The following is a 115,343-nucleotide window of genomic DNA, read 5'->3' on the forward strand; positions in this document are numbered from 1 at the left end:
AGGTCTGGTAGTTCAGCTGGTTAGAATACATGCCTGTCACGCATGGGGTCGCGGGTTCGAGTCCCGTCCAGACCGCTAAGTTTACAAAGAAAAGGTCACCTTAATTAAGGTGACCTTTTTTTTATGGTATACCCCTATTGCGACCTCCCCTTCCCCCGATATTTTTAAGCATGCCAGCTTTATGTATTTAAAAAGTGAATAAACAACCTTAACAGGCGTTAAATACAAACAAAGGTGCTCCGCAAGCGCTGCTAAGCAGTGGATAAATAAATTATTATATAATAAAAAATTCTATTACGTTTGACTCGGTAATTTTTCTTATATTAATTTTTAATTAGCAAGGGTTACTATTTGAATTTTAAGGTATTAATAAGTGAGTAAGATAAAGCAAATATTACCAAACGAAATCTCTGAACAGGCTATTATTGAAGGTTTGGCTATAGGAGATAATAGTGCTATAAATAAGCTCTATAAAGTTTACTTCCCTCCTATAGCGCGTATGATCGTAAATAACAATGGCTCAGAGGAAGCTGCAAAAGATATCTTTCAGGAGGCCGTTATGGTATTATATGATAAAATTACTCAGCAAAAGTTTGAGTTAAGCAGTAAACTCAGTACATTTTTATATGCGATATGCAGAAGGTTATGGCTAAAACAGCTCACCCGTAGGGGAAGTACAGCAGCCACGTTCGATATTTCCGATTACGAAGATATCCTTCAGGTGGAAGACGACTTAATTGTTCATGAAGAGGTGGAGCTTAAATTTGAGCAAATGAACCTGGCATTAACAAATTTGGGCGAACCTTGTAAAACCCTGTTGCAGGATTTCTATATCACGAACCTCTCCATGCAGGAAATAAGCGACAAATTTGGCTATACAAATGCCGATAATGCAAAAACACAAAAGTACAAGTGCCTGCAAAGACTTAAAAAGTTATTTTTTAGTACAAAAATTTAAAATTATATACGGTAATGGGTGGAATGCAAAGACATGATTTCATAAATTGGGCAGATCAATACCTGAGAGGTGAACTCGATAGGAACGATGCCGTAGCCTTTGAAAACTTTTGTCAGGAATCTGAAGAGTATAAGCAGCTGTTTGAGGCGCATCAAGCGTTTTTAGAAGAACTAAAGCTGGCCGAAAAACGGAATGCCTTTAAATCGGCTCTACAGCAGGAAGCTGCTAAAACAAAATTAGTCGCCGGGTCGTCCTTTGGCACAAAGATCCAATCCTTCTGGAATAAATTAGAAATTAATGCCGGTGTGGCGGCGGCAGTAGCGTTGTTATCGGTATTCTCCACCTTATGGCTTACCGGTTATTTTACGAATATAAAAAAGGCAACCTCCGACTATAGTGCGCTTCGTAGGGAGATGAATACGGTGAAAAAAAATGTGACAGAACAAAACCGCGCTATTCAAAGTATCAATAACGATAAACATAAAAGCACGGCACCTATACATTTTGGTGCAACTGGATTTATGCTTACCAAAGATGGTTATGTAGTGACCAATTACCATGTCGTAAATGGTGCCGACTCGGTACATCTACAGAACGTAAAAGGAACAGCCTATAAAGCGCAAATAATCTATACAGACGCACAGAAAGATCTCGCCATACTACATATTGAGGATCCCAACTTTAAGGCTGTTAAATCCATTCCTTATACCTTTAAAAAGCAAAGCTCTGAATTGGGTGAAGATATCTTTACCCTGGGCTTCCCTCGAGACGAGGCTGTATACGGACAGGGTTACTTAAGTTCGCATACCGGTTATGGTGGTGATACCATAGCCTATCAGATTTCGGTACCCGTAAACCCTGGAAATAGTGGTGGCCCTGTATTAGATAGCCAGGGTAATATCATCGGTATTATATCGGGTAAACAAAAAGGTATTGACGGAGCAGCCTTCGCTATTAAAACCAAGGAGCTAATGGAAGCATTAAACCGGATACCTGAGACGGCTTTAAAAGGTAATATAGTATTGAATAATAAAAATTCATTGCTCCATTTACCACGCACCGAACAAATAAAAAAATTACAGGATTACATTTATATTGTTAAGGTTTATTAACAGGTTTCTGTTACATTCAACAAAAAGGAGCGGCACAAAGGATGGCCGCTCCTTTGTTTTAATAGGTAAAAAACATATTTTACAGGTTACTTTAAAATAGTTTGTATTAAGTTCGTCTCAAATTTGGCTCATTTATAACTATTTAATATCTTAGGTTAAATAAAGCAATGAGAACATTCTGGATTTACTTTTTTATATTTTTATTCTTGACCATCGTCACCCATTCTTTTTTTTACCTAACGCGTAAAGGACAGCAAGAATTTAGTATCTCCTCTTTTTTAGTCGAGCTCGTTATTATTTTTATTACAGCTTTATTGATATCGTACATCCTGCGGAAGAAGAAAAATTTATTTAAAGAAAATAGCAATCCGCACTAAACGAATTATTGCCTTACCCTCGCCGCACCTGCACCTGCCCTCGCTCCTCCCAATCTTTCTCGCCTTCCAGGTATAAACGGAAAGGCAAAAATAAAAAGACCGTCTATATGTATAGACAGTCTTCCTGAAGGCACTGTAGCCTTAAAATGCTTTGATTTTTTTATTTATTGGGTTGTGGTGTCGTGCGTAAGTAAGGTTTTACCTCTGTAAAGCCTTTTGGAAATTTAGCCGGTATATCCTCGGTTTTAATCGCTGGAACAACAATAACATCCTCTCCATCTTTCCAATCTGCTGGTGTTGCTACAGAATATTCAGCAGTTAACTGCAAGGAATCTATAACCCGTAGAATTTCATAAAAATTACGCCCGGTCGAAGCAGGGTATGTAAGCGTGAGTTTCACCTTTTTATCGGGTCCGATAACAAAAACGGAACGCACGGTAGCCGTAGCAGAAGCATTCGGATGGATCATATCGTATAATTCAGCAACCTTACGGTCTTGATCTGCAATAATAGGGAAATCTACCGATGTATGCTGTGTTTCATTAATATCTTGGATCCATTTTAAATGTTCTTCAACCGCATCCACACTTAACGCCAGAACCTTTACATTACGTTTCTCAAATTCGCCCTTAAGTTGCGCTGTACGCCCCAATTCGGTAGTACATACCGGCGTAAAGTCTGCAGGATGTGAATACAATACAGCCCAGCTATTATTTATGTAATCATGAAAATCAATATCTCCAATCGAGGTCTTTGCCTGAAAATTTGGAGCTTCATCACCTAAACGTAATCCCATATCTTTTATAAGTTTAAATTTTCTAATTCGATAATATCTACAAATATAGTAGTGTATTTGACATATGCAAACATTTTTTAAGTCATGTTTTTATAAAAATAAAAATTTAGTATGCTAACATAGTATTTTGTATATTTGGTAAACCGCTAACTATAAACGATATATTATGTATTTCGAACTTTCAGAAGAACACAAAATGATCCGCGAGGCTGCGCGTGAGTTTGCGCAGGGCTTAAAAACCGGTGTAATAGAGCGAGACGAAGCAGCACTATTCCCCTATGCTGCAGTCAAAGCCATGGGTGAATTAGGGTTTATGGGGCTGATGGTTCCGGAGGCCTATGGTGGTGCGGGCATGGATACGCTGGCTTATGTGCTGGCCTTGGAGGAAATTGCCAAAATTGATGCTTCAGCAGCCGTCATTATGTCGGCCCATAATTCTCTGGTATTATGGGGGTTAAACGCATATGGAACCGAAGCACAAAAACAAAAATACCTTATTCCTTTAGCTACCGGCGAAAAGTTAGGCGCTTTTGCACTTTCTGAACCCGAAGCTGGATCTGATGCGTCCTCGCAGCATACCCTCGCTGCGGATAAAGGGGATTATTACCTGCTCAACGGCACCAAAAACTGGATTACCAATGGAGGCCATGCAGATGTATACCTCGTTATCGCGCAAACACACCCCGAATTAGGGCATAAGGGTATAAATGTGCTTATCGTGGAAAAAGGTGTTCCCGGGTTTACCATTGGTCCTAAAGAAAATAAATTAGGTATTCGTAGCTCAGATACCCATTCGTTGCTTTTCTCGGATGTTCGGGTGCCGAAAGAGAACCGTATTGGCGAGGATGGCTTTGGCTTTACCTTTGCCATGAAGACACTCGATGGCGGCCGTATTGGCATTGCTGCGCAAGCCTTAGGTATTGCTGCCGGTGCCTACGACTTGGCCAAATCGTATGCTAAAGCACGCAAGACCTTTGGTAAACCCATCAGCAGCCATCAGGCTATACAATTCAAACTTGCGGATATGGAAGTCGATATTGAGGCTTCGCGTCTATTGACGTATAAAGCTGCCTGGACAAAGGATCAAGGACTACCGTATAGCAAAGAGGCAGCGGTAGCAAAACTTCATGCCTCGGAGGTAGCGATGAAACACAGCATAGAAGCTGTTCAAATCCATGGCGGATATGGCTACGTTAAAGAATATCATGTAGAGCGGTTAATGCGCGATGCTAAGATTACACAAATTTACGAAGGAACCTCCGAAATTCAACGGTTGGTTATAGCACGCGAAATCTTAAAATAAGCCTTGCCTGCGTATAGGGCTATAAAAAATATAAAGTCCGGTTTCGAAATTTACCGGACTTTAGCTTTGGGTATTACATAGAATACCACGGTTCTAGCTTATTGTTTTAATGCTGCAGTTATGGCGGCTAGGTGTTTATAATCTTCAAAAGAAAACGCACCCGACAGACGGCTATTGGCATCGAAAACAAATTTAGCCCTTTTTAGCAGCTCTGGATCTTGATTTAAAAAACCATCGTACATCAATACTAAGGCCAATGGGCGAATCTGTTTAGGATCTAAGCCTTGTAAAAAGGCCATTAATTCGGCCTCACTCACTGTAGCAAAAAAGGTTTTATCCTCCCCAAAAAACTCCTTGTAGCCTGCCTCTGCTGTTTGATCCTGTTTGTTTTCGCTCTCGCCAACTTGTGCTAAACCCTCCCATTTTTCGACCAATAAGCGCAGGAATTTGCCCATTTCATTCACCCAATTTAGTATGGTATCTTTTTCGTAACGTATGCCCATAATGAATTCATATTAAAAAGTAAAAATCCTCCGCATAGCTAACCCGGTAGATATGCTGAAGAGCTAAATAACTAAATCTTTAAATCACTAAAAAACGAAGGTACAGCAATTCTTAATCAGTTCATCTATATTTTTATACATATGAGCCATTAAACCTAAAGTCTAAACTTTACATTCTTACCTGGCCATTACCGCTTACAAACCATTTTTCGGTCACGAGTTTTTCTAAGGCAAAAGGTCCGCGGGCATGCAACTTCTGTGTGGATATACCGATCTCTGCGCCTAAACCAAACTCGCCTCCATCGGTAAAACGTGTGGAAGCATTTGCATATACCGCAGCAGCATCTACTGCATGCATAAAGGTGCCGATATGTGCCTCATTTTCCGACACAATACACTCCGAATGCTTCGAAGAATACTCCGCAATATGTGCCAAAGCCTCATCCAGTCCGCTTACGGTACGTATCGAGCATTTCAGATCTAAAAACTCCCTGCCAAAATCCGACAATTGCGCCTTTTTTAAATACGGATAATGCTGTTCCGCGAAAAAAGGATAACAGGATTCGGCCGCAAAAACTTCCACTTCAGCAGCACGAAAATGCGGTATAAGTTTTTCTATAAACGCTGCCGCAACCGCATTATCGACCAGCACCGTATCTAAAGCGTTGCATACCGAAGGTCTTGAAATTTTAGCATTCGCCACGATATTTGCCGCCACATCCAGATCGGCAGTTTCGTCGACATAGGTATGACATACACCAGCACCGGTTTCAATAACAGGAACCGTAGCATGCGTACGTACAAAATCTATAAGCGACTGAGATCCACGTGGAATAAGAATATCTACATAGGCTTTTGCAGTAAGCAGCTCCTGAACAAATTTACGATCCGTAGGGAGCAGTTGAACCACATGTTTATCGACCTTAAATTTGTTCAATACTTGATGGATAAGAGAAACCAAAAAACTATTGGTGTACCATGCATCGGAACCACCACGCAGCAAACAAACATTTCCCGATTGCAGGCATAGGGCCACGACATCGATCGTAACATTAGGCCTAGATTCATAAATTACGCCCACCACACCGAGTGCAACGGTTTTTTTTTCGACCTTTAAACCGTTCGGCAATACCCTGCTAAGCAATAGCTGTCCCGTTGGATCGGGTAATAAGGCCACGGATTCCAAGCTTTGGGCTAATCCTACTATCCGATCGGCAGTAAGTAGCAAACGGTCATACTTTGGATCATCGCGATCCATACGATTAAGGTCCTGCTGATTTGCTGCCAGAATCTCTGCTATATGCGCACGGAGTTGCGCAGCAAGCTCCTGTAATATCTCCTGCTTTTGTGAAATCTTCAGTTGCGACAAAGCGGCTTTAGCAGCTCTAGCCTGTACCAATTGTTGTTTTATACTTTCCATCCTATATTATAATAACACAATATCATCTGCATGTGCGAGTTCTACATTTTTTGTTTTTTTATGGGCGATTAAAACGGTCGAATCTACCTTTGACTTGGCAACGGCCTGAATAATACCAAACTCATCGGCAATATGGAAAACCTCCCCTGTTTCGAACCCTTCTATAACCTTATTCACACCTACTGCCAATAAACTCTTCCTTCGTTTTAATGCCTCCATAGCACCATTATCCACCTGTACCAGACCTTTAATAAGGCTACCACTAGCCAACCACTTATGTTTGGACGACACCTTTTTTTGTACCGGCAAACATATGGTGCCTGTTTTATCCTGTACAGCTTTTAAAATAGCATCATCTATATGCATACTAAAAATGACAACCTTTATTCCCATTTGCGTAGCCAAGCGTGCAAAATTCAGTTTCGAGGTCATGCCTCCCAGTCCTACGGCAGATTTTTCTTTATGCGCTAAAGATAGGGTGGACTTATCAATAACTTTAATCTCCGGAATTACAGCACCATCGGCATCCAATACCCCGGGTACAGAAGTACACAGCAACAAACGTTCTGCACCAAAGCCAGCAGCAATTAAGGTGGCCAGCTCGTCGTTATCGGAAAACTTTAATTCCTTATTGCTGACCACATCATTTTCATTCGCAATAGGGATAATATTATTGCGCCATAAGGTTTCGTACGTACTTTTTAACTGTAGAAACTGATCTCTATTGGCAAAATGATGACGCTCGCATAGGCTCTGCGCGAGTGCAATTTTAAAGGGCTTAAAATAGGTACCGTAGGTACGTACCAGCAAGGGGTTGCCCACTGCAGCAGCAGCTTTACGTTCTTGTAGGGTACCCTTATATTTGGGTATAAACTTTTTCCCCGCAGCAACGGCACCAGACGATACCAGTACAATATTGTACGTAGCTTGCAAACTAGCGACCTGTCGTGCAATCTCTAAAATAATACGCTCATCGATTTCTCCCTTTGAAGTAACCGATGCAGAACCAAACTTAATAACTAGAACAGGCTTTTTCATTTATAATTTTTTAACAAAATAGGCAGCATTTTTTGAAAAAGATAAATTTAAAACAAGTTTTGTTGAAAAAATAATATTTTAATGGTTTATTGGTAAGATTATTAAATTCTCTGGCATACAGAACAGTTTAAACTAGCGAAAAATAGAGGCCTGCTAGCGCAGCAATAAAACAAAAAAGACTACGGCACAAAGGGCGTAGTCTTTTTTGTTTTATTGCTAATTGCTATCAGCACTGTTAAGATAAAAACGACATGCTAACTACCAAATTTCTCTTTAAACGAATTTTCTAAAGCAAACATCTCGTCACGGAGTTTTGCTGCTTCCAGGAAGTCCATATCCTTGGCTGCTTTATCCATTCGCTTACGTACGGTATCAATGGCTTTTTGAAGATCTTTTTCACTCATATAAGCAATCAAAGGATCAGCAGCCACTACTGCGGCAGGATCCGGTTCTACATAAGCCTTGTTTTCACCACCAATATAATCGGCAACAGAGGTCTGCTCCAAGATCTCCTCGCGTGATTTCCCTACGGTACGCGGTATAATGCCATGCTCCTGGTTATACGCAATTTGCTTCTCTCGACGGCGGTTGGTTTCATCAATCGTAACCTGCATACTTCCTGTAATACTATCGGCATACATAATCACCCTCCCCTTATCGTTACGCGCAGCACGACCGATTGTCTGTATCAGGGAGCGCTCTGAACGCAAAAAACCTTCTTTATCGGCATCGAGGATAGCTACCAGGGTAACCTCAGGAAGGTCTAACCCTTCCCGCAATAAATTGACCCCCACCAGCACATCAAACTCCCCTAACCGCAACCCGCGCAATATCTCTACCCTTTCCAAGGTCTTAACCTCCGAGTGTATATAACGCACCTTAATATTTAAGCGGCTCATGTATTTTGTAAGCTCCTCGGCCATACGTTTGGTTAAGGTCGTTGCCAAAATACGGCCCCCTTCTTTAATTGTCTTCGCAACCTCCTCCAGGAAATCATCGACCTGATTTACTGCCGGGCGTACCTCAATAATAGGATCCAGCAATCCTGTCGGACGGATCACCTGTTCCACCACAACACCCTCGGTTTGCTGCAGCTCATAGTCGCCCGGCGTGGCCGACACATAAACCGTTTGGTTCGTCAGCGATTCAAACTCGGGAAAATTAAGCGGTCTATTATCCAATGCTGCAGGCAGGCGAAAGCCATGCTCTACCAAAGAGATCTTCCGCGAGCGGTCTCCACCATACATCGCACGCAACTGCGGCAAGGTAACATGGCTCTCATCGATCACCAAAAGATAATCCGACGGAAAATAATCCAACAAACAGAATGGGCGCATTCCTGGTTCCCTGCCGTCGAAAAAGCGGGAATAGTTTTCTATTCCAGAGCAGTAACCCAACTCGCGCATCATCTCCAAATCATAGTTCACACGCTCTTCCAAACGTTTCGCTTCCAGCAATTTACCCTCCTCTTCCAACTGCATTCTACGCTGTTCCAATTCGTCCTGAATCTGCCATATGGTCTTGGTAAATTTATCTTTTGGGGTCACAAAAAGATTTGCCGGAAATAAGGAAAGCGTTTCGTGTTTTATAATAGTCTTTCCAGAAACAGGGTCTATTTCGCTTAGTTCATCGATATCATCACCAAAGAAAGATACCCGATAGGCGGTATCCATATACGCCGGGTAAATATCCACCGTATCGCCTTTAACACGAAATGTACCGCGTTTAAATTCGGTTGTTGTTCGTGCATACAATATCTCAACCAGCTTATGTAAGAAGGCATTTCTTGTAATCCTTGTACCCACTGAAAATCGAAATATCGACCGCGAGAAATCCTCCGGGTTTCCCATACCGTAAATACAGGATACTGAAGAAACAACAATAACATCCCTACGGCCCGACATCAAGGCAGAGGTACTGGCTAAACGAAGTTTTTCAATCTCCTCATTGATGGCAAGATCCTTCTCGATATACGTATTTGTCGACGCAATAAAAGCCTCAGGCTGGTAATAATCGTAGTACGACACAAAATAGTTTACCGAGTTATTCGGAAAAAACTGCTTAAATTCGCCATACAGCTGTGCCGCCAAGGTTTTATTATGGCTTAATATTAAAGTAGGTTTTTGTGTCTGCTGAATTAGATTAGCAACGGTAAAGGTTTTTCCCGACCCTGTAACGCCCAACAACGTCTGGTAGGCTTCCCCTTGATTTACCCCTGCCACCAATTCTTTAATCGCCTGTGGCTGATCGCCTGTAGGCTGATATTCAGATGTAAGCTCAAATTTCATGTAAAATCCTTGAAAATCTATACGTAAATGTACGGATTTTAGCGGGTATTTTTGCCACAATACTTAGGCATTAATTTTTCCGAAAATATAAAACATCTTTAAAGAATTTCGCATCATCGATTACCAATACCAAATTATTGTCTTTCCTGTAATACGCCCAGTATAATCTTTCTGTGGGTAGGTTTATGATAAAGGTTTTGCTGGCCGCATCTATAGTACCCGAAGCGTCTAAGGTTTTTCCACCGCCTGTGTATTTGATAACATGTGTAGCCCCCCCTTTGACAGACAAACTTCCCTTAAAGGTACGGTCTACAATTTCATCGATAACCTTTCCCGAAGCATCGTATTCAATGGTCGCTTTTTTATCGAGCACATAGGTTCCGGTCAATGAAGTATCCGGTGTATCCAGATCATTACCATTATCCTCTGGAGCACATGCTTGCATTAACGCCAATAGGACCCACAAAACCGCATAAAATCTTTTCATCATATATAACCCAAGTTAATAATAACACAAAGGTAATTATTTTTCTTTAAACTAAAACATTCCCAATGAATTGAATGGAACCAAATGCTATTTTTTTAGTAAATTGCTGCACAAAAAGAAAGCCATGATAGATATCCTAACAAAGCGCAATAGTGTTGCGAATAATTTTATAGCCGAACTACGTGATGTCGAAATCCAAAAAGATCGTTTACGGTTCCGTAGAAACATTGAACGTATTGGAGAAATTATGGCTTATGAGATTAGTAAAACCCTAAATTATACCTTACAAGAAATAGAAACACCACTTGGCATTGCGCAAATGCAAACTATAAGTGAGCAGCCGGTGTTATTAACCATTATACGGGCCGGACTTCCTTTTCATCAGGGTTTCCTGAATGTTTTTGACCATGCCGAATCGGGATTTTTAGCCGCATACAGACATACCAAAAAAAGTGGGGAGTTTGAAATACAAAAAAAATATCAAAATACACCTAACCTGGATGGTAGAATAGTTATTGTTTGCGATACCATGCTTGCAACGGGAAAGAGTTTGGTTCTTTGTTGTAAAGAGCTACTGGCCGAATATGCCATTAAAGAGCTGCATATAGCGACAGTTATTGCTAGTGATGAAGGTATACAACATGTGCGGGCATTTATTCCTAATGCACAGATCTGGGCTGGAGATGTGGATCATGAGCTCACCAGCAAAAGTTATATTGTTCCAGGTTTAGGGGATGCCGGAGACCTGGCCTACGGCACCAAAGAGCATTAGCCGCATTAATAGAAGTAACCGTATTAACGGAAATAACGGAATTACGGGAGGGGTATCCCTCCCCTTCGTCTTCCTGACATAACGAAATAATAAAATATAATTAACAGAAAATGAACACTATAAATTTAAATTTAAGAAACATAAATATATATTATGGATTGGCAAAAATACAATGGCGAATACCTACGCCTACCGATTCAACATGCAGTTGAAACGACTATTATTAGAGAGAAAGAATTAGGCAATAAACTCAAAGTTTTTATAGGAACTGATTCTCAAGTAAAACGCGGTATGATTGAGTTCGCTACCGTCATCGTATTCCTTCGCGAACATAAAGGTGGTTTTATGTTTATACACAAAGACCGCAGCGGTCATAAGATGACCATCAAAGAGCGTATGCTCGTTGAAGTGCAAAAGTCTATCGATATTGCCTACCTACTGTGCCCCATATTAGACCTTTATGAAGTGGACTTAGAAGTTCATGCCGATATAAACACCAACCCGAACTTCGAATCTAATGTGGCTTTAAAGGAAGCTATGGGCTATATCTTGGGGATGGGATTTGTTTTTAAAGCAAAACCCGAATCTTTTGCTAGCACCAATTGTGCCAATAAAATTGTACAATAAAAGGCTTTAGCAGTCTTTAAAAAGGCAGAATAACTGTATCTTTAGTTGCTTTAGCAATTGAAGTATGTACGATATTCTCTTATCTCTATACCAACATTTTTTACAGACCAGTATTTTGGAGTGGGTCGCTACTATCACTGGTTTCCTTTGCGTTTTCTTGGCCAGCAAGCAGAACATCCTCAATTGGCCAATAAGTATTATTTCCGTATCCATATACCTGTATATCTTTTACCAGAATAAACTGTATGGCGACGCCGTTCTACAGCTCTATTTTATAAGTACAGCAATTTACGGCTGGTATTACTGGAGTCGCCTGGAGGCGAGAGCCGACAAACCGCTTAGCCGCCCTGTGCTGTCCTTAAATGTTGTACAAGTTGTATGGACATTGAGCTGCATTGCCGTATTAGGGACCCTGATAAGTTTACTCTTACAGAAAACCGATACGGATGTTCCCTATGCAGATGGATTCTGCACAGCCGGAAGCTTGGTGGCCCAATTCTTGATGAGCCGAAAAGTACTTCAAAATTGGTTACTGTGGTTAGGGGTAAATATCTGTTATATTCCCTTATACTACCATAAAGGTTTGTACTTAACAGCAATTTTGTATGTAGCATTTGCCTTTATCGCCTATCAGGGATATAAAGACTGGCGCAAAAGCTATTTAAATTTTCAGTAATATTGTGCCCTAACAATAAGGATGCATACCATGGAAAAAAAGATAACGAAAATTGCTGTCGTAGGGCCAGAATCTACGGGTAAATCGACAATGGCCCAGTACCTAGCCCAGCAATTGGATACCTTATGTGTTCCAGAATATGCCCGCTATTACTGCCAGGGTTTAAATAATCAATACACCCTTGCCGACGAAACTAATATGTTTTACGGACAGATCGCCTTAGAAGATGCGATGTTAAGTCAGGTAAAGAATAACCTACTCATCTGCGATACAACCCTATTAACGGTCAAAATATGGTGCGATTATCTATTCCAGCATACTCCAGCAGTGGTACGCCATGAAATTCAGCATAGACCCTACGATCTTTACCTTTTAATGGATATCGATTTGCCTTGGCAGGATGATCCCTTGCGGGATTTTCCAAATGAAAGGGGGTATTTTTTTGAGGTATGGCAAAAGGAGCTTCAGGCCTTACATGCAAATTATGCTATTGTTTCCGGTCTTGGGGAGGAACGCTTAAAAAATGGGCTGGCTATTATAAAACAAAATAGGTAGAAAGGTATACCTAAAAATAAGGTTTACCTTTCTACCTATTCTGGTTATATTTTATACGCTGTTAGTACCTATAGGTTTCAGGTTTATAAGGGCCTTCCACACCAACGCCAATATAAGCTGCCTGCTCATCCGATAAGACGTCCAATTCCACACCGATATGCGCTAAATGTAAACGGGCAACTTTTTCGTCCAGGTGTTTTGGCAAGGTGTATACCTTCTTTTCATATTGCTCTGTATTGGTCCATAATTCCAGCTGTGCCAATGTTTGGTTGGTGAAGGAGTTAGACATTACGAATGAGGGGTGCCCCGTTGCGCAACCTAAATTTACTAAACGCCCTTCAGCCAAAAGAATGATATCCTTCCCATTGAGGGTATATTTATCTACCTGTGGCTTAATTTCAATTTTACTGTTTCCGTAGTTGTTATTTAGCCAGGCGACATCAATTTCATTGTCGAAGTGCCCAATATTGCAGACTACGGTTTTATCTTTCATCGCCAAGAAGTGTGCTGGCCGAACAATATCTTTATTTCCGGTGGTCGTGACCACAATATTCGCCTCTTTAATGGCGTCATCCATCTTTTTAACCTCATAGCCCTCCATGGCGGCCTGCAGCGCACAAATAGGATCTATCTCCGTAACAATCACGCGAACCCCAGCAGAACGTAATGATTCGGCCGAGCCTTTGCCTACATCGCCATATCCGGCAACCACAGCCACTTTACCGGCTAGCATTAGGTCGGTGGCCCTACGGATAGCATCCACCAACGACTCCCTGCAGCCGTATTTATTATCGAACTTTGATTTGGTAACGGAATCATTTACGTTGATAGCAGGTAGGTATAAAGTGCCATTTTTATAGCGCTCATTAAGGCGATGTACTCCGGTGGTGGTCTCTTCGGATAACCCGCGTATTCCGGCAATTAATTCCGGATACTTATCAAACACCATATTGGTAAGGTCGCCCCCATCGTCGAGGATCATATTTAAAGGACGACGGTCTTCACCAAAAAATAAGGTCTGTTCAATACACCAATCAAAATCCGCCTCACTCAACCCTTTCCAGGCATATACCGATATTCCAGCCGCAGCAATGGCAGCGGCAGCATGATTTTGCGTAGAAAAGATGTTACAGGACGACCAGGATACTTCTGCCCCTAAGGCTACCAGCGTTTCTATAAGCACCGCCGTTTGTATGGTCATGTGCAAACAGCCTGCAATACGCGCCCCTTTTAAGGGTTGGGAAGGGCCAAATTCCTTGCGCAAACTCATAAGCCCTGGCATTTCAGCTTCTGCTAATTCAATTTCTTTTCGACCCCAATCGGCCAAAGATAGATCTTCTACTTTATACGGCACAAAGTGCGTTTCTAATGATGACATAACGGTTAGTAAGTTTATTGTTAATACTCAAAATTAACTGATTGTCAGTGCAATTCAAAAGGATAATCTTTTTTTTAATTCTATTTCTGACATTATCCTGAGGATAGAAACTTGACTATCCCCGATTATTGAATTATATTTGCCTAAACAATAAAGAAAAGTATTATGTATCCAGAATATTTAGTTGCGCCAATGCGTCAGGAATTAGTAGACGCAGGCTTCCAAGAATTAAAAACTGTTGATGAGGTGAATGCAGTTATCCCTTCGGAAGGTACTGTTTTCGTCGTTGTCAATTCGGTATGTGGATGTGCAGCTGCGAATGCAAGACCTGCAGCTAAAGCGGCTGTTAAGAATGAAAAACATCCGGATAAGTTAGTTACGGTTTTCGCTGGCATGGAAAAAGAGGCTGTAGATCAGGCTCGGGCTTTAATGTTGCCTTACCCACCATCGTCGCCATCTATGGCATTATTTAAAGATGGTAAATTGGTACATATGATCGAAAGACATATGATTGAAGGTCGCCCGGCACAAATGATTGCAGACAACTTGGTTGCCGCTTTCGACGAGTACTGCTAGAAGATTTTTTTTTGAATTTACTATTTACTAAAATAGCCCAGTTGTTTCAGCTGGGCTATTTTTTTTGCTACGCTATCGTAGCCTATAAAGTTTTGTGCTGCTTAAAACTTATAACGGATAGAAAAGCCGAAGGGATCGATCAATCGGATGGACGACTCTTGTAAAATATCAATGTAAGGTTTCACATCCAAAGATATCGCCAATGGCGATGTCGGAATATTATATTCTACACCAATAATACCATCTAAACTTAAAGCAAATTCAGATTTTGAGGGGTAATATTTTCCTGTAGCGTCGGTAAATGCTTTGTATTTATAACTCCCTAAGCTACCACCAAAACCATAATACCACGAAAAATCACCAGAAATAGGTTTGTGGAATTCGTATAAACCTACGACACGAAACCTGCTGGACTTCGAATTACTCTGAATACTGAGAATACCCTCAACTGCACGGTCTGGTGCTAGGGTATACCGGTAATTTAAACCTGTGGCCGAGCCAAAGCGCGCGCCGATGGCATGTTCGGATGTTAATTGTGCGAATGTGTTCTTTCCTAGAAATACAAACATCAATACTAAAAAGATACTTTGTAAATAAAATTTCATACTTAAACTGTTACGGTAAAGTTCAAAAATACTATAAATTACATTGTAAACGTACAAAAATCCGTTTAGGTATAGGAGGGCCGAAATACAGCAGTTCATTTTTAGAAAAATTTGCTAATATTTTAGTATATTTATTTCATACGCAGCGAAATACCATTTGTGAACTAAAATATATTATTTATGAGTAATGCAACGAGAATATTTGATTACTTAAAGCACAACGACTCCACCCATGGTCGAAAACTGCTATTAGCGAAAAGACAGTCGAATGGCTGGAAAGAATACCATAAAGAAGAAGTTATTGATATCGTAGACAACCTGAGCAAAAGTTTGCTTGCTTTGGGTTTAGCGAAAGGAGACCGTGTTGCCTTAATGTCTGGAAATCGCCCGGAGTGGAATTTTGTCGATTTTGCCTGTAATCAATTGGGCATTGCACTGGTTCCGCTTTACCCCACACTTAGTGCACAAGACCTTTCCTATATTCTGAATGATGCTGATGCGAAGCTTGTTTTTGTAAGCAATGCCGACCTGACAGCAAAAATTGAGGAGGCCTTGAAAGAAAATAACCTGAAAATAGATGTGTATACACTGGATAAAGTCGACAATTATAAACATATGGAAGACCTCATCCAACAAGGAAGCCACCTGGAAATTAATTTAAAGCCGTTTAACGACGCGATACAGCCGGAAGACCTGTTAACCTTGATTTATACGTCAGGCACCACAGGCAAGCCTAAAGGGGTTTATTTAACGCATTTAAACCTGCTGAGCAATGTAGAAGCATCGGGACACCTGATGAAAGACGAACTCGAGCGCACGCTGAGTTTCCTCCCGTTAAGCCATATCTTTGAACGCATGGTGGTATATCTGTATTTTTCGAAAAATGCGCATATTTATTACGCTGAAGATTTAAATAATATAGTTGTCGATATTAATGCTGTAAAACCGCAAGTGTTTACCACAGTACCGCGTGTACTGGAGAAGGTATATGACAAGGTTATCGAAAAGGGCAAAGCCCTTAGTGGCATTAAGAAATCGCTATTTTTCTGGGCGGTAGACCTGGGGCATAAATACCAGGAGCCTCAAAAAAATGGTTTATTCTATAACATTAAGCTAAGCATTGCCCGAAAGCTTATCTTTTCGAAATGGCGGGAGGCTTTAGGCGGAAATATACAGTTTATTATTTCCGGAGGTGCCGCATTGCAAGAACGGCTATCACGCGTATTTTGGGCTGCCGATATCCGGGTACTGGAGGGGTACGGACTTACCGAAACTTCCCCGGTTATTGCGGTAAACTCCTGGAAAGATTCGGATGTTAAATTTGGAACCGTAGGTCGGGTATTAAAGAACCTAACCGTTAAAATTGCGGAGGATGGCGAAATTTTGGTGAAGGGACCATCAATAACCAAAGGCTACTATAAAAATGAGGAGGAAACAAAAAAGTCTATCGACAGCGCGGGTTTTTTCCATACGGGCGATATTGGCGAACTCACAGCGGATGGATTCCTGCGTATTACAGACCGAAAAAAAGAAATGTTCAAAACTGCCGGTGGCAAGTATGTAGCACCGCAGGTATTGGAAAATAAGCTTATGGAATCTACGTTAATCGCACAGGTAATGGTATTGGGCGAAAATCAACGTTTTCCATCGGCACTCATCGTTCCGGCATTCGAAGAGTTAGAAAAATATTGTGCCCATAAAGGCATTCCATTTGAATCAAGAGAGGCTATTCTAAAAAATAAACAAATTATCGCTAAATACCAGCAGGAAATAGACAAAGCAAATGCTAACTTTGGGCATTGGGAAATGGTAAAGAAATTTGTCTTACTACCGAAGGAATGGACGATAGATAATGGCGAACTTACCCCTAAACTTTCCCTGAAACGTAAGGTATTATTACAAAAGTTCGATCAGATTATTCAGGATATATATGCAGAATAAGCGTAAAACAGATACAGCAGATAGTACTACGAAGCCTTTTATCCGAAAAATAAAAGGCTTCGGTCAATTACTACTCCATACAGTAAACGGGTTTACCGAAGACAATTGTATGAAGCTAAGTGCCTCTTTAGCCTACTACACCGTTTTTTCAATCGGCCCATTGCTGATCATTCTCGTTTGGGCACTAGGCTTTTTATATGGAAGCCAGCTACAGGGACCCCACGGTGCTCAGGACACGGTGATACATGAATTAAACGATATTTTTGGTCCTGATATTGCGAAATTATTGGATAGCAGTGTACAGAAAATTTCGTTGGAGAATAAGTCCAGTATAGGTTTGGTAATTGGTATTGTTACCTTAGTAATCACCTCTACCACGATATTTGTCGATATACAAAATTCCATCAATAGCATCTGGAAGGTCAAGGCAAAACCAAAAAAAGGTTGGGTGAAGCTTGTTGTCAATCGGCTAATTTCATTTTCAATGATTCTAGGACTTAGTTTTCTGCTGATGGCATCCTTACTAATAAGCAGCGTCATCGGTATGCTGACCAAGTATATGGAGCGATTTTTAAATCATTTAAATATCGAACTATGGGCCTGGATAAACAGCGGTATTACTTTTGTAATTATTACCCTTTTGTTCGCTTTTATATTCGCTTTTCTCCCTGATGCTAAGGTACGCTTCCGCGATATTGTCGGCGGCTCACTCTTTACCGCTATTTTATTTATGATCGGAAAATATGGTATCTCCCTGTACCTTTCCTTTAATGCTACAGCCACAGCCTATGGCGCTGCTGGTTCTATAATTATTTTATTAGCCTGGGTATATTACTCGGCAGCTATACTGTATTTTGGGGCCGAATTTACCAAGGAGTACGCGATTATGTATGGTAAAGGCGTCCAACCCGCTTCCTTTGCTGTAATCATTAAACAAACCGAAATGGAGGTTGATGTGGATGCTGAAAATGAAGTGTTGGTAAAAAGAAATAACGATAAAGAAGCATAGTGGCCGACAGGAGTTTTCAGTTTATGTTATTGGCAGGGGTATTCTTTGCTGTGATGAATGTATGTGTCAAATATGTGGCCCATCTGCCCACTTTGGAAGTTGTTTTATTCCGTTCTGTTTTTAGTTTTGTTGTTACGTACTATATGTTACGCCGACAGCATATTCCGCCACTAGGGAACAATAAGCCGGTGCTGTTATGGCGGGGTATTGCCGGCTGTCTAGGCCTTATCGGTTCTTTCTATACCCTTCAACATATCCCCTTAGCGTCGGCGGTAACAATTAACTATCTCTCCCCGTTTTTTACGGCCATACTGGGGATATTTATTGTCAAGCAAAAGATCAGACCGGTACAGTATTTCTATTTCTTACTCTCCATTTTCGGGGTAGTTTTGCTTAAAGGATTTGATTTTCGGATCGGTACGCTGGATATATTTATAGGCTTGGGGGCAGCATTTTTCTCCGGATTGGCCTATAATATGATTGCTAAAACAAAAAATTCAGAGCATCCCTTGGTTATTATATTTTACTTTCCATTACTTACTATTCCGGTAGCCGGCATATACAGTATTTTCTATTGGGTGACGCCAATAGGTGCAGACTGGATCTTTCTCTTGCTGATTGGCATTTTTACGCAGCTCGCTCAATACTACATGACCCTGGCCTATCAAACGGCCAATTTAGCGAAGGTAGCCTCTTTAAACTACCTGGGTGTAGTTTATGCCTTAGGTTTCGGTTATATTTTCTTTCAGGAGACCTTTAGTACAATGAGCCTGCTTGGGATTATCATTATTCTAATAGCTGTGTTCCTAAATATTTTCGATAAAAAGCTCTTTGGACTCTCCTAGCATAAAAAATGGCTATCGCATAAGGATAGCCATTTTTTTTAGATCTTAATTTACGTTGTAATAATACACCGTCCTTCCGACCTTACCCGAAAGATCCATGCCCTCAACCACAACTTTATATTTTCCATTACCATCGCCATTATAGAAATCCAGCACAGCCTCCCCTTTTTCGTCCAGTTTTACATCTGGGTTCCAATATAGGGTAGTACGGTAATCGTTTGTTCCTCGCGTCTGTGGGGTATCGTATTTTGGTGTATAAAACTTACGCTCTTTGATAAAACCTAAAGGATAAAAATCGATAATATTTGTCTTCGGTAAAACGGCTTCGATTTCTGCCGCCGACATGCGACGTCCCTTTGGCGCCTCCTTCTTTGTAATGATAGACACCACACCATCATTATTATACAGGCGGCTTACTGTTCCTAAATCATCACGTGTAAAAATCTCTACGGCTTCAATTTCTGCTGGAGCAATAGCGTTCAATGCATTTTCATCTATAGGCATTCCGTTCAGGAAAAATTGCACCGGCACACGGCTACCTTGGTTATAACTCCGCGTTAGGTAATACTTTAAGGTTTGGGCATCGTAAGTTACCCCCGTCAGGATGGTATTTAAACACATGGTCAAAACATTACATCCACTAAAACGCTCCCCTTCAATACGGTGTTCAGCCATGGATAAACCGGTAAGCGAAGAAAACTCCTTGCTGGTACGCTGAACTTTCCGTGGTGCCACTACCGCAACCTCATCAATTAATATAGAAGTACGGAACTCATTTTTGCTGTTGTTTAAATAGCTGACCATCTCCTTATCGATGTTCAGCACATCGTTGGCTTTATAGGGGTTATTTTCATCTATAGCAGGATAAAAACTCTGGTCCATATTAATAACAATATTGCGGTAATTATCATTACTACGCGCATTAATCGTTACCTTGGATGAATCCGGGAAGCTTAGGTTATCAAAAATAAAGCGCCCGTCCCTATCCGTATATGCATCCTTTCTAAGGCCTCTCGAAGGAACAGATAATAGCAGCCCTCCGTTCGGGTAGGTGCGCCCAGTATTTAAACGTAGCGTACCCGATAAAGTTATAGCCTGCTCAGGCAGGAAATTAAGTTTAGGATACTGTTCAGCGATAAGGTCCTCATACACAAAACGGCGGTATCCCTGCGTCATTAACAACGCATCTAAAGCTTCTTTTCTATTTTTTGCATTCGCATCAAAATAAAATCCTGGCCGTTCAATAAATCCGATTAAATCTGAAGTAAGCAATAAACTACTCAAGATACCATTTTCCTGCTGATCATCGAAAGGAACTTTGGCTTCATCAATTACCGAAATAGAAATCGAACTCGGTAGTTTTTCCGTAGTTAAGTTCGCTAGATTCAACTTCACCTGCTCTTTTCGTCCATAGTTTGCCTTATCCGACTTTACCTGCAGATTTAAATTCTCAGCAGCCTCATTAAAAACAAGCCTTTCACTAATTACCTTACCTTGAGCTGTTAACAACGAAAGTTGAACAATACCATTCGGCAACTCTACTGTCGGAATATTAATGGATAAGCTAGGCGATTTAAGGGTTACCTGTGCACCATAAATCAAATGCCCGTTCATCTGTCCGAATAAGTAAAAGGGTTGGTTTTGAATTGTAGAAAAATAACTATCATTAGTTGCTAAACCAACCGTCATAGAACCTTCATTGGTTTTTACAGAAACGACATTTAAACCCTCATTTTTCACGGCAGGGAAATCAAAAGTGCGCTCCTGGTTATTCGCCAAAGTAACAACAGCCTTATAAGTTTCTCCCGCCACAGGCGTAAACTCAAAATAGCCCATCCCCAAACCAAAGTCTGCAAACTCAGCCACCTGTTGTTTCTTACTGTCTATAACTCTACCTTTTACGGCAAGCCCCTTACCATGAGCGCCCACAGCCTTAAAAGCGACTTTTTTAGGCACAGCAGCTATAAGGTCGCCCCCTTCGGGGAAAAGTTGAAAATCTACATCTACAATAGCATCCTTAAGCGGGAAGTCGCCTACAAGAGCCGCGTCACCATCCAATTTCACCAATAAACGTCCCTTTTTAAGGAGGTTTTTATCTTTGGAGGCAAAGGATATCGTTACCCGTCCCATATCATCCGTTTCAGCCTTCCCCTTATCAAAAGGATCCCAACCGTCGATGGTTTCCCAGGTTAACTTCTTGCGCCCCAACAAGGTACCTTTAGCATCGCGAAACTGTAAAGTAGCTTTTGTTTTATTCCCCTCGGGAAGAAAAGTAATTTCCGTACCCAATTTTTTATTTATAGCATCACCTACGGTGACCACCTTATTAAAGAAATAAGCCATATCAAAGTTCATCATATACTTTGTATAAGCTCTAAAGCGGTAATTATCTTGTTTTATAACCTGAGGGTCCAGCACAAAATACCCCTCCCCGCCATTGTCTTTCAACGGAATACGCAACGTTTGAATTAAAGAATCCCGCCCATTGATAATATCCACATAAGCGATTTTACTCGGTTCGTACTCCAACTGATTATGCAGCATATACGTTTTAAACCATAACGTGTCGCCAACCGCATAGTAAGGTTTATCAAAATGCATATGCACCTTCTCCAATGGATAAACGTTAAAATACTTCTGAACGCGCTCTACAACGGTATTAATGGGTATTTTAGGTACTTCCTGGCCTTTCACGACCGGACCTACAGTAAATAGCAGCAGGAAGATTAAAAAAATCGCAGGTGTTTGTTTCATTTAAAAGGGATTTATAGCTTAATATGCTTTAAAGTTATGATGTAATTCAATTATAAAGGTATAAAAATATCAATTTAACAAATTATAACAAAGGCGCCAACAAACGACATAAAGAATCTACTCCCCGTTTCCAACGTGGACGCTGCTTCCACAGCTCAAGGGTTAACCAATCAGCAGACATTTTATCCAGCTCAAATTGTTGCTCTGCTTGGGCACATAAAGCTGCGTCAGAAACTATAGCGGCAATTTCATAGTTAATATAGAAACTCCGGATATCTAAATTTACCGTACCGATAAAGGTCAGTTTATGGTCTATACAGGCTGTTTTGGCGTGTAAAAACCCTTTGGTATACAGATAAACATGCACCCCACGTTCGAGCAAAGGTTTCAGAAAAGAAAAGGAAGCATGCTGCACAAAATAGGAATCCGACTGTGCCGGAATAATTAACTCCACCTTTACCCCTGCCGAAGCCGCAATAATTAAAGCACGCTCCAACTCTTCGCTGGGGATATAATACGGTGTACACAGCTGCACGCTATGTTTAGCCTCACCGATAGCAATCAGTAGCGCTTCCATATTAAAAGGCCCTATAGATGCAGGGTCGCTAGACACAAACCCTACAGCGGCATTGCCCCTTATACAGGAATTATTTTTAATCTGTCTTAAGTACCCCTCTTCCAACAAAAAAGGTTCCCCATCCGTTTGGTTCCAGGAATTCCAAAAATTTACCTGCAACATACTTACCGCAAGCCCCTCAATTCTTAAGGCCGTATCCCGCCAGTAAATCCTATTCTTTACCTTCGGATCATTGCAGTACTTATCCGATATATTTATACCCCCAATAAAACCGATATGGTTATCAATAACACATATTTTGCGATGGTTTCTATAGTTCGAGTTCGCCAGAGAAGTAAAATTAACTGGTAAAAATGCATTAAATTGAATACGGCTATGGGTAGTTTTTTGCATATACTTCACCATATCCGGCGAGCCAAAACTATCTACAATCAGCCGCACGACCACACCTTCCGCAGCCTTACGCTCCAAGAGATTTAACACCTGAAGACCAATAGTATCTAATTCAAAGATATAATACTCCATATGTATGGCAAACTGAGCCTGCTCCATATCGGATAACATTTGTGCAAATTTCTGCTCGCCATTAATCAGCAGTTTAACATTATTCTGCAAGGCAGGTAAAGACAAACGCTGATTTTTCAGTAAGCGAAAAACCTTGGATAGATCGCCAATTTCAGTATTAATATCCGCAATAAAAGACTCCATCATCCCATCCATCTGTTCCCATTGCTGGGTAAGCCTTTTTGTCTGTTCTTTATTGATCTTTTTTATCTTTTTTACGCGGCCAAACTTCTGACCAAAAAAGTAGTACAACAACAATCCAATAATAGGAAAAAATATAATAACCAAAATCCAGGCTACCGTTTTGGAAGGGTTACGATTTTCAATTAATATCGTACTTATTACACCCGCATACAATAGCACTAACGGTAGCCAGTACCAGTCTAAGGCAAAATGAAAGAATGTTTTTAAAGATTCCATATACATAAACTATACCCTAATCATATTACTAAAATAAATACGTACACGAACGCAAACAAAGTCAATATAGCAAAAAAGTATAGCATCTGTAAAGCCCATATAGCACAAAAAAAAATGCCTTCCCAGCTAGGAAGGCATTGTTATATGCGGTACAATACATTTTAGATAACACGATCTTTATCCCAATTTTCCAAATAATCAGCCACACGCTTTAAGAAAGTCCCTCCCAAGGCACCATCGATAACACGGTGGTCGTACGACATACTTAAATACATCTTATGACGGATAGCAATAACATCGCCATCCTCGGTTTCCAAAACGGCAGGTTTCTTGGTAATGGTGCCCACCGCCAAAATTGCCGCTTGCGGTTGATTGATAATAGGCATACCAAAGATATTTCCAAACGCACCAATATTTGTAAACGTGAAAGTCCCTCCTTGGGTATCATCAGGTTTTAATTGATTTGCACGTGAACGTACAGCCAAATCGTTAACCGATTTACACAAACCAACCAAACTCAATTGATCCGCATCCTTAATTACGGGAACAATTAAGTTTCCGCTAGGCAATGCCGCCGCCATTCCAATATTAATATGCTTCCGTTTGATAATATGATTCCCATCGATCGACACATTCACCATAGGGAAATCTTTTAAAGCCTTGCTTATAGCTTCAATAATTAAAGGCGTAAAGGTAATGTTCTCACCTTCCCGTTTTTTATAACTATCTTTTATTTTATTGCGCCAGTTTACCAAATTGGTAACATCAGCCTCTACAACCGAAAACACATGTGGAGAAGTATGCACCGAACTAACCATATGATCGGCAATAAGCCTACGCATACGATCCATCTCTATAATCTCGTCGCCATCCATACGTTTTACAAGCTGCACGGGTGCAGTAAGCGTTCCAGATTTCTCGGCCGCAGTTGCAGGAACGGACGACGCTGCCGTTGCTGCCGTTGCTGCCGTCTGGGAAACACCTTTCCCTTTAGCCGCAATAAAAGCCAAAATATCTTGTTTTGTAACTCTCCCCTCAGCACCTGACCCCTGCATACCATCTAACTCCTGTTGCGATAAACCCTCTTGCTGCGCAATGCTTTTCACCAACGGAGAATAGAACCTACTTGCAGCGTGCAAACCTTCTGTAGCACTTTCCGCTTTAGCCTTATCCAACAGGTCCAACCCCGGAAAAGACGGTATAGTTTCAGCTACAGCATCCCCTGTCGCTGCGGGTACATCCACATGCTGCACGCCTTCAGCAGCAGCATCCGCATCCCCCTGCACTTCCAGTATAGCAATAACATCACCCACCTGTGCCACCTGCCCTTCTTGAAATAATATTTCTTTCAAAACACCCCTTACAGGCGAAGGCACTTCCGAATCAACCTTATCCGTTGCAATTTCTGCTACCGTATCATCCTCTTCAATACTGTCGCCAATAGCCTTCACCCATTTTGTAAGCGTAGCCTCAGAAACACTCTCCCCCATTTTCGGAAGTATCAATTTGAAAATTCCCATCGTTGTTTTGTTTATATAATAACACTAAATTATATATTTTATTATAGATTCCCTAAAAACAAAATATAATTATCGCACAAATTAAATCGTCAAAATAAAATTTCCCAATTACTGCATTTCACTTTTATATAAATTCCACAGCATAATTAACGACTGCATGACCGTACGCTCTATATTAATAAGGCGGTCGTTTCTAAAATGAAACTGCTTCGTAACAGTTTTTGTGCGACCACTTACGGCCACCCAAACGGTACCAACCGGTTTTTCGGGTGTACCCCCATTTGGGCCTGCGATTCCACTTGTTGCTATACCATAATCGGCAGCAGCAACACGCTTTATCCCTTCCGCCATCTGTATTACCGTTTGCTCACTTACGGCACCGTGTGTTCGCAATACCTGCTCCTCAACGCCCAACAGCTGCTCTTTAATACGATTATGGTAGGCTACAATGCTGCAATCAAAAACAGTACTTGCCCCCGGTATCGCCGTTATAGACGCCGCAACCTGACCACCGGTACAACTTTCTGCCGTTGCCAGTTTCAGCCCATGCTGCGTAAACGCCTCTATAATAGCCTCCGCTAAAGTAATATCCTTCCTGGCCAATACATGTGGCTTTACACGGTCGGCTATTTGAAGCGCAAAAGCATCCGTTTCTGCTTTTAAAGCTTCCATATCATTGCCCTCAGCAGAAAGGCGTAACCGCACCAAGCCCAGTTTAGGAAGGTATGCCAAATGTATATGCGCGGGAAGTTGCGCTTCAATGTCAGCAATCTTTTCCGCCAGGAAAGACTCGCCAATACCGATTGTAATCACATGCGCGTGGTAATATTTTAAGGAAGGCCTAAACGTTTCCAGCCGCTGCAGCACCCTATGCTCCATTAGAAACTTCATTTCGAAAGGAACCCCCGGAAGAAAGACATAAATTTTACCATCCTGCTCCACCCACATGCCAGGCGCTGTTCCGACATCATTAAAAAGAACCTCACTACAAGCCAAAACATCCGCCTGCGTAAAATTAGCTGGCGGCATTACACGATCCGGAGCAGCACGTTCAAAAAATTTACGGACATGTAATAACACCTGCTCATCGCGTACCAAAGTGGTATTGAAATACGCGGCAATAGTATCTTTAGTAACGTCGTCTTTGGTAGGACCTAAGCCCCCCGTAACAATAATTAAATCCGCGCGAGAAGCTGCGGATTTAAGATTTGCGTATATATCTGCCTTTTTATCCGATATGGAAGTAATCTGCCTGACGGCAATATTCAAAGGTCTTAACTGCTGGCCAATCCAAGTAGAATTAGTATCCACAACCTGTCCGAGCAATATTTCATCACCAATCGTTATAATTTCTGCAATCATAATACATCGTTAAGAAAAAAAACTAATATCTAAAATGACTATTTTGTTTGGTAAGTTTCAAATCCTGCAAAATTGAAGCCTTGGCACGAATCGTAATATTGTAACTCTGGTAATTACCAAAAGGTACCCAACCGAAAGACATATCCCAACAGTGAAGATCCCGGTAGATGGAGAAACGCGTTAAGGCCACCTCCTTACGTTTTAAGTCGTAACCAGAGGTAAATTGCACCTTCCATTTCGGTGTAAAATTAACATCTCCATGGATATTAATAGCGGCGTTATAATCGCCCACCTCTTTACGTTTATCCGTATCAAAACGCGTGAAATATTGAAAAGTCAATGATCCAGCAAGATTCCAAGGAATATTAAAATCTACAAAAGCATTTGGGTCCGAAGAGATACGTGCCAATGCTTCCGCCTGCTCCTTAGTCATGTTAGGGGTTTTATTGCGTAAGGAATCGATATTACCGTTTCTGGATTTAGAAGCATTCGGGTTAAAACTATAATCGGTAGAAAAACCAATATTAGTTAAACGCGCCAGTTTACCATCTTTAATCGTAAAGCGATCAATACGCTGCCCCCTGTTGTCCATCACATAAGGGTCAAAGGTACCGTTAAAGTTGATGTTAATCTTTTGGTTAAATAAGGACGTCCGCCCAGAGAAACTAATGGTCGACAATTTTAACGAGTCGGCCACAAAATTATAATTCCCACTAAAAGTCAACCCCTGCAGAATAGGGATTTTCTTAAATGCATTCTTCGCCGTATCACTTTTCTCCCGAATTTTGGCCTCAATATTATTATCTACCGAGAAACCTATACCCATAGATCGCCCAGCGGAAGGGCCACCAAACATGGCGCCATCGAAAATTGAATATTGGTTATAACGGCCATCCGCGTCGATATAAGACTTATAAAATCCAAACCTAGGGTCCGAGAAGTCAGGGCGATAATTTAAGTTTATGGAAGGTGTTACGACATGGCGTATAGCCTCAATTTTTCCAATCTTGGGATACATACCATAAATTTTTGTGGATAGCCCACTGGAAAAAGAGTAATCATAAGCACGGCGAAATCCAGATACAGTATCACGGTCATCCCTATACCCATTTATCTCATTTGCTAACCGTTTACGGATGGTTTGCAAATACCAACGTTCGGTATAATTTACCGAAGTATTAAATTGGAAATGTTTAAAGGCATTTAAACTTAAACTTACCGGGATATTATGCTGTATACCATTGGTAAACTGATTTAAAGTCTGTTTAGAGAAAAGCGTGGAATCTCCTGTACGCAGGTTATTACTTCCCTGCATACTATACCCTACCGTAATCCGTTGATACCACTTTTGCTCGCCCACCCTATTTTTGGAATCAAAGGGGTTAAAGGTGGCGACACTTAGGTTAAAACTCGGTAACACCAAGTCCACCGAACCCTGTGCCATATCCTGGCGGTGGCTCATTGCAGCCGTAAAATTCACCTTACCATCCGCAAAGACCTTTCCATAACTAATGGAAGACCCCATGGTATTTTGTGTTAACTTGGCGGGGTCATAAGTACTTCCGGCACCCGAATTCCTAAAATAGGAGCTCGTACCAAACTCCACCGAAGCAGAAAAAGAAGTCCCCGGGTTTGCCTCCTGCCGCTGGGTATGGTTCCAGGTAACATGAAAATCTTTCGGACTTTGGTAGTCTCTAGAGCCCTCCACGCCGGTTTTCAGGGAAGCAAAACGGATATTAAAAGCACCACTATACTTATAATTCACCAAATAATTCGTCCGTATACTGGCCTCATAAGAACCCTTGGAGTAAATACTAGCGCGCAGTTCAGAGTCCCAATAATCGTTGAAGGTTAAATACCACCCAATATCACGCAAGCCGAAGCCACGGGTCACATCATCCCCAAAAGAAGGGAACAAAAAGCCAGAGGATTTTTTATCCTGCTTCGGGAAGAAGGCGAAAGGAAGACCTAAAAACTTCATGGGAATATTCTGCACCACTAAATAAGAAGGGCCAGCAATAATTTGTTTATCGGTAATAATACCTTTGGAAATATGTATCCCAAAGTGTGTGTGTGGAAAAGGGAGATTACAGGTGCTATATAAACCCTGATGTATAGACATCTCATCGTAGATATTCTTGCGCAACTGCCGAGCCTGTATAAAACCACCATCCACCTCGGTCATAATACCGAAGGTTTTTCCTTCTTGCGTGGTATAATTATAGCGTAAAGAGTCTACAGTCTTTGGGCTATCATTGGGAAAAATAACCACCGGTCGCCCCACATACTTACCATTATGATCGATCACACCCGAAGCAAAAAGGGTATTTGTATTTCTATCCAATCGAATATAATCGGCAGCCAATTCAAAGCCTTGGTATTTAACCTTCGCCCCTTTATAAAGATGGGTAATATTTTTTTTTGCTTCATTCCAAGTAGAATCATTAGCCACAATAGTAACCATGGTTTCGAGTCCACTATCGTCCTTCATTACAACAGTATCTTTACCCGTTTTGGTTTTAAAAGCATTTTTTGTGGTATCAGCAATACTTAGCGTAGTATCTTTTACGTTAGTAGAAGTAGATTTAGGCGATATACCCTGAGAAAAAACATACGATGCCCCTAATAAGAGACAGAGACTACATAATAAAATTCGAATTAACGTCCTCAAAATTGAAAAACAGGTGTTAAATTTAGTAGCAAAATAATAAAACTCTATGGAAACAAAAGTAGACAAAATCATTTATAAAAGGCTGCAATTTTATCATATACTTTTAAACGACTATATTTGCCTATTCTTTAAAAACTGTGAACAGCAAAATTGAAAAAAAAACACGAATGAATTTTTTAAATATTGTTAAAAAGCTAAGTTACACTGCTGCATTATTCGCTACGCTTACATTTTCTACAGCCGCAATAGCTCCTACCCATCAGAACGACCCTTCACAAACAAACAAAACCGTATCAAAAGTAAAAATTATCTGTTTAGATGCCGGTCATGGGGGCCATGATCATGGTGCTGTTGGGCGTAAAGCTAAAGAAAAAGACCTTACCCTAGAGGTTGTATTAAAACTAGGTAAACGTATTGAAGAAGGTTTGCCCGGCGTGAAGGTTATTTATACACGTACGACAGATAGCTATCCCAAGTTGTATGAAAGACCCGAATTGGCCAATAAAAATAAAGCCGATCTTTTTATTTCTGTACACTGCAACTCGGCAGACGTCGATGTACGCACCAAAAACCGTCAAGGGAGGTATGTAAATTCCGTTCGTCGTAATCCATCCGCAAAAGGAACAGAAACCTTAATTTGTGGTTTTAACCGTTTAGACCAGCAAGATGTCGCTATCCGCGAGAATGCTTCCATCCTTTTGGAGGAAAACTACCAGGACAACTACATGGGGTTTGATCCTAAAGACCCATCCAGTTATATTGTTTTTAAATTAATGAAAAGGCAGTTCCGCGATCAGAGCATCAAACTGGCAAGCTACATGCAAGGAGAATTCAGCAATGCCAGCAGAACAAACCGTGGTGTTAAAGAACAAGGACTCGCCGTATTGGCTACGGCAGGTATGCCCGCTGTATTGACAGAGATAGGTTTTATCAGTAATCCAGATGAAGAAGAGTATATGATATCAGATTCTGGACAGAAAGAAATCGTTGAAAATTTATTTCAAGCGATAAAAACTTACAAAAACAATGTAGAGAAGTAAACAATTCTTATATTTAGACTGTTATTACCTGTAGTTTTTTTAAGTCAAATACGATACATCTTGAAAATATCAAACGAATCAAAAGTAGGAGCACTTACGGCAATCGCTATTGCATTATTATTTATTGGGTATAGTTTTTTAAAAGGAAACGATGTTTTCAGTTCTGAAAACACGTTCTATACAGACTATGACAATGTAGATGGTTTGACCACGTCAAAACCTGTAATGGTAAATGGATACCAAATAGGAAGGGTGTCGAAAATGACCCTCTTAGACAATGGTAAAATACGAACACAGTTCAAAATAAAAAATGAGTTCGACATTCCCTCCAATACTATTGCGCGCATCGTTAGTGAGAGTATTTTAGGGAGCAAAGTTATTGTTTTTGATCTGGGGAACAGTAAAACATTAGCCGGCGACGGCGACCCCTTACAGTCGGATGTTCAGGCCAATTTAATGGAAAAGGTAGAACCGCTACAAAAAAAGATCGAAAACTTGGTGGTGAAGCTCGACTCGGTATTAACGGGTGTTAACTCGGCTTTAGACTCCGAATTCCAACGCGATTTCAAGAAAAGCTTACGCAGTATTTCCGCCTCTTTGGGTAACGTGGAACGTATTACGACAGATGTGGAAAATTTAATGGGATCCGAGAAAATCCGTTTAGCACGAATTATGCAAAACCTAGAATCGATTACCAATAATTTCAATGCCAATAATGGCAAAATAAATACCATCCTGAGCAACTTAGATCACCTGTCGAGCGATTTATCAAAAACCGAGATTAAGGCTACGATCGACAATGCGAATGCGGCAATGCTTACGGTAAAAAATATTACCGATAAAATTAATAAGGGTGAAGGCTCTATTGGTCTCTTAGTAAACGACGATCAGCTGTATAATAACCTGAATAATGCCTCCGCGAGTTTGGATGAGCTGGTAACAGACTTGAAAACAAACCCCGGTAAATACTTAAAAATATCGATCTTCGGAAAACGAGATACAAAATAAGATAACAAAAAGAGGTGCTTTTAACAGAGCGCCTCTTTTTGTTTAGTAATATGAGCAAGCCTAAAATGGTTATTTTTCAGTATTCCCGGTCGCATGTAAATATGGTATTTTTGTCGTTCCAATGACAAACAGAAATAGCATGAAAAAAGTAATTTTAGGCTGTGTTGCCACACTATGTAGCCTTTCGTCTTTTGCACAGAAACTCGAGAAAATGAATTGGTTCAATGAGCCAGCATCGTGGGAAATTAAAAACAATAGCCTATCGATGTCCGTAACGCCGAAAAGCGACTATTGGCGGATTTCGCACTATGGATTTACCGTGGATGATGCCCCTTTCTACTATAGCCTTCAAGGTGGGGAATTTGAAACGAAGGTGAAAATATCTGCCGATTATAAAGTACGTTTCGATCAGTCTGGTCTGATGCTACGGGTGGACCATGAGAATTATATTAAAGCCGGAATCGAGTATGTCGATGGCAAGTATAACCTAAGTACGGTAGTAACGCACAAAACATCGGACTGGTCGGTGATTACCTTAGACAAACCTGTTCCTTACGTTTGGATTAAAGCGGTACGCCGATTGGATGCTATTGAGGTATTTTACTCCTTCGACGACAAGGATTATATTATGATGCGTAATGCATGGATGCAAGATAACCGCCCTATTATGGTAGGTCTAATGGCGGCATGCCCCGATGGGGATGGCTTTACGGCAAAATTTGAAAACTTCAGTATTAAGCACCTTCCCGACCAACGCCGTACAGAATGGTTAAAGCAAAATGCCGATAAGTAAGTAGGTAAGCACAAAAAGGTTGGAGCTTAGGCTGTATAAATCACCGAATTGACCTCCACTTTACTTAGCCATATACAGTTGGGTAGCCTGGCGCATAACCGTACTACCGCTACCCAACTGCTATTACCAAAGTTGCAATTTGTCGGCTATAAGGCAGGCTTCCATGGAGTTTTTTACCCGTAATTTTTCAAGAATATTCTGCCGGTGTCGATTCACGGTATTTACACTGATCGATAAAGAATGTGCAATTTCCTTACTAAGATTCCCCGATTTTATAAGCTGTAGAACCTCCTTTTCCCGTGCAGAAAGTAAGCCTTGCAGCTGGTTTTGATCGGGAACAATAACCTGCCCACTGACGGCATTAAAAATATAATGTTGGAGCCCATCGCTGCTGATACCAGGTTCAGGGAGGCCATATAGGCATATAGCCAACCATGTCGGACTGCTGTGCGCTACATATACATAATACATACGATGTTTGATAACCCTAAAATTATTTTCCTTATCGCGCATACGTATAAGGCTATGCACATGATAGGTCGTCCTTTGCTGTGGAGGTAACTTCCTCATCATAGCGAGAAATTGCAGCTCAACGGTATGTTTATTGACGAGATCATCAGGGTGTATGGCTTTAAAGATAGCCTCTTCCCAAATGGAGTTTAACTCCACTTCCGAAGAGTCGGTTTCAATGTCCAGAGCCTGTACAATAGCGCCATAATATACGTAGCTTGTATTGGTTTGAAGATCACTCAAAACAGCAATACAACTCTCTAAAGAAGCATAATTTTGAGCCAACATCTTATACTGCGACAAAGCTTTTTCATATGCTTCGCCAGCAGGAAACTCCTGCCGGAGCAGCTGCGTATTTAAGGTGTCTAAAACGGTCATAATACACGTATTTTATCGTTACGGCAATTGTTAATAGGTAATAGCTAATACCAAAATTATCCGGTGAGGAACACACCGGATAATTTTGGTAGAATAACATAAAGCAGCCCTGTTAATTCAATGTTTCGTCTAACCAGCCAAAAAATTCGCGCTGCCATACCTGTGCATTTTGTCCGGATAAAACCCAGTGGTTTTCGTCGGGCATGTACACAAATCTACTCTTCAAACCTTTAAGCTGTGCCGCTTGGAAGGCCTCCTGCCCCTGTCCTATCGGCACGCGGAAATCCTTGCCCCCTTGAAAGATTAAAATCGGGGAATTCCATTTATCGACATGCTTGATGGGGTTAAAGTCAGTATATGTTTTAGCATTTGCCGCATCCCAATAAGGGCCACCAAGGTCATGGTTAGCAAAGAACATTTCCTCGGTAGTACCATACCAAGATGTCATGTTAAACAAACCGCAATGCGAGATAAAAGTCTTAAAGCGCCCCTCGTGCACACCAGCAAGCATAAATACCGAGTACCCGCCATAGCTGGCACCTATAGCACCCAAACGTGAATTATCGACGTAAGGTTCTTTCGCAAAATCATCTATCGCCGATAGATAATCACGAATCGGCTGTCCACCCCAGTCTTTGGATATATCAGCGTTCCATTTTTCTCCCCAACCTGGCATCCCTCTACGGTTAGGTAGGATAACAATATACCCTTGGGAAGCCATCAACTGAAAATTCCAACGGAAAGAATAGCCCTGCGTTGTTGCCGATTGCGGACCTCCCTGGCAGAATAAAAGTGTAGGGTACTTTTTTGAAGGATCAAAATCCGGTGGATAAATTACCCAAGAAAATAGATCCATACCATCTGAAGCCTTCGTAAAGCGTCCTTCCATTTTAGTTTCCTTAAATTTGGCATACGCATCGTCGTTAACATGCGTAATAGGCATTAACTTTTGGGACTTAAAGCCATACTGATACACCTCTGTTGCCTGTGTCATTTTTGTCGACGTTACAACCAAGCCTTCTTTATTTTCACCTACAATACCGGTAATATCAAACTGCCCAGCACTAATTTGCTGGATTTTTGGAAAATCCCGACTATTTAAATTTGTAGGAAGAATAATTTCAAAAAGCTGTACGGTACCGCGTGTCGGTGCCACAAAATATATTTTCTTGTTATCCTTGCTCCAGGCAAAAGAATTTACAGTGCCATCCCAATGCGCCGTAAGGTTGCGTTTTATGCCTGTAGCAGGGTCAGCAATAACGATATCCGTTTTATCGGCCTCAAAGCCATCGGTTTTCATGCTTAACCAGCCCAACAAGCTACCGTTGGAATTAAATGCTGGATTGGTATCATAACCGTTCATGCCCTCGGTTAGGTTGCTTGTCTGCCCCGTTGCTAAATCATAACGGTAAATATCCGTATTCGTGCTCGTTGCATACGCTTTACCAAATTTCTTTTTGCACACATAAAGAACACTTTTACCATCGGGTGCCCAAGCAAAATCCTCGGCCCCACCAAAAGGAGCCTGCGGACTATAATACGGCTGTCCGGCTAACAAATCTTTGGCTTCACCAATTTTGCCTCCGTCATACGAAGCCACAAAAGGGTGATTAAAACGCCCATCATTAAAGGTATCCCAATGTCTGTAATCTAAATCATCATAGATATAAATATTCGACTTCGGTAAATCCTTAAACTTATCAACACTATGCAGGGGTTTTACCAAAACCGACCTGCTAAAAATAATATGTTTCCCATCTGGTGCAATCTTCACATTCTCCAGGCCACCTTCTATATCCGTTAACTGTATTGCCGTGCCCGCCTGTATATTTTTTTTCCACAACTGCCCCTTAAAGCTATAAATAACATCACCATTGGGTTCAACGCTAATCACCGATTCTCCACCAAGATCGTTGGTAAATTGGGTTACAGTTCTGGTATCCAAATTTATGGTATACAAGTTCTTTTCCGATTTATTATCTGTTAAAGAATAATTGGAAACACCATAAATTAACGTTCTTCCATCCGCAGATAAACCTTCAGCGGAAACCCTGCCCAAAGCCCATAAATCTGTTGCTGTCATTGCATGACGTTCAAAATTTCCTTGCACAACTGTTGTAATTAAGGATTTATCACCAATAAGTTCTTTCTTCTTTTGGGCTAATGCGGAAGTGCTGCATAACAAAGCAATAGCCAAAATTGATACTCTATTCATAATCTACTTATTTATTAACCCTGCAAGATAAGAAAGCTATTTGGAATTTGGGAATATATACCCTGGTGGATTGTATAAATTGGCGAGCCAGCTCCTTGCTTACCTAAAAGTGCCTCACAATTTTTAGGGCTGCTGCAGGAATAAAAAAAAATAGCAACAGCAACCGCAAAAGAACAGGGAAGCAGGCGAATTTATAAACGGTTATTACAGGTAGTTGATACCTGCAAATACCTGAAATGTGGGCTATCGAATATAGGGTATGTCTTAAACTGAAAAGGCAAGATTTAGCGATAAAAATTAGCGCTTTATCCAACCCGGATAGCCTTAAAAAAAGATTTATAGGAGAATTGGCTTACATATACAAAGAAAGGTTCAAGAGGTCTGTAATCCAGCATATATTTCCGCCTCTTGAACCTTTTTCTATTTCGATTATCGCTACGAACAGAAGTGCAGCACTTTGCTCACGCGATCTTGCAACCAACTGTCGTTAAGCGCTGTAGATTCGGGCGCTGCAAAAAGCTTTGACCCCAGACCGACAGCAAAAACACCCGCGTCACGCCAGCTTTTAATACTAAGCTCTGTAACATCGACACCTCCCGTCGGCATAAATTTTAAATTCGGAAATAATGGTTTTATAGCCTTCAAGAATTGCGGGCCTAAAACATCACCAGGAAACAACTTCACCAGATCAGCCCCTAAAGACTCGGCGAATGCAATTTCTGTGGGTGTCATACAGCCAGGAATCCAATACAAACTATGCGCTTTCGCGGCTGCCACCACAGCAGCGTCGATAATAGGGCTTACGATAAATTCAGCGCCTAATGCAGCAAAATCTGCCACCTGCTGGGCATTTTTTATAGTCCCAATCCCCAAAGCAAGATCCGGGTAATGTGCCTGCTTAAAAGCCATCAGCGCTTCAAAATTACGGAGCGCTGCAGCACCACGGTTTACAAATTCAAAAACACGAATTCCACCGGCATACGATTGCGACAATACCGCTTTGCAGTATTCCAAATCGTCATGGTAAAATACCGGAATAACGGGAGCTGCTTTTATTTTATCTATAATAGTTGTTTGCATCATATTGAGATTTAAATTAAAAATCGCCGGCAATAAACAGTTTATCAAAGCCAGTTTTTGTCGCAATATCGACAATTTCCTGTGGATTATACCCCGCGCGTATGCCTTTAATCAACCCTGCCATAAAAGCATCGCCACTACCGATTCTATCGACAACAGCATAGGTCTCTTCTGTTTGCGAAATTGCCACAGCATTGGGTTGGTGGTAAGCGCCAAAGAATAAGTTGTGCGTTGCTGAATCCATAAACCTGAAGGTATTGGCGACATGTTTACAATTTGGATACGCCGCAAATATAGCATTTGCCGATTCTGTACTCGCCTGCACCAGTTCCTCTTTAGGGGTATTGCGATCCAAACCATCGCGCAGCGGAGTGTCCATCATGGTATTGGCGGCCCATATATTACCCATAATTACATCGGCATACTGCAGCATCTCCGGCATCACCTCAACCGGAAGTTTACCATACTGCCATAAGCGGTTTCTATAATTCAAATCTACCGATATGGTAATATTCTTTCTCTTTGCCGCCTGCAGCGCCTCCAGACAAACACGCGCCATATCCGCACTTAATGCAGGTGTAAGTGCCGAAAAGTGAAACCAATCTATATTTTCTAAAGCTGTATCCCAATCTATTTCCTGAGGTTTCAATAAGGAAAAAGCGCTATACTTTCGATCATAGATCACCTCCCCTTTGGTTAAGCCATTTGCCGAAAGTAAGTAGTAGCCACCGAGACGCTCCCCTTGCAGCAAAATAGGATGGGTATCGATACCGTAATTATCCAATAAACGGCGTATACCACGGGTCATCATCGTATCGGGCATCGCTGTCATGTACGCACACGGCACCTGCAGCTTTGCCAATGCTACGGCAACATTTGCTTCAGAACCGCCAGGATAACACTGCAGCGTAGCCTTTTTTTCTTGAAATAAGCCATCTTCCGCCAGCGACTGATACCGGACCAGCAGCTCTCCAAAACAAAGCACTTTTTTACTATACATATTATTCAAAAAAAACAATGCGCCACTAAAATCAGTAGACGCATTGCAACAAAATTAGATTACAGATTATTTATAATATTTTTACACGCATCTACCATAATACCCACATCCACGGAGAAGGAGATATAATCTACACCAATTTCCTTCCAATTTTTGGCATCCGTTAAGTTGTCTGTAAAGACCCCTGTTTTTATTCCTTTTGCTTTACACCCTTCGATGATATACTTCATTTTCTCGAGCACCAAGGGATGATTGATCTGCCCACTTACACCTAAAGCTTGGGATAAATCATAAGGGCCAAGGAATATGATATCGATGCCCTGTACTTTAATAATTTCTTCAAAATTCTGTACCGCTTCTATACCCTCTAGTTGTAGAATAAGAAACTGCTCATTTGCCTCCTTAAAGTAAGCAAACCGGTCTTTGTTCGTATATTCTGCAGCGCGCACAAAACGACATACACCACGCATCCCCATGGGTGCAAATTTGGCATGCTGCACAGCAAGTAAGGCCTCATCCGCATTGGTAATCTGCGGTACCTGAACCCCCTTGGCACCAATATCTAAGGCCTTCCCGATATCTTCGGCGGCATTATTGGCTACCCGTATAATCGGGAACGCACCTGCAAATTGGGCTGCACGGATTAAATTCTGTGCATTTAAGATTGTATTCGGACCATGTTCTAGGTCTATAATTATAAAGTCAAAACCCGCGTAAGCCATCGCTTCAATCATCGAAGGATCGGAGGTTTTAGAAAATGGCCCCAAAACGGATTCGCCATTATTAAGTTTATCAATAAAACGCATAATACTATAATTTACCACTCTGCAATAGAGCCATCGCGGTGTCTCCACACTGGATTGTGCCAGTTGTGTCCCTGTAGGCTCATTTCTTTAACGTACTCTTCATTTACCTCAATACCCAAACCTGGCCCTGTAGGAATGGTAACCATCCCATTGTCATAGGCAAATACCTCGGCATTTGTAATGTAATCCAACAAATCATTCGACTTATTGTAGTGTATACCTAAACTCTGCTCCTGGATAGCGGCATTGTAAGATACCGCATCCACCTGAAGACATGCCGCCAAGGCAATAGGTCCCAGTGGGCAGTGTAGCGCTAATGCCACATCATATGCCTCTGCCATAGCAGCAATCTTACGACACTCCGTAATTCCACCAGCATGCGAGACATCAGGCTGTATAATATCTACAGCACGGCTTTCCAGCACCTTTTTAAAATCCCAGCGTGAGAATAAACGCTCGCCCAAAGCAATAGGAATAGCCGTATGGCGTGCTACCTCAACAATACCTTCCATATTTTCAGACAATAAAGGCTCTTCAATAAATATAGGGTTAAATTCTTCCAGCTTTTTAACCAGAATCTTAGCCATAGGCTTATGCACCCTACCGTGGAAATCTATACCCACATTTATACGATTGCCGAAACGCTCGCGGATGGTGCTCATACGCTCCAAAAGCGCATCTATTTCCTTATAGCTATCGATAAATTTAAGGCGCTCTGTACCGTTAATTTTTACCGTATGGAACCCCCTGTCCATCACATTTTGGATCTCTTCGATAACGACTTTTGGTTCGTCGCCACCCACCCAAGAATAAACGTCAATTTTATCGCGGCACCTTCCTCCAAGAAGCTCATGCACAGGCACATTAAAGAACTTCCCTTTAATATCCCATAGCGCCTGATCTATACCCGCTAAGGCACTCATTAAAACAGGACCACCCCGGTAGAAGCCACTGCGGTACATCATATTCCAATGATCTTCAATAAAACTAGGGTCCTTACCGATCAGCGTTTCCATCAGCTCCTGTACGGCAGCCATGACAGTATCCGCACGCCCTTCAACAATAGGCTCTCCCCAGCCGATAATACCCTCATCCGTTTCGATTTTCAAAAAAACCCAGCGTGGAGGTACTTTATATAGTTTATATCCTGTAATCTTCATATTAAAATTTATCCGAATGATATAATCTCGCCGTTAATCCGCCGTCAACCAGAAAATCACTACCCGTGATATTGGCACTCTTGTCGCTCGCCAAGAAGCACACCATATTTGCAATATCCTGCGGGGTTGAAATTTTTCCTAACGCATGTAGGGCAAAAATTTCGGCCGTTAAAGTTTCAGGATTTTCTTTCTCGGCAAGCCAATTTTGGTAGTGGTTGGTATCGGTAAACCCCGGGGATACCGAATTTACACGTATACCGTATTGCCCTAAGCTGATTGCCATGCTACGTGTCATGGCATTAATACCGCCCTTTGCTGCGGCATACATTTCCGTATTCGGCAAGGTACTATAGGCATGGTTGGAGGAGATATGAATAAAACTTCCCGCTATATTTTGCGCAACCATATACTGCGCAACATATTTACTACATAAAAATACGCCCTTCAGGTCGGTATCGATAACCTTATTCCAGTCTTCTAGCGTTGCCTCTAAGATGGATTTAAAAATGGTGATACCGGCATTGTTTACCAAAACATCAATACGCTGCGTTAAGGCAGCAACCTGATGTACCAAATTTTTAACGCTCGCTTCCTCGCTAACATCGGTCTGTATATACTTGGCCCAGAAGCCGGCTGCAGTGAGTTCATTTTCTACAGCAAGACCTTCGTGATCATACTTTGTTGCTATAATAACGCGGGCACCCTGTTCGGCAAACATCGTTGCTATTCCCTTACCAATACCATTTCCGGCACCGGTAACAATAACAACTTTTTCTCTAAATTCGTCCATAAAAATATTTCAATATCTAAAAAGCTAGCACTTGTATTACACCTTATTATTTTTTGTTTCGGGCACAAATACCAATAAGAAAACAAAAAATATAGCACAGAGCCCACCAAAGGTTAAGAACGTTTGGAAGGTACTCAATCGGTCGATCATAACGGGAAAGATATAGGTGATACTAAAACATGCGATCCATAAAAAAGCCGATGCAATCCCCATTCCCTGCTCGCGGATGCTAATGGGAAAGATCTCCGAAATAATAACCCAGGTAACGGGCGCTAATGTTGCGGCATAGACACCAATAAAGAGCAATACAAAAACACTGACCAATTGCTGTGGAATATAGTCTCCTTGAAACGACAGACCTATCAACAACAACAGTAAAGCCATGGATCCGGCACCTATAACCATTAATAATTTACGGCCTACCTTATCGACAAAACGAATAGCCACCAGCGTAAACACCAAATTTACAGAGCCAATCATAATCTGAATTAGCAATTGATCATTTACATCCATGCCCACTTTTTCGAAGATAATCGGCGCATAAAATAATACCGCATTGGCTCCGGAGATTTGCTGGAATACCGCAATAACAATAGCTATAAACAGGAGAAACAGAAATTGCTTGCTCGCAAATAATAGCCCAAAAGATCCTTTAGTTTTATTAGCTTCCTCCACTCTACGCTGACGTATTTCGGCTAGCTCCTGCTCTATTTCCGCTGCAGGGAGAATCTTTTTAAGCTCCTTAATACCATCGTCTTCCTTACCTTTATATATCAACCATTTTGGGCTCTCGGGTAAGAATATCGCACCGATAATAAACAATACTGCTGGCAGACAACCGCTGATAAACATCAATCGCCAGTTAAGCTCCAAATGCGATAGGAAATAGTTCGAGAAATAAGCCATTAATATTCCAATTACAATGGCTAATTGATTTATCGATACCATTTTACCCCGAATTGTGGTAGGGCTAATTTCTGCAATATATAAAGGCGATAAAATGGAGGCTCCACCTACACTAAAACCTGCAATAATACGCCAAATGATAAGCTCATCGACCGAATTTGCAAGCCCCATAAATATGGAGGATACAATAAAAATTATAGATACCAAATACAAAGATGGTTTACGGCCCAGGAACTCCGTAATTTTACCAAAGGCTACTGCTCCCACCACACAACCGATGTATAAACAGCTGGCTACCCAGCCTAACTTTTCGGGCGTAAGTTGAAACAAAGGGGTAATAAAAGGAATCGTTCCCGAGAATATGGCAATATCAAAACCAAACAACAATCCACCAAGAGAAGCCACTAGGCTATACAGAAAAACATTCTTATACTTATTATTCATCATAAAGTTGGTTTTACGATGCTAAGTTATAAGGTTACAAAGAGGTCTAAATGTACAATTAACCTGAATTAATGGACTTTATTATTATCATGAAGCAGACTGTTTCGGTAGTGCGATGGCGATACCCCCATATGTTCCTTAAATAATCGCGAGAAATAGTACTGGTCGTCGAAACCTAAGTCGTACGATATAACGGATACCCTTTTATCTGAAAACTGCAAAAGATAGCAGGCTTTTTGAATCTTTAAGTGGTTCAGGTACTCTATCGGGGAGTAACCTGTTCGCGCCTTAAAAAGCTTACTGAAATGGGATACCGAGAGGTGAACATTCTCGGCAATGCTGGCTAAACCTACCCGGTTACCGACATTTTCTTTTAGGAAAATAATCGACTGATTGATGACATCTTTATCGGCATCGGCATTATCTTTAAGCAGATCGGGGTACAGGTAAGCACTAAAAAACTGAGGTAGATTTAAGGCAATAAAATCTAAAATCTCGCGGCTATATCCCTTCGCTAACAGCTGACAAAAACGCATAAATGTCGCATTTATAGCCCCATCAAATGGCATGGTGTTTATACGTTGCTGCACCCTTTTGTACAGGTCATCGGCAATAGTCTGGGCCTCAGACCCGAAAAAATGCATCCAATAAATGGTCCAAGGATTTAGCGAATCGGCCTCATAGGAGTGCGCTATATGCTGCGGTATCATAATATACTGGTTTGCTTCCAGTATATGCTTTTCCTTGTTTATAATCACCTCACCTCTTCCGGCCACACAGTGTAGCAGAATAAATTCGTCACTTCCCTTCGGACGGTTTACATAGTGATGCTTGGCTTTAGGGTAAAAGCCAATATCAGTAATCGTATAATTATCAAACCGAGCATGCTGCGCACTCTCCTTAAGTACCAAAGGAGGGACAACGATTCTAATCTCGCCATCAAAACCGTCTTGCTTCATTTTTGTTTCCATTTTATAACCTACGTATTGATAAACCCTCGTTAAGCCTAGCTATACCCGCTAAACCTAATTAATTCATAATTATAACACTGCAACACCTATAGATAATAATATAATCCATCTAAATGAAAATTAACTCTATCCATTTAGCACATACAACTGGCTAAATTTGCTGAAGTGCAATAACTTACACCGTTTCTTGTGGGTAAGCATTTTATGATAACAAATCCAAAATAAAAACAAATTATTGATGAATGAAAAGTTTTCTGATAAAAAACGCAAATAATATGCAGGTAGAGGTCTTGGATTGGGGAGCGAGAATTGCAGCTATTCGTGTGCCAACAAAATCAGGATGCTTAACAGATGTCATCTTAGGGTATAAAGCTTTAGACGATTACCGTACCGATCCTTACCATATGGGAAGTACGGTAGGGCGTTATGCCAATCGTATTGCTGCTGGCTCTTTTACCTTACAGGGAGAAAAAATTGTCTTAACACAAAATGAAGGAGACAGCGGAAATCATATTCATGGTGGTTTTACGGGTTTTGACAAGAAAACATGGTCCCTTATCGAGCATACATCGGATACGTTAACATTGGGCTTATTTAGTCCCGATGCTGAGGAAGGATACCCCGGAAATCTGAACGTGACGACGAAATATGTGCTTACCGCAGCGAACCAGCTGCAAATTTTTTATCAGGCAACAACGGATAAACCCACCTTGGTAAATTTAACAAACCACATGTATTTTAATTTATCCGATGCACAGGAGCATATCGATACGCACCTAATTACGGTGCATGCAGATACCTATGCGCCATTGAACGTACAACACCTACCGGAAGCTCCTTTTATACAAACGGTAGCACATAGCCTTTATGATTTACGAAAACCACAGCCGGTAAAAAATGTGAAAGGCCCTTTATGTAATGTAAACTATTTCGTAAACGACGGCTCGGAGGTGAAGGATATCGCCGTGCTGGAGGAAAGCCTGAGCGGACGGCGGTTAACTGTTGCCAGCGATTATCCGGCAATGCAGCTCTATTTCGCTGAATTTCTTGATGTGCCATTCCGGCCATTTCAAGGTTTATGCTGCGAACCGCACTATGCGCCAAATACACCAAACATAGAAAGCTATAAATCAGCTGTATTGCTGCCATCCCAAGAATTTAAACACTGTATGTATTATAGTTTTGACAATTTTTAATTGATTATTAGCCTCAAAACAGCTATTTTTCCGGTTAAAATGCAAACAAACAAAAACAAATAATGAAAAAAAACATCCTAATTTTATTTTTAGCCTTTTATTGTATAAAGGCATTTCCTCAACAGACACAGCTCATCCTTAAAACCGAAAAAGACATCGTATTAAATACGGATAAGTTTGCGATGGTATTAAGCATCGAAGAAAACAAAGATGTCAATACAATCTACCTAGGCAAAAAATTAAAAGACGAAAAAGAATACCGTAAAATCAACGGTCAATATAAACAGGCACACGATTATACCAATATGTACCAATCGGCTTATACCGCTTCTGGTACGCGTAACTTGTTGGAGCCTGCCATTAGTGTAGAGCATGCCGACGGAAACCAGGCTTTAGATTTGAAATATGTGGATCACAAAATTGAAGATAAATCGCCTAACCAAAAGCATGTTGTCGTAACGTTAAAAGATCAGGTATACCCTTTCTTTGTGGAGTTACACTACTTAACGAATGTTAAGGAGAATGTAATTGAGCAGTGGGCGGTGATAAAACATCAGGAGAAAAAAGCTGTTAAATTGGTGAAATATGCATCTGCAAATATCAGTGTTAAAGGTTCTGATTTTTATTTAAGAAACTACCATGGCGACTGGATTGCAGAGATGCAGCCGGAAACACAAAAATTAACACACGGCATTAAAACATTGGATAGCAAACTAGGGTCGAGAACAAACCTTTTCCAAACTTCGTACTTTGCTTTATCTATCGATAATCCGATTGCTGAAAATGAAGGTACAGTGTTATTGGGTGGCTTAGACTGGTCTGGTAACTTCCGTGTAGACTTCGAAAAGGACCCACAAGAAAATGTACGTATTATTGCGGGTATCAACAATTATGCGTCTCATTACTCTTTAGCACCTAATAAAGAGTTTGTTACCCCACGTTTTACTTTCACTTTATCGACGCAAGGTTTGGGTCAAGGTAGCCGTAACTTACACGAGTGGGCACGCAATAGCCGCTTATTGGATGGCAACGGAGAGCGCCTTACGTTATTGAATAACTGGGAGAGCACGTACTTTGATTTCGATGAGAAAAAAATCTCTCACCTATTAGAAAACACTAAAAAATTAGGCGTTGATTTATTCTTATTGGATGATGGCTGGTTTGGAAATAAATACCCTAGAAATGCAGATACTTCGGCATTAGGCGACTGGGAGGTAAATAAAAAGAAACTTCCTAACGGTATCTTCTCTATTGTTAAAGAAGCGAAAAAAACAGGTGTTGAATTTGGTATTTGGGTAGAGCCGGAGATGGTAAGCCCGAAGAGTGAGTTGTACGAAAAACACCCGAAATGGGTCGTAAAACAACCGGCTCGTGACGAGTACTATTTCAGAAACCAATTGGTATTAGACCTTTCAAACCCTGAAGTGCAGGATTTCATCTTTAATATGATGGATAAATTATTTACCGACAACCCAGGTTTGGCTTATGTGAAGTGGGACTGTAATGCGGTAATTTATAATGCATATTCAGCGTACCAAAAAGATCAAAACAACTTCTATACAGACTACACTTTCGGATTGTACAAGGTGTTGGAGAGATTCCGTGCGAAATATCCTAAAGTACCGATGATGTTGTGTTCTGGTGGCGGTGGCCGTGTAGACTACGGTTCGTTGAAATACTTTACAGAGTACTGGCCAAGTGATAACACGGACCCTTACGACAGAATTTTTATTCAATATGAAAACTCGTTGTTCTTCCCTGCTATTGCTAGTGCAAACCACATTACCACTTTCGGTAATCAAGACATCAAATTTAAAGTTGACGTTGCTGGAATGGGTAAAATGGGCTTCGACTTAAACTTAGAGGAGCTTCACGATGAGGAATTAAAATTTGCACAGGAGGCTGTTAAAAACTACAACTTGTACAAAGATATCGTTTGGCATGGCGACTTATATAGATTTGCAAACCCTAGAGAAACAAATCACGCTAGTTTGGGTTATGTAAGTAAAGATAAATCGAAGGCGGTTATGTTTAACTACTTAACGAAATATACGCATGTTTCTAAAACTACAAACCCTATTAAATGGGATGGTTTAGATGCAAATAAAAACTACAAAATCACTGAAATTAACTTGTACAAGTCGGGTAGCTACTTACAAAATGATTTGGTGCTTTCTGGTGATTTCTTAATGAAAGTAGGTATTAATCCTATTTTAGAAAACAACAGAAGATCTGTCGTTCTTTTATTAGAAGAAGTTAAATAGTAGTTCCTAACAGACCAAAAAAATATAGGAATTGGGGGGGCTGTATCTCGCAGTCCCCTTTTTTATGACCTTTTTTTATACACTACAATCACTTAACACTATGGAAATCATTCACAAGCATCCATTACACTTGGGCGAAGGCCCACTTTGGGACGAAAGATTACAGGCCCTATTCTTTGTGGATATCATGTCCAAAAAGTTTTATGTTTGGCATGCTAAAACCAATGAATCTACAGGGTATACCTTTGAAGAGTATATCAGTTGCCTGGCGTTTACGCAAGATCCAAATGTCATACATATTGCACTTGAAAGTGGCATCTATACCTTTAACCTGGAAACATCTGAAAAAAAATTTATCAGTCAGCCTGAGCAGCAAGCTAATTACCGCTATAACGATGGGGCTGTAGACCCCTACGGCAATTGGTTGCTGGGGAGTATGAACAATGTAAACAATGGTGCCGGAGCAACCTTACAACCCGATGCTACTCTATATCATATTCAGGGTGCAACGAGCCGGGCCTTACTAACTGGGGTTACTATTTCTAACGGTATTGTTTTTAAAGATGGTTCTCTCTATTTTATAGACTCCAAGCTTAATACGGTACGCAAGTTTCCATACGATGGAGAAAATTTAGGTACGGCAGAAACCATTTTTACCTTAACAGATGGAACCACATTAGATGGTATGACGCTATCAAAAAGCGGCAAATTGTATATCGCTAACTGGGGGGGAAGCAAAATCTTGATCTTCGACCTAGATACTCAAAAAATTGTCGGCGACATACCTGTGCCTGCATTAAACCCTACTTCCTGCACCTTTGGTGGCCCAGAATTTAATGAGCTGTATATTACCACATCCGCTATAGACGACCCGAACCCTGCGTTAGCTGGCGTTTACCGCATTAAACTTGAGGATAGTGGTTTTCCGGAGCATAAGTTAAAATAGCCTTTATCAAATTATTAAACCAACAGTATCTTATGCTTACAAAGAATATAATAAAAATTGCCGTGCTTAGTATAACCCTGTTACCCTGGGCTGCAGGCGCACAAAAAAAAGACCCTAACCTTACGCTATGGTACAATAAACCGGCAAAACAGTGGGAAGAACATATCCCCTTGGGAAATGGTAAATTGGGCTTAATGCCTGATGGGGGAATTCAACAGGAAAATATTACCCTGAATGATATCACGCTCTGGTCGGGAGCACCACAGGATGCCAATAACTATGAGGCCAACAAATATCTTGATGATATCCGTAACTTACTCTTAGCCGGCAAAAATGAGGTCGCCCAAGATCTTATAAACAAACACTTTATTTGTACCGGGCCTGGATCTGGCGGACCACAATGGGGATGTTTTCAGACGATGGGCGATCTTTTGATCGACTACAACTTGGATAATAAGACGCCCGTAACGAACTACCGCAGACAACTAGACCTGCAGTCTGCCGTAGCAACGACAACCTTCCAGATTGGCGATACGCACTATACACGTGAATATTTTACAAGCTTTAACACCGATGCTGGCTTTATACGCTTAAAGGCTAATAAATCTAAAAAAATAAATATCAACGTTAAGCTTACACGTGCAGAAAAGGCTATTCAAAAGATTGATAACAATCAATTGATTATGCTTGGGCAGTTGGAAAACGGTATCGATGGCAGGGGGATGCAGTTTATAACCCGCGTTACAGCAAATGCTAAAGGTGGTAAAGTAAATTATAACGACAATAGCATACAGGTGAAGGATGCCGATGAGGTGATTTTATATATTACCACCGATACGGACTACAAAAACAATCCCTTCCTGGTGCGTAGCAATAAGCTGATAAACACAGCAAAAAATAGTAAATGGGATAGCGAGCTTGCGCAACATAAAACCAATTTTGGTAAACTTTTCAACCGCTTGTCGTTACGCTTTGGTACCTTCAACCAGGAAAATACGCCTACCGACCAACGCTTGGTAAATTACCAATCACAACCGCAGCAAGACCCGGGATTGAGTGCTTTATTTTTTCAGTACGGCCGTTATTTAAGTATTAGCAGCACCCGCTTGGGATTGCTACCTCCAAACCTGCAGGGATTATGGGCCAACCAGATACAAACGCCATGGAACGGCGACTACCACCTGGATGTAAATGTGCAGATGAACCATTGGCACTTGGGCGCGGCAAACTTGAGCGAGCTGGAATTACCATTGGCTGATTTGGTGGATGGACTCTTGGAGAATGGTGCCAAAACAGCAAAGGCATACTACAATGCTCCAGGATGGGTGGCACATGTTATCACCAATATCTGGGGGTATACAGAGCCGGGAGAGGCTGCATCCTGGGGTATAGCAAATGCGGGTTCGGGATGGTTATGCAACAATCTTTGGAGCCATTATGCCTATACAGAGGATGTAGAATACCTAAAACGTATCTACCCTATTCTACGCGGAGCTGCACAATTTTACAATGCTTCCTTAATGGTACATCCCACAAAAAACTGGCTGGTAACAGGGCCTTCGGTATCGCCGGAAAATGCTTTTTACCTCCCTAATGGTCAACATGCAAATGTGTGTATGGGGCCTACCATCGACAACCAGATTACCAACGAGCTATTCCGCAATGTTATTCATGCCCATGAGGTGTTGCAATTAAACGACCCTTTTGTAGATACCTTACGCGCACGTTTACCACAATTGCCACCGGTAGCACAGGTTGCTCAGGATGGTCGTATTATGGAATGGTTGGAGGAGTATGGTGAAACAGACCCTGAGCACCGCCATATTTCACACCTTTATGGCTTGTATCCTGCTGATCAGATTACCGTTAATGGAACACCGGAATGGGCTGAGGCGGCGAAAAAAACATTAGAAGTACGTGGTGATGACGGCCCTAGCTGGGCTATAGCCTATAAAATGATTTATTGGGCAAAACTAAAGGATAGCGAAAGAGCCTATAAACTGTTCCGACAGTTATTGGTACCGCGTACGGATACCCATATCAATTATGGTGCTGGCGGTGGCTCCTATGGCAATATGCTTACCGCAGGACCTCCCTTCCAAATCGATGGTAACTTTGGCGGCGCTACTGCCATCGCTGAAATGTTGGTACAAAACAATCCCGATCATATTGAACTGTTGCCTGCACTACCAAAAGATTGGAGCAAAGAGGGGGAAGTAAAAGGATTGCGTGCTAAGGGCAATATTACTATTGATATGAGCTGGAAAGATGGAATTGTTACCCATCTGAAGTTATATAACAAAGACAGAAAAACGGTAAAAGTGCTATACAACGGCAGTATGAAAAACGTAAAATCTGATATTTAAACCCTACAATAACGTTCTGGCAGCAAGGGATGGTTGCGCCAGAACGTTGTTAACTTTTTAAAACCCCTACAGATCTCCTTTTTTCAACGCTTCGACCGCATGGGCTACCGCGCGTGCTGTTAACGCCATATAGGTTAAAGATGGGTTTTGCGTCGAGGTGGATGTCATACAGGCGCCATCGGTTACAAACACATTTTTACAGGCATGCAGCTGGTTAAACTCGTTCAACATGGAGGTCTTCGGATCTCTCCCCATCCGCACGCCACCCATTTCATGAATATCTAATCCCGGAGGTTGCTTATCTATAGCCGAATGGATATTATGGAAACCCGCCTTTTCAAACATCAGGCTAAACTGCTCCACAAAATCCTTTGACATCTTATCGTCGTTATCGTCGTAGTCTACATCGATAGTTAACAAAGGAATACCCCAAGCATCCTTATCATTTTTATCTAAGTAGACCCTGTTTCCGGCTTTAGGGATAGTTTCCCCCATCATTTGTGCGCCCATCCACCAATGTCCTAACTTCGGATTCGCTATATTATCACGGAGGTCAGCACCATAACCCGATGTATCTTGATAGCTGGAGCGCATAGCCCACAGCCCAGTGGCATAACCACGCAAGAAATCCGTTTCCTGCTGGTACAGGTTCCGGAAGCGCGGCATATAACCACCACCCGCCGGATTGCGGCCATCGATCTTATAGCGATTCAGATCGCCGTCATAATCGGCATATACCTTGGTGCTATAATTATGGAATGCAACATATTGCCCTAATACCCCACTATCGTTGCCCAAGCCATTCGGGAATCGTGCAGAAGTAGAATTCAACAGGATCAGGTTGGTATTGATTGCTGCAGCATTCACAAAAATAATCTTTGCATAGAACTCCATACTTTCCTTAGTTTGCGTATCCACCACACGCACACCTTTTGCCTTTTGGGTAGCATCATCATAGATAATCGACTCTACCACGGAAAATGGACGTAAAGTCAGATTTCCGGTACGCTCTGCCCAAGGCAATGTCGATGAATTACTACTGAAATAGCCGCCAAAAGGGCAACCGCGCTGACATAAGGTACGGTGCTGGCATTTTACCCGGCCCTGGTCGATATGCACCTGCTGCGGATCGCTCAGGTGGGCACAGCGTGCCGAGATCATATGGCGGTCGGGAAAATGCTTCTTCATGCCCGCTTTAAAATAATCTTCAACTGCATTCAAAGGAAATCCTGGCTGGAAGATACCATCAGGCAATGAAGCTAAGCCATCTTTATTGCCTGCAATACCGACAAACTGCTCGACATGATCATACCAAGGAGCAATATCTTGGTAACGTATAGGCCAGTCGACGGCAAAACCATCACGCAGCGGACCTTCAAAATCAAAATCGCTCCAGCGCTGTGTCTGTCTAGCCCATAACAAAGATTTACCCCCAACCTGGTACCCTCGAATCCAATCAAAAGGTTTTTCCTGTTTATACGGATGCTCCTTATCCTTCACGAAGAAATGCTCGGCATCTTCGTTAAAAGCATAACACTTGCTCACAATAGGGTTTTCCTCCCGTAACTTTTGGGTAACCTCCAGGCGATGTTCAAACTCGTATGGGTACTTATTGGTGGTTGGGTAGTCTTTAACATGTTTAACATCACGACCACGCTCCAACAGCAAAGTTTTCAGCCCCTTCTCTGTTAACTCCTTTGCGGCCCAGCCGCCACTTATTCCCGAGCCAATTACAATGGCATCATACACATTATCTTTAATTTTCATCTAAATTTTTCGCTTCAATTTATACTTTAGCATATCCATTGTATCTTCCCGGAATAAGCTCGTAAGTTCCCCTACCCTTCATCAGATATTCGGAATTTGTATACCCCTGGATGGTTCTACGCTTTGTTATTTCAAAAAAAGATTTAAGCACAGCATCATCAGCACGATTTAAATCGCCAACTAAAGCCATACGTTCGGCTTCTGTAGCTTCGGAAAATGGTTTCGCCTTTCCCAGATCTTTAGTCTCCCACCCCCCATTTTTCAGGCTTTTTAGTCCATCCACAAACTGCTTTTGTTCTTCAGCGCTATGACAGTCGTCTACCATCTTCATCACAAAGAGGTGCAGGTTTTTTATGTCATCAGGCTCTGTGCCGTCCAACGGCATGATGCTGCGCACCAGCATAGCAAGCAATTCTTCATCCGCCTTACTTAGGCTATAATTTTGTAACACAATAGACGCTTCTCCGGCCGCCGGAGCGCAGGATTTTGTTATCCATATGCCTCCCGCCAGCAAGGCCAAACTTGCGATGGCTTCTCTTCTATTCATCATTTAAAAACTTATTTACGACTATTAATTTATTTTACTGACAACCCACAACTCCGCATCTCGCACCTTTACAGGCATCAGCAACTTCCTATCGCCACGACGAATTCTGCCGACTTCAAGGCCCGTAAAAAAGTCGGTCAGCTTGTAATTTCCTTTTGGAAGACCTATTTTTTGAAGGTCAAAACTGGCTTCAAAAAACTGCTTCTCATCGAAGTTAAATGCCGATAATAGAAATTGCTCCCCCGGTAAGTAGAACGACAACTGCTGGTCCATACTTTCACCCTCCGATAGTTTTAGCGGCATAAATGCTTTGGGCGCACGGAAGTAAGCAGCAACGGCAGGGTTATTAAGGTATTTCTTTGCGCGCTGCGCGGATAAAGGATCACGGTAATCGGAACCATCGCCCAATATACTCCCCATAGTTACCAGCGATATTACCCGCACCTTCACCTCGCTTTCCGTCAACTCTGTATGCTGCTGAAACTTACGCATCACCAGATTATCCATATTTGTATACGGCCATAAAGTGCCCTGTACCCATCCCATATGTGATGCAGTAATCATAGATGCTGCAGTACTGCCGTAATGCGAAAACCCCGGCTGACTATCGCGCAGATGCGAGTGCACATCCGTCGATACGAAGCGGGTATGCGCATATTGATGCGGATACATAGGCGATATTGCCATGGTGATAAATACATCCGTACCCATAATTGAATCGACCAGATGCTTAAAAGTTTTCATACCATAGTTATAGGCCTGCATACCTGTACGAATATGAGGGTTATACCATTTCTTGGCTTCAAAAGAACCTGCCGTCAGGAAATCAATTTTTATAAATTTAGCACCTATGGCATGCGCCTTTTCGATCTGGTTGATCATAGAAGCACGCGTTGCCGGGTGGGTAGGATCCATCGGAAAAGCCCCCCATTGGCCATCTTTAAAAGGAATAGGCTTGTCGTTGTTATCACGCAATATCACCTCCCGCAGTGGCACCGTCGTACCGGGAAGGATGGCGCTATTAATCTGGTCACTCCAGGTCCATAACGAAAATGGGCTACAATAAAAACCCAGCTCCTGTCCATGCGCACGTGCGTAGTCACCAATTTCTTTCAGTACCTGCGTAGAATAAATCCCCTGGTCGTAAGAGTCAATACTCAACACCGGCTTACCGTCTTTATTAAGCTGATCGAGTCCTTTTATAAAATCAATAATTTTATAAACATCCGGCGGCATCATAATACCCTCATGCCCTAAAACGCCCTCCACAGAAAAACTATTCCAATACATCGGAGCATTACCGTTCCACGTTAAGCTACCCGAGCTTTCTACCTGTGCCTTACCGTAATTTACATTCGAAATACGGAAGTCATCGGAGGCCTCCAGAAAAATTAAGGGCGAGCGTAACTCCGTCGCCAACATGGTTCCATGCGGGTTTACATCATGCGTGCCATCCTGCCCACCAAAGTTCATGGGAAGATTCGGGTTATCCGGACGTGCAGCACCTCCGTATGTTGTAAAATCGGTTAATATCCCCTTCTCCTGGGTGGATTTGTAGGTAATACCCGTTTTCCAGAAGTCGTGTTCTAAACTACCTATTGTAAGACCTTTATATGTCTTTTGGTCGTACAGCATCGCCACCTCATGACTAACTCCATCTAAAATAGCATCTTGATTTTCTTTTGGCCAGGGTAAAGCCAACAGTTTGCCCCAGTTATCATTGTCGAAAGGTAGGTCTACCACAATCGGTTGCTCCCAGGGAAAATATGCCGATCCAGCAGTTTTAGGATCAAGACTTAGCGGACTAATATTTCTGGTTTCCAGCATACGACCATCCTTACTGGTCAGCAGTAAGCGCAACAGCAGGTGCTGTTCTCCTTTTTTCTGCGTAAAAATCTGCCTCATCACCAAGCCACTTGGATCCTCATGACTAAAGGTTACCGTTGTAGTTTTCGCTCCTGCCGTCCCCTTATCCTCAACCTGTATCGCATGTTTATGGAAGGATGCAGAGGTTTTAATACCCACATGCAGCAGATCCACATAGCCCATGGTATTTTTTAATACGGCACCATTATTAAAACGGTAATCTACCAATCCGGAGTTAAGGTTAAAGCTTATTTTCCCCGAAGGGACAGTCCATTCCTTAACCGCTTTACCCACATTTTTTAAGGTTTGCGCTTGCGATGCATGGCACCCTAACGCCAGTAGACCCAAGGCGATGAATTGCACCTTAAGGTTTGAAAACATTCTAGTCATCCTTTTTTTCATTTGTCTTTATAGTATACATGTAAATTTCCCCTTATAAGAAGCGGATACGTTAATAGCCAATATTCTGTTTCAGCAGCCCAGCGCTCAATTGGATTTCGGATAATGGAATGGGCAAACGCTCGTGGATACCCTTTTTAAAATTGGGTAACACCGCAGCGGCTCTACCTGTACGCACCAGCTCATAAAACCTACGGTGCTCCCCCAGCGCGGTTTCCACCCGCATTTCCTGATAAATCTGCGCCAAGGTAACACGTGCATATGCTGGAAGAATCGTCATATCTGTATTTCCACTATGCTTACGGGCGCGCTCACGAATACGGTTTACCAAGCTCGTAGCGTAGCTGATATTTCCATTATGGTAAGCCGCTTCTGCAGTCCATAACATCACCTGTGCAAGGCCAAAAATACGATCGTTGGTGGGGCCATCGGCGTTGGTTCCGCCAGTGGCAGTTGGAATTTGATCTTTTGGGAGCCAATATTTACGGTTCCAGTATCCAGTTTCACTGGCTGCCGTGTTGGCAATAGTACCATCGGGTAGCAGCTGCCCGTGCTGTATTACGGTAGCAGTAAGGCGTGGATCTCCCGGCTCAAATGCAGCTACCAGGCTCTTAGATGGCACGATAAAACCATAACCCCAAGTGTTTCGCGGATTCATAAATAGATTAAGTAAGTTCCCCGTTCCCTTACCCGGAATATTCTCGCAGTTGACCTCAAAAATCGATTCAGAGCCAAACTCGCCGGCGATGGTCCATATTTCTGTTACATCATTTACCAAACTATAAGCTTTGCTCTGCATAATTTCGTCTCCAATCTGCTGCGCGTCTACCCACCTATGCTGCCACATATACAACTCCAGCAACAACGCCCTGGCAGCACCTTCAGTCGCCCGCCCATAATTTTCTTTCTGTTGCTGTGCCTTACTTTCCAGGCCCTGCATGGCGATTTGTAAATCGGCTTCTACCTGCGCCAGCACCACTGTAGCCTCCGACTGTGGAACATCATATTTACCGTTCTCCAGCGGCTCCAACAGCAGCGGTACCCTTTCAAACAGGCGCACCAACTGAAAATAATAGTAAGCCCGCAAGAAATAAGCTTCGGCCAAAACCCGAGTTTTCAACTTAGCATCCATCGCTATCGGAGGTACCTTCTGCAGAATGGTATTGGCTAAAAATACACCTCTAAAATTATCCCGCCAGGCATTAAAGACATATCCGTTTTCAGGCCCTGCTGTAAATAGTTTGAGCTGTTGTAATAGAGCTTGATCCGAAGCACCGCCACCACCTTTATGGGCATCATCAGAACGTACATCCCCAAAGGAGCTGGGCGAATAGCCCGCATAAGCCTGGTCTTTCATTAAGCGATACGCTGCAGTAACACCACGCACAGCATCCTCAGCCGTTTTATAATAGTTAACTGTAGCTTGTTGAGCTGTAGGGACCTCGTCTAAAAATCCATTACAGCCCATACACAACCAAATTAAACACACACTAAAAAACGTATATCTCATTATTTTCATCTGCTCTATTACCAAGGTTATTAAAAAGAAATATTTACGCCGACAGCGACCGTTTTGCTCTGTGGGTAATTGCCATTATCTATACCCATATCCAGGGTACCACCGCTACCACTATACTGCTGCCCTACCTCAGGGTCGTATCCGGTATAGCGCGTAATTGTCAGTAAGTTTTGTGCAGACACATAAAAACGAGTATCCTTTAACCCCTTTATGGCACCCGATTTTAGGGTATACCCCAAGGTTAGGTTTTGTAACCGCAAGAAAGAACCTCGCTGCAGGTAATAATCCGATACCCTACTATTATTGTTGGGGTCGCTGGCCGTAAGGCGTGGCATCGTATTACTTGTGCCCGGCCCCGTCCAGCGCCCTAAGGCTGCACGCTCCAAGTTATAATTCGAAATAAAAAAACCATGGGTATAATACTGGTAGGCTGCCAATACCTTATTGCCGTATACCCCATTAAAAAAAGCCGAAAAATCGAAACCTTTAAACGTTGCCCCCAGGTTAAAGCCGTAGGTCAGTTTCGGAATTGGTGATCCCAGAAATTGTTGGTCTTTTTCATCAATAACACCGTCGTTGTTCAGATCCTTAAAGCGGATATCTCCTGGCGCCGTACCCGGGTTCTGCTTTGCTGCCCCATCGATTTCCTGCTGGTTTTGGAAAATTCCGTCGGTCACATAACCATAAAATGACGCTACAGGCAGCCCTACGCGGGTAAGCTGTGTTTGTCCGGGTTTTATATTGCCGCTATAAATGTGCTGTCCTTCCCACATTACCTTTTCAATACGGTTTTTAATCGTTGCAAAATGTACCCCAATATTCCAACTGAAATGATGCGAAGGAGAATCCATAAAATTCATTGAAAATTCTAAACCCGAGTTTTTCATGGTACCCGCATTCTGCCGCGGACTTTCCGTATATCCGGAAATGGCAGGAATATTCAAGCGCATCAACATATCGACAGTACGTTTTTCGTAATAATCTATGGTTCCTGTAAGCCTATCCTTAAGTAGTGCATAATCAAAACCTACATTCCACTGCTGTACCTGCTCCCAACGCAAATTGGGATTTGCCAAACTATACGGTTCGCCAGTAGGCTGTGCAACGGCTGGAAGACCGATGGCATAATAGGCGTTTTGTATGCCGGCGGCATAATCATAATACCCCACACTGGCCTGATTACCCACAATCCCCCAGCTACCACGTATTTTAAATGCATTAACCTGTTCAACATCCGATAAAAAGGATGCCTTCTTCAGGTTCCAGCCGACGGAAGCCGAAGGGAAATTGCCGTATCTATAATTTGCTCCAAATTTAGAGGACCCATCTCGACGGATGGTTAGGGTTGCAAAATAACTGTCCTCCAGGTTATAATTTACCCGGGCCATATACGACAAAAGACTCCAGTTTTGCTGTCTGCCGCCAACCTGCTGCCCCGAGATTCCAGCATCCAGGTAGTGCAGGTAAGGCGCATTACCGGGCTGTCCTTGGTTAGCGCCATACAGATTATCAAAAGAATACCGCTGTGCAGATACCCCCGCCAGCACTGTAAACTGATGCCGGGCGGCCAGTACAAAATCATAGGTTGCCGTATTATCCCAGGTCCAGCTGTTTACCAAATCTTTCTGCTGATACATCCGGGATACCGGGTTATTAAAATTGGGTGCTACCTGATAGGTCGGTGTGAATTGCTTATAATCCGAAAATTTTAGGTCCACACTGTAGGAAGATTTCAAGCGCAACCCCGCCCATGGTTTTACCTGCATAAATACATTACCGAGCAAGCCCCACGCTGTCGTAGGCCAATGGCTATATAGGTAATGGATTTTGGCTAGCGGATTAACGATATCTGAATATTCTGTAGCCGTAAAATTACCCTCCTTGTCGCGCACAGGAATAGTAGGGTCCATAGCCATAGCATCGTTGATCACATTAGCACCGAAATCTGTTGCCACACGGTGGGTAACCGAACGATTCAGCGTTAAAGTTTCGCCAAATTCAAGGTAACTTTTAGGTTTTAAGTTTAGGGTATTTGCGATATTTAGCCTTCTATAATCCGACCCTCTTAACGTACCATCCTGCCCCAAATATGCACCGCTAACGCGGTAGGTCAACTGCTGGCTACCACCTGCAAGGGCAACATTATAGTTTTGCATATGCGCCGTACGAAAGAGTTCACGCTGCCAGTTTGTTGTTTCGGTATAAGCAGATGCCGGCTTTGTAAAGGGCGACTGCTGGCCTGCATTATTATATGCCTCCTCATGTAAGGCAATATAATCGGATGCCGAAACCATATCCAACAACTTACGCACCTTCGACAGCCCCTGAAAGGTACTGAATGTAATTTGAGCAGGGCCATCCGTTCCCGACTTTGTTTTTATCAATAGCACCCCATTAGCACCCCGCGATCCATAAATAGCCTGTGCGGAGGCATCTTTAAGAATATCGACAGATGCAATAGAAGCAGGGTCAATGCTATTTATGGCATTGGATGCCAAAGGTATACCATCTACCACATACAAAGGATCGGCATTATTTATCGAAGTCAGTCCTCGTATTCTTACCTGAGCAATGGATCCGGGGGAGCCCGAATTCTGTGTAATCTGCACAGCCGATGTTTTGCCCTGCAGTGCCGACTGCACATTGACAACGGGCTGCTCTTTTAAAAGCGTTGCAGCAACAGAGGAAATAGCGCCGGTAACGTCACTTTTGCGCTGCGTACCGTAGCCCACCACCACCACATCGGCAATCTCCTGGCTTTTTAACCTGAGGTTTACAATCAGATTATTCGTTGCTCCGGCTTTCACATCTACACCGGTAACCTGCTTTCTAAAGTAGCTAATATTCGTAAAAGTGAAGCTATAAATAGCCACAGGCAACTCCGAGAGCTTAAACTTCCCTGCCGTATCCGTCGTAGTTTTAAACAGCACAGCCCCAGTCCGGTCTTTCACCGAAATATTTACATAGGCTATTGCTTTTCCTTCTACATCGGTCACAATACCTTGAACACTGCCTCCCCGCTGTTGTCCAAAAATAGTATTCACTGCACCTAGGAGCAAGGAAATTCCAAACCCTACACCAAGGATGAATTTCTGAAACATAATTCGCTACACTGATTATTTACCTATAAACGATTATAACTGGGGGTATCCCCTAATCGAGGCGTAGATTTTTTTTTAGTTTTTATGGTCGATATGGAAGGCATGGCTTCCCATTTTTTTAAGTTGCAGGTCATTCAGCTGCACGATGGTATTCAACACCGTAGTAATCGATTGTCCTGTATCTATGCTTAGGTACATATTTTGCTGCGCCATATCCTGTGGATAGCCTATTTTGCAGGTATAAATGGTCTCCAATGCGGCAATTAATAGGCTAAACTTTACGTTTTTAAATATATATTGCCCATTTTCTACGGTGTAGACCGATTTAATATCCACTTCTTCAGCAGCATTGGTTTGTAGTGTTGCGCGCTGTTCCGGCAGTTCGGTTTTAGTCTGATGTGCAGCGATAAAATCCCAGGTATTTTCCTTGGCGTCATACCTAACCCTATCACCCGCATGCAGGTAGGATACCCTTTGTGTATCGCCTGCAGCAAAAACCTTCACCTTTCCCTCATGCAGTATCACTTCGGTTTGTAATGCTGTCTCTTTAACGGTAAAAACTGTCCCTAAAGCCTGGGTCACCAAGCCCCTACAGGTCACCGAAAATGGTCTATTTACATCCTTACTAACCTGAAATTTAGCCTCCCCTTCGAGGGATATCTCCCTTGCCCTGGCACTGAAATTTTGCAGATACCTGAGTTTACTACGCGGAGCCAGCTGTACCATAGAAGCGTCGGGTAATACAATAATTTGAACTGTATCTGTGCTATTTACCTGCTCGCTATACCTACCAAGGGTTGCTGAAACAGGATCCACGGCAGTTCTTTCGGGGAGATAAAAAACCCCTAAAGCGATAAAACCACCTAACAACAGCAGCGCCGCCGCCACAGCAGCAGCAGCATAGAAATATTTTATTCTTCGGGGTTTAGGACTGGCGGAATCGGCATATAGTGTTTGCTTTTGTATGTTCTCGTATAATTCCAGGCTAATTTCCTCAGGCAAAGGTTTCGCATTTTGCTGTATATAATGCTCCCATTCCGTTTCATCGAAGCCGCTGGCGATATCCTCCATTTCGTGGGAGGATTTTTTCTCTGCTGCTGATAAATCCGGTTGTAGGTTGTCCCTATCCTTTGTTTTATGGGTATCCTTACTATGCACGCTAACGTTTAGGTCCTAAATCTAAGATTTTAAACTTAAAAAAACATCCTTAAATGCCGTATCGCTAAAGAAATATGGTTTTCAACGGTTTTCGATGACAAGGAAAGGATATGAGAAATTTCCTTATGGCTAAACTGCAAAACTCGACTCATGTAAAACACATGCTGCCGCATAGGCGGCATAGCCGCAATAAGCTGATTCAACCGCTGCTGTGTATCCTTTAGCTGTACCGCATCTAGCACATCGTTATTAAATAACTCCTGTTGTACCGTTGTAATATCTAACATATTGTGCCGTTGGTTACGCCTGTACTCATCAATAAAAGCATTCTTTGCCATCCTGAACAGCTGTTTGGAGAGGCTTACATCTGCTTTCAGCGTCTCCCGGTTGTGCCATAACTTAATAAAAGTAATCTGCACAACCTCCTTCGCCATATCATGTGATTTTGTCTTTTCGAGAATAAAGTTGTACAAAGGGGTATGATAGCTTTCGAAAACCTCTTCAAAAGCTTTTTCATTCCCTCGTATCAGTTCATCCAGTACATTCATACTATACATTCATCCTAAGCCACAACAAATGTTCGCTAATCCAACACTTATTATTTTTCAATAAAAATTATACTAAAGCTGTTAAAGGTACACCTAATCCTTACTATATGGTGTTATTTCTATAATATGTATAAAATTGTTACCTCCCCAAGTTTCCAAAACCTTAAAACGTAGGTATCGTACGGCAGCAGGTTGCCCCTCAAAAATAAGATCATGCCCATTTTTAGCCATACGGATGTCGTCCTCATGCTGCTGCCCCTGCGGTAAACCAGAAGGCTTAAGAATGGTAAAACGGCCGAGATTGGACCAGGAGTCCCAGCTACCATCTGCCGACGGATTATTGCTACCCCAAATTTCCAGGACCTTGGGGTTTCCGGCATCATATACCGACGACATGCGTTGCCATAGTTTTATCTTCGACAAGCTATACTGGGTACCCATATCTATGGTAAACGAAGCCGGCATCCCTACATCGGCACTATGATAGCCCGGTTCATCGTAGCTGTTGTTCCATAAATTCGGTAGTACCCATCCCCAAGCCGTTCCAGCATCGTTTGGTAGGCTAATGGCACCAAACTTGGCTTTATCAACCGGGCGTAATACCGGCGGAAAATAGGCGTCTTCAAGGCTATAGATGGTATCGATAGCATTAGGCTCCGGGGCGTACCCCGATCGGTACTGTATGGCTGTACCATACTTATAATCGGGTAATACTAAGGTATGTTCCTGGGCGGGAAGATGTAAAATACGGCGCTGCCCTACCCTATTTTCATAAGATACCCGGGTAGTAATATTCATGCTATCGGCGGTAAGAAACTTTAAACGCAGCTGCCCGGCATCATCTACGTCATATGGGTTCTGCAGATCCGGCAATCGGTTTAAAAGGATAGACCGAAAATTTGGACCATACACCCGCACATTATGAATCTGCTGCCCAATTGATGTATTGCCTTCTTTATCAAAGGAGATAATCGTAAAGCTATACACATACTCGGCCAATTCGGGTACAATAGCCCGCATGCTATCGGTTGGGTTGTGTGTGGTAGCCTCGATTTTCATTTTTTTATCGCCATTGTTCCAGACGATTTCATAATGGCTAATATTGGGATCCGGACTGGGGTTCCATACCAACATCGTGCGCCCCTCACCGGCATAATAACGAACATTTTGTGCCAATCCTGGATATACAATTTCTTTATTCTCCAGGTATTTCTTATAATCATCGGCATATTTTTCACAGCCCAGCTGCAGCCATACAGCGAACAGCAACAAGGGCATTACATAAAGTCTTTTCATCCTTATTATAATTTTAGTTTATTACTGATTGCTACCATAAAAAGATAACTCGATTGCATTCGCGTAATTCAATCCTCCCCAGGTTTGGTTCACTAAAAAACGAATGTACTTTACCGTAGGTGCCGAGCTAGGCATTTTAAAGTTTATGCCCTGTGCAGCAAAGGCATTATCGGCGGCATTCGCCTGGCTTCCCGGCAAGCCAGAGGGTGGGTTGGGATAGATAAAATTGCCCATATTCACCCAGTCGCCAGCTTCATCTCCAGGCTGAGAATTACGGGGTAACTGCACATCCTTCGGCTGATCGACATTGGAACCCCACAGGGTTATAGATTTTGGATTCTGATAGGCATACATATTTGGCAACCTGTTCCACAGAACAAAACGGCTGATCTTTGCTGACGGACCAATACCGAAGGTTGCCACCGTTAATGGCTCGCCCTGTGTATGCCAGCCCGGTTCGTTTAAGCTGCCGTCAAACAGGTATTTTACCTCCCAGCCCCAACCAATGGGCGCATCACTAGGTAGCTGGTAGGTAAAGAATTTATTTTTATCCAATAGGGTTTCATACAGGGGAGTTAATTTCACAAAGCGGGTATCTGATACGTTGCCAAAGCGGTCTGTCGTATAAACACCAAATTCATTTTCTTGGGGCTCATACCCACGGATGGAAACATCAATCTGCTTGCCGTGTATATACTCCGGATCCTTCTCTACGAAGCTATTGCTCTTGCTATCAAAAGCGAGGAGATGTATGCCGATCGGTGCTGCATCGGGGTTCTCGCCCACGAAGGAGGCGCCCCCAAAATCGGCGCTTATCGATAGCCCTTCGTTGACCAAAATATAGTTCGGTGTTTTCGGGCTTACTTTAACCACGACTGGATCCGACTTTACATTAGCGCGACTCACCGTGTTTAAGACCACCTCATACGTGCCGGCTTTGGAAAAGCCTTCTACCAGGATGGTATCGGTATAAAAGCTGGTTTTAGACTCGCGGTAGTGGCCTTCACGAATCGGATACCTCGCCTGCACATAGAGCAGGTTGGTCGATTTAGGTAGGCTGTAGGTAATACGGGCGGCACCATTCAGGTTTTCAACCTTTATATCGGTTACTACACCAGGTTTTGTTGTGTCGGTAGAGACAATATCTACCGGCGATTCGCTTTTGCTACAGGACCATAACAGCAGTAGTGTGTAAAGCATATAGGTAAACAATTTACCTGTATAGTTTAGATGGATCTTTTTCATATTGCTACCAATAAGGGTTTTGTATTAGGTTTTCGTTTATTACAACATCGGTATTATTTAAAGGCCATAGGTAATCGCGGAGCCCAAAGATTGGCGATAATACCCCCACAGGTCTATAATACAATAGGGCATCCTCCTCGTTTATGCTCCAGCCCTGTAGAGGCCTACTCAATACATTTTGTAGCTCTTTCCACCGCCGTAAATCCCAGCCACTCTGCCCCTCAAAGGCCAGCTCAATTCGGCGCTCCTGGTGGATAATCTGCCGTAGTCCATCCTTGGTTAGCGCCTTTCCTGGTGTACGCGAAAAGTTCGCCCATGCATCCCTGACCTTCGGTAAACCGGCGCGTAGGCGTACCCTGTCGACATAGTCATACACCAGCTCGGTCGGACTACTATGTACCTCGTTCAGCGCTTCGGCATAGAGCAGGTACAAAGCCGCCAAGCGCATCATGGGCAGCTTAAAATCTATGGGTGAAAATTCCACGTCCATTACTGTCATATAATGCACCAGTTTCTTGGGCCAGTAGCCTGTAATATTACGGGCATTTATACTCTTCGGCCCCGCTAACCCCGTAACCCCACGTGCTTGAACATAAAAAGCTTTATCTTCATCTGAAATACCGTTGCCAAACCATATTCCGCCATCAAAACCCAAGGCAGCATAAAATCTTCGTTCCCGGTTGAAATGTGCCTGCACCGTTTCATACCCTCGGCGGATAACATGCTGATGTTTATCGTCGCCACTTTTCAGCGTAAACCTGCCGTTATAGTCCCAGGTTTTATCTTCCGTTATCGGAACGCCATTTTCGGTATAGAAAATATCGACCATATTAATCGGAACGGCCCAATTTGAAGGATACGAGTTGGACATACCCACGGCACGCCCGGTAAGCTTCGGCATGCTGTAGGCTTGATAGCCAAAGCCGAAGTTAAGCCCCCATATTAACTCTGGATTTTCCTCCCAGCGATGTGTGATAACATGCTGCAGCGCTAAAATCTGCTTTAATTCTGGCGATACCTGCTGCACATTGGCGGTTGGTACATCTGTGCTGAGGTGGAGGCCAATTTTTTCGCATTCTGCAATCGCTGCTTGGGCGGCTTCCGCAGCCAACACCCATTTCTGAGCATCGTATTGTTGTGGAAATAAAACTGTACCGTCCTTATCTTTGAAACCTGTATAATCGGGATTTCCATTAAAAAGAGGGCTCGCTGCTGTCGCCAACATTTCTGCTTTTATGGACATCGCCATGAACTTGGTCATGCGTCCAAATTCCTGCGTTCTATTTTCTATGCGCAGCGGCAAATCAGGAATAGCTTCGTCCATCAAATGTAAAACAAAGGCAAAAGACTCGTCTAAAGTTGCTCTTTTGCGTTTGGTCTTTTCGATATCTACATCCACAGGGTTATTCTCTTCTATCAACACCACAGGACCATACATCCGTATTAAGCGATAATGGTAATAAGCCTTCAGAAATTTGGTCTCCGCAATCCATCGCTTCTTTTCATCGTCGCGAAGGTCAATGGGTTTATCGATGTTTTCCAGCATAATATTGCAGCGCCGAATCGCCCGATACAGGTTGTCCCATTCTGCCAGAACCGGGTTACCACTGGTCTGGATACCGCGGATAAGGTTGAAACCTGAGGAGTTAAAGTACTGGGTCTCTAATATCGGGTAAATAATTTCCGAAGAGGTTGTGAACCCTGGATTATAGATAACATCCGAAAAGCGTTGCATCGTAGAGTAACAGCCGAAGAGATAATTTTCGGCTTCATTTCTATTGCGGAAGGCATAATCCAGTGTGCCAACGCTATCGGGTACAATATCCAGGTATTTACTACAGGAGCTTGTTAGCCCTCCAAAAAGCAGGGAGCCTACAACAAATATTTTATATATACTTTTCATCGTTGCTTAATATTTAAAAATCAGAGGTTAATGTTTACAGGTTAATATGCAGACCTATGTTAAATACCCGCTGTAATGGATAGGCAAAGGCATTCCCCCCCTGCTCTGGATCCCAAAGTTTAAAGGCGCTCCAGGTATACAGGTTTAAACCACTAGCATACACACGTAGGCTTTCTAACCGTATCCGATGAGCGACTTTTTTAGGAATGGTATAACCAACCTCGACCGACTTGAGACGCAAAAAGCTGCCATCACGTAACCACCAGTTGCTGCTTTGTAAGTTGTTGGCAATAGATGTTACCGAAGTACCTAGGCGCGGGTACTGGGCATAGAGATTTTGATTTTCCTCGGACCAATGGTCGTCGGCATAGGCTTGTAATACCTGTGTATTTCCGTAGATGTACTTCTGCGGACTGGTAACAAATGGGCTTGTTCGCCAGGGATCAATAAAGAAGGATACACGCGTTTGCCCCTGGAAAAATGCCGCCACATCAAAACCTTTGTAGGAGCTAGAGAAGCCAAATCCGAAGACGACTTCAGGGGTACTCGGATAGCCCATAAATACAAGATCTAAATGGTCGATAACACCATCGCCATTCATATCGCGGTATTTAATATCTCCCCCCTGCGGACTGATGCCTTGGTAGCGATTTCCCCATTCATCGGTTACCGACATGGCTTGCCGTGGTGAGCTGGCGGCCTCCAGATCGTCAACAAATAAACGCTCGGCAATATAACCGTAACCACGACCTATAGGCTGACCGATAAAATGCCGCCATGGCTCTTTGTAATTCGGTTCTTCGATATAGGTATATTTGTTGGTGGCATAGGTGAAATTACCACGGAATGCGGCCCATACTCCATTGCTGAAGCTTCGGCTATACTCCGCAGAGAGGTCAATACCCTTCGAGTCTACTTTTCCAAGGTTCGTACTTACGCTAGACTCCAAACCTTCGGTCGATGGGATATAGCGCTCCCGTAAAATATCATAACGGTGATTTTTATAGACCTCAGCAACGATATTTAAATTTTTTAAGAGACTGGTTTCCAGCGCCAGGTTGGTCTGCCGCGAAGTTTCCCAGGTGATATTGCTATTGGCATAACTGCGAATTAATACCCCTTTGCGTTCGTATTGATTCTGAAAACCAAACTGCGCCCAGTTAGGGCCGTTTGCCAAATCTACATCAGAAAGGTAGAAAAAACGCTGGCTACCTATCGCATCGTTCCCCACTAAACCATGACTTGCGCGTATTTTCAACTTGCTAATAAACCCGTCCTTATCCCAGAAATCTTCGTTGGAGACCACCCATGATGCGCCAATAGTCGGAAAGAAACCGAAACGGTGGGCTTTGGAAAAACGCTCGGATCCGTTATACCCAAAATTAAACTCCGTAAAATAGCGATTTTTAAAGGAGTAGGTTAAGCGACCTGCCAGGCCTACGTTACGGAAAGGTAGGGAATAGGGCAGCGTATATTCGTTTGTGCGTGGATCACGGGAGCTGGAATACGTCGTTTCCTGCAGGGTACCTATTAAGGTGGAGCTCAACGTATGATGGCCAAATGTACGGTTATAATCCAGGGCAGATTGCAAATACACAAAGGTATTCGCATTAGGTTCTCCACGGTGGTAGTTCAGGTATTCTGTAGCGACATTATTTCCGGTAGGTTTGGGATTTAACCATAACAGGGAGTAGCTGTTATCGTCGGGATTATAGGTGTTAATATTATAATAAAAGGGGTTGTAAGCAAGCTGTGAATCAAAATAGGAATACCGGTTGGTATTAAAAAGAGCCCGTAACTTCAATCCATCGGTCACAAATTCTAAATTTTGGTTCAACTCGAACTGTGCCGAGAGGCGCGACTCGGAAGAGCGTTTCTGCCCCCGAAGTAGCTGTGCATAGGGGTTGTTATAGAGTATACTATTGCTCTCGGTACCGCCCGCGGTTCCATTATTTCCGAATAGGATATGCTGGCTGTTTTTATGTGCCTCATCGGGTTCATAAAATGCGGGAAACAGCACCGGGCTGGTGTGCATCGCAATATTATATAAGTCTGAAGCAAAGGAGCCATCCGCTGTAATCGGACCGCGGTACTCGCTGAAGTTACCGGATAAACGAACGATCAACTCGGTGGTTTTGGATAGGTTAACATTGACGTTGGATCGTAACTGATAGTTTTTAAAGTTTACATTGTTGTTTTTATTATTACGTACATCGTTGCGCAATACGCCATGGTCTTGATTATAGGAGCCTGCAATAAAATAACGGGCGACATTTCCTCCACCCGTAACGGAGATGTTGTTGCGCTGCGTCATGGCATTTTTCTTGAACAGCATATCCAGCCAATCTACAGCCGGATTTACATACGGGTTGCTTCCGGGAGCAGCATCTAGTGTGGCCTGTACATCCCTTATTTTTGCTGGCGTAAAGGGTAAACGCTGCTTCGGATCGCGGGTTAAGGTGGCCTCATTGTAAAGGCTCATATAGCTAATAGGGTCGACTAAAGCTAAGGTTTTTGCCGACTGCGACATAGAAACTTCCGAGCGGAAGTTAATATTAGCCTTCCCCTCTGCCCCCTCTTTTGTACGCACCAATATCACACCGTTGGCACCACGAGCGCCATATAGCGCTGTAGCACTGGCATCCTTCAGGATAACGAAACTGGCAATATCGTCTACATTTAAACGCGCCAAATCATTGGTTGATAATTCGACATTATCAATCAGGATTAAGGGTTCCTGCCGATAGCCGAAGGTGGTAACGCCACGGATAAAAAACTGTGCGTTGTCTTGCCCCGGTTGTCCGGAGCGCTGGAAGCCAATAACACCGGCAATCTGTCCGGCCAAGGCATTCGTGAGGTTGCTCGCTGGAATTTTAAGCTTCCCTGGTTCAACGGAGGTTACCGAACCGACGACGGCTTCCTTACGCTGCCTCTGGCTGAAGGCGGTGATGACGACTTCCTCCACATCCGCATGGACAGCTTTTAAAATCACTTGCAATGGCTTGCTGTCGGTAAGCATTACCTGCTGCGTTATAAAGCCTACATTAGAAAACTGCAGCACCGTAAGATTACTGCCCTCCAGAATAAAGTTACCGTTCTGGTCGGTTCGGGTTTCAATGCCTGCACGGCCTATTGCACGGACATTCACGCCTTCCAATCGCCGTCCGGTAGAATCAGCAACAGAGCCCGTGATGGTGCTAATCTGTTGGGCATATACCGTATTGCATTGAAGTTGTATGAACAGCAGTATGCATAGATGTGTAGCATAATAAAAGATAGTTTTCATACGTATAATTGGTTATAATATCATTCTTTAGTTTAAGAAAAAACAGTACAGCGCTGTACGATTGTAATGGGCATAATGCGCAGCAACAACACTGATTTTCTCGGCTTATGTATTGGCAGATATTCCGATAGTTTAGCAAGCTAGGAATAGCTAAATCAAAGGTATACAGGCATGCTATACCCATCATGTACAAAAAAAGCATAATGATGGACAATTTTATTTTAAGGCTACTGCAGTCTGGTTTTTTAAAACGTTGGGTATATATAGGGAGAGGTGACGACAGAAAAGTACAGTACCAAAGGCAGGTATTCAGACAGGCCTGTTACTGCGGATTTAACCTACATAATGATGCCTGGAATTTTGAAAATCGGATAGCGGAACAAGCGGGCGCTTGCAGCGGAGTTACGTTTTCTTATAAAAAAAAGAGGCCATCATTCTGACGGCCTCTTTGGGGTATTAGTAACCAAATATTTGTTCGAGCGTTAGTTTTTTAAATTCCCCTAACTTACCCAAATCCTCTGGTTTTAGATTTGTTTCATCCCCTACGATACAGTACACATAGGGTTTATGGCTCAGTTCTTTTTTATGGAAATTTTGGATAGCCGAAAAAGTAAGGTTCGGCACCTGCTCAAATACATTCTTACGGATATCGGTTTTATTGCCTAATCGTTGTGCCTGCAGGTAGCTGTTTAGAATACCGGCATTCAGCACCCTTTCGCTGGCAATAGATTTTAACAGACTTAATTTGGCGGTTTCAAAAGATTTCACCGACTCGGGCAAATCATTAAGAAGCTCATTCATGCCCTGTACCGCATCGGTAAACTTATCGCTCTGTGTTCCTACATAGGCACCAACGAAATATTTATTTTCTTTTTTCGCCGGTTGTGCATAGTACGCATAGGTAGAATAGGCCAACGCCTTAGACTCCCGAATCGTTTGGAACACAACAGACCCCATGCCACCACCGAAGTAGTTGTTGAATAAGGATACCGTTGGGGTTAATGCGGCATTGTAAACTTCTGAATTCCGCAGCCAGAATACCTCTACCTGCTGCATTTTATATGTCGCAAAGAGAACCTGATTTTTATCTGTGGCAATTTCTTTAAATGCTGTTGCCGCCGGAGCCTTCGAAAAGACCGCATTCGTCGCTTTTAATGTTGGCAATACCTTTACCAGATCTTGCACCTTCTTCGGACCGAAGTATAATACGGTATATTCCAAATTAGCTAGGTCGTGTAATACATTTACCAAATCCTCGGCCTTTATTTTATCCAGTTCTGCATCGGTGAATGTATAGTTAAATGGATTATTGGCACCATAACGAGCATAAGAACGTAATCCTTCCATAATTTTAGCCTTATTTTCCTTCGCATTGATACGCGATTTTTTCAGGCGGTCGATATAAGCTGAAAATGCTTCCTGATCTACGACACTATTTTTCAACAAATCGTGTAGCAGGTTTACCGACGCTGTAAAATTGGAGTTTAGACCCGATATAGCGATGCTAGTTTCTTCATTTCCGGAAGATACCGAAAAGTCTGTCGCCAACTTATAAAACTCCTTACTGAAATCCTCACTACTTTTGGTTTTCGTACCCAGGTATTCCAAATAATTAGCCGCTAATCCTAACAATTTATTGTTCCAGTTACCGATATTATAGCGGTAAATCAAACTAAACAATTCATTGTCTTTATTTTCTACAGCAAGCACGTTAATATCCTTTAACTTACCCTTTTGTACATCCTTATCAAAGTCTAACCACACCGGTTTAATGGCATCCTCCGGCATCGCATTAACCTTAGCCAGAAAATCAGACTCTGCCTCTCGGTTCACAGACACGGGTGTAATTTCAGGTTTTACAACCTTTACAACATCCGTATCCTGCCCCTGGCGTTTGTAAACAGCCACATAATTTTGGTCGTTTAGGTACTTGTTTGCAAAATCTACAATATCTTGTTTGGTTACTGTTGCCAACCAATCCGTGTTACGTAACTCATTTGCCCAATCCAATTCTGATGTAAACGTACTCATCAGCTCCTCGGCACGGCTCTTATAACTATCGTTACGAGAGATCTGTGCTTTACGCTCGTTGTTTACGATAGAGGTAATAAGATCTTCAGAAAACTCCCCCTTACGCAACTTTTCAAGCTGCCCTAAAAGCAAAGATTTTACCTCATCTAAAGACTGCCCTTTGGAAGGGTTTCCTTGCAAGATCAACATGGAATAGTCTTTTAAGATATAAGGGAACGCCCCAGCTCCCAAAAGCTTCTGCGATTTCACTAAATTTAAATCGATAAGACCTGCAGAACCATTGGTCAAAATGCTACCCAAAAGGTTTAACATCTGCGCATCCTTACTTGCAGCACCTGGAAAACGGAAGCCCAAGAAAAGGTACTCCGCATTTGGTCCTTTCACCTCGCGTACAATTGGTGCCTGAATTGGTTTCTCGGCATCAAAAGTATAGGCCGGTATAGGTTTATTCTGCATGTAAGCGAATGCCGCATCAATTTTTTTGATAACCACATTCGGGTCAAAGTCTCCCGACATAATAACCCCCATATTATTAGGCACATAATAGGTATTAAAATATTCGCGAATAGCTTTTAAAGAAGGGTTTTTCAAATGATCTACCGTACCAATAACTGTTTGCTTACCGTAGTTATTATTCGGAAACATGGCTTCAAACATGGCTTCGATAGCCTTTCTATTGTCGTTATCTAAACCAATATTTTTTTCCTCGTAAACAGCTTCCAGCTCGGTATGGAATAAACGTAAAATAGGATTTCTAAAACGTTCTGCTTGTACGGCCAAAAACTTGTCTACCACCGTACTCGGGATGTCCTCGATATAAACCGTTTGCTCGAAGGAGGTAAAAGCATTGGTGCCTTCAGCGCCCATGTTGCCCATCATTTTATCGTATTCATTGGCGATAGCAAACTTTGCCGCTTCACCAGACACTTTATCGATATCGCGGTAAATAGCTTTTCGGGCATCCGCATCGGTTGTGGCATTATACTTTTCGTACAAGGCATCAATTTGATCTAACAAGGGTTTTTCCTTTGCCCAGTCTAAGGAACCGAATTTATCCGTCCCTTTAAAAAGCATATGCTCTAAGTAATGCGCCAACCCGGTATGATCTTTCGGGTCGGTTTTACTACCCGCCTTAGTAGCAATATAAGTCTGAATTCGGGGTTCTTTTTTACTCGGACTCAAAATTACGGTTAACCCATTTTTTAAGGTATAAAAGCGTGCGTGTGTAGGATCATTGCTCACGTATTTGTACGTGTAGCCGGCCTCGGTTTCCTGTTTCCAATCGTAAGCCTTCTGCTGTGCCCAAATCTGTCCCGAAGAAACAACAATCAGTGCAACAACAAAGATTGATCTAAAAGTTTTTATCATATCTATAGTACTACTAAATTAACATTAATTTTTACAGCACCCTTTTTAAGCAACTCGCGTTAAAAATTGAAAAATTAACTAAAATCAAATTTACTTGAATTTTTCTCAATAAGAAATAAATGTATGGATTAATATTTGCACAACCAGCGCAGCATAGCGACCTATAAATCAGCTAATCGCAAAAAAATAAAGGAACCAGGAATTGCAAAAAAAATGAAATGCAACCCGCAATATGGCAAAACCTATACGGTAGGTAAACTTAGTTTTTGAAGCAGGCCATAATCTCTTTGGCTAATAACCGGGCATCGCCATCAAAATGATGGCCCCCAGGAAGGGTACGCTTATGCAGTTTAGGCAAGGCAACTTTAGCGAGAATGGTATTCGCATCCTTCTCGCCCATAACAATACACAGGTTGGTGCTGGTCATTTTATTGATTTCCGCAATTACATCCATAGACCTTTTTATCGGACTACGGCTTAGCATATCCGAAAGGTGAATTTCTAAATCTGTAGACTGCGATGGCTCGACCATAACCGCTTGTTTAAGGTGTTTTAGTAAATCTTGCGGAAGGTTGTTCACCAAAAATGGCACCGCATCTGCACCAAAGGAATACCCTACAAGTATAAAACCACGCTGGAGCTGCCCCCTCAACTGTTGCTTAAGATAGGCTGATACATCGTTTACTAAGGTTGTTACTGTTTTTTTATTCCAGAAATACGATTTGGAATTTAATGTAACCACCGAATACCCCGACTGTACCATAGTTTCACAGAGGGTTTCTGAAAACTTATTCCAGCCGCCGTCGCCACTAAGATAAAACACCACTGGAAGGGAGGCGCTATTCCCTGCATAAAATTTTACGTCGGACGTACTAAACTGGGCCATACTTTTACTAAAAAATAAGAAGCTAAAAACTAAAGACAAAAACAACTTCATAAGAAACTTTTACCACAAAGAACAACCAACTACGGCAATGGTTTGACCACTTTGTTCAGTGCGGCGGGTAAATTAATTAAGTCAAAATCATTGTCAAAAAGTAGGTATTTATTTTCCCAGAGGGTAGCATACTTATCCTTAAACTCACGCAGGGTACGGTAATGTTTAAATCCGGAAATATTTTTTGCTACGAACTGCAATATACGTTCCACAGCACCATCCGGCGTATCTTCCGTTACCATCGGCACCAATCCAAGATTGATATAGCTGTAATTCTTTTCCCGTGCATAATCCACAAGCTTCACCATTAAAGCATCCATACTGCCACCGGGTGCATCCTCGGTTTTGCGTATCAGATCATACGTACATTCCCCTGCTGCATAATCTGGTATAATATTTAGGAAGGAAACAATCGTATTGTGCTCATCCTTTACCAGAATAACATCCTGCGTTGCAATACTTTCGGCATCAAACATCCCCTGCGAAAAAATAGACTCCTTTTTATCAAATGCTAACAGCCAGTTATCCGACACCTGCTGCAACTCTTTTACCAGGGTCTCCGACAGTGGAGCGTAACAAATTGCGGTGCTATACCCCTTTTTCTCGAGGCTGTTTAAACCATTACGTAATGACTTGCGTTCTTTACCTTCGAGTTTAAAGGAAGAGACCTCCAAGATGGCCTCCTGACCGATGACAATCTTTTTCTTTTTTAACGCCGAGAATGAAATCAAAGCATCCTCACTGACCCGATAGTACACCGGCTTGAATCCATTGCTATAACAGAAGGCCTCGAACTCCATAAGTACAGATTCTTTATCTTCCGGATCGCAAACCGGATCTTCCAAGACTACAGCAATTGTATTGGCTATGCGATAAGCGACAAAGCCCTCTTCATTTTCGGAAAAGAAAATCAGCTTATCCGAAGAAATTTTAAAATAATCCAAGGCCGACTGTCCATATTTCTCTAATACCTCCTTAGCCTTATTTACGGTATATGTCGATGTTTCATGTTGTCTAAATAAACGGGGTCGCACCAAAGCAAACATCAATAATAGCCAGCTAAACAGCCCTAACACCTGCGTAATACGTAAAAACTCTACTCCAAAGAGTGTCTGTGGTTGCAGCTCATCATCGGTAAAAAGCAGAAAACTACGCCCTGTATGGTAAATAGACTGCTCCCAGGTGAAATCGACGCCAAAATGACGTTTATCGATAAAGTAAAAACTAAGGAAATCAAAAATACAGATCCCAAGAAGGGCAATAAAAAAAGTAAAAAAACCTATACGCAACCATTCCGCACTACTTTTAATACGGTATTGCTTCCGGTTCATCCATAGCATCGCAATGGTAACCAGCGCTATTATAGACTCCTCATAATCTAATGCCTTGGCCAAATGACCGAACAACGAAAATATACAGCTTACCAGCGCTACCCAGTAGGCGGCACGGTATCCTTTGAGAAGGTACGCTGATGTAACCAGAAGCCCTAAACCCAACATCAATACCATAAGCTTGGAGGCATGTATAGCCTCGACAGGCAGGTAGAAACGATCTAAACGCAACCTATCCGCCACTGGCGGTGTAAGCACCGATATTACATTAACTACGCCTAAAACAAAGATTAATGCTGCCGGCAATAGCCGGGTAATAATCTCCTTTCCACGCCACATAAAAGATATAACCCCCATAAACAAGGGAAGCCAGAACTCGAAAATCCGGTATAATAGGGTAATACCCAAGGCATGCGCATCCGAATAGCCATAATTTTTAAAAATCAGAAGCATAGAAAACTCCACGGCACCAAGCCCCCGTAGAAAGGGGGAAACAATCATCAGCACCACGGATATGGTGTATCCAACAACCGCGGCTTCAAAAGAATGCAATAAGCCTAAAGCATACATACTAATAAAGACGTGCGTTATACCGCAAAACTCAATCAACGTGGAGGTGATTATCGTATATATAATATACTTTCTGTTTACTTTTGCGGAGAGCACGTTTTCAATACCTGTGGTTGTACCGGGAAATCGCTTATTGAGCCATAAATAGACCCCTTTACGGCGTTGAAACGACCATACCAACAGGAAAAACAACAACAATATGGCGCCTAATACGAACAAGGATAACGATGCATTAGCCACGTTACTGCTGTGCTGCAGCATGGTATATAGTATGACTGGCACGCCAATTAAGAATACCGTTAGCAGCCCTATGTAGCCATAAAGTGCGCTAGCTTGGTGGATCTGTACCTGATTCATACGCTGCTTACGCAACTGGGAGGTAGTATAGGCTAGCGCACTTACACCACCGGCAGGGAGAAATACACTTAAGAAGTTTCGTTTTAAAAACAGCTCTATAGCGTCGGTTATTTTTATTTTAAGGCCTATAGCTTTAAAACTAAAGACATACATAAAACCCTGCAAAAAAATATAAAGCGCTGTAATGCCGACGCCGACAAATATCCATTTGCCATCGGCTGCCCGCAGCTGCGGCATAATCGTCGAAAGCTCCTTACGTTCATTTCTGAAAAATACAAATGCCAGAAGCACGACTAAAACCGCTAATAATTCTTTCCAGTACAGTTTAGGTGAAAATTTACGTATGTTATCTTTGAACGTTTTTACCATATTGTTAGTGTTAAAGGCTGCGGCTGGCAGCTATTATCCTCGGGTTTAAGACTGTAAACTTAAAAGTCTAATATTAATAAAGTATTAACATATTTACAAGTAAGGCGTTAAGTTGTTTTACTACAACTAAAATATAGGTGCTGCTACCGTGATAACATGTTTAAGGTTGCTACATGCCAGCATTGCATTAGACGCTGGCTTATCCTTTCTTTTGTAAGCAGCATAGCGCTCGCGTAAAGCACAGCATAATCGTTGCCGGCCCGTATGCAAGGTACCTATTGGGTAAAAGAATATCCGGAAAACCTTGTTCCTTTTACATTTCCTTATATTCTGGTAACCTACACTGCTCCTAGCAGAATAAAACCAATTTATACCTGCAAACCCTGCATCAACAAGACGAGAGTAATCCTACAAGCGTAGTCAGCCCATTTCTATATGCATAGCCTTATCTGCATTAGGTAGTATATATACCTTTTGTCTTTAACTACACGGCCAAACGGTAGGAACAAAATTGTAAGGCATCCTCCTATTATAACGCCAATTTATTTTTCCACGACCGCTTGATGAGCCTAATCTTCATCCAAGACGTACCCTTATACAGAATATGGGTATTTATTTTATCGCTCCGGACGGGCAGGCCAAACGAAAAAACAGGTCACAAATCCAAAATGTGGGTCTAAAAAGGTCAAATTCTAACTTAGGAAGGGCAATAAAAAGGTTCCGAGATGCCAATAAATAGCCCAAAAGACCTCCAAATTCAGAAACGCGTCTTTTTTTTAGCTTTTTTCGTAAAAAAAATATCCTTGGTAATTAGACGTTTACCACAAAAAACAAAGAAATATCATTTTTTTTATGGCCTAGGTCTTGACAAATATGATTTTCCGCCCTATCTTTGTGTCACAATAAAAGTCCTAATAACTGCGGAAGTGGCGTAATTGGTAGCCGCACCAGACTTAGGATCTGGCGCCGCAAGGCGTGGGGGTTCGAGTCCCTTCTTCCGCACTTGATATCCTCCCGAACAAAATACATCGGGAGGATTTTTTTATTATAACGATTGCGAAAAAACGCTAAAGAAAAGTATGAATATTTCACATCAGAAAATCGACGACATCAACGCTAAGATCACTGTTGATTTAGCACCAGAAGATTATAATCCTGCAGTAGACAAAGCCATTAAAGAGCAAGCTAAGAAAGCTAAATTGCCAGGATTCCGTCCAGGAATGGTACCTGTAGGTCATATCAGACGTACATACGGTAAATCTATCTTATTTGATGAAATAAACCGTGTCGTAAACGAGAAGATTTCTGCATATATTACAGAAGAGAAATTAGAGGTTTTAGGGCAACCTTTACCTACTGATGGGGAAGAGGATCAAAAATATAACTGGGATTTCAAAGATAACTTCAGCTTTAACTACGAAATTGGTTTAGCTCCAGCCTTCGAAACACCATTTACTGCTGAAACAGAATTCACAGAATATGTAATTAAAGCAGACGCTGCTACTTTAGAAGAGCGTACTAAAAACTTACGCCGTAGCTACGGTAAAATGACGAATCCAGAAGTTTCTGAGGATGGGGATGTATTATACGCTACGTTGAAACAAGATAAAGCGGATGGTATTGAAAAAACAACCTCTATCCGTACGGATGTTATCGAAGATGCTAAAATTAAAAAGGCTTTAGTAGGTCTTAAAAAAGAAGATACAGCTAAAATCGACGTTAAAAAAGCATTTAAAGTTGCTGATTTAGCTCGCATCTTAGGTATTTCTGAGGAAGAAGCTGAAAACTTGGACGTTACTAAATTTGAGTTGACAGTTAAAAACATCAACCGTTTGGAAGAAGCGGATCTTAACCAAGAGTTTTTCGATAAATTGTTCCCGGATGGTGATGTTACTACGGCTGAGCAATTCCACGAGAAAGTTAAAGAAGAGGTTGAAAACTTGTTCCAACAAAATGCAGCGCAGAAATTACGTAACGATATGTATACTTTCGGTATGGATAAAGTTAACGTTGAATTCCCAGAGGCATTCTTGAAAAAATGGTTACAAGCAACAAACCCTAACCTTTCTGCTACAGAAATTGAAGAAGGTTTCGCTGACTTCGTTAACAACTTGAAGTGGACAATCATCGAAAATCGTATTGTTACAGCAAACAATTTAGAGGTTAAATACGAAGAAGTAATCGATTTAGCTAAGGAACGTATCTACGCTCAAATCAAAATGTATAATATCAATGAGGAGCCTACTGATGAGCAATTAAGCCAGTTCGCAATGCAGTTATTATCGGATAGAGAGCAAGCTAACCGTTTATTTGAAGAGGTGAAAGCGCTTAAAGTTTTCGATCACTTAAAAGGTGCTGTTAAAATTAAATCTGAAGATATCGACTTCGATAAATTCGAGAAGCTAGAAAAATAAGCTATTGCTACTAAATAGATTAAAAAGGTTAACAGTAATATGTTAACCTTTTTTTTTTAATTTCATTGTTATGATACAAATACGTAAAGCTAAACCGACAGATGCTACGGCTATTGCTCCTATTATGAACCTTGCCATGGCGGATATTACGCAGCAATTTGTGGGTGATTATGATACCGATGCTGCACTGGCATTTTTAGCACATTTTATTCAATTGCCCGAAAACCAATATTCGTATGAAAATATTTATGTTGCGGTGGAGGAAGATGAAATTTTAGGACAAATAAGCTTGTATCCGGGTGCTGATCTTCATCAGCTCCGTAAGCCCGTGCTCGAAAAAATGAAACTGGATTATGGTGTTACCTTTCCTATAGACGATGAAACCGAAGCGGGTGAGATTTATATCGATACCATTGCTGTGACGCCAGCCGCGCAAGGAAAAGGGGTGGGCAAACAACTGCTGGCTTATGTTAAACATCTATATGCTACAGAGCGTGGCGAAACCTTAGGCTTATTGGTGGATAAGGGTAATCCAAATGCCAAAAGATTGTATGTGAAGGAAGGTTTTATCGTTGTTAACGAAAAAAATTTCATGGGTACACAGATGGAGCATATGCAGTATAGTGTCTCTTTATAACCATAAAGCCGAAATTTAGACCTTCCATTGAGGTCTAAATTTCGGCTTTATACAATAGCGTTTGCATATCTGGTATTACAGCATAGGTACCTCGATAAACAATACAAAACTATCTTTATGGGTGCTGATCTCTACGGTATCCGTATCGGTAATACCGAGGGCATCTCTACGTTCCAAGAGCTCGCCTGCAATTTCGGCCTCCCCTTCCAAAACAAATACAAATAAACCATTGCCACTTTTCTTGAAATTGTAGGTCAAGCTGCGTTGGGCATCCAACTCTAAAAGGTGAAACCATGCATCTTGATGTATCCATGTACCCGCATCGTCTGGATTTGGCGATATAACCTGCTGAAACTTATTTTTTCTATCGGCAGGATCTAGCTGTATCTGATCATAACGTGGGGTCACGTTCTGTTTATTAGGGAACAACCAGATCTGCAGAAATTTTACCGGATCGACTTCACTGGCATTAAACTCGCTATGCTGAACACCAGTACCTGCACTCATTACCTGTATTTCGTTGACCGAAATGGTGCCATCGTTTCCCATACTATCCTGATGGGCTAATTTCCCTTCCAATGGAATCGAGATAATCTCCATATTATCGTGTGGGTGGCGACCAAAACCATTTCCCCCTTTTACATAGTCGTCGTTTAAAACACGTAACGCACCAAAATGAACGCGGTCGTTGTTAAAGTAACCTGCAAAACTGAAGGTATGGTGGCTTTTTAACCAGCCATGATTTGCGTATCCTCTGCTATCTGCTTTAAATAGAATTTTATTCGCCATAATATTATATCTCCTTTCTTTTCTACAAAAATAGACCTCTTTGCGAAGCAAATTCTTAACCTAGCATAAGAAATATCTAATTTTCTGCCCTAAGCTTACTTAAAAACTCCGGTGTAATGCCAATAAATGAGGCTACAGACTTTTGCGGTATGGTATGTATCAGTGAAGGATAGGATTCGCAGAACTTCGTATAACGCTCCCGTGCTGGCAGGCTCAGGTAGTCTATGGTGCGCTGATTGGATGCAGCAAGTGCGTTTTCTGCTAAAATACGGAAGTAACGCTCCAGCTTAGGTACCCGATCAAAAATACTAACCAAACAATCGCGCTTAAAGACCAGGACCTTCGTATCCACCAAGGCATCGATATTCAGCTCGCTGGGTTTACCCTTTACAAAACTGTACATATCTGCAATCCACCAGTTTTCAGGAGCAAATTGTAGAATATGTTCGAATCCGTTTCTATCGATAGCATAGGATCGTAAGCAGCCTTCGACGACAAAAGCTGTAGCATTTACCAACTCCCCTTCCCGGTGCAAAAACTGCTTCCGGGCAATAAATTTCTCCTTTGCCAGTTCGGCAATAATTACTTTTTCCTCTGCCGTTAACGGGGTTATGGAATGTATATGTGCTAAAAGTTTCTCTATCATAATTATTATTTGGAGGCTGTGCTTGCCTTAACCCTATAGTTCGGTGTACCCTAGGCCCATATTTTGCAACATAAAAGCCCATTTATCGGCATACTCCGCAATCTGCATCGCCGTAGACTTTCCTGCGCCATGGCCGGCATTGGTATCAATACGAATTAACACGGGATTTTTGCCGCTGTTAAACGCCTGTAGGCGTGCTGCAAACTTAAAGGAATGTGCGGGCACGACCCTATCGTCGTGGTCTGCAGTTAGCACAATGGTTGCCGGATAGGCAGTATTGGGCTTTAAAGCATGGTATGGCGAATACCGATGTAGGTAGTCGAACATTTCCTTACTATCATCGGCCGTGCCGTAATCGAAAGCCCATCCGGCTCCTGCCGTAAACTTATGATAGCGCAACATATCTAACACCCCTACAGCAGGGAATGCTACCTTAAACAATTCAGGTCGCTGTGTCATTGCTGCCCCCACGAGCAAACCACCATTAGAGCCACCAGCAATGGCCAGTTTTTCTGTGGATGTATATTTTTCGTTAATCAGGTATTCTGCTGCCGCGATAAAATCGTCAAAAACATTTTGCTTCTTCAGCTTAGTACCGGCTAGATGCCAGGCTTCCCCATATTCGCCGCCACCACGCAGGTTGGCGACAGCATATATACCACCCTGCTCGAGCAGGATTATATTTGCCGTGCTGAAGGAAGGGGTTAGACTAACATTGAAACCACCATAGCCATATAATAAGGTTGGGTTTGTGCCATCCAATTTAATTCCTTTTTTATAGGTTATAATCAGGGGTATTTTTGTGCCATCTTTCGTGCTATAAAACACCTGCTTCGACTCGTAAAGGGATGGATCAAACTGCACGCCTGATTTTTGATAAACTTCTGATTTTCCGGATGCAATAGTATACTTGTAAATTGTTCCCGGATTTATATAGGACGTAAAGGTATAGTATAATTCCGTATCCCCTTTTTTAGCGTTAAAGCCTGCGGCAGTTCCTATTCCTGGAAGCTCGACTTCACGCTCCAGCGTACCCTTTATATCGAACTGCTTCACTACAGATGTGGCATCTTTCAAGTAAGAGGCAAAGATCTTTCCGCCTGCCAATGCGGGATTCAGCACATATTCGGCTTCGGGAATAAGGTCTTTCCAGCCCTGTGGTTTAGGGTTGGATAGTTCGGCGCTCACAATTTTTCCTTTAGGCGCATTTAACTCGGTATAGATAAATAACCGATCGCCATCGTTGTCCAAGACAGCGTGATTTTTGTCGAAATTGTCTACCAGCGTAATAAAATCTGCGGTAGGGTTATTTAAGTCCTTTACGTACAATTCATTTCCCGATGTGGTATTGGCAGCAGAAATAATTAAAAAGCGCTCGTCTTCGGTTAAATGCGCACTTAAATACCGCCGTGGAGTCTTCACTCCGCCGAAAATAAGCGTATCCGTAGACTGGGCAGTATTGAGTTTATGAAAAAATACCTTATGCTGATCTGTTAAAGCCGATAGTGCAGAGCCTGATTTGGGTTTTTCATAGGCGCTATAATAAAACCCCTCATTGCCGCGCCATGCCAGCCCACTAAATTTTACATCGATCAAGGTATCGCCCACTATAGCCTTATCTGCGGCCTTTATGACCACCACTTTACGCCAATCCGAACCGCCCTCGGAAATCTGATACGCTAGCAGCGAGCCATCCTTACTGAAAGAGAGATCTGCCAACGAGGCTGTACCATCGGCAGAGAATTTATTCGGATCTAAAAATACCTCTTCTTTTCCAGTATCTCCTTTTTTACGGTATAATACCGATTGATTTTGTAAACCATTATTTTTAAAAAAGTAGGTATACTCGCCTTCTGTAAATGGCGCCGAGTATTTCTCGAAGTTCCACAGCTTCTCCAGGCGACTTTTTATGGCATTACGAAAGGGTATCTGCCCTAAATAATCTTGGGTAACTTCATTTTCAGCCTTCACCCAGGCCTTTGTTTTATCGGATAAATCATCTTCTAACCAGCGGTACGGGTCGGCTACTGTGGTACCAAAATAGGTATCTTCAGTGCCCCCTTTTTCGGTATCTGGATACGGCATTAAACGTATATTTTCCACGGGATCAATTTTCTTTTGTTGTTGACACGCTATCATGGCAATGGATAGCATTAAAAAACCAAATTTTCTGTTCATAATCGATTACCATTTTTAACAAATCTACTTAAATTATCGTACTTGAAGAAGTAAGGGTTTGTAGAATCCCTGTATTTTGGTAGTTTTACAACCTTATGCACAGCAGAAATAAGATATACTTTGCCTCCGACTTCCATCTAGGGTCCTACCCGCGTGACAATGCTGACCAAAGGGAGCGTATGATTGTAAAATGGTTGGATACCATAAAGCAGGATGCGAAAGCTCTTTATCTTGTTGGAGATATCTTCGATTTCTGGTTTGAGTATGCCACCGTAGTGCCCAAGGGATATATTCGTTTTTTAGGAAAACTTGCTGAACTCGCCGATGCAGGTATTGAAATAACCTTATTTAAGGGCAACCATGATATGTGGATGTTTGGTTACCTTAAAAAAGAAATCGGCGCTACCATTGTCGACGATGAACTTACCTTAACCTTAGATGGCAAAACGTTTTATATACACCACGGTGATGGCCTTGGCCCTGGCGATACCAAATATAAAGTACTAAAGAAATTTTTTCGTAGCCGATTTTGCCAGTGGTTATTCGCCCGTTTGCACCCTAACTTAGGCATTGGCATTGCCACCCGCTGGTCTAAACATAGCCGCCTGTCGAGTGCTGCTGAAGAAAAATTCTTAGGCATAGATAAAGAGTGGCTGGTGCAGTATGCAAAAGAAACCTTAAAACATACACATTACGACTACTTTATTTTTGGCCATAGACATCTACCTTATGAAGTAGAATTGCCGGGTAATTCCACGGTAATTAACCTGGGAGAATGGATTAATTTCTTTAGCTATGCAGTATGGGATGGTCAGAACTTAAAGTTGATAAACAATACCATAAAGCTACATAAAACGGTATAACACTTCCGTGTATTTTTATGCTACAGGTTTTAACTTAATTCTAAATCCTGGTATGGTGGAATGCTATCGCGTTTATCGGAAATTTGTCGGGTTAGGTTTTTAATTTCTCCATGCACGGCTTCAAACGAAAAGGATGGAATTGTAGCAAATACATCGGTCACGGCAACCGGATGTTTTTCGATAATAGGTGAAACGTATACCTTCTTTTTTTTATTATCCATTTTATCCTAATAGGGTTCTTGTTTAGTAAAATATTAACTACAATGATTTAACTATAGTGCAGTACAACAAATATACGGTATTTTGTAGATAAAAAACTACAAAACATAAAAAACAGCGTGGACAATAAGTGGACAAATTAAACAGTAAAGCAGCCTGACAGTGGAAGTTAACCTGTTTCTGATCTGCCCAATCCTAAAAAGTGGAGCAGCCATAAAACGGCAAATAGGCTGCTATATTTTTCGTGGAATTCCTTCTCCGAAATAAGAAATTATAGGATTAGCAGGAATAATACGATTGCAAGGCAATAGGAATATTAAGCTAACCTATAAAACAGGCCTGCAGTAGGTGTGCCCATAAAATATGGGAGGTATTAACGGAACGCAACAACAGCTAGGCAGGGCTAAAACAAAGATTAGCTTACGCTAGCCTAGCAAAAGCGGTTATAGATACGCTAAAGATGGATAAAACAACAGCGGTCATTTGATCCCATTACCGCTGTTGTACGTACTCTTGTCTAGGCCTTAGTTTTTAAAGTTAATACCGTAATTTCGGGCCATACACCAACACGCCCTTTTAGTCCGTGAAAACCAAAACCTCGGTTTACATATAAGTACTTGCCGGTACGTTCGTAAAGGCCTGCCCATTGTTTATAAAAGTATTGTATAGGGCTCCATTTAAAACCAAATAGCTCAATACCAAACTGCATGCCGTGCGTATGTCCGGATAAGGTAAGGTGCATATGTTGCGGGTGATCTACCGCAACCTCATCCCAGTGGGAAGGATCGTGCGACATCAAAATCTTAAACATACTTTTATCCACATTGGCGGTAGCCTTATTTAAGTCGCCGTACTGATGGAAGCCACCTTTTCCCCAGTTTTCAACACCTATTAAGGAGATTCGCTCGCCTTTATGGGTTAAAGTTACCGAATCGTTTAAGAGCAAGGTAAAGTCCATTTCAGCATGAGCCTCCTTCAGGCGCTTTAAGTTAGCCTCTTTCTGCAGGGTATTATCCCACCTGCTGTAATCGCCATAATCGTGGTTTCCAAGAATCGAGAATTTACCAAAGGGAGCTTTTAACAGCGAAAGGCTCTTAATCCAGGGGTCCACCTCTGTTGCCGTATAGTTTACCATATCCCCCGTAAACAGTAATAGATCGCTCTGCTGTGCATTTGCCAGGTCAATACCACGCTGCACAGCCTTTTTATTGGTCAAGCTACCGGCATGAATATCCGAAAGTTGTGTAATGGTAAAGCCATCAAATGCTTTAGGCAGGTCCGAGAAATACAAGGTTTCCTTACGAACTTGGTAAAAGTGACGCCCCTTTGTTAAACCAAAAACTATAAGCAGAAACATCAATACCGCGAGACCAACAACAATTTCGCTCAGCAAAATACTACGCGACGGAAAACCACGGAATATACGGGTGAAGTCTTCAAGTAGCAATAATGGGAACGAAAATACCTTGGGTAAGATAACCAGTAACAATGCGGTAATGATACCGGTAACATAGTGCTGTATGTCGACAACCTTACGCAGGAATACAATAGATAAAATACTGACCAATACTAAAATATCAATAAACCAATATAGATTATGGATTAGCGGACTGGCAGTCAGGGTGACTACCGCTTGATAAAAATAAATATCGCCTAAAACAAAAAGCAATAAAACGGGAACAATTCTCTGTAGCATATATTTGCATTATTTTTCTCTATTACTCGAATCTTATGCCAAAAAGACAAAAAAATAGAGGTGGCGCATGGGTTTCCGATTTTTAGGTAATAAATGAAAGTATACTGACAATACTCTATTAAAAGTCAAAAGGTAAAATAAAACAGTACTGGCAACTTGGCATGCCGATCCAGCGCCTGTCACTTGGCAGGTAGGTATAAGCCTGCCATATCTCTTTTTCAGTGTATTAGGTATACCCTACCTATATTTACCTGAATATGTAATGGTTTATGCTGTACATTGCCTATACGTCGAGGCATTTTTCCCTTAACGACCAAGGCATTACCCCGTTAAACAACCGGGTAAACATGAGGTTAAAGCAGTGCCATGATTTTTAGAACTGGATATCACTTTGCCAACCTTAACAGCACCACCAGCAACAACAATTATACGACGGATATACAGGTGATTAAACAGACCTGTACTGTAGGTTTAATCATACAGCAGCTATTTAGGGCCAACTTTAAAGGATTCGTCTGTAAGGCTGTGTAAAAAATCAATAAGATTATTTTTCTCCTGTTCGGATAAGGGGATACGGTTTCCATTTTGTTTTAATATAGGATCTAAATTCGCTGCTTCCAGCACCCCCTCATCCAAATAATCCAGTACCGCCTTTAAAGTAGGAAACTGTCCGAAACTACCATAAGGAGCTGTAACCTCCACATTACGCAGCGATGGCACCCTAAAGCGCATATAATCGTCCATTATTCCCGTAACACGAGCTCTACCGGCTTCCTCGGTGTCCGGGTTAACCGGGAAACCTATATTTCTAAAACTTTGATCGGTAAATAACTCGGTACTATGGCAACTTTGGCATTTCTCCTGAAAAATGCGGTACCCCATAGCTTCGGTGGCGGTGAAACTTTCGCCTTCCCTACGTTTTACCCTATCGTATTTACTGTTGGCCGAAATTAAGGTATAGAGATACTGTGCAATACTCCTGTAAATACGGTCTGGACTAATCGTATTATCACCAAAAGCACGTGTAAATAAGGTATTATACTGCGGGTCTGTATTAATTTTATCCATAACCGCTACAATAGAAGTATTCATTTCTTCATGCGTAATTATCGGCACTAGCGGTTGTTTTTCCAACTGCAGCAAATTCCCATCCCAATTATAAAAACGCATAAAAGCCATATTTTGAATCTGCGGCGTGTTGCGCAGTCCCACCCTACCGTAGATCCCTACGGCCTTCATTTCCTGATCTGTAAAAGCATAAGCCGGATTATGGCAGCTGCTACACGAAATACTATTGTTACCACTTAAGCGCTTATCATTAAATAATTTTTCACCGAGTTGCACGCCATATTTCGTGGGTTTATTATAGCGGAAGTAAGGATTTAATGCAGGGAAATCTGCTGGTATAGATAAATCAATTTCAGGATTGTTAAGTGGTAAGGAATCCCGTTTATCCTCCTTATTGCAAGCGATTATCAGGTAAAAAAACAGCAATACCAGTAGTACTTTTTTCATACTTATCCTAATATATTAAAACAAGGCTATAGGCACTAAGCCTATAGCCTTCTGTCTCAAGATTAATAATTTTCTATACTGCCAATGGAAAACATCCCCGAGAAGTCACTTTTACCATTTCCGCCCAAGTTATCCACAAACTTTAGCATCTGCACTGCATTATGGATATTCGGAGTAGCATTATCGCTATCCCCTAAACCGGTTGACAACCTAATGGTATGCGTCTTTCCTGTTAATAACTTATCAAAGTCTGCAATTATCGTCATACGGGCCGACTTACTACCGATGCTTACCGATGCCGGGAAATCCAGCGTAATATCGCGGTAGGCATCAACACCTTGGATTAAGTTTTCTTTCTTCCCCTGCACCGTGCTACCGGTATGGATAGACAGGGTTTTAAGGTCTGTATCGTAAAAACCTTCTACTTTTGTAAAACGATATCCGGAACCCCATTCCCACATCATCTCGGTATTATTCGCTCCTGCTGCGGCATAAAATTTTGGAAACCGTACCTGATCTAAAGTGTTTAATTCTGCTTTTACCCCTAAACCAAACTTAATCTGTTTATAATTTCCGGCCGGGATGTTCGACAGCACATAATCCAATGATGTTACATCGGCTTGATTGATAACCGCAGCACCTAAATCCAAATTATTCATATAATATGGAAATTCCATACCATCATCTTTTATCAAACGTATATTGCTAATTACATATTTAAGCTCCGAAAAGCGATGCTCCTGATTTTCGGCTGATGTATTTACCGATGCCGTAGCCGAACGGGCATCGCCTAAGACGATTGTTTTATCTTTAAAGGTATTATTAAAATGTAGGGTTATGTTATTGGCTATAGCATGCTCCTCATTTTTACTACATGCAGTAAATACCAGGGAAAGAACTGCAGCATAAAGGATTGTATGTAAATTTTTCATCGTATATTATTTGTTTGTTAATTGTGTAGCTATATTTTAAAGGCAAAGGCTGTAATTTGAACATCAGTTTACCAACGGTGGTGGACGAAAAATATCAAGGTCGGGAGCTACATAACCAGGTTCAATGTAAGCATATGCTGTTGCCTTTTCCATACTATCGTACCATTCCACTAATAATGGGAAAATATCTATCGGCAACATGTCAACCTGCGGGAGCTTCTTCCAGGAAGTCGCCTCCGAATTATCCGTTTCTTGCAACTGTTTTTTTAGGTGGCAGGTACCCCCACATTGCATTGCAGGCCGATATTTATTCACACAGTATTTTTGAGCTATAGCGTCCTTATTAAGTTTATAGTGCGCAATGATTACTTCTCGCCGAAAGCCGAAGAGCAAGGATAATACCATTAAAAAAGCACTAAAAACTATTTTCATACCTTAAAAACTAGCTTTTACACTGGTAAAAATATTGCGCCCCATACGTGGAATATTCCCCCAGTCGGCATAGGTGCTATAATATTTATTGAATATATTTTCGGCGCCGGCCTGGCAGACAAGGTTTACCTTATGCAGCTTAAATGTATAATCTACCGAAGCATTCCATATGTTGTAAGCTGGCTTTTGGATTTCACCATATACCGGACTAAAATTACGCTGTAGAAAATCACCATGCACCGAACTTTGCAGCCCAAAATTACGGTACATATAATGCAAAGCAGTCTGGTAACTTAAGGGACGAATAAAGGGTAAATTGCCCTTACTATTGTCTGTCGCACGCGCATAAGTTAGCTGTCCATTCCAATGTAAAGCCTGCAAAATGGCATAGTCCCCATTTATGGAGAGGTTAAAAATACGGGCATGCTCTAAGCCCGTATAGCCTTTTACGCCCACCGATTGATAATTCATGGGGCTACCCATACTTAAGATCCTGCCGATAATATAGTTTTGGATATAAAAATAGTTTACTTTAAAACCTATACCACCTTTGCTATTTTTTAAGCCTGCCGCGGCATTCAGCTCATAAGACACCTCATTTTTAAGATTAGGATTCCCGATATAATCGTAGCGGTCAAAGCTATTATAAATATAATAACCATACGCTTCGGATACAGAAGGGGCTCGATGTCCATAACCGACACCCACCGAGAAATCCACATTTTTACGGTTAAATTCATAACTAGCATTTAGGCTAGGCAGCGCTCTGGTTTTCTGTTGTGCAGCACCGGGGTGAAATATCCAGTTAAATTCGACGTATTTAGAGCGGTTATAATTCCAGCCCAACGAACCACCAACATGGACCCTGCTATTTTCCGAAATATCCCAGGAGTTACGCATCGCTAGTCCAGCATAACGTGTCGTTACCCAAGGCCAGCTATAGGCAAACATGGTCTTTTTAGTACGATCTTGCGGGTACATGGTCATTTCAGCTATAGCGACATTATCGTAAACATTCAGTTGAATATCCGACTGGTAAATTCCACTTTTGAGGTTTATCTTTGACAGCATTCCGTAGGTGCTGCTCCAGCCCGGCATATCCATATGCACCAGGTTCTCGGGCCTTTTCGTATCATCCATATAATGCTCTATCGCATTGAAATACACCTTCGTATCCCAAACTTTAACAACTCCTTCTTCAAACATTTGTTTGTAGCTTGCCGAAGTTATAAGCGCTCTGGAAAGCCATAAATCCATTGGCAATGCCGGAAAGCCCACATCATGTGCACGGTCAAAAATAGCATCTACACGCACTGCCGAAAGCTTCCCCGTCTTGTAGGCTAAACCCAAGGAGGTATTAAACTTCGTGTACTGCGAATGTTTTACGACCTGCCTGTTGCCATCGCTATAATTTCCGGCTTTACGAAAGGATATTGTCCCGTCTGCCACAAACTTGTCTCCAGAATACGAGAGACTTCCTAGATTAAAATATTGCTTGTTATTAAATTCAAACCCAGTTTGATAGGTCCCCTGAATCTTTTTCTCCAGACCAAAGGGAGTGCTGTTACGTTTTACGTCAATACTTCCTGCTACCGTAGCGCCATGCATGCTACCCTCTTGTCCAGATTTTACGTCTATGCCCGAGAGGGCATTGCTTTCCACATACGACGTTATGGGATCCATTTTGTCGGTACAAGCACCAAAAACATGCATCCCATCGATGGTAATAACAGAACGTTCGGAGCTCATATTATTCAACAGCGGCTCCCAAGCATAAGCACCGCGTTTTATAAAACTTATTCCGGCTGAGGAAGCTAAAAACTCGTCGACCGAAACCGCCATTTTAAGATCTGTTTGGATCTTCTGTTTGGCCTTTGCAACAACTTTTATCTCCTCTAGCCGACGCACACTATCCAGCAGTTTATCGTTTTTCTGAGCGTGCAACTGTGCTCCTAAAAGAGTGAGGCTAATGAATACGGTTAATCTCTTCATGCCGTTATAATAATACATCGATAAAAAGCTCACTTTTCTTACCCGCAACCCCCGGCGTAAAATCCTTAGGCACTGTGGTTCCTTTAATTATTCGTCCGTTTTGATTCAGCATAATAAAGTTTAAGGTCCAGTTTCCTGTCATGGTATAGTTTACAGTGCCTTCGTAAAAACCATTTTGTTGCTGCGTAAGATCCCTATTATTGGGCGACGAGTGGTTCCCCATCGAAGGCTCCGGCATTCGTGGATCCAATTGTAGCCTGTATCCCTTTACCTGGCTGTAAGCATACTGCTGTGGATCAGGAAAACTACCCTCAATTGTTGCTGATGGAGCTGCCGGCACATCATACCTATAGATACCCGCTATCAAGGTATTTTCCGATACCTGTGGTCGCTGTGGTGCTATCAGTGCGATATAATACTGCACATTATCATTACCCACAAAACTGGTCATATGCAGGTTTTTATTGTTTTGTTCTTGCACGGCAACACGCTCCTGATGGGTATAGGTTTTAGAACCTATGGTATATTTAAAATAAAGATTCCAATCCTTACTTGGTTGGGTAAATACAGCATACCCCATGTAGTAATTCTCCTCCGTATTGGACTCAAAATTGTAGGCATGCGGACAAGATGACAGGGTTCCATTTTGATTCAATACTGGAATAAAATTAACCGCTACGGGGAAGGTTTCTGTCGTATTTGCTGTAGGGATAACTATAAAGCGTAAGGCATTATAGCCTGTATAAAAAGTGCCATTCAGCGCTTGTACTTCAATATTAAATCCATCGATTTCAAAAGATAAAGCCGTTTTAAACACCTGATGCTCCGGAATATTACTACCTGTATCGGCTTGGTAATCTGTTTTTTCTTTGGTGCAGCCCGATAATACCGTGCAGGCTACCATAAGAAAAAGTATAACTTTTTTCATGCTAAAAACTTAAATGTGATCATTAGGAAAAATACGATAGGCAACAACAGCGCAGTAGCGTATGAGCAACGACTTATACCGGCATATACAGGTGCATACAAACCATCCTCGGCAGATAACCAAGGGGATGTAAGACTAGCTATACCCGAAAAGTAAACTAACTGATCAAATTGTTACCAAACTGGATTAACCAATTGGCGGACGAAAAATAGGGCTATTGTAGGCGAACCTATATCCAATCTGAAAGGCAGGAAAATGGCTTTTAAAGGGTTCGTCAGCAGGTTGCTGTAAGCTGAAAACCGTCTGTTCCTTATGCATATAAAGGGAATGGAATTCGTATACCACCAAATTTTTCTTGGTTTCTTCCTTCTCCTTCTCTTTAATTTTCTGCATCAGCACACATTGGCCATTACAATGCATCTGCGGACGGTCTTTATTTATACATTGAGCAATATAATCCGGGAGGTGTATTTGATAGTCCATCGCCATTACCGTACGGTAAAAAGATTGCAGCGTGAGTGCAAACAGTAGGACGTATGTAAAAAAACACTTCAAACTTAAATAATATTGTATGTAGTTAATGCGGTACAAAGATACAGAAACAATTACGTAGAAAATAAAACTGGGCTCAAAATTATTGAAACAAATTATTATACAAACACTTAATTAACATCGATAAAACCTAAAAATTGTCAATCGCATCCCGTAAGAAGCGAAATATTCGCTGATTTTTAGCCTTTATTTTTTTTAAAAAATTCCCTTTTCCAAGAGATGTATAGTACATGGTTGGCCTTCGCCAGCACAGGGTATCCTTAAAAGAGGTACGATAGGCCTGTACGCAAATACAAGGCTGGATTTTGCGTGCTCAGCCCCTCCATGGCAAAAGAGGGACCGACAAGATAGGTTAGTTGAAAGCCACTGTCTTTAATCTGTTGGCGTTTGCCCCAGAATATAGCTCCGCCCAATAGAAAGCTTCTATTTTTCGATTGCTGCAGTTTGTTCCATGGAAATAGATCTGAGAAACAGCTAACACCAATAAAAGGACCGTTATTGCCCATTTTATCCTCTGCCCTTACCTGCGCTTTGTCTAAGGCATAGTAAAATTTGTAATCTACAGCTACAGATGTTCTAAATTGTATGGCGAAGGTACCCAAGTAATAGGTTAAACCCACCCCTACTGCGCCCTCTAGCGTAGCTTTGCTTGCCAGAGGAATTTCTTTGGAATAATGTACTCCCGTTGGCAATAGCCCCATACTCCACCTGTTTATGGCCTGTACAAGGCGCTTCTGCGCATACCCCGTAGGTATCAATCCGATTAATGCCAGTAGCGTTAAAGAAATTCTCATGGTCACTCTATTCTTTCTAGTTTAAGGGTTCACCATCCCCACAGCCATATACATATATCCTCTATGGCGCAACGCCTATAAGCAAGGAAAGCATTCTTATGTGCTCCATCTGCTCCTGGCCGCGGCAACGCTTTGCTATTGCGAAGAGGATGAATGTATATATATCAATCAGGATTTTATTCGATCTACAAGTATATTCCTTTTTACCAAGACTGGCACCTGGCTAAAAGTATAGTGTTGCGGCATTCAGCATCCATTAAGGCCAGAGAAAGCTTAAATGACTTGTTTTTATTGGCCTCTCATAGCAGAAAAGAATAAGATATGCTGCAAAATGCAGTAATTAAACCAATGGTTAGTGTGCTTTATGTCTTATAGGTGCTTAATGCATTTTATAGGAAGGGATAAAGGGGCAATGTTGTGTACAGCGAGGTAGGACGACTGCCACAGGCAGACCCCTTTTCACTTATAAACTTTCTGCAGTGGGAATGCCTACGGGGGCACCATATTTTTTGGAGGTAGCGACACATACGACAACACATACGCATACAGCCAGCATGCCGACACTTATCTGTTCCTGTAAAAGCACGGCTACGATACCTAATCCAAAAAATGACTGCAGTAGCTGCAGCTGACCTACACGGGCAATACCACCTTGAGCTAGTCCGCGATACCAAAAAATAAAACCCAAAAACTGACTAAAAACTCCGAGATAGCCTACCCCAATCCAAGCGTCTGCGGATACGGTGGTTAGGGTATTCGGCATAGTATAAATTACAGCGGGAATAACAATAGGTAAGGATAATACCAAAGCCCAGGATATCACTTCCCATCCTGCAAGATTCTTAGCGAGCCTTGCCCCCTCTGCATACCCTAAACCACAAACTATTACAGCTGTTAGCATAATAAGATCGCCCATAACGGAGGAGTTCCCTCCTATGCTAAAGGCGTAGCCCATCACAAAGAAACTTCCCAATAGTGCAAACAGCCAAAATTTATACTTTACACGCTCACGTCCACGGATAACACCGAAAATAGCGGTGCTAATAGGAATCAACCCTACGTATAGCAACGAACGTGCAGAACTCATATGCTGCAGGGCTAAGGCACATAATAATGGAAAAACCAAAACTGCACCGGCGGCAACAATACCTATAGAGGCAAATTGCTTTCGTGTCGGTATTTTTGATTTTGCGATTAGTATAAAAAATAGAGCCAGTATGCCTGCAATACCGGCACGGGCAAAGGTTAAAAATGTTACAGGTAGGTCGAATACAGCTATTTTTGTTGCTGGAACGGTGCCACTAAACATGAGTACGCCGATACAGCCATTTATCCAGCCTGACCATGCTGTGTTTTTTGTGGCCCCGGTGATTGTCCTATTTTCCATATAACAAACTTAACGTGCTTACCACCGTAATTAAGGTAACAGTTGTCCGTTATTTTATGGACACAGTTGTGCTGCAGTCGCTACGTTATGCTGTATACTGCTTGAGGTTTGTTTAATAGGGAGAAGGTTACTTAAGGATTCTTTTAAGAAGATGACTGTAGTATTGTCGCATGTTAATGTTAAGGGTAAAGGGATTTGTATTGGAAATTGGAAATCGCAACTCCCAAAGCGTAAAACGTAAAGCGGCAGGAGCATTTAAAAGCTATCCTGCTCGGCTAATGGCTGAGCACCTTGGTACCTGGCTTGGCTATCCTCGTTTTAGCTTTATACACAATTTTGCCTGATTTATAGGGGACAGATCGTATGCGGAGGAACATGGGATTGGGGCATTTAAGATAAGGATTAGCGTATCCTTTTATTTAGCTAATATTGATCTAAGTTCTTTTACTGCAGCTAAATGCTGGGCAACATCTCAGTATACACAAACTGTAATTAATTACTGTTATGGTGGATCTATTCCTGCAATATGGAATGGTCATCCATTTTGTAGAGCATTGAATAAGGATGCTATTACCTCTAGACCGCTGCTAAGGGCTCCAAATTATTGTGAATGGGATGGATAGGCATATACATGCTTCGGGAAAGAAAGTGTTTAAAAGAAAGATATAGGATTTATTTTAGATGCTTGGGGTTATACCGTACATATTGATCGTTGGCATGGGCTTGAGATGAATGGTGGATGTATTGATTATTTTTCCTACTAATGTGCTATTTAATTTTTTCATGCTATAACAATAAGAAGGTGAAAGTGCATCAAAGCAATGTAATGGATACGGGGTAGTGGGTTTGTTGATGGATATTATTTAGAATGATTCAACAGTAGAAAAAACCGCTTTACTTAAGCTCAATGGTTATTTTTTTTAAAAAACCTGTATATAAGTATTATATATTTCTATAGTATTGATTGAAAACACGGTTATTATTGCTGGAAACACCGAGCAGAGTACAAGGTTTACGCATCCGACATGTGCTTATACTATGTAAGGGTTTTTTATAAAAAAGGATACCATGCTGTTAACTGATAGAACATAGATCGGGTATTGTTTTTGCCCTAATTATTATTCATTGGATAAAAAAAAGATTCTGGCATATAGCCCATTAGCATAGGCGACATGTTTCTTTTACAGTTTTTTAGTATTTTCACATTTTACAGTTGTAGTGTTAGGCTTGGAATAAGGGGTTACTAGGTAGGTTGCATATTTTGAGCTAATCGTAGTGAACTTAACACGGTATTGAAAATCAGTGGATTTCACGGGGCTGGCAGGATTGGCTCAGCCCCGCCGGCCACCAACACACGCCCTGAGCCTCCACGGATCGAACCCCGGTTCTCATCAGCAAACCCCTAAACAAAAAAAGAGTCCTAACTTTCGTTAGAACTCTTTTTTAGTCGGGGTGGCAGGATTCGAACCTACGACCTCCACATCCCAAATGTGGCGCGATACCGGGCTACGCTACACCCCGAAAAGGTATCACCTTTGAAGTGCTGCAAATATACGGCGATTTTTATTACTGTCAAGAACTATTTTCATTTTAAGCACTAAAACGCTGATTTAATGCTAAATATTTTTTACCAGCACCTATTGCCCCATAAAAACTAACAAAAGTAGGGTTCCATATCTCATATTTTTTTTCTACCTTTGCACACGTTTCAGAAATGAGACGCAAAAATTTATAAAAACATTTTTAAAATTAAAATAAAAGCTGTAATATTGCATTCCGATTTTTACAGGATATAAATCGTTTATAATTACTCAAAATCATGGATTTAGTAAAATTTGTAGAAGAACAAGCGGTCGTAAAAAATGAGATTCCCGCTTTTAAAGCAGGAGATACAATCAGTGTACATTATAAAATTCGCGAAGGAAACAAAGAGCGTGTTCAGGTGTACCAAGGTGTTGTTATCCAATTAAACAGCGAAGGTACTAATGCTACCTTCACAGTTCGTAAGATCTCTAACGGAGTTGGTGTAGAACGTATTTTCCCAATAAATTCGCCAAACATTGAAAAAATTGAAGTAAACAGCGTAGGTAAAGTACGTCGTGCAAAATTATTCTATTTGCGTGGTCTTACTGGTAAAGCTGCTCGTATCAAATCAAAACGTATCTAATTTCGTATAAACGAGACTTTATAAAAAAAAGGTTTAGGTGTATTTGTATATCTAAACCTTTTTTTTGTGCTCTATTTTTTTTGCTAGCTTATTATGTATAAAGAGATCGGCTTCTTCCCCAACCTAAATTCTTTACGCTTTTTCGCAGCTATGCTTGTGCTATTTCACCATGGCGAGGTAATACGTGCGAAAAATAATTTTGTATCTTTTGAGAACAGCAGTTTCTTCTTAAACGGTGGCAGTGCGGTGAAGTTTTTTTTTGTGTTAAGTGGGTTCTTAATAACGTATCTTTTACTAAAAGAAAAACAGCAAACGAAAAGCATCGATATCAGCGCATTTTATTTTCGACGCGTAATACGTATATGGCCGCTATACTTCCTGCTTACCGCCATTGGTATTGTGGTCTTCCCCCTACTATTTTCCTATTTAAAGATAGACTATACTTTCCCGTATACCTTCGGGCAATCGTGGTACCTTTTTCTGCTATTTATACCGAGTGTGGTAACCTTTAAATATGGCTCCCACCTTTTAGAACCACTATGGTCTATAGGTGTTGAAGAATGGTTTTATTTGTTATGGGCACCCTTGTTTAAATGGTTAAAAAAACCGCTTTTATTTATTGTCGGAATTTTAGTCCTCAAACTCTTGCTGTTGCTTGCCGTACAATTCAACGGTATCGAAGCACCGCTAGCGGTACACTTCATAAAGACATATGCCTTTGAGTCTATGGCAATTGGTGGCTTGGGCGCTTATTTCCTTTTCCATACTTCGGCCGACTTAAAAAAAATTTACCATAAATACAGGTGGATAAATATTCCTCTTTTATTTTTAGCCGTAACCTATGTATTTTTTAATGCTAGTTTGGATGGGTATATACAGCTACCATTTTTTAAAACATGGCTATTCAATTGGATCGCATTGAACCTGGTATTTTTAAATGTCATTCTTTACTGCGCTGTAGTAATGCCGGCAACATCCTGGCTGAATAATACGTGGTTGGATGCGGCAGGGAAAATATCCTATGGTATTTATATGTACCATATGTTGGTGATATTTGTCGGCATACATTTCCTAAAGAAATACCTCCTCCTTCTTCCTGCGGGATTAAGCTTTATGGCCTTTTATGCTTTTGTTATTGGAGGCACACTGCTTACTGCCTATCTATCAAAGAAGTATTTTGAGGATTTTTTCATGCAGTATCGAAATAAGGTCGGCACAAAATAAACCGTTTCCACCAACATTTTCCCTTCCCTGGTGCTGGAAATAAATAAAAATATTACCTATAGGTTACAGTAAAAAGTAGAATTTATAAAATTTGCAGGGGAAACCAATAAAATTCTATTATCTTTGTATCCCGTACATATGGTAGATATTTGGAACCTATTTCCATAGATCTTGCATTAGAAAATTCCATTAATTGCTATGACTAAATACATCTTCGTTACGGGCGGCGTAACCTCGTCGTTAGGGAAAGGTATTATTGCTGCATCCCTGGCCAAGCTTTTACAAGCACGTGGCTTTAAAGTAACCATTCAAAAGTTTGACCCTTACATAAACATTGACCCGGGAACATTAAATCCTTATGAGCACGGTGAATGTTATGTTACCGAAGACGGTGCTGAAACCGATCTAGACTTGGGGCACTACGAACGTTTTTTAAATGTGCCTACTTCTCAGGCTAATAATGTTACGACGGGTAGAATCTACAAGCATGTTATTGAAAAAGAGCGTGAAGGTGCATATTTAGGTAAAACTGTGCAGGTAATTCCTCATATTACAGACGAGATTAAACGTCGTATGCAGCTGTTGGGTGAAACGGGTGAGTACGATATTGTAATCACCGAGTTGGGGGGTACTGTAGGCGATATTGAATCTCTCCCGTTTATTGAGGCTGTACGTCAGTTGAGATGGGAACTGGGTAATAACGACTCTTTAGTTATTCACTTAACATTAGTGCCTTATTTAGCTGCTGCTGGCGAATTAAAAACCAAGCCTACGCAGCATTCCGTAAAAACTTTATTGGAGTATGGTGTGCAACCCGACATTTTGGTGTGCCGTACGGAGCATAAATTAAACCAAGATATCCGCAAGAAGTTAGCGTTGTTCTGTAATGTTAATATAAATGCGGTGATCGAATCTATAGATGCGGATACCATATACGATGTACCTTTGCTGATGTTAAAAGAGCAATTGGATAAAACGGTATTGGCAAAATTAAAACTTAACAACAAAAATGAACCAGATTTAGATAACTGGAAAACATTTTTAGGTCGCTTAAAAAACCCTACCAATGAGGTTAATATTGGTTTAGTGGGTAAATATGTGGAGTTGCCAGATGCTTATAAGTCTATTGCTGAAGCTTTTATTCATGCAGGATCGGCAAATGAGACTAAAGTTAAAGTGAAGTATATCGCTGCAGAAAGCGTTAATGCAACCAATGTAGCCGAGAAATTAAAAGGTTTGGATGGCGTGTTGGTCGCACCAGGATTTGGCGAGCGTGGCTTGTCAGGGAAGCTGGATACCATTAAATATATCCGCGAAAATAAGGTGCCTTTCTTCGGAATATGTTTAGGGATGCAATGTGCCGTGATAGAATTTGGACGTAACGTCTTAGGCTTAACCGACGCGAATAGTTTTGAAATGGATGGAGATACAGAGCACCCTGTAATAAATTTGATGGAAGAACAGAAAAACATCAAAAATATGGGAGGTACCATGCGTTTAGGAGCATACGACTGTGATATTAAAAAAGGAACGAAGGCTTTTAGCATTTATGGTAAATCGAAAATATCGGAACGCCACCGTCACCGTTATGAATTTAATAACGCCTACCTAGAGCAGTATGAAAAAGCAGGAATGGTTGCTTCTGGATTAAATCCAATGACAGGTTTGGTAGAAATTGTAGAGCTAAAAGACCATCCTTTCTTCGTCGCCGGACAATTTCATCCAGAATTAAAGTCAACTGTTGCAAATCCTCACCCACTTTTTGTTAGCTTTGTGGCCGCTTCTTTAGCAAATAAGAAGGCGACAACGAAATAAAAAATATATTTGGAATAAATTACATTAGATGGATAGAAATAACATTATAGGCTTAGTCCTAATTTTTGCAATTTTTGCCGGGTCTTTTTACCTTATCAAACCGAATGAGCAGGAGGTTCAGAAAGAACAACGTCTGCAAGATTCTTTAAAAGCAGTAAAAGAAGGCCGGATTTTTCAAGACACCATTGCTGCAGCAAAACCTGCAGAGGTATTGGATTCTGCTGCTTTAGCAAAACCTTTCGGCGCAACAAAAGTCGGACAAGAACAAACTGTAGCTTTAGAAAATGACGTTTTAAAAATTGAAATCTCAACCAAAGGAGGAAAGGTTAAGTCTGTACAGCTTAAAGGCGAAACAAACTTTGATGGTTCTCCGTTGTATCTTTTAGAAGGTGATAACAACAAGTTTGGTTTCTTATTTAATGCTGCGGGTCAGCATATCAATACTAACGATTTATTCTTTACTGTAAGCAATAATACAGCAAATGCGGCTACGTTACGCTTAAACTATAGTGCGGATCAATATATTGAATACAACTATACCTTAGAAAATAGCCATAACCTGGGTCTTCAGGTTAATGCTGTTGGTATACAGCATTTGATCGACCAACAGAAGAAAACAATTGCTTTAAACTGGGACGCAACCTTACTACAGAAGGAGCAGAACATTAAATCTGAAAGAGAAAAATCGGGTATGTTCTATAAAACTGCGGATAACAGTATCGACCATCTTTCTGAAACAAGTGACGATGAAGAAAAAATCGATAAATCCAAAGTAGAGTGGATAGCCTTTAAACAGCACTTTTTCTCTTCTATTTTATCGTCTAAACAGGGTTTTGAAAATGCCAACTTGGTATCGAAGCATGCTACAAACGATAATGTAGTTAAATTGTATAACGCTACTGGAGAATTAGCTTTCAATACGCAATCAAACAACCATTACGAGTTCAACTTTTTCTTCGGCCCTAACAAATATAAAACGTTAAAAGCTGAAGGAAAATCATACGAAAAAATTATCAATATGGGATGGGGACCAATGGGATGGATTAACCGTTTCCTTACCGTTCCTTTATTCGATCTTTTGGATGGCTTTCACTTAAGTTATGGTATCGTTATTCTGGTATTAACATTATTGTTGAAAGGATTGATGTTCCCATTAACGCGTAAATCGTATATCTCCATGGCTAAAATGCGTGTTTTAAAACCGCAGCTGGATGAGATTAAGGAAAAAGTTGGCGACGACAACCCTATGTTATTGCAACAAGAACAAATGAAACTGTACAAGCAAGCGGGCGTAAATCCATTGGGGGGTTGTTTACCGATGTTGCTACAGATGCCATTTACTTTAGCTTTCTTCTTCTTCTTCCCTAACTTGTTCGAGTTACGTGGCGAGAGCTTTTTATGGATGAAGGATTTATCGACCTATGATGCGCCAATTACGTTTAGCCCTATCTTCGGTATTAACCACATTTCATTGATGTGTATATTGATGACTGCAACAACTTTATTGACAACATGGTACAATAATGCGACGACGGGTGCTGGTGCAAACAACCAAATGAAGTATATTGGTTATATTATGCCATTGTTGTTCTTCTTCATGTTGAACAGCTTCCCTTCTGGTCTTAACTACTACTATTTCTTAGGTGCCGTATTTACCTTCTTAACGCAGGTCATTATCCGCCAGTCTATCGACGATAATAAGATCTTAGCGAAACTTGAAGACAATAAAAAGAACCCTAAGGTTCAGAAAAAATCTTCTTTCCAATCGCGTTTAGAAGAAATGATGAGACAGCAACAAGCGAATCAACAACAGAATAAGAAGTAATAATATACTATTAAACCACAAAAAAAGGCTTCCAAAATTTTGGAAGCCTTTTTTTGTGGTTTATGGTTACTCAGGTTTTTTAAAACCATCTTTCTCGGCTTTTTTAGCCATCTCAGCAACCCTTTTTTGTGTATCGGGATGTGATGAAAACAACTTCTTCGTAAAACCAGCTTCTGCGCCTCCCCCCGATAGTTCGACCAATCGTTCAAAGGCCATAGACATATACCATGGGTTTACGTTATTGTCTTTTAAAAATTTATAACCATAGTCATCCGCCTGGCTCTCTTGTTTACGGGAAAAACTCATGTTAGCAATTTTCTCACTAACCTCTCCGAGTTGTGAATCCGATAATGCTGCTGCCGTTCCACCCTGCGAAGAAACTCCCTCCTTTAAGGCTGATGTTAATAAGGCCGTACGGAAGGCATCTTTTGAATCTTGATTCTTAACATGGCCAATCTCGTGACCTATTACCCCTAGCACCTCATTATCCGACATGGCTTGCAGTAAACCCGCACATACGCGGACACTACCATCGGCACAGGCAAAGGCATTTACATCCCGTACTAAATAAACTTTAAAGTTTAATTGCAAACCATCATAGCTGGATAACCCTTTCGTTAGGTTGGCCAAGCGTTTTGCCAATTCATCATTTGCGGGTGCTACTGGATTATTTTCGTCCATCCAGGTAATATACTCTTTTGTATAAGCAACAACATCCTCATTAGACAAGGTGGCAGCTTGTACAGCTTTAGCTGCAGAACCAATAGTCTTGGTATTGATCTTAAGCTGTGCTTGTGCCGTTAACGTACAGGCTCCCATAATCGCAAAAGCTAAAAGTGTTTGTTTCAATTTCATAATCATTTCATTTTTACCCCTCCATTTACAAGAAATATACCAAACAATTAGTTTCCTTACCAACAAAAATGAAACCACGCGATAAGACTCTGAATGCTAAAACCTTTTTTAAATAATTTTTTTATACAAATGCACTGAACCCTGTAATACTACGCCCTACGATTAATGAATTAATCTCTTTGGTACCTTCATACGAATAGATAGCTTCGGCATCGGCCAGGAAACGAGCGACATTGTATTCCAGCAGGATACCATTCCCCCCCATAACCTCTCGTGCACGTGATACAATATCACGCGTGCGCAGGGTACAGAACACCTTAGCCAAAGAGGCATGTTCGTCTTTTAAGGAACCATCATCCTGCATCTCCGATAAACGGAAAACCAGGGTTTGCATAGCGGTTAAATTGGATAACATCTCTACGAGATGATTTTGAATTAACTGAAATGACGCTATAGGCTTACCAAATTGTTCACGATGTAGGGTATAATCCAAGGCATTTTCATAAGCCCCACGGGCACAGCCAACAGCCATCCATGCTACACCAGCCCTAGTCATCTGTAGTACCTTTGCGGTGTCCTTAAAACTATTCGCATGTGCCAACCGATCTGACTCTGGCACCAAGCAATTGGTTAAGGTTATTAAGCCATTCTGTACAATACGAAGCGCCATTTTACCTTTAATTTTCTCTACCGCAAAACCCGGGTTCTCCTTGCGTACAATAAAGCCCTTCACTTGGTTATCATCCAGGTCTCTAGCCCAAATAATGGTAATATCCGAGAAGGTGGAGTTACCAATCCACTTTTTTTGTCCGTTCAATACCCAACCATTGGCTGTTTTCCTACAGGTGGTTGTAAGTCCGCCTGCTGTACCCGAGCCTACCAAAGGCTCGGTAAGACCAAAGGCTCCAATCTTTTTTAGCTGCTGCATCTGTGGCAACCATTCTTGCTTTTGCGCTTCCGAGCCACAGAAATAAATAGACCCCATTGCGAGGCCAGACTGCACCCCCAAAAAGGTAGCAATAGAAGGGTCAATGCGCCCAAACTCGCTGGCAATAATACCATCCATTAAGGATGTTCCACCAGCACAGCCATACCCCTCGTATACATAACCACAAACATTCAACTCGGCTAGTTTGGGAATTATTTCGAAAGGAAATTCATCGTGTAACCAGTAATTATTAACCAAAGGTTTTACCTCGGCTTCTAAAAAGGCGCGTACCTTTAACTGTAACTCCCTATCTGCCGGAGACAGCTTCTCTTCCACAGCATAAAAGTCAGCGTTTATAGGGGGTGGATCTTTTTTGCGTTTACCTTGACCTTTCAATACTTTCAGGGTCATTTTCAGCTGCTGCTCGTCCATTTTTGCTACAGTATCTAAAATTTCGGAAAGGTCTACTTTCTTAGAAATCTGCGCAATCTTCTCTAAATCAACAGCCTTCAATAGTTTCCATATATGTTTAGCTTTGTCTAACATAATTATCCTTTTATATTTTTTAACATTTTTTCAGTAAAATAGTTTTTTCTTGTTGCAATTCAACAAAATGATACTATATTTGCATCCGAAATCAGAAATAACTATATTTTTAATAATTGAAAATCAATGATTTATCAAAATTTTAAAAAAAAATATTTTTCTGGGGTTACCTTTTAAAGTAACCGGTATTAAAGGATATAAAAACAAATTTGTTTCAATTTAAAAATAGATAATTAAAAGATGAAAAATTTATTCGCATTCGGATTTTTAGCATTAGCTTTAACTGTAGCTTCTTGTGGTGGTAACACTTCTAACACTGAAGCAAATGCTGATTCTTTAAAAGGAATCGTTGACTCTACAGCTAAAACTCTTACTGATTCAATCAATAACGTAGCTGATTCAGCTAACTCTAAAATTGACTCAATCGCTGATTCAGTAAAAAACGTTAAGTAATTCGAAAAAGAGTTAAAATACTCCAATGAAAGCCTATGCTAAGCAGCATGGGCTTTTTTTGTACATGTAAATTGCGTAAAGACGCATGTTTTCGTACTTTTGTGAAAACATAAAGGACTCATGACATTATCAACTCTTACGGCCGTATCACCTGTAGACGGCAGATATCATAAAGCAACACAAGAATTATCGGTTTACTTTTCAGAATTTGCGCTTATTAAATACCGCGTTTTGGTTGAGGTAGAATATTTTATTGCTTTAACACAATCTGGTATTCCCCAACTTGCCCACTTTGATGGTTCCTTAAACGATAAACTAAGGGGTATTTACCAAAACTTCTCTATCGCTGATGCGGAATGGGTTAAGGATACCGAAAAAGTTACTAACCACGACGTAAAAGCCGTGGAGTATTTCTTGAAAAATGAATTCGAAAAACTTGGTTTACATGATTCTTTAGAGTTTATTCACTTTGGCTTAACATCGCAAGATATTAATAATACGGCTATTCCTTACTCCTGGAAAGAGGCTTTGCAACAGGTATATCTTCCAACAATTACAGCGCTGTTGGAGACCTTAAAAGATTTGGCCAGCCAATGGAAGGACGTTTCTATGTTGGCGCGTACACACGGACAGCCGGCATCGCCTACACGTTTGGGAAAAGAAATACAGGTGTTTATCGAGCGTATTGAAAAGCAATTGACCTTGCTCAACGCCATTCCATTTTCGGCCAAATTTGGTGGTGCAACCGGAAATTTCAATGCACATGCTGTCGCGTACCCTCAACAGGACTGGGTAGCATTTGGTAATAAATTTGTTAACGAGCAGTTAGGATTAGACCGTTCGCAGACAACGACACAAATTGAACATTACGATAATTTTGCGGCAAGTTGCGATGCTTTAAAACGCATTAATACTATTGTTATCGATTTATGTAGGGATGCCTGGACGTATATTTCTATGGATTACTTCAAGCAGAAAATTACTGCCGGACAGGTAGGATCGTCGGCGATGCCGCATAAGGTAAACCCTATTGATTTTGAAAATGCTGAGGGTAACCTTGGCCTTGCCAATGCCTTGCTTGAGCACCTTGCTGCAAAACTTCCAATCTCCAGGTTACAACGTGACCTCACCGATTCTACCGTTTTGCGTAATATTGGCGTTCCTTTTGCGCATACTTTAATAGCTTTTAAATCTACTTTACGGGGCTTAGGTAAACTAATCCTTAATGAAGCTGCTTTCCAAAAGGACTTGGAAAACAACTGGGCCGTAGTAGCTGAAGCAATACAAACCATACTTCGCCGCGAGGGCTATCCAAAACCTTACGAGGCACTGAAAGACTTAACCCGTACGAACACGCATGTAACACAGGAAACAATTGCTGCTTTCGTAGACGGTTTGGCAATTTCGGAGGATGTAAAGACCGAAATTAAAAATATTACGCCTTGGAATTATACGGGCGTAGCTTTGTAAGCTTTGACGATAGCATGACGCGTGTACTCATTCTATCCACTATCTTTGGATGTTAAAAAATTGAAATAATGGCAACTATAAACGTATATACTGAAAGTACTCCTAACCCTGCTACCATGAAGTTCTTGGTAAACAAGCTTCTTATTAATGGTAGTGTAGATTATCCGGATAGAACAAAAGCCGAAGAATCGCCATTTGCAAGAGAATTGTTTAAATTCAATTTCGTAAACGGCGTCTTCTTTGCAAGCAATTTTGTAACGGTTACTAAAACCGACGATGCAGAATGGGATGATATTGAAGCCTTATTAAAAGACTTCGTAAAAGGTGCCGTAGAATCGGATTTAAAGGTACAAGAGATTGTAACCGATGAGGATGTAACTTTCGAGGGTACCGAAACAGAAATTAAAATTCAGCAGGTATTGCATGATTATGTGCGCCCTGCTGTTGAACAAGATGGAGGGGCTATCGCCTATAAATCTTTTGACAACGGTACCGTAACGGTTGAGCTTAGGGGCTCATGCTCCGGCTGCCCATCGTCTACGATTACGCTAAAAGCCGGTATTGAAGGCCTCTTGAAACGTATGGTTCCAGAGGTGGAAGAAGTGGTAGCGGAAGCTATGTAATGCTGATTTAAAGCCGTAAGTTTTATCTGATTTGGTATAACTTACGGCTTTCAACATTCAATTTTTGGCTTTGGATTTTTTATGGCAAAGCAACCATCGTTTCAACACGTTTTCTGATAGCGAAATACCTCTTAAAACTACCCCACTCCTAGGCCTTATGCTTAGGCTATAACATGGATAACCTGATTATGAAATTCACTGCAATTATAGTATTCTTCTGCTTTTTATTTGTGCGCTGCACGAGCAACACTGAGGTGGATCTCATTGTTTACAATGCCAAGGTTTATACGGTAGACTCTACCTTTAGCATTAAAGAAGCCTTCGCTGTAAAAAATGGCATCTTTATCGACATCGGAACGACTAAAAATATTTTAAAACGATACCGGGCTAAAGAAAGCGTGGATGCCCAGCAAAAACCTGTATTTCCAGGCTTTTATGACGCTCATGCACATACCTTTCTTTTAGCTGATCTTTTTCAACAGGTGGACCTCAATACTGCGCGCTCCCTAAAGGAGGTTATTGACAGAGTTAGGGATTTTAAAAAAAAGCATCCTAACCGGAAATGGATTGTCGGCGGTGGTTGGGATCAAAATAAATGGGAGGATAAAAACACACCTACAAAAGATAGCTTAGATAAGTATTTTCCGGAAACGCCCGTATACCTTGCTCGTGTAGACTATCATGCGGCGTTGGTAAATTCTGCTGCCCTCAAAATTGCGCGTATTGATACGGCTTATGCCATCGAAGGGGGATTAATTCAAGCGGATAGCGTAGGTATGCCTACCGGGTATCTGCTCGATAATGCGGCAGAGATGATGCGTAAGTTTATTACCACAAACGAGGACCATCATATTTTGGCCGACCTTAAACAAATGCAGGATTCCTTATTTTCTGTCGGTCTTACCTCCGTTGTTGATGCCGGACTTACAGCGGAGCAGATTGAGCTGTTAAAAAAGTTCTACCTCCAGGATTCCTTGAAAATACGGAACTATGCTATGATTTATGCGCACCCTCATCAAATTGATAATTACATCAAGGAGGGGATCTATGAATCGGATAGATTTAATGTAAAATCCATTAAGCTTTTTGCCGATGGTGCGTTAGGCTCCCATGGTGCCTGTCTATTGGCGCCATACTCCGATAACCCACACACGAAGGGTATGTTATTACATTCCCCGGAAGAGTTGGATGAAACAATAAAAAAGCTGGCAAAGAGTAAGTTTCAGGTTAATACACATGCTATCGGCGATTCGGCAAACCGTTTTATCTTGGATGTTTATGGCAAATATTTAACAGACAACAAAAAACGACGCTGGCGTATTGAACATGCTCAGGTTATTGCACCCGAGGATTTTGCTAAATTTAGGGCATTCCATATTATGCCTTCCGTACAACCGACACATGCAACTTCGGATATGGGCTGGATAACAGACCGTATCGGTCAGGAACGATCCAAGGGGGCGTATGCGTATAAGCAGCTTCTGAAACAATACGGAAAGATTGCTTTGGGCTCGGATTTCCCTATTGAGCATTTTAACCCCTTAAATGGCTTTTACGCTGCTGTAGCTCGCCGCGACTTTAAGGGCTTGCCGAAGGATGGCTTTCAAATGGAAAATGCGCTCTCGCGTGAAGAGGCTTTACGGGGTATGACCATATGGGCTGCTTATTCTTGCTTTCAAGAGAAAAAACGTGGCTCTATTGAAAAAGGGAAAGATGCCGACTTTGTTGTGTTGGATCAGGATATTATGGAGGTGGATTTGACGGCTATCAAGGCTGTTAAAACACTACGTACGGTTATTGCCGGCGAGACGGTATTCATCCTTAAGCAATAATATGAAAACAGTCGCCTTTGTATAATTCTATACCAAAAAAAAGCCTTCCTGTGTGTCATACACAGGAAGGCTTTTTTGTATAATGTAATTTTGATACGCAGCTCCTTACTGCATATCAAACAAATGCTTCTCGGCATGGTACGATGAACGTACCAATGGACCAGATTCTACATACTTAAAGCCCATTTTAAGGCCAATCTCTTTATATTTATCAAATTGTGCTGGTGTAATCCATTCCACTACCGGATGGTGTGCTTTGGTAGGCTGTAGATACTGCCCGATGGTAAGAATATGAACGCCGACATTGTATAAATCCTGCATCGCTTCTATAACATCTTCCTCTGTTTCGCCAAAACCTAACATAATACCTGATTTAGTTCGTAGGCCTGCTTCAGAAATACGACGAAGACATTCTAACGAACGATCGTACTTGGCTTGTATACGTACCTCCCGCGTTAATCGACGTACGGTTTCGAGGTTATGGGAAACTACTTCTGGACGTACCGCGATAACACGATCCAAATTATCCCACTGCCCTTTAAAATCAGGAATCAACGTTTCTAACGTTGTCTCCGGACTTTCTCTACGTATTGCATTTATGGTCTCAGCCCAGATGGTAGAACCACCATCTTTTAAGTCATCACGATCTACCGAAGTGATAACACAGTGTTTTACTTGCATTAGTTTTACCGACTCCGCAACACGCGAGGGTTCATCTAAATCCACTGCTAACGGACGCCCTGTTGCCACGGCACAAAATGAACAGGAACGTGTACAGATATTTCCTAATATCATAAACGTAGCTGTACCGGCACCCCAACATTCACCCATATTCGGGCAATTTCCGCTTTCACAAATTGTATGAAGTTTATGTTCGTCTACTAAACTACGAACATGACGATATTCTTTTCCAACAGGAAGTTTCACGCGCAACCAATCGGGTTTGCGCTGTGTCTGATTGACAGGAATAACAGGTAGTTCTATCATAGCACAAATGTAATCATTATTCGATGAATAAAAACGATATAATTTGTTTGCCTAATATCATAAAAAAATGCCGTCACAAAAAATGACGGCACTTTGTATTTGTTATAACAGTATATAACATCTCCCTAATCCTTGAGGGGTTTTATTAACTGTTAAATGCTACATGTTAACTGTTAACAGGCTTAGATCTGGAAACCGATACCGAAAGACCAAACACGGTTTGCTTGGGTGCCATTTAGCCTTGGTAAAACATCGGTTAAACCTAGGTTGTACCCTGCGTTAATAATAAAACCATTGTTAAGTTTGTAGCCTAGCATAAAGTTAGCGCCGGCATCAATGGCTTTAAGATCTTTATCGTTACCAATTTTTAAGCTCCAATCTTTTTCTCCGGTATAATTTCCTAAGTTCCCTTTTAGCTTTTCTTTTCCTGATACATTAAAACCAATATACGGACCGGCACCTAAAAATACGGATCCTGCTGTACCCGTAGGAATATAGTAAACAGCGTTTACCGGAATTTCGATTGACATCGTATTACGTGTGGATTCTATTCCATTCAAATTACCTGTAGTGTAGGTTCCCTTATCTCCTTTTCCTTGTAAGGATACGCCCGGTTGGATAGAGAAATTCGATGCTACGGGTAAGTCCGCAAAACCTGTTACATGAAAGGAGGTGTTATTCTTTGAACCCCCATCATTAGAGTACTTACCTATGTTCACACCTGCTTTCAAACCATACCCTGTTTGTGCTTGTGCACCTGCAGCTAATAATAAGGCTGCGCCTAAAGAAAGTAAAATTTTTTTCATAACGAATGTTTTATAAGATTAAACCTAAAGTTGTTTGTCAACCCTAGACTAAAGACTAGTCAAATTTAATACCAAAAAAAATATATCCTCCAATTAGCCCTAATATATACACAATTCTGACAATTATATACCTGAAATAGAACACAGTACCTCTATGGTTAAAATATTCGTTGCTTTTACAGCCTTACAAATTGAATTTATATTTTGCATTTTAAAAATTAAGCATTACTTTTGCATGCCCGGTAGGGATAAAGGGTCGGATGGCCGAGTGGCTAGGCTGAGGTCTGCAAAACCTCCTACAGCGGTTCGAATCCGCTTCCGACCTCGTTTTATTGACAATAAAAAAATTAAACAATGGGAGTTACACGTTTAAAAAGAAAAGATAGAAGAAATAAAACTGTTTCACGTGTGGAGGTACAGTTTTTGAAATTAGGTCGTAACATTGAACTAGGTTCACGTTCTAAAATGCCTAAACACAGTCAAATCGTTAAAAACGACGAAATCTTAAACCAATTAGCGGCAGAAGCTAAATAAGTTTTCGTTTCGAAATGATATATAAAAAGCTATCCAAATGGATAGCTTTTTTTTATGGACTTACATCGGCTAATGGCATAAAAAAAGGGTCACTTTTTAAGAAGTAACCCTTTTTTTATACTATAGACCAAAAATTAGTCGTTAATAGCAGCAACACCAGGCAATACTTTACCTTCCATATATTCCAATAATGCACCTCCACCTGTACTTACATAAGATACATGTTCCGTCATACCAAATTTAGAAACAGCCGCTGCAGAATCGCCTCCACCGATAAGAGAGAATGCACCTCCCTCAGTTGCAACAACAACAGCATCAGCAACAGCTTTCGTGCCCTTAGCAAAGGTATCGAACTCAAATACACCCATAGGGCCATTCCATAATAACGTTTTAGATGCCGATATTACCGCAGCAAAATGTTCTGCCGATTCCGAACCGATATCCAAACCTTCAAGATCGGCAGGAATCTGGTCATTGGCACCATTATACACGGTGGCATCATTAGAAAATTTATCTGCAATTTGTGCGTCAGTAGGTAAAATTAAATTAACACCTTTCTCTTCGGCTTTTTTTACCAGTTCATTTGCTAAGTCTAATTTATCCAATTCCACCAAAGACTTACCAATTTCACCACCACGGGCCTTAACAAAAGTGTATGCCATACCACCACCAATTATCAGGTTATCTACCTTATCCAATAACGCGTCAATAAGATCAATCTTATCGGAAACTTTAGCTCCTCCCATTATCGCGGTAAACGGTCTTTCCGGGTTATTAAGTACTTTCTCAGCATTGTTAAGCTCGGCGCCCATTAAATAACCAAAGTATTTAGCCGTAGGAAAAAACTGTGCTATAACTGCTGTAGAAGCATGCGCACGGTGTGCTGTACCGAAAGCATCATTAACATATACATCGCCCAATTTGGAAAGCTTTTCTGCAAAATCTTTATCGCCTTTTTCTTCCTCTTTATAGAAACGAAGGTTTTCCAATAACAACACCTCACCAGCCTGTAAAGCGGCAGCTTTTTCAGCAGCTTCAGCACCGATACAGTCGTTAGCAAATTGTACTTCTACACCTAAAACAGTAGATAAATGTTTTACAATATGTTTCAAGGAATACTTTTCTGTAGGTCCTTCTTTTGGTCTACCCAAGTGCGACATTAAAATTACGGCACCACCATCGTTTAAAATCTTTTTAATAGTAGGTGCAGCACCTTGAATTCTATTATCATCAGTAATGTTGAAGTGCTCGTCCAAAGGAACATTAAAGTCCACACGGATTAATGCTTTCTTTCCGGAAAAATTTAAATCGTCGATAGTTTTCATATTATTTTATTATTAAGAGCCAGGTTTAAATAGGTTGATCTGGCATAAAGTTCTCTCTTGCGTTTTTTACGTCTGTAAATATAAAAAAAGGCATACAATAATGATATTAATATGCCTTGAATTAATTAATAAATTTCGATAGAATAAGGAATCCTTACCTGAATACCGGTATGTGTCAATGCTTTTTTCACCTCGCTAAAGTAACGTTGATATTCCCCAAGCTCATCGGCTAAAAACCAAGCTTTAATTCTATCTTTAGAAGAGGATAGTATACTGGTTAAGCGATCCTGTTTTTCTGGATACTCCACCACCGTATAATCCTTTATACTGGCCTTCGCTGCGGCCGCATCAATTGCTGTTTGTAGGTTACCAATACGATCTACCAAACCTATACCTACAGCCTGTGTACCCGTCCACACACGGCCCTGACCTATACTATCTACATGGGCAGTACTAACCTTCCGCCCTGTGGCGACCCTATCCATAAAGGTAGCGTATGTTTTATTAACATCCTGCTGAATAATAGCGCGTTCCTCGGCTGTAAGCGGTTTATCAGGCCGGTTAAACATCCCCGAGAATTTCCCTGTATTCACCTCATCAAAATGCACCCCAATTTTTGTATTCAGCAAATTTTTAAAATTAGGTATAAGGCCAAAAACACCTATAGAGCCCGTTAACGTTGTAGGCTCCGCAAAAATAGAGTCGGCAGCTGCCGCAATATAGTACCCACCGGAAGCAGCATAATCGCCCATAGAAACCGTTACAGGTTTCACCTTTTTGGTAAGCTCGACTTCTCTCCAAATAACATCAGAGGCTAAAGCCGACCCTCCACCCGAATTAATACGCAACACAATAGCCTTCACGTTATCATTTTTACGCAACAAACGTAGCTCCCTGGAGATCTTATCTCCGCCAATCTGACCTATGGTACCCTCGCCATCCACAATATCACCATAAGCATATAATACCGCAACTTCATTTTTCGATGCACTAGTTTTTGGTGCTCCTGAATAACTAACAATAGAGACCGCAGCGATATCCTTATCTTCGGATATCCCCAATCTCTTTTTCAGGTCGGTTAACAATTCATCCTTATAACATAAACCATCCACAAACTGCCGCTGCAAGGCATCCTCGCCCGAGCGTATCAAATAGTTATCCGCCACGGCGCGTAAGGTATCTACATTTATTTTCCGTGACACACTGATATCCTGTAAAAAGGTATCGTAAATACTGTTTACATAAGACGTCACCTGCTCGCGATTTGCAGGGCTCATCTCGTTTAAAATAAACGGTTCAACAGCAGATTTATACGTCCCGACCTTAATTACCTGCATATCGACACCCAGTTTATCCAGGGCCTCCTTCATAAAAAAAACAGAAGAACTCAACCCTTTAAAATCCAGGCTTCCCTGCGGGTTGATATAGACCTTATCGGCTACAGAAGCAATGTAATAGGCTTTCTGCGCATATACCTCACTATAGGCTACGATAAACTTTTTAGACGTCTTAAAATCTATCAGCGCATCACGTATTGCTTTTAATGACGCAAACCCCATACCTGCAGCGGATGGATTCAAATAAATACCCTTAATATTATCATCCGTTTTTGCCGCCTTAATACGCGATAAAATTTCATTTAAGCCTACAGACTTATCCACCGAAACTAAGGGAAGGTCGATATCTCCCAGCGGGTTAGACTCCCCCTTTTCAACAATGCCATAGTCTAAAGAGATGTATAACACCGAATTTGTGGGCGCCGCCTCCATCGTAGCGCTTGTAGATTGTTGTATCAACACAGCAATAATGACTAAAAATGCAAAGAAAATAAGCAAACTTGAAATCAGTATACCGGTTATCGTTGCCAGAACTTGTTTTATAAAACTCATTGTAGAATATTTTGAAACTAAAAATACTGTATTATATTTGATTTTAAAGAAATAAAACAGGAAATTGCATAGTTGCACTATGAATCATATTTATATTTTGCTGGGTTCTAATTTAGGGAATCCGATTTCTCAACTCCAAAAATCAATTGAATTGCTGACTGCAAGACTCGGTTTACCACTACAATGCTCAAGTATCTATGAATCTGAAGCATGGGGTGTTACGGATCAACCGATATTTTACAACCAGGTTATCCTACTGGAAACAGCCTTTAAGGCCTCAGAATGTTTAAGTATATGTCAAGAAATTGAAAATCAATTGGGACGAATACGAACCGTAAAATGGGGCGCACGTTTAATTGATATTGATATATTGTATTATAACAACGAATGCATACATACCGAAGACCTACAGGTACCGCACCCCTACCTACACCAACGAAACTTTACCCTCGTTCCATTAACAGAAATTGCAGCGGAATACATTCATCCTAAATTTCATCTCTCCAATTATACCTTACTAAAACAGAGTACTGACACCTTAAAAGTAAAAAAAGTAAATAGCTAATGGAATTTAAACTAATAAACCCGCAGGAAATTACTGCAGCCATGATGGATAACAATACACTAATAAAACAATTTGTCGAAATGTATTTGTTTCAAAGCCCTATAGACTTTCAAGCATTACAACAGAGCATTAAAAATGAGAATAAACAAAGTATTGCAGACCATGCCCACCATATAAAACCTACTATGGCATACATCGGAGCAAAAACACTGCAAAATAATTTTCAGGAGTTGGAAGACCTTGGGAAATCTGGCGCCGAAATGACTATTATTCGCGATAAATTTCAACGTGTACATACCGACTTCAATTGTATGTTGAAGGAGTTGGCAGACTTTAACAAAACGTTATAAAAAAACCGTAGGCTAAGGATAAAATAGAATAATTTAACCCATAGCCCACGGTAGTATGTATGTTTGAATATTTTATCCCGCCCATGTCAAGGACAGTAAGGATAGCAAAAACTGCTTTTGCTTGTTAGGTTAACTTAAATCAAACTTATACCCTACACCTTTAACTGTAGACACATAATTATCTCCAATTTTTTCACGCAGTTTACGGATATGCACATCAATGGTACGGTTAGTTACCACGACAGAATCTTCCCATATTGCTTTTAAAATTTGTTCACGGGTATAAACCTTATTTGGTTTGGAGGCCAAAAGATACAACAACTCAAACTCCTTCTTCGCCAAAACAATTTTCTCTTCAGCACGGTAAACAAGGAAAGAATCCCGATCTATAACAAGATCAGCAATCTCTAACTTATCCGACACCTCTTCCGCAACCTCTTGGCTATTACGACGAAGAATCGCATTAATCCTAGACATTAAAGCCCTAGGTTTAATAGGCTTCGCAATATAATCATCGGCACCCACATGAAAACCAGCTATTTCTGAATACTCCTCACTGCGCGCTGTTAGGAAAACCATAAACGTATGTTTAAACTCCGGCATGGCACGCATAATACGGCAAGCCTCAATTCCATCCATTACAGGCATCATAACGTCTAAAATAATAAGGTCAGGATTCTCACCTTTAGCTTTTTCAATCGCTAACTTTCCGTTAGATGCAGTAAAGACTTGATAACCTTCTTTTGTAAGGTTATAGGAAATCAAATCTAAGATATCCTGTTCGTCATCTACCACAAGTATTTTTTGCTTGGCAGTCATAGTAGTTTTTTTACTAAAGTATGTACTTTATGGTAAGATAAAGTTAACCCTATGTTATTAAATTGTTAACTATTAAAATTAGCTTAATAAATTAATAAACATAACTTATTTCAGATGGTCTTTCAAAAACTGCTCTAACTCGGCTCCACGAAGGTTTTTAGCCATTATATTGCCATTAGGGTCAACCACTACGGATGCCGGTATAGCCTTAATACGGTAGTCGATGACTAAGTCAGAACTCCAGGCCTTTAAATCCGACACCTGCATCCACTGCAACTTATCATCCTCAATAGCACGCATCCACGAGCCCGGGTTATTGTCCAAAGAAACCCCCAACACGGTAAAGTTTTTATCTTTATATTGGTTGTACAAGCGTACAATATTTGGGTTTTCCTTACGACAAGGGATACACCAAGAAGCCCAAAAATCAACCAAAGTATAGGTACCTCTAAAATCAGAAAGTTTGACCGTTTTGTTCGCTGGAGTATAGGCTTCAAAGTCTGGTGCAGGCTGCCCTACGGCAAGTCTACGTAACTTCTGCACCTCCTCTTTAAACTGTTCTACAGTTCTATTGTCGGCAAACTGATCTTTAATACGATCGGCATATTGAATCAGTGCCTCCTCCGCAAGCTCAGGATCTAGCGTACTCATGGCATAAAAACCCGCCAGATCCGGGTGCTTCTTAGCAAAGTCTTCCGCTGCTACCGTATAAAAATTCAATGAATTTTTATACTGCAATAGATAATCGGCACGCATACTCTCCACATCATTCTCCGAAAGATCCGCAATTTTTTTCACGAAAGAAGACTGCAAGGAATCCTCCAAAAACTCCTTACGCCGTTGTATAGGAGCAAAATCCTGTAAAGATTTTGACAGCTCAGAGCCCTCCACTTTATACTCCTCCGGTTTATCCTGCAGATCCGTTTTAAAAGATAACTTCTCCCCTGGTGATACTATAACCGGATACTTATTTTTGCCTACAACTAAGGTGAGCAAGCGCGGTTGCGTCGCCTCTCGCTCAAACTTAAATTTATTTTGATCACTCAAAAATACAGAATCTAACTTACGGTCGCCCTCATAGAAAGCTACAACCTTTATGTTTCCTGGATTATCAATTTCACCCAAAATCGAGATAACACTCTTATTCGAACAACTAAACGTTAAAGCCAATAAAAACAGCGCAGCTATATGTTGTAGCTTCATCATGGTAAATCTTATTTATTTAATTAAAAAATCTTTTGCTCTAGCAACAGCCTTTTCCAAACCGCTAGCATCCTTACCTCCTGCAGTAGCAAAAAACGGTTGTCCACCGCCGCCACCTTGAATATCCTTGGCTAAATCTCGTATTATTGCACCAGCATTTAAGCCTTTAGCGGCGACTAAATCTTCAGAAACCACAACCGTAAGGCTAGGTTTTCCATCAATAGTAGCGCCCAAAACCAAGAACAAATTCGCTACAGCACCTTTTATAGCATAAGCCAACGTTTTAACGGCCTCGGCACTCGGTAAATTTACGGTCGTTGCCAAGAAGTTTACGCCATCAATAACCTCCAATTTATCTTCAAGGTCTTTCTTTAAGGATAACGACTTCTCGCGCACAAAATTTTCGACCTCTTTTTTCAATGCATTATTCTCGTCCAATACTTTCGACATAGCTGATACGAAATCCTTCGGATTGTTCAACATCTCCTTCAAGTTTTGGAAAAGTTCAAAATGTTCGCGAATAACGGCAGCAGCATGAGTCCCTGTAA

Annotated in this window: 91 protein-coding genes and 4 tRNA genes (1 of these 95 running past the window's edge); 36 read left to right on the top strand and 59 right to left on the bottom strand. The window is 41.5% G+C overall.

What is annotated here, in order from left to right; all coding sequences use genetic code 11:
* The first annotated feature begins 1 nt into the window (after position 1).
* The 3 genes from ACL9RF_RS15840 to ACL9RF_RS15850 all read left to right on the top strand — a co-directional run bounded on the left by ACL9RF_RS15840 (position 2) and on the right by ACL9RF_RS15850 (position 2,070).
* Positions 2-75 (top strand) — tRNA-Asp (locus tag ACL9RF_RS15840).
* A gap of 298 nt (positions 76-373) precedes the next feature.
* On the top strand, positions 374-958 hold the full coding sequence (locus tag ACL9RF_RS15845; RefSeq protein ID WP_422801613.1) for an RNA polymerase sigma factor: 585 nt from the start codon (positions 374-376) through the stop codon (positions 956-958).
* A gap of 14 nt (positions 959-972) precedes the next feature.
* Complete coding sequence (locus ACL9RF_RS15850) at positions 973-2,070, top strand: S1C family serine protease (protein ID WP_422801614.1); 1,098 nt, start codon at positions 973-975, stop codon at positions 2,068-2,070.
* 537 nt (positions 2,071-2,607) lie between these two features.
* On the opposite strand, the gene ACL9RF_RS15855 is transcribed toward ACL9RF_RS15850, so the two are convergent.
* The gene (locus tag ACL9RF_RS15855) at positions 2,608-3,243 is read right to left on the bottom strand and encodes a peroxiredoxin (protein WP_422801615.1); all 636 of its coding nucleotides are present in this window, start codon (positions 3,241-3,243) and stop codon (positions 2,608-2,610) included.
* A 166-nt stretch (positions 3,244-3,409) separates the two neighbouring features.
* Between ACL9RF_RS15855 and ACL9RF_RS15860 the strand changes: the two genes are divergently transcribed.
* The gene (locus ACL9RF_RS15860; protein WP_422801616.1) at positions 3,410-4,546 is read left to right on the top strand and encodes an acyl-CoA dehydrogenase; all 1,137 of its coding nucleotides are present in this window, start codon (positions 3,410-3,412) and stop codon (positions 4,544-4,546) included.
* Between the two features lie 98 nt (positions 4,547-4,644).
* Here the strand turns inward: ACL9RF_RS15860 and ACL9RF_RS15865 are convergent, their stop codons facing one another.
* The 5 genes from ACL9RF_RS15865 to ACL9RF_RS15885 form a co-directional block, all read right to left on the bottom strand.
* On the bottom strand, positions 4,645-5,049 hold the full coding sequence (locus ACL9RF_RS15865; RefSeq protein WP_422801617.1) for a hypothetical protein: 405 nt from the start codon (positions 5,047-5,049) through the stop codon (positions 4,645-4,647).
* 169 nt (positions 5,050-5,218) lie between these two features.
* A complete protein-coding gene (locus ACL9RF_RS15870; protein ID WP_422801618.1) occupies positions 5,219-6,469 on the bottom strand; it encodes a glutamate-5-semialdehyde dehydrogenase in 1,251 nt (416 codons plus the stop codon).
* A gap of 6 nt (positions 6,470-6,475) precedes the next feature.
* A complete protein-coding gene (gene proB, locus ACL9RF_RS15875) occupies positions 6,476-7,507 on the bottom strand; it encodes a glutamate 5-kinase (RefSeq protein ID WP_422801619.1) in 1,032 nt (343 codons plus the stop codon).
* Positions 7,508-7,761: 254 nt separating this feature from the next.
* Positions 7,762-9,795 carry an excinuclease ABC subunit UvrB gene (gene uvrB / locus ACL9RF_RS15880; protein ID WP_422801620.1) on the bottom strand — a complete coding sequence of 678 codons (2,034 nt, stop codon included), beginning with the start codon at positions 9,793-9,795 and terminating at the stop codon, positions 7,762-7,764.
* A 70-nt stretch (positions 9,796-9,865) separates the two neighbouring features.
* Complete coding sequence (locus ACL9RF_RS15885) at positions 9,866-10,285, bottom strand: hypothetical protein (protein ID WP_422801621.1); 420 nt, start codon at positions 10,283-10,285, stop codon at positions 9,866-9,868.
* A 121-nt stretch (positions 10,286-10,406) separates the two neighbouring features.
* On the opposite strand from ACL9RF_RS15885, the gene upp reads away from it, so the two are divergent.
* The 4 genes from upp to ACL9RF_RS15905 all read left to right on the top strand — a co-directional run bounded on the left by upp (position 10,407) and on the right by ACL9RF_RS15905 (position 12,912).
* Entirely contained in the window at positions 10,407-11,054 is a 648-nt protein-coding gene (upp, locus tag ACL9RF_RS15890; RefSeq protein ID WP_422801622.1) for a uracil phosphoribosyltransferase, read from the top strand.
* Positions 11,055-11,207: 153 nt separating this feature from the next.
* Positions 11,208-11,681 carry a ribonuclease H-like YkuK family protein gene (locus ACL9RF_RS15895; protein WP_422801623.1) on the top strand — a complete coding sequence of 158 codons (474 nt, stop codon included), beginning with the start codon at positions 11,208-11,210 and terminating at the stop codon, positions 11,679-11,681.
* 64 nt (positions 11,682-11,745) lie between these two features.
* Positions 11,746-12,357 (top strand): nicotinamide riboside transporter PnuC, encoded by a 612-nt coding sequence (gene pnuC / locus ACL9RF_RS15900; RefSeq protein WP_422801624.1) that lies wholly within the window; start codon positions 11,746-11,748, stop codon positions 12,355-12,357.
* A gap of 30 nt (positions 12,358-12,387) precedes the next feature.
* Positions 12,388-12,912 carry an AAA family ATPase gene (locus tag ACL9RF_RS15905; protein WP_422801625.1) on the top strand — a complete coding sequence of 175 codons (525 nt, stop codon included), beginning with the start codon at positions 12,388-12,390 and terminating at the stop codon, positions 12,910-12,912.
* A gap of 61 nt (positions 12,913-12,973) precedes the next feature.
* On the opposite strand, the gene ahcY is transcribed toward ACL9RF_RS15905, so the two are convergent.
* Positions 12,974-14,290: an adenosylhomocysteinase gene (ahcY, locus tag ACL9RF_RS15910; protein ID WP_422801626.1), complete on the bottom strand. Its 1,317-nt coding sequence runs from the start codon at positions 14,288-14,290 to the stop codon at positions 12,974-12,976.
* Positions 14,291-14,455: 165 nt separating this feature from the next.
* Here ahcY and ACL9RF_RS15915 point away from each other — a divergent pair, with 165 nt between their 5' ends.
* Complete coding sequence (locus ACL9RF_RS15915; protein WP_422801627.1) at positions 14,456-14,866, top strand: BrxA/BrxB family bacilliredoxin; 411 nt, start codon at positions 14,456-14,458, stop codon at positions 14,864-14,866.
* Between the two features lie 101 nt (positions 14,867-14,967).
* On the opposite strand, the gene ACL9RF_RS15920 is transcribed toward ACL9RF_RS15915, so the two are convergent.
* Positions 14,968-15,471 (bottom strand): hypothetical protein, encoded by a 504-nt coding sequence (locus ACL9RF_RS15920; RefSeq protein ID WP_422801628.1) that lies wholly within the window; start codon positions 15,469-15,471, stop codon positions 14,968-14,970.
* Between the two features lie 180 nt (positions 15,472-15,651).
* Here ACL9RF_RS15920 and ACL9RF_RS15925 point away from each other — a divergent pair, with 180 nt between their 5' ends.
* From ACL9RF_RS15925 to ACL9RF_RS15935, 3 genes are read left to right on the top strand one after another with little or no spacing between them, the layout of a single operon-like run.
* Positions 15,652-17,412 carry an AMP-dependent synthetase/ligase gene (locus ACL9RF_RS15925; protein WP_422801629.1) on the top strand — a complete coding sequence of 587 codons (1,761 nt, stop codon included), beginning with the start codon at positions 15,652-15,654 and terminating at the stop codon, positions 17,410-17,412.
* Positions 17,402-18,421: a YihY/virulence factor BrkB family protein gene (locus ACL9RF_RS15930; protein WP_422801630.1), complete on the top strand. Its 1,020-nt coding sequence runs from the start codon at positions 17,402-17,404 to the stop codon at positions 18,419-18,421. The genes ACL9RF_RS15925 and ACL9RF_RS15930 overlap by 11 nt, the downstream gene beginning before the upstream one ends.
* The gene (locus tag ACL9RF_RS15935) at positions 18,421-19,266 is read left to right on the top strand and encodes a DMT family transporter (protein ID WP_422801631.1); all 846 of its coding nucleotides are present in this window, start codon (positions 18,421-18,423) and stop codon (positions 19,264-19,266) included. The genes ACL9RF_RS15930 and ACL9RF_RS15935 overlap by 1 nt, the downstream gene beginning before the upstream one ends.
* Before the next feature lie 45 nt (positions 19,267-19,311).
* On the opposite strand, the gene ACL9RF_RS15940 is transcribed toward ACL9RF_RS15935, so the two are convergent.
* From ACL9RF_RS15940 to ACL9RF_RS15960, 5 genes are all read right to left on the bottom strand, one after another.
* Complete coding sequence (locus tag ACL9RF_RS15940) at positions 19,312-22,020, bottom strand: carboxypeptidase regulatory-like domain-containing protein (RefSeq protein ID WP_422801632.1); 2,709 nt, start codon at positions 22,018-22,020, stop codon at positions 19,312-19,314.
* Positions 22,021-22,102: 82 nt separating this feature from the next.
* Complete coding sequence (gene cls, locus ACL9RF_RS15945) at positions 22,103-23,581, bottom strand: cardiolipin synthase (protein WP_422801633.1); 1,479 nt, start codon at positions 23,579-23,581, stop codon at positions 22,103-22,105.
* A 161-nt stretch (positions 23,582-23,742) separates the two neighbouring features.
* Complete coding sequence (locus tag ACL9RF_RS15950) at positions 23,743-25,101, bottom strand: dihydrolipoamide acetyltransferase family protein (RefSeq protein WP_422801634.1); 1,359 nt, start codon at positions 25,099-25,101, stop codon at positions 23,743-23,745.
* Between the two features lie 108 nt (positions 25,102-25,209).
* Positions 25,210-26,463, bottom strand: a complete 1,254-nt coding sequence (locus ACL9RF_RS15955) for a competence/damage-inducible protein A (protein WP_422801635.1) — start codon at positions 26,461-26,463, stop codon at positions 25,210-25,212.
* A gap of 22 nt (positions 26,464-26,485) precedes the next feature.
* Positions 26,486-28,954 carry a putative LPS assembly protein LptD gene (locus ACL9RF_RS15960; RefSeq protein WP_422801636.1) on the bottom strand — a complete coding sequence of 823 codons (2,469 nt, stop codon included), beginning with the start codon at positions 28,952-28,954 and terminating at the stop codon, positions 26,486-26,488.
* 347 nt (positions 28,955-29,301) lie between these two features.
* Here ACL9RF_RS15960 and ACL9RF_RS15965 point away from each other — a divergent pair, with 347 nt between their 5' ends.
* The 3 genes from ACL9RF_RS15965 (at position 29,302) to ACL9RF_RS15975 (ending at position 31,975) form a co-directional block, all read left to right on the top strand.
* On the top strand, positions 29,302-30,174 hold the full coding sequence (locus ACL9RF_RS15965; RefSeq protein WP_422801637.1) for an N-acetylmuramoyl-L-alanine amidase family protein: 873 nt from the start codon (positions 29,302-29,304) through the stop codon (positions 30,172-30,174).
* Between the two features lie 60 nt (positions 30,175-30,234).
* Positions 30,235-31,182 (top strand): MlaD family protein, encoded by a 948-nt coding sequence (locus tag ACL9RF_RS15970; protein ID WP_422801638.1) that lies wholly within the window; start codon positions 30,235-30,237, stop codon positions 31,180-31,182.
* A gap of 139 nt (positions 31,183-31,321) precedes the next feature.
* On the top strand, positions 31,322-31,975 hold the full coding sequence (locus ACL9RF_RS15975; RefSeq protein ID WP_422801639.1) for a DUF1349 domain-containing protein: 654 nt from the start codon (positions 31,322-31,324) through the stop codon (positions 31,973-31,975).
* Positions 31,976-32,098: 123 nt separating this feature from the next.
* On the opposite strand, the gene ACL9RF_RS15980 is transcribed toward ACL9RF_RS15975, so the two are convergent.
* The 9 genes from ACL9RF_RS15980 to ACL9RF_RS16020 form a co-directional block, all read right to left on the bottom strand.
* On the bottom strand, positions 32,099-32,863 hold the full coding sequence (locus ACL9RF_RS15980) for a response regulator transcription factor (RefSeq protein WP_422801640.1): 765 nt from the start codon (positions 32,861-32,863) through the stop codon (positions 32,099-32,101).
* Positions 32,864-32,975: 112 nt separating this feature from the next.
* A complete protein-coding gene (locus ACL9RF_RS15985; protein WP_422801641.1) occupies positions 32,976-35,078 on the bottom strand; it encodes a S9 family peptidase in 2,103 nt (700 codons plus the stop codon).
* A 435-nt stretch (positions 35,079-35,513) separates the two neighbouring features.
* Positions 35,514-36,161 (bottom strand): bifunctional 4-hydroxy-2-oxoglutarate aldolase/2-dehydro-3-deoxy-phosphogluconate aldolase, encoded by a 648-nt coding sequence (locus ACL9RF_RS15990; RefSeq protein WP_422801642.1) that lies wholly within the window; start codon positions 36,159-36,161, stop codon positions 35,514-35,516.
* 13 nt (positions 36,162-36,174) lie between these two features.
* Entirely contained in the window at positions 36,175-37,158 is a 984-nt protein-coding gene (locus ACL9RF_RS15995) for a PfkB family carbohydrate kinase (protein ID WP_422801643.1), read from the bottom strand.
* Between the two features lie 59 nt (positions 37,159-37,217).
* Positions 37,218-37,964, bottom strand: coding sequence for an HpcH/HpaI aldolase family protein (locus ACL9RF_RS16000; protein WP_422801644.1), 747 nt, complete (start codon positions 37,962-37,964; stop codon positions 37,218-37,220).
* 11 nt (positions 37,965-37,975) lie between these two features.
* Positions 37,976-39,124, bottom strand: a complete 1,149-nt coding sequence (gene dgoD, locus ACL9RF_RS16005) for a galactonate dehydratase (protein ID WP_422801645.1) — start codon at positions 39,122-39,124, stop codon at positions 37,976-37,978.
* A gap of 1 nt (position 39,125) precedes the next feature.
* Positions 39,126-39,914 (bottom strand): SDR family NAD(P)-dependent oxidoreductase, encoded by a 789-nt coding sequence (locus tag ACL9RF_RS16010; RefSeq protein ID WP_422801646.1) that lies wholly within the window; start codon positions 39,912-39,914, stop codon positions 39,126-39,128.
* Positions 39,915-39,950: 36 nt separating this feature from the next.
* Complete coding sequence (locus tag ACL9RF_RS16015) at positions 39,951-41,267, bottom strand: sugar porter family MFS transporter (protein WP_422801647.1); 1,317 nt, start codon at positions 41,265-41,267, stop codon at positions 39,951-39,953.
* A 65-nt stretch (positions 41,268-41,332) separates the two neighbouring features.
* Positions 41,333-42,235 carry a helix-turn-helix domain-containing protein gene (locus tag ACL9RF_RS16020; RefSeq protein ID WP_422801648.1) on the bottom strand — a complete coding sequence of 301 codons (903 nt, stop codon included), beginning with the start codon at positions 42,233-42,235 and terminating at the stop codon, positions 41,333-41,335.
* A 242-nt stretch (positions 42,236-42,477) separates the two neighbouring features.
* On the opposite strand from ACL9RF_RS16020, the gene ACL9RF_RS16025 reads away from it, so the two are divergent.
* The 4 genes from ACL9RF_RS16025 to ACL9RF_RS16040 all read left to right on the top strand — a co-directional run bounded on the left by ACL9RF_RS16025 (position 42,478) and on the right by ACL9RF_RS16040 (position 49,007).
* Positions 42,478-43,431 carry an aldose epimerase family protein gene (locus ACL9RF_RS16025; protein WP_422801649.1) on the top strand — a complete coding sequence of 318 codons (954 nt, stop codon included), beginning with the start codon at positions 42,478-42,480 and terminating at the stop codon, positions 43,429-43,431.
* Between the two features lie 62 nt (positions 43,432-43,493).
* On the top strand, positions 43,494-45,695 hold the full coding sequence (locus tag ACL9RF_RS16030; protein ID WP_422801650.1) for an alpha-galactosidase: 2,202 nt from the start codon (positions 43,494-43,496) through the stop codon (positions 45,693-45,695).
* A 100-nt stretch (positions 45,696-45,795) separates the two neighbouring features.
* Positions 45,796-46,641, top strand: a complete 846-nt coding sequence (locus ACL9RF_RS16035) for an SMP-30/gluconolactonase/LRE family protein (protein WP_422801651.1) — start codon at positions 45,796-45,798, stop codon at positions 46,639-46,641.
* A gap of 32 nt (positions 46,642-46,673) precedes the next feature.
* On the top strand, positions 46,674-49,007 hold the full coding sequence (locus tag ACL9RF_RS16040) for a glycoside hydrolase family 95 protein (RefSeq protein WP_422801652.1): 2,334 nt from the start codon (positions 46,674-46,676) through the stop codon (positions 49,005-49,007).
* 66 nt (positions 49,008-49,073) lie between these two features.
* Here ACL9RF_RS16040 and ACL9RF_RS16045 read toward each other — a convergent pair whose 3' ends face one another.
* From ACL9RF_RS16045 to ACL9RF_RS16110, 14 genes are all read right to left on the bottom strand, one after another.
* The gene (locus ACL9RF_RS16045; protein WP_422801653.1) at positions 49,074-50,774 is read right to left on the bottom strand and encodes a GMC oxidoreductase; all 1,701 of its coding nucleotides are present in this window, start codon (positions 50,772-50,774) and stop codon (positions 49,074-49,076) included.
* Positions 50,775-50,793: 19 nt separating this feature from the next.
* Positions 50,794-51,324, bottom strand: a complete 531-nt coding sequence (locus ACL9RF_RS16050; RefSeq protein ID WP_422801654.1) for a gluconate 2-dehydrogenase subunit 3 family protein — start codon at positions 51,322-51,324, stop codon at positions 50,794-50,796.
* A 21-nt stretch (positions 51,325-51,345) separates the two neighbouring features.
* Positions 51,346-53,568 carry a hypothetical protein gene (locus tag ACL9RF_RS16055; protein ID WP_422801655.1) on the bottom strand — a complete coding sequence of 741 codons (2,223 nt, stop codon included), beginning with the start codon at positions 53,566-53,568 and terminating at the stop codon, positions 51,346-51,348.
* Between the two features lie 70 nt (positions 53,569-53,638).
* Positions 53,639-55,105, bottom strand: coding sequence for a RagB/SusD family nutrient uptake outer membrane protein (locus ACL9RF_RS16060; protein ID WP_422801656.1), 1,467 nt, complete (start codon positions 55,103-55,105; stop codon positions 53,639-53,641).
* A gap of 20 nt (positions 55,106-55,125) precedes the next feature.
* On the bottom strand, positions 55,126-58,206 hold the full coding sequence (locus tag ACL9RF_RS16065; RefSeq protein ID WP_422801657.1) for a SusC/RagA family TonB-linked outer membrane protein: 3,081 nt from the start codon (positions 58,204-58,206) through the stop codon (positions 55,126-55,128).
* Positions 58,207-58,281: 75 nt separating this feature from the next.
* Complete coding sequence (locus ACL9RF_RS16070) at positions 58,282-59,364, bottom strand: FecR family protein (RefSeq protein ID WP_422801658.1); 1,083 nt, start codon at positions 59,362-59,364, stop codon at positions 58,282-58,284.
* 35 nt (positions 59,365-59,399) lie between these two features.
* Complete coding sequence (locus ACL9RF_RS16075; RefSeq protein ID WP_422801659.1) at positions 59,400-59,912, bottom strand: RNA polymerase sigma factor; 513 nt, start codon at positions 59,910-59,912, stop codon at positions 59,400-59,402.
* Positions 59,913-60,005: 93 nt separating this feature from the next.
* Positions 60,006-61,208 (bottom strand): DUF4998 domain-containing protein, encoded by a 1,203-nt coding sequence (locus ACL9RF_RS16080; RefSeq protein WP_422801660.1) that lies wholly within the window; start codon positions 61,206-61,208, stop codon positions 60,006-60,008.
* A 21-nt stretch (positions 61,209-61,229) separates the two neighbouring features.
* Positions 61,230-62,453 carry a DUF4959 domain-containing protein gene (locus ACL9RF_RS16085; RefSeq protein ID WP_422801661.1) on the bottom strand — a complete coding sequence of 408 codons (1,224 nt, stop codon included), beginning with the start codon at positions 62,451-62,453 and terminating at the stop codon, positions 61,230-61,232.
* 4 nt (positions 62,454-62,457) lie between these two features.
* Complete coding sequence (locus tag ACL9RF_RS16090) at positions 62,458-64,356, bottom strand: RagB/SusD family nutrient uptake outer membrane protein (RefSeq protein WP_422801662.1); 1,899 nt, start codon at positions 64,354-64,356, stop codon at positions 62,458-62,460.
* Between the two features lie 34 nt (positions 64,357-64,390).
* A complete protein-coding gene (locus ACL9RF_RS16095; RefSeq protein WP_422801663.1) occupies positions 64,391-67,642 on the bottom strand; it encodes a SusC/RagA family TonB-linked outer membrane protein in 3,252 nt (1,083 codons plus the stop codon).
* 456 nt (positions 67,643-68,098) lie between these two features.
* Complete coding sequence (locus ACL9RF_RS16100) at positions 68,099-71,041, bottom strand: M16 family metallopeptidase (RefSeq protein WP_422801664.1); 2,943 nt, start codon at positions 71,039-71,041, stop codon at positions 68,099-68,101.
* 259 nt (positions 71,042-71,300) lie between these two features.
* Positions 71,301-71,927 (bottom strand): AcvB/VirJ family lysyl-phosphatidylglycerol hydrolase, encoded by a 627-nt coding sequence (locus ACL9RF_RS16105; RefSeq protein WP_422801665.1) that lies wholly within the window; start codon positions 71,925-71,927, stop codon positions 71,301-71,303.
* An 80-nt stretch (positions 71,928-72,007) separates the two neighbouring features.
* A complete protein-coding gene (locus ACL9RF_RS16110; protein WP_422801666.1) occupies positions 72,008-74,605 on the bottom strand; it encodes a phosphatidylglycerol lysyltransferase domain-containing protein in 2,598 nt (865 codons plus the stop codon).
* 920 nt (positions 74,606-75,525) lie between these two features.
* On the opposite strand from ACL9RF_RS16110, the gene ACL9RF_RS16115 reads away from it, so the two are divergent.
* From ACL9RF_RS16115 to ACL9RF_RS16125, 3 genes are all read left to right on the top strand, one after another.
* Positions 75,526-75,607: transfer RNA gene (locus ACL9RF_RS16115), tRNA-Leu, on the top strand.
* A 77-nt stretch (positions 75,608-75,684) separates the two neighbouring features.
* Positions 75,685-77,019 (top strand): trigger factor, encoded by a 1,335-nt coding sequence (locus ACL9RF_RS16120; protein ID WP_422801667.1) that lies wholly within the window; start codon positions 75,685-75,687, stop codon positions 77,017-77,019.
* A gap of 70 nt (positions 77,020-77,089) precedes the next feature.
* The gene (locus ACL9RF_RS16125) at positions 77,090-77,656 is read left to right on the top strand and encodes a GNAT family N-acetyltransferase (RefSeq protein WP_422801668.1); all 567 of its coding nucleotides are present in this window, start codon (positions 77,090-77,092) and stop codon (positions 77,654-77,656) included.
* 75 nt (positions 77,657-77,731) lie between these two features.
* Here ACL9RF_RS16125 and ACL9RF_RS16130 read toward each other — a convergent pair whose 3' ends face one another.
* The 3 genes from ACL9RF_RS16130 to ACL9RF_RS16140 form a co-directional block, all read right to left on the bottom strand.
* Positions 77,732-78,445 carry a pirin family protein gene (locus ACL9RF_RS16130; protein WP_422801669.1) on the bottom strand — a complete coding sequence of 238 codons (714 nt, stop codon included), beginning with the start codon at positions 78,443-78,445 and terminating at the stop codon, positions 77,732-77,734.
* A 76-nt stretch (positions 78,446-78,521) separates the two neighbouring features.
* On the bottom strand, positions 78,522-79,091 hold the full coding sequence (locus tag ACL9RF_RS16135; RefSeq protein ID WP_422801670.1) for a Crp/Fnr family transcriptional regulator: 570 nt from the start codon (positions 79,089-79,091) through the stop codon (positions 78,522-78,524).
* A 33-nt stretch (positions 79,092-79,124) separates the two neighbouring features.
* On the bottom strand, positions 79,125-81,269 hold the full coding sequence (locus ACL9RF_RS16140; RefSeq protein WP_422801671.1) for a prolyl oligopeptidase family serine peptidase: 2,145 nt from the start codon (positions 81,267-81,269) through the stop codon (positions 79,125-79,127).
* Positions 81,270-81,364: 95 nt separating this feature from the next.
* Here ACL9RF_RS16140 and ACL9RF_RS16145 point away from each other — a divergent pair, with 95 nt between their 5' ends.
* Positions 81,365-82,132 (top strand): UDP-2,3-diacylglucosamine diphosphatase, encoded by a 768-nt coding sequence (locus ACL9RF_RS16145; RefSeq protein ID WP_422801672.1) that lies wholly within the window; start codon positions 81,365-81,367, stop codon positions 82,130-82,132.
* 29 nt (positions 82,133-82,161) lie between these two features.
* Here the strand turns inward: ACL9RF_RS16145 and ACL9RF_RS16150 are convergent, their stop codons facing one another.
* The 7 genes from ACL9RF_RS16150 to ACL9RF_RS16180 all read right to left on the bottom strand — a co-directional run bounded on the left by ACL9RF_RS16150 (position 82,162) and on the right by ACL9RF_RS16180 (position 89,846).
* Positions 82,162-82,353 (bottom strand): hypothetical protein, encoded by a 192-nt coding sequence (locus ACL9RF_RS16150; protein ID WP_422801673.1) that lies wholly within the window; start codon positions 82,351-82,353, stop codon positions 82,162-82,164.
* Positions 82,354-82,868: 515 nt separating this feature from the next.
* The gene (locus tag ACL9RF_RS16155) at positions 82,869-84,047 is read right to left on the bottom strand and encodes a metallophosphoesterase (RefSeq protein ID WP_422801674.1); all 1,179 of its coding nucleotides are present in this window, start codon (positions 84,045-84,047) and stop codon (positions 82,869-82,871) included.
* Positions 84,048-84,533: 486 nt separating this feature from the next.
* Positions 84,534-85,562 carry a cytochrome-c peroxidase gene (locus tag ACL9RF_RS16160; protein ID WP_422801675.1) on the bottom strand — a complete coding sequence of 343 codons (1,029 nt, stop codon included), beginning with the start codon at positions 85,560-85,562 and terminating at the stop codon, positions 84,534-84,536.
* A gap of 62 nt (positions 85,563-85,624) precedes the next feature.
* Positions 85,625-86,494 carry an MbnP family protein gene (locus ACL9RF_RS16165; protein ID WP_422801676.1) on the bottom strand — a complete coding sequence of 290 codons (870 nt, stop codon included), beginning with the start codon at positions 86,492-86,494 and terminating at the stop codon, positions 85,625-85,627.
* A gap of 63 nt (positions 86,495-86,557) precedes the next feature.
* Positions 86,558-86,926 (bottom strand): hypothetical protein, encoded by a 369-nt coding sequence (locus ACL9RF_RS16170; RefSeq protein ID WP_422801677.1) that lies wholly within the window; start codon positions 86,924-86,926, stop codon positions 86,558-86,560.
* A gap of 3 nt (positions 86,927-86,929) precedes the next feature.
* A complete protein-coding gene (locus ACL9RF_RS16175; RefSeq protein ID WP_422801678.1) occupies positions 86,930-88,918 on the bottom strand; it encodes a TonB-dependent receptor plug domain-containing protein in 1,989 nt (662 codons plus the stop codon).
* Positions 88,919-88,922: 4 nt separating this feature from the next.
* Positions 88,923-89,846 (bottom strand): hypothetical protein, encoded by a 924-nt coding sequence (locus ACL9RF_RS16180; protein WP_422801679.1) that lies wholly within the window; start codon positions 89,844-89,846, stop codon positions 88,923-88,925.
* Positions 89,847-89,861: 15 nt separating this feature from the next.
* Between ACL9RF_RS16180 and ACL9RF_RS16185 the strand changes: the two genes are divergently transcribed.
* Positions 89,862-90,002 (top strand): hypothetical protein, encoded by a 141-nt coding sequence (locus ACL9RF_RS16185; RefSeq protein ID WP_422801680.1) that lies wholly within the window; start codon positions 89,862-89,864, stop codon positions 90,000-90,002.
* A 30-nt stretch (positions 90,003-90,032) separates the two neighbouring features.
* Here the strand turns inward: ACL9RF_RS16185 and ACL9RF_RS16190 are convergent, their stop codons facing one another.
* The 4 genes from ACL9RF_RS16190 to ACL9RF_RS16205 all read right to left on the bottom strand — a co-directional run bounded on the left by ACL9RF_RS16190 (position 90,033) and on the right by ACL9RF_RS16205 (position 94,100).
* On the bottom strand, positions 90,033-90,329 hold the full coding sequence (locus tag ACL9RF_RS16190) for a hypothetical protein (protein ID WP_422801681.1): 297 nt from the start codon (positions 90,327-90,329) through the stop codon (positions 90,033-90,035).
* Positions 90,330-90,658: 329 nt separating this feature from the next.
* The gene (locus tag ACL9RF_RS16195; protein ID WP_422801682.1) at positions 90,659-91,192 is read right to left on the bottom strand and encodes a hypothetical protein; all 534 of its coding nucleotides are present in this window, start codon (positions 91,190-91,192) and stop codon (positions 90,659-90,661) included.
* Between the two features lie 463 nt (positions 91,193-91,655).
* Positions 91,656-92,579 carry a DMT family transporter gene (locus ACL9RF_RS16200; RefSeq protein ID WP_422801683.1) on the bottom strand — a complete coding sequence of 308 codons (924 nt, stop codon included), beginning with the start codon at positions 92,577-92,579 and terminating at the stop codon, positions 91,656-91,658.
* A gap of 1,447 nt (positions 92,580-94,026) precedes the next feature.
* Positions 94,027-94,100: transfer RNA gene (locus tag ACL9RF_RS16205), tRNA-Pro, on the bottom strand.
* A gap of 298 nt (positions 94,101-94,398) precedes the next feature.
* Between ACL9RF_RS16205 and rplS the strand changes: the two genes are divergently transcribed.
* From rplS to yidC, 4 genes are all read left to right on the top strand, one after another.
* Positions 94,399-94,746, top strand: a complete 348-nt coding sequence (gene rplS, locus ACL9RF_RS16210) for a 50S ribosomal protein L19 (protein ID WP_422801684.1) — start codon at positions 94,399-94,401, stop codon at positions 94,744-94,746.
* A gap of 93 nt (positions 94,747-94,839) precedes the next feature.
* Positions 94,840-95,970 (top strand): acyltransferase family protein, encoded by a 1,131-nt coding sequence (locus tag ACL9RF_RS16215; RefSeq protein ID WP_422801685.1) that lies wholly within the window; start codon positions 94,840-94,842, stop codon positions 95,968-95,970.
* Between the two features lie 198 nt (positions 95,971-96,168).
* On the top strand, positions 96,169-97,785 hold the full coding sequence (locus ACL9RF_RS16220) for a CTP synthase (RefSeq protein WP_422801686.1): 1,617 nt from the start codon (positions 96,169-96,171) through the stop codon (positions 97,783-97,785).
* 28 nt (positions 97,786-97,813) lie between these two features.
* On the top strand, positions 97,814-99,610 hold the full coding sequence (yidC, locus tag ACL9RF_RS16225) for a membrane protein insertase YidC (RefSeq protein WP_422801687.1): 1,797 nt from the start codon (positions 97,814-97,816) through the stop codon (positions 99,608-99,610).
* Between the two features lie 66 nt (positions 99,611-99,676).
* Here yidC and ACL9RF_RS16230 read toward each other — a convergent pair whose 3' ends face one another.
* Both ACL9RF_RS16230 and ACL9RF_RS16235 read right to left on the bottom strand, forming a co-directional pair.
* Positions 99,677-100,465, bottom strand: a complete 789-nt coding sequence (locus tag ACL9RF_RS16230) for a M48 family metallopeptidase (protein WP_422801688.1) — start codon at positions 100,463-100,465, stop codon at positions 99,677-99,679.
* Positions 100,466-100,586: 121 nt separating this feature from the next.
* Positions 100,587-101,939 (bottom strand): acyl-CoA dehydrogenase family protein, encoded by a 1,353-nt coding sequence (locus ACL9RF_RS16235; protein ID WP_422801689.1) that lies wholly within the window; start codon positions 101,937-101,939, stop codon positions 100,587-100,589.
* Positions 101,940-102,179: 240 nt separating this feature from the next.
* Between ACL9RF_RS16235 and ACL9RF_RS16240 the strand changes: the two genes are divergently transcribed.
* The 4 genes from ACL9RF_RS16240 (at position 102,180) to ACL9RF_RS16255 (ending at position 106,317) form a co-directional block, all read left to right on the top strand.
* Complete coding sequence (locus ACL9RF_RS16240) at positions 102,180-102,392, top strand: hypothetical protein (protein ID WP_422801690.1); 213 nt, start codon at positions 102,180-102,182, stop codon at positions 102,390-102,392.
* A gap of 120 nt (positions 102,393-102,512) precedes the next feature.
* Entirely contained in the window at positions 102,513-103,862 is a 1,350-nt protein-coding gene (gene purB / locus ACL9RF_RS16245) for an adenylosuccinate lyase (RefSeq protein ID WP_422801691.1), read from the top strand.
* Positions 103,863-103,930: 68 nt separating this feature from the next.
* Positions 103,931-104,485, top strand: a complete 555-nt coding sequence (locus ACL9RF_RS16250) for a NifU family protein (protein ID WP_422801692.1) — start codon at positions 103,931-103,933, stop codon at positions 104,483-104,485.
* 173 nt (positions 104,486-104,658) lie between these two features.
* On the top strand, positions 104,659-106,317 hold the full coding sequence (locus tag ACL9RF_RS16255; RefSeq protein ID WP_422801693.1) for an amidohydrolase: 1,659 nt from the start codon (positions 104,659-104,661) through the stop codon (positions 106,315-106,317).
* 105 nt (positions 106,318-106,422) lie between these two features.
* Here ACL9RF_RS16255 and lipA read toward each other — a convergent pair whose 3' ends face one another.
* Positions 106,423-107,304, bottom strand: coding sequence for a lipoyl synthase (lipA, locus tag ACL9RF_RS16260; protein ID WP_422801694.1), 882 nt, complete (start codon positions 107,302-107,304; stop codon positions 106,423-106,425).
* Between the two features lie 182 nt (positions 107,305-107,486).
* Positions 107,487-108,110, bottom strand: a complete 624-nt coding sequence (locus ACL9RF_RS16265) for a porin family protein (protein WP_422801695.1) — start codon at positions 108,108-108,110, stop codon at positions 107,487-107,489.
* Positions 108,111-108,364: 254 nt separating this feature from the next.
* Between ACL9RF_RS16265 and ACL9RF_RS16270 the strand changes: the two genes are divergently transcribed.
* Both ACL9RF_RS16270 and ACL9RF_RS16275 read left to right on the top strand, forming a co-directional pair.
* Positions 108,365-108,435 (top strand) — tRNA-Cys (locus tag ACL9RF_RS16270).
* Positions 108,436-108,464: 29 nt separating this feature from the next.
* A complete protein-coding gene (locus ACL9RF_RS16275; RefSeq protein ID WP_422801696.1) occupies positions 108,465-108,644 on the top strand; it encodes a spore protein in 180 nt (59 codons plus the stop codon).
* Between the two features lie 134 nt (positions 108,645-108,778).
* Here ACL9RF_RS16275 and ACL9RF_RS16280 read toward each other — a convergent pair whose 3' ends face one another.
* Both ACL9RF_RS16280 and sppA read right to left on the bottom strand, forming a co-directional pair.
* Positions 108,779-109,969 (bottom strand): phosphoglycerate kinase, encoded by a 1,191-nt coding sequence (locus ACL9RF_RS16280; protein WP_422801697.1) that lies wholly within the window; start codon positions 109,967-109,969, stop codon positions 108,779-108,781.
* A 125-nt stretch (positions 109,970-110,094) separates the two neighbouring features.
* Positions 110,095-111,858 carry a signal peptide peptidase SppA gene (gene sppA, locus ACL9RF_RS16285; protein WP_422801698.1) on the bottom strand — a complete coding sequence of 588 codons (1,764 nt, stop codon included), beginning with the start codon at positions 111,856-111,858 and terminating at the stop codon, positions 110,095-110,097.
* Between the two features lie 79 nt (positions 111,859-111,937).
* Here sppA and folK point away from each other — a divergent pair, with 79 nt between their 5' ends.
* Positions 111,938-112,423 carry a 2-amino-4-hydroxy-6-hydroxymethyldihydropteridine diphosphokinase gene (gene folK / locus ACL9RF_RS16290; protein ID WP_422801699.1) on the top strand — a complete coding sequence of 162 codons (486 nt, stop codon included), beginning with the start codon at positions 111,938-111,940 and terminating at the stop codon, positions 112,421-112,423.
* Positions 112,423-112,773: an Hpt domain-containing protein gene (locus ACL9RF_RS16295; protein WP_422801700.1), complete on the top strand. Its 351-nt coding sequence runs from the start codon at positions 112,423-112,425 to the stop codon at positions 112,771-112,773. Before folK ends, ACL9RF_RS16295 begins: the two co-directional genes overlap by 1 nt.
* Before the next feature lie 129 nt (positions 112,774-112,902).
* Here the strand turns inward: ACL9RF_RS16295 and ACL9RF_RS16300 are convergent, their stop codons facing one another.
* The 3 genes from ACL9RF_RS16300 to alaS form a co-directional block, all read right to left on the bottom strand.
* Positions 112,903-113,592, bottom strand: coding sequence for a response regulator transcription factor (locus ACL9RF_RS16300; RefSeq protein ID WP_422801701.1), 690 nt, complete (start codon positions 113,590-113,592; stop codon positions 112,903-112,905).
* 105 nt (positions 113,593-113,697) lie between these two features.
* The gene (locus tag ACL9RF_RS16305) at positions 113,698-114,798 is read right to left on the bottom strand and encodes a redoxin domain-containing protein (protein ID WP_422801702.1); all 1,101 of its coding nucleotides are present in this window, start codon (positions 114,796-114,798) and stop codon (positions 113,698-113,700) included.
* Positions 114,799-114,810: 12 nt separating this feature from the next.
* Positions 114,811-115,343: the 3' end of an alanine--tRNA ligase gene (alaS, locus tag ACL9RF_RS16310; RefSeq protein WP_422801703.1), read on the bottom strand. Its footprint extends 2,083 nt past the window's final position; the window shows 533 of its 2,616 coding nt (coding positions 2,084-2,616); its start codon lies beyond the right edge, outside the window — the gene reads right to left on this strand; the stop codon is at positions 114,811-114,813.

Origin of the sequence: Sphingobacterium sp. Mn56C (genome assembly GCF_049319645.1) — a bacterium.
GTDB lineage: Bacteria > Bacteroidota > Bacteroidia > Sphingobacteriales > Sphingobacteriaceae > Sphingobacterium.

Excerpts from the sequence above, each read along its gene's own strand:
- ACL9RF_RS15850 (WP_422801614.1), top strand. The coding sequence starts at position 973 with ATGGGTGGAATGCAAAGACATGATTTCATAAATTGGGCAGATCAATAC.
- ACL9RF_RS15855 (WP_422801615.1), bottom strand. The coding sequence starts at position 3,243 with ATGGGATTACGTTTAGGTGATGAAGCTCCAAATTTTCAGGCAAAGACC.
- ACL9RF_RS15860 (WP_422801616.1), top strand. The coding sequence starts at position 3,410 with ATGTATTTCGAACTTTCAGAAGAACACAAAATGATCCGCGAGGCTGCG.
- ACL9RF_RS15865 (WP_422801617.1), bottom strand. The coding sequence starts at position 5,049 with ATGGGCATACGTTACGAAAAAGATACCATACTAAATTGGGTGAATGAA.
- ACL9RF_RS15870 (WP_422801618.1), bottom strand. The coding sequence starts at position 6,469 with ATGGAAAGTATAAAACAACAATTGGTACAGGCTAGAGCTGCTAAAGCC.
- proB (WP_422801619.1), bottom strand. The coding sequence starts at position 7,507 with ATGAAAAAGCCTGTTCTAGTTATTAAGTTTGGTTCTGCATCGGTTACT.
- uvrB (WP_422801620.1), bottom strand. The coding sequence starts at position 9,795 with ATGAAATTTGAGCTTACATCTGAATATCAGCCTACAGGCGATCAGCCA.
- ACL9RF_RS15885 (WP_422801621.1), bottom strand. The coding sequence starts at position 10,285 with ATGATGAAAAGATTTTATGCGGTTTTGTGGGTCCTATTGGCGTTAATG.
- upp (WP_422801622.1), top strand. The coding sequence starts at position 10,407 with ATGATAGATATCCTAACAAAGCGCAATAGTGTTGCGAATAATTTTATA.
- ACL9RF_RS15895 (WP_422801623.1), top strand. The coding sequence starts at position 11,208 with ATGGATTGGCAAAAATACAATGGCGAATACCTACGCCTACCGATTCAA.
- pnuC (WP_422801624.1), top strand. The coding sequence starts at position 11,746 with ATGTACGATATTCTCTTATCTCTATACCAACATTTTTTACAGACCAGT.
- ACL9RF_RS15905 (WP_422801625.1), top strand. The coding sequence starts at position 12,388 with ATGGAAAAAAAGATAACGAAAATTGCTGTCGTAGGGCCAGAATCTACG.
- ahcY (WP_422801626.1), bottom strand. The coding sequence starts at position 14,290 with ATGTCATCATTAGAAACGCACTTTGTGCCGTATAAAGTAGAAGATCTA.
- ACL9RF_RS15915 (WP_422801627.1), top strand. The coding sequence starts at position 14,456 with ATGTATCCAGAATATTTAGTTGCGCCAATGCGTCAGGAATTAGTAGAC.
- ACL9RF_RS15920 (WP_422801628.1), bottom strand. The coding sequence starts at position 15,471 with ATGAAATTTTATTTACAAAGTATCTTTTTAGTATTGATGTTTGTATTT.
- ACL9RF_RS15925 (WP_422801629.1), top strand. The coding sequence starts at position 15,652 with ATGAGTAATGCAACGAGAATATTTGATTACTTAAAGCACAACGACTCC.
- ACL9RF_RS15930 (WP_422801630.1), top strand. The coding sequence starts at position 17,402 with ATGCAGAATAAGCGTAAAACAGATACAGCAGATAGTACTACGAAGCCT.
- ACL9RF_RS15940 (WP_422801632.1), bottom strand. The coding sequence starts at position 22,020 with ATGAAACAAACACCTGCGATTTTTTTAATCTTCCTGCTGCTATTTACT.
- cls (WP_422801633.1), bottom strand. The coding sequence starts at position 23,581 with ATGGAATCTTTAAAAACATTCTTTCATTTTGCCTTAGACTGGTACTGG.
- ACL9RF_RS15950 (WP_422801634.1), bottom strand. The coding sequence starts at position 25,101 with ATGGGAATTTTCAAATTGATACTTCCGAAAATGGGGGAGAGTGTTTCT.
- ACL9RF_RS15955 (WP_422801635.1), bottom strand. The coding sequence starts at position 26,463 with ATGATTGCAGAAATTATAACGATTGGTGATGAAATATTGCTCGGACAG.
- ACL9RF_RS15960 (WP_422801636.1), bottom strand. The coding sequence starts at position 28,954 with ATGAAGGACGATAGTGGACTCGAAACCATGGTTACTATTGTGGCTAAT.
- ACL9RF_RS15965 (WP_422801637.1), top strand. The coding sequence starts at position 29,302 with ATGAATTTTTTAAATATTGTTAAAAAGCTAAGTTACACTGCTGCATTA.
- ACL9RF_RS15975 (WP_422801639.1), top strand. The coding sequence starts at position 31,322 with ATGAAAAAAGTAATTTTAGGCTGTGTTGCCACACTATGTAGCCTTTCG.
- ACL9RF_RS15980 (WP_422801640.1), bottom strand. The coding sequence starts at position 32,863 with ATGACCGTTTTAGACACCTTAAATACGCAGCTGCTCCGGCAGGAGTTT.
- ACL9RF_RS15985 (WP_422801641.1), bottom strand. The coding sequence starts at position 35,078 with ATGAATAGAGTATCAATTTTGGCTATTGCTTTGTTATGCAGCACTTCC.
- ACL9RF_RS15990 (WP_422801642.1), bottom strand. The coding sequence starts at position 36,161 with ATGATGCAAACAACTATTATAGATAAAATAAAAGCAGCTCCCGTTATT.
- ACL9RF_RS15995 (WP_422801643.1), bottom strand. The coding sequence starts at position 37,158 with ATGTATAGTAAAAAAGTGCTTTGTTTTGGAGAGCTGCTGGTCCGGTAT.
- ACL9RF_RS16000 (WP_422801644.1), bottom strand. The coding sequence starts at position 37,964 with ATGCGTTTTATTGATAAACTTAATAATGGCGAATCCGTTTTGGGGCCA.
- dgoD (WP_422801645.1), bottom strand. The coding sequence starts at position 39,124 with ATGAAGATTACAGGATATAAACTATATAAAGTACCTCCACGCTGGGTT.
- ACL9RF_RS16010 (WP_422801646.1), bottom strand. The coding sequence starts at position 39,914 with ATGGACGAATTTAGAGAAAAAGTTGTTATTGTTACCGGTGCCGGAAAT.
- ACL9RF_RS16015 (WP_422801647.1), bottom strand. The coding sequence starts at position 41,267 with ATGATGAATAATAAGTATAAGAATGTTTTTCTGTATAGCCTAGTGGCT.
- ACL9RF_RS16020 (WP_422801648.1), bottom strand. The coding sequence starts at position 42,235 with ATGGAAACAAAAATGAAGCAAGACGGTTTTGATGGCGAGATTAGAATC.
- ACL9RF_RS16025 (WP_422801649.1), top strand. The coding sequence starts at position 42,478 with ATGAAAAGTTTTCTGATAAAAAACGCAAATAATATGCAGGTAGAGGTC.
- ACL9RF_RS16030 (WP_422801650.1), top strand. The coding sequence starts at position 43,494 with ATGAAAAAAAACATCCTAATTTTATTTTTAGCCTTTTATTGTATAAAG.
- ACL9RF_RS16035 (WP_422801651.1), top strand. The coding sequence starts at position 45,796 with ATGGAAATCATTCACAAGCATCCATTACACTTGGGCGAAGGCCCACTT.
- ACL9RF_RS16040 (WP_422801652.1), top strand. The coding sequence starts at position 46,674 with ATGCTTACAAAGAATATAATAAAAATTGCCGTGCTTAGTATAACCCTG.
- ACL9RF_RS16045 (WP_422801653.1), bottom strand. The coding sequence starts at position 50,774 with ATGAAAATTAAAGATAATGTGTATGATGCCATTGTAATTGGCTCGGGA.
- ACL9RF_RS16050 (WP_422801654.1), bottom strand. The coding sequence starts at position 51,324 with ATGATGAATAGAAGAGAAGCCATCGCAAGTTTGGCCTTGCTGGCGGGA.
- ACL9RF_RS16055 (WP_422801655.1), bottom strand. The coding sequence starts at position 53,568 with ATGTTTTCAAACCTTAAGGTGCAATTCATCGCCTTGGGTCTACTGGCG.
- ACL9RF_RS16060 (WP_422801656.1), bottom strand. The coding sequence starts at position 55,105 with ATGAAAATAATGAGATATACGTTTTTTAGTGTGTGTTTAATTTGGTTG.
- ACL9RF_RS16065 (WP_422801657.1), bottom strand. The coding sequence starts at position 58,206 with ATGTTTCAGAAATTCATCCTTGGTGTAGGGTTTGGAATTTCCTTGCTC.
- ACL9RF_RS16075 (WP_422801659.1), bottom strand. The coding sequence starts at position 59,912 with ATGAATGTACTGGATGAACTGATACGAGGGAATGAAAAAGCTTTTGAA.
- ACL9RF_RS16080 (WP_422801660.1), bottom strand. The coding sequence starts at position 61,208 with ATGAAAAGACTTTATGTAATGCCCTTGTTGCTGTTCGCTGTATGGCTG.
- ACL9RF_RS16085 (WP_422801661.1), bottom strand. The coding sequence starts at position 62,453 with ATGAAAAAGATCCATCTAAACTATACAGGTAAATTGTTTACCTATATG.
- ACL9RF_RS16090 (WP_422801662.1), bottom strand. The coding sequence starts at position 64,356 with ATGAAAAGTATATATAAAATATTTGTTGTAGGCTCCCTGCTTTTTGGA.
- ACL9RF_RS16095 (WP_422801663.1), bottom strand. The coding sequence starts at position 67,642 with ATGAAAACTATCTTTTATTATGCTACACATCTATGCATACTGCTGTTC.
- ACL9RF_RS16100 (WP_422801664.1), bottom strand. The coding sequence starts at position 71,041 with ATGATAAAAACTTTTAGATCAATCTTTGTTGTTGCACTGATTGTTGTT.
- ACL9RF_RS16105 (WP_422801665.1), bottom strand. The coding sequence starts at position 71,927 with ATGGCCCAGTTTAGTACGTCCGACGTAAAATTTTATGCAGGGAATAGC.
- ACL9RF_RS16110 (WP_422801666.1), bottom strand. The coding sequence starts at position 74,605 with ATGGTAAAAACGTTCAAAGATAACATACGTAAATTTTCACCTAAACTG.
- ACL9RF_RS16120 (WP_422801667.1), top strand. The coding sequence starts at position 75,685 with ATGAATATTTCACATCAGAAAATCGACGACATCAACGCTAAGATCACT.
- ACL9RF_RS16125 (WP_422801668.1), top strand. The coding sequence starts at position 77,090 with ATGATACAAATACGTAAAGCTAAACCGACAGATGCTACGGCTATTGCT.
- ACL9RF_RS16130 (WP_422801669.1), bottom strand. The coding sequence starts at position 78,445 with ATGGCGAATAAAATTCTATTTAAAGCAGATAGCAGAGGATACGCAAAT.
- ACL9RF_RS16135 (WP_422801670.1), bottom strand. The coding sequence starts at position 79,091 with ATGATAGAGAAACTTTTAGCACATATACATTCCATAACCCCGTTAACG.
- ACL9RF_RS16140 (WP_422801671.1), bottom strand. The coding sequence starts at position 81,269 with ATGAACAGAAAATTTGGTTTTTTAATGCTATCCATTGCCATGATAGCG.
- ACL9RF_RS16145 (WP_422801672.1), top strand. The coding sequence starts at position 81,365 with ATGCACAGCAGAAATAAGATATACTTTGCCTCCGACTTCCATCTAGGG.
- ACL9RF_RS16150 (WP_422801673.1), bottom strand. The coding sequence starts at position 82,353 with ATGGATAATAAAAAAAAGAAGGTATACGTTTCACCTATTATCGAAAAA.
- ACL9RF_RS16155 (WP_422801674.1), bottom strand. The coding sequence starts at position 84,047 with ATGCTACAGAGAATTGTTCCCGTTTTATTGCTTTTTGTTTTAGGCGAT.
- ACL9RF_RS16160 (WP_422801675.1), bottom strand. The coding sequence starts at position 85,562 with ATGAAAAAAGTACTACTGGTATTGCTGTTTTTTTACCTGATAATCGCT.
- ACL9RF_RS16165 (WP_422801676.1), bottom strand. The coding sequence starts at position 86,494 with ATGAAAAATTTACATACAATCCTTTATGCTGCAGTTCTTTCCCTGGTA.
- ACL9RF_RS16170 (WP_422801677.1), bottom strand. The coding sequence starts at position 86,926 with ATGAAAATAGTTTTTAGTGCTTTTTTAATGGTATTATCCTTGCTCTTC.
- ACL9RF_RS16175 (WP_422801678.1), bottom strand. The coding sequence starts at position 88,918 with ATGAAGAGATTAACCGTATTCATTAGCCTCACTCTTTTAGGAGCACAG.
- ACL9RF_RS16180 (WP_422801679.1), bottom strand. The coding sequence starts at position 89,846 with ATGAAAAAAGTTATACTTTTTCTTATGGTAGCCTGCACGGTATTATCG.
- ACL9RF_RS16190 (WP_422801681.1), bottom strand. The coding sequence starts at position 90,329 with ATGGACTATCAAATACACCTCCCGGATTATATTGCTCAATGTATAAAT.
- ACL9RF_RS16195 (WP_422801682.1), bottom strand. The coding sequence starts at position 91,192 with ATGAGAATTTCTTTAACGCTACTGGCATTAATCGGATTGATACCTACG.
- ACL9RF_RS16200 (WP_422801683.1), bottom strand. The coding sequence starts at position 92,579 with ATGGAAAATAGGACAATCACCGGGGCCACAAAAAACACAGCATGGTCA.
- rplS (WP_422801684.1), top strand. The coding sequence starts at position 94,399 with ATGGATTTAGTAAAATTTGTAGAAGAACAAGCGGTCGTAAAAAATGAG.
- ACL9RF_RS16215 (WP_422801685.1), top strand. The coding sequence starts at position 94,840 with ATGTATAAAGAGATCGGCTTCTTCCCCAACCTAAATTCTTTACGCTTT.
- ACL9RF_RS16220 (WP_422801686.1), top strand. The coding sequence starts at position 96,169 with ATGACTAAATACATCTTCGTTACGGGCGGCGTAACCTCGTCGTTAGGG.
- yidC (WP_422801687.1), top strand. The coding sequence starts at position 97,814 with ATGGATAGAAATAACATTATAGGCTTAGTCCTAATTTTTGCAATTTTT.
- ACL9RF_RS16230 (WP_422801688.1), bottom strand. The coding sequence starts at position 100,465 with ATGAAATTGAAACAAACACTTTTAGCTTTTGCGATTATGGGAGCCTGT.
- ACL9RF_RS16235 (WP_422801689.1), bottom strand. The coding sequence starts at position 101,939 with ATGTTAGACAAAGCTAAACATATATGGAAACTATTGAAGGCTGTTGAT.
- ACL9RF_RS16240 (WP_422801690.1), top strand. The coding sequence starts at position 102,180 with ATGAAAAATTTATTCGCATTCGGATTTTTAGCATTAGCTTTAACTGTA.
- purB (WP_422801691.1), top strand. The coding sequence starts at position 102,513 with ATGACATTATCAACTCTTACGGCCGTATCACCTGTAGACGGCAGATAT.
- ACL9RF_RS16250 (WP_422801692.1), top strand. The coding sequence starts at position 103,931 with ATGGCAACTATAAACGTATATACTGAAAGTACTCCTAACCCTGCTACC.
- ACL9RF_RS16255 (WP_422801693.1), top strand. The coding sequence starts at position 104,659 with ATGGATAACCTGATTATGAAATTCACTGCAATTATAGTATTCTTCTGC.
- lipA (WP_422801694.1), bottom strand. The coding sequence starts at position 107,304 with ATGATAGAACTACCTGTTATTCCTGTCAATCAGACACAGCGCAAACCC.
- ACL9RF_RS16265 (WP_422801695.1), bottom strand. The coding sequence starts at position 108,110 with ATGAAAAAAATTTTACTTTCTTTAGGCGCAGCCTTATTATTAGCTGCA.
- ACL9RF_RS16275 (WP_422801696.1), top strand. The coding sequence starts at position 108,465 with ATGGGAGTTACACGTTTAAAAAGAAAAGATAGAAGAAATAAAACTGTT.
- ACL9RF_RS16280 (WP_422801697.1), bottom strand. The coding sequence starts at position 109,969 with ATGAAAACTATCGACGATTTAAATTTTTCCGGAAAGAAAGCATTAATC.
- sppA (WP_422801698.1), bottom strand. The coding sequence starts at position 111,858 with ATGAGTTTTATAAAACAAGTTCTGGCAACGATAACCGGTATACTGATT.
- folK (WP_422801699.1), top strand. The coding sequence starts at position 111,938 with ATGAATCATATTTATATTTTGCTGGGTTCTAATTTAGGGAATCCGATT.
- ACL9RF_RS16295 (WP_422801700.1), top strand. The coding sequence starts at position 112,423 with ATGGAATTTAAACTAATAAACCCGCAGGAAATTACTGCAGCCATGATG.
- ACL9RF_RS16300 (WP_422801701.1), bottom strand. The coding sequence starts at position 113,592 with ATGACTGCCAAGCAAAAAATACTTGTGGTAGATGACGAACAGGATATC.
- ACL9RF_RS16305 (WP_422801702.1), bottom strand. The coding sequence starts at position 114,798 with ATGATGAAGCTACAACATATAGCTGCGCTGTTTTTATTGGCTTTAACG.